The 115,343-nt window shown below is 69.3% G+C and carries 41 protein-coding genes (2 of these 41 only partly in view); 32 read left to right on the top strand and 9 right to left on the bottom strand.

Annotated elements, in window-relative coordinates; genetic code table 11:
• On the top strand, positions 1–26,989 hold the 3' portion of the coding sequence (locus FB390_RS01645; protein ID WP_141807361.1) for a hypothetical protein. 15,734 nt of this gene lie to the left of the window's left edge; 26,989 of the gene's 42,723 nt are visible here — the last part of the coding sequence; its start codon lies beyond the left edge, outside the window; its stop codon occupies positions 26,987–26,989.
• 131 nt (positions 26,990–27,120) lie between these two features.
• Here the strand turns inward: FB390_RS01645 and FB390_RS01640 are convergent, their stop codons facing one another.
• Positions 27,121–27,795, bottom strand: coding sequence for a response regulator transcription factor (locus tag FB390_RS01640; RefSeq protein ID WP_141807360.1), 675 nt, complete (start codon positions 27,793–27,795; stop codon positions 27,121–27,123).
• A gap of 403 nt (positions 27,796–28,198) precedes the next feature.
• On the opposite strand from FB390_RS01640, the gene FB390_RS01635 reads away from it, so the two are divergent.
• The 5 genes from FB390_RS01635 (at position 28,199) to FB390_RS01615 (ending at position 79,969) form a co-directional block, all read left to right on the top strand.
• Complete coding sequence (locus FB390_RS01635; RefSeq protein WP_246123807.1) at positions 28,199–29,794, top strand: hypothetical protein; 1,596 nt, start codon at positions 28,199–28,201, stop codon at positions 29,792–29,794.
• 188 nt (positions 29,795–29,982) lie between these two features.
• Positions 29,983–30,300: a hypothetical protein gene (locus FB390_RS01630; protein ID WP_141807359.1), complete on the top strand. Its 318-nt coding sequence runs from the start codon at positions 29,983–29,985 to the stop codon at positions 30,298–30,300.
• Between the two features lie 76 nt (positions 30,301–30,376).
• On the top strand, positions 30,377–30,871 hold the full coding sequence (locus tag FB390_RS01625; RefSeq protein WP_246123806.1) for a YbaB/EbfC family nucleoid-associated protein: 495 nt from the start codon (positions 30,377–30,379) through the stop codon (positions 30,869–30,871).
• Between the two features lie 16 nt (positions 30,872–30,887).
• Positions 30,888–79,307, top strand: a complete 48,420-nt coding sequence (locus tag FB390_RS01620) for a LuxR C-terminal-related transcriptional regulator (RefSeq protein ID WP_141807358.1) — start codon at positions 30,888–30,890, stop codon at positions 79,305–79,307.
• Positions 79,307–79,969 (top strand): hypothetical protein, encoded by a 663-nt coding sequence (locus tag FB390_RS01615; protein ID WP_141807357.1) that lies wholly within the window; start codon positions 79,307–79,309, stop codon positions 79,967–79,969. Before FB390_RS01620 ends, FB390_RS01615 begins: the two co-directional genes overlap by 1 nt.
• Positions 79,970–80,052: 83 nt before the next feature.
• Here FB390_RS01615 and FB390_RS33350 read toward each other — a convergent pair whose 3' ends face one another.
• Complete coding sequence (locus FB390_RS33350) at positions 80,053–80,223, bottom strand: hypothetical protein (RefSeq protein ID WP_185756913.1); 171 nt, start codon at positions 80,221–80,223, stop codon at positions 80,053–80,055.
• Positions 80,224–80,782: 559 nt separating this feature from the next.
• Between FB390_RS33350 and FB390_RS01610 the strand changes: the two genes are divergently transcribed.
• The 11 genes from FB390_RS01610 to FB390_RS01560 all read left to right on the top strand — a co-directional run bounded on the left by FB390_RS01610 (position 80,783) and on the right by FB390_RS01560 (position 89,055).
• Positions 80,783–82,804: a hypothetical protein gene (locus tag FB390_RS01610; RefSeq protein ID WP_141807356.1), complete on the top strand. Its 2,022-nt coding sequence runs from the start codon at positions 80,783–80,785 to the stop codon at positions 82,802–82,804.
• The gene (locus tag FB390_RS01605) at positions 82,801–83,595 is read left to right on the top strand and encodes an ESX secretion-associated protein EspG (protein WP_141807355.1); all 795 of its coding nucleotides are present in this window, start codon (positions 82,801–82,803) and stop codon (positions 83,593–83,595) included. The genes FB390_RS01610 and FB390_RS01605 overlap by 4 nt, the downstream gene beginning before the upstream one ends.
• Before the next feature lie 150 nt (positions 83,596–83,745).
• A complete protein-coding gene (locus FB390_RS01600; protein ID WP_141807354.1) occupies positions 83,746–84,060 on the top strand; it encodes a hypothetical protein in 315 nt (104 codons plus the stop codon).
• A 78-nt stretch (positions 84,061–84,138) separates the two neighbouring features.
• Positions 84,139–84,450 carry a YbaB/EbfC family nucleoid-associated protein gene (locus FB390_RS01595; RefSeq protein ID WP_246123805.1) on the top strand — a complete coding sequence of 104 codons (312 nt, stop codon included), beginning with the start codon at positions 84,139–84,141 and terminating at the stop codon, positions 84,448–84,450.
• 124 nt (positions 84,451–84,574) lie between these two features.
• Positions 84,575–84,916 (top strand): type VII secretion target, encoded by a 342-nt coding sequence (locus tag FB390_RS01590; RefSeq protein WP_141807353.1) that lies wholly within the window; start codon positions 84,575–84,577, stop codon positions 84,914–84,916.
• Entirely contained in the window at positions 84,916–86,277 is a 1,362-nt protein-coding gene (locus FB390_RS01585; RefSeq protein ID WP_141807352.1) for a hypothetical protein, read from the top strand. Before FB390_RS01590 ends, FB390_RS01585 begins: the two co-directional genes overlap by 1 nt.
• Positions 86,278–86,289: 12 nt before the next feature.
• Positions 86,290–86,586, top strand: a complete 297-nt coding sequence (locus tag FB390_RS01580; protein ID WP_141807351.1) for a PE family protein — start codon at positions 86,290–86,292, stop codon at positions 86,584–86,586.
• 17 nt (positions 86,587–86,603) lie between these two features.
• Complete coding sequence (locus FB390_RS01575; RefSeq protein ID WP_141807350.1) at positions 86,604–87,575, top strand: PPE domain-containing protein; 972 nt, start codon at positions 86,604–86,606, stop codon at positions 87,573–87,575.
• The gene (locus tag FB390_RS01570; RefSeq protein WP_141807349.1) at positions 87,572–88,360 is read left to right on the top strand and encodes an ESX secretion-associated protein EspG; all 789 of its coding nucleotides are present in this window, start codon (positions 87,572–87,574) and stop codon (positions 88,358–88,360) included. Before FB390_RS01575 ends, FB390_RS01570 begins: the two co-directional genes overlap by 4 nt.
• An 88-nt stretch (positions 88,361–88,448) precedes the next feature.
• Entirely contained in the window at positions 88,449–88,748 is a 300-nt protein-coding gene (locus FB390_RS01565) for a WXG100 family type VII secretion target (protein ID WP_141807348.1), read from the top strand.
• Between the two features lie 25 nt (positions 88,749–88,773).
• Positions 88,774–89,055 (top strand): hypothetical protein, encoded by a 282-nt coding sequence (locus tag FB390_RS01560; protein ID WP_141807347.1) that lies wholly within the window; start codon positions 88,774–88,776, stop codon positions 89,053–89,055.
• Positions 89,056–89,120: 65 nt separating this feature from the next.
• Here the strand turns inward: FB390_RS01560 and eccE are convergent, their stop codons facing one another.
• Positions 89,121–90,896 carry a type VII secretion protein EccE gene (eccE, locus tag FB390_RS01555; RefSeq protein WP_141807346.1) on the bottom strand — a complete coding sequence of 592 codons (1,776 nt, stop codon included), beginning with the start codon at positions 90,894–90,896 and terminating at the stop codon, positions 89,121–89,123.
• A 148-nt stretch (positions 90,897–91,044) separates the two neighbouring features.
• Here eccE and eccB point away from each other — a divergent pair, with 148 nt between their 5' ends.
• A complete protein-coding gene (gene eccB, locus FB390_RS01550; RefSeq protein ID WP_141807345.1) occupies positions 91,045–92,490 on the top strand; it encodes a type VII secretion protein EccB in 1,446 nt (481 codons plus the stop codon).
• 59 nt (positions 92,491–92,549) lie between these two features.
• Here eccB and eccA read toward each other — a convergent pair whose 3' ends face one another.
• Entirely contained in the window at positions 92,550–94,367 is a 1,818-nt protein-coding gene (gene eccA / locus FB390_RS01545; protein ID WP_141807344.1) for a type VII secretion AAA-ATPase EccA, read from the bottom strand.
• A gap of 159 nt (positions 94,368–94,526) precedes the next feature.
• Between eccA and eccD the strand changes: the two genes are divergently transcribed.
• From eccD to eccCa, 3 genes are read left to right on the top strand one after another with little or no spacing between them, the layout of a single operon-like run.
• Complete coding sequence (gene eccD, locus FB390_RS01540) at positions 94,527–95,981, top strand: type VII secretion integral membrane protein EccD (RefSeq protein WP_246123804.1); 1,455 nt, start codon at positions 94,527–94,529, stop codon at positions 95,979–95,981.
• A 1-nt stretch (position 95,982) separates the two neighbouring features.
• On the top strand, positions 95,983–97,407 hold the full coding sequence (mycP, locus tag FB390_RS01535; RefSeq protein WP_141807342.1) for a type VII secretion-associated serine protease mycosin: 1,425 nt from the start codon (positions 95,983–95,985) through the stop codon (positions 97,405–97,407).
• A gap of 3 nt (positions 97,408–97,410) precedes the next feature.
• On the top strand, positions 97,411–101,523 hold the full coding sequence (eccCa, locus tag FB390_RS01530; RefSeq protein ID WP_141807341.1) for a type VII secretion protein EccCa: 4,113 nt from the start codon (positions 97,411–97,413) through the stop codon (positions 101,521–101,523).
• Between the two features lie 239 nt (positions 101,524–101,762).
• Here the strand turns inward: eccCa and FB390_RS01525 are convergent, their stop codons facing one another.
• The gene (locus tag FB390_RS01525; RefSeq protein WP_141807340.1) at positions 101,763–102,392 is read right to left on the bottom strand and encodes a GNAT family N-acetyltransferase; all 630 of its coding nucleotides are present in this window, start codon (positions 102,390–102,392) and stop codon (positions 101,763–101,765) included.
• Positions 102,389–103,198 carry a GntR family transcriptional regulator gene (locus FB390_RS01520; protein ID WP_141807339.1) on the bottom strand — a complete coding sequence of 270 codons (810 nt, stop codon included), beginning with the start codon at positions 103,196–103,198 and terminating at the stop codon, positions 102,389–102,391. The genes FB390_RS01525 and FB390_RS01520 overlap by 4 nt, the downstream gene beginning before the upstream one ends.
• A 297-nt stretch (positions 103,199–103,495) precedes the next feature.
• Here FB390_RS01520 and FB390_RS01515 point away from each other — a divergent pair, with 297 nt between their 5' ends.
• The gene (locus tag FB390_RS01515) at positions 103,496–103,873 is read left to right on the top strand and encodes a DUF4254 domain-containing protein (RefSeq protein ID WP_245910361.1); all 378 of its coding nucleotides are present in this window, start codon (positions 103,496–103,498) and stop codon (positions 103,871–103,873) included.
• A gap of 135 nt (positions 103,874–104,008) precedes the next feature.
• Here FB390_RS01515 and FB390_RS34045 read toward each other — a convergent pair whose 3' ends face one another.
• Both FB390_RS34045 and FB390_RS34585 read right to left on the bottom strand, forming a co-directional pair.
• Positions 104,009–107,746 (bottom strand): nucleotide-binding protein, encoded by a 3,738-nt coding sequence (locus tag FB390_RS34045; RefSeq protein ID WP_246123803.1) that lies wholly within the window; start codon positions 107,744–107,746, stop codon positions 104,009–104,011.
• A complete protein-coding gene (locus tag FB390_RS34585; RefSeq protein WP_255284310.1) occupies positions 107,743–107,868 on the bottom strand; it encodes a hypothetical protein in 126 nt (41 codons plus the stop codon). Before FB390_RS34585 ends, FB390_RS34045 begins: the two co-directional genes overlap by 4 nt.
• A 282-nt stretch (positions 107,869–108,150) precedes the next feature.
• Here FB390_RS34585 and infA point away from each other — a divergent pair, with 282 nt between their 5' ends.
• From infA to truA, 8 genes are all read left to right on the top strand, one after another.
• Positions 108,151–108,372 carry a translation initiation factor IF-1 gene (gene infA, locus FB390_RS01505; protein WP_003418601.1) on the top strand — a complete coding sequence of 74 codons (222 nt, stop codon included), beginning with the start codon at positions 108,151–108,153 and terminating at the stop codon, positions 108,370–108,372.
• A 316-nt stretch (positions 108,373–108,688) separates the two neighbouring features.
• Positions 108,689–108,802: a 50S ribosomal protein L36 gene (gene rpmJ / locus FB390_RS01500; protein ID WP_011207363.1), complete on the top strand. Its 114-nt coding sequence runs from the start codon at positions 108,689–108,691 to the stop codon at positions 108,800–108,802.
• A gap of 205 nt (positions 108,803–109,007) precedes the next feature.
• Positions 109,008–109,379 (top strand): 30S ribosomal protein S13, encoded by a 372-nt coding sequence (gene rpsM / locus FB390_RS01495; RefSeq protein WP_039795645.1) that lies wholly within the window; start codon positions 109,008–109,010, stop codon positions 109,377–109,379.
• 9 nt (positions 109,380–109,388) lie between these two features.
• Complete coding sequence (gene rpsK / locus FB390_RS01490) at positions 109,389–109,802, top strand: 30S ribosomal protein S11 (RefSeq protein WP_011207365.1); 414 nt, start codon at positions 109,389–109,391, stop codon at positions 109,800–109,802.
• Between the two features lie 22 nt (positions 109,803–109,824).
• Complete coding sequence (gene rpsD, locus FB390_RS01485) at positions 109,825–110,430, top strand: 30S ribosomal protein S4 (RefSeq protein ID WP_141807337.1); 606 nt, start codon at positions 109,825–109,827, stop codon at positions 110,428–110,430.
• A 107-nt stretch (positions 110,431–110,537) separates the two neighbouring features.
• Positions 110,538–111,596, top strand: a complete 1,059-nt coding sequence (locus tag FB390_RS01480) for a DNA-directed RNA polymerase subunit alpha (protein ID WP_067785162.1) — start codon at positions 110,538–110,540, stop codon at positions 111,594–111,596.
• Positions 111,597–111,645: 49 nt separating this feature from the next.
• Positions 111,646–112,176, top strand: coding sequence for a 50S ribosomal protein L17 (gene rplQ / locus FB390_RS01475; RefSeq protein WP_141807336.1), 531 nt, complete (start codon positions 111,646–111,648; stop codon positions 112,174–112,176).
• 273 nt (positions 112,177–112,449) lie between these two features.
• Entirely contained in the window at positions 112,450–113,262 is an 813-nt protein-coding gene (gene truA, locus FB390_RS01470) for a tRNA pseudouridine(38-40) synthase TruA (RefSeq protein ID WP_185757192.1), read from the top strand.
• 48 nt (positions 113,263–113,310) lie between these two features.
• On the opposite strand, the gene FB390_RS01465 is transcribed toward truA, so the two are convergent.
• Positions 113,311–113,754: an Hsp20/alpha crystallin family protein gene (locus tag FB390_RS01465; RefSeq protein ID WP_141811476.1), complete on the bottom strand. Its 444-nt coding sequence runs from the start codon at positions 113,752–113,754 to the stop codon at positions 113,311–113,313.
• Positions 113,755–114,051: 297 nt separating this feature from the next.
• Between FB390_RS01465 and FB390_RS01460 the strand changes: the two genes are divergently transcribed.
• Positions 114,052–114,879, top strand: coding sequence for an LLM class F420-dependent oxidoreductase (locus tag FB390_RS01460; RefSeq protein WP_141807335.1), 828 nt, complete (start codon positions 114,052–114,054; stop codon positions 114,877–114,879).
• 133 nt (positions 114,880–115,012) lie between these two features.
• A protein-coding gene (locus tag FB390_RS01455; RefSeq protein ID WP_141807334.1) for an MFS transporter crosses the window boundary here: on the top strand, positions 115,013–115,343 show its start. The gene runs 1,040 nt beyond the window's last position; 331 of the gene's 1,371 nt are visible here — the first part of the coding sequence; its start codon is at positions 115,013–115,015; the stop codon falls past the right edge of the window.

The following is a 115,343-nucleotide window of genomic DNA, read 5'->3' as shown; positions in this document are numbered from 1 at the left end:
GTTCGCCGAGGTCTTGGATGTGCTCGGTGCGAGCGAAACCGGCCGTGCCGCTATCGAACTGCTTTCGGAGATGCGTGCGGGCGTGCGTTTCGACGCTAGCGAGTCGGGCGGTGTCGATGCCTTCGATGGGCTGACGATGGATGTCGTCGTCGGTGCGCGTGATCGCGGCCAGCAGGCGCAGGCGGCTGCGGTGGTGCGGGCGGCGGCGTTGGCGGAGGCGGTGCGCAACGGGCAGCTCGAGGTGATGCCGTCGCGTATCCGGGCGATGGACCGCGAGGCGTATGTCCAGGCTCGGTTGCGCGCCGAGGCGGACGCGCTCGGCAGGCAGGCCCTGTTCCACCAGGATTTGGGTACGCCAGAAGCAGATCCGTCCGAGTCGTTGCCTGCCCGCGACTACCGGATGGCGCTCGAGCAGCAGTACCTCGCCGCGCACGATGCCGCCATCGACTCGGCCAGGCGCGGCGACGACAGCCTGACCGAGACGCGGCTGCGCGAGATCGGCCGCGAGGCGGGCATCGCGAAACTGCTCGCGACCGATCTCTTCGACTCGCCGGACTTCGCCCCCGACGGCACGAGTATCCGGGACAGCGCCGGTCGTGAATGGGATGATTTGCAGCGCAACGTCGTTCCCGACGGAATGGACGAGTACGTGCCGTCCACTCCGGAGGCGGCGCGTCAGGTCGAGGGCTTGCTCCGCGAGCACGCGGACATCCGGCGGGAACAGGCGCGGATTCGGTTCGATTTCGATCGTGCCGCCGGGCGTCTTCGGCAGAGTCTGCAGATTCCCGACACCGTCGATCTCGGCTCCGATCAGGACGCGATCATCGCCGAGTTGCGCCGTGTCGCGAGCCGACGGCCCGGTCTCGGCGACGGCGATATCGCCGAAGCCGTGCTCGTCGACCTGTCGCGGTGGCATGCGCGGTTGGACGGCGAGCTGGCACGGATCGAGGGCGAGATCGCCGATGCGGTCGGCCGCGATCCAGCGCGGCCGGAGACCACCGACGGCACGACGGCGCACCGCCCGAACGTTCAGCTCGACGACTCGGGTTCGGTGTTCGTCGTGGACTCGCCCGAGGCGGCGGTCGACGCGCGCCGACTCGGCGCCTCGACCGATCCCGACGACTCGGCCGGATCCGATCTCGATCAGTTGACGCGCAGCCGGCACGATTCGCTCGTCGAAAAGCTTGTCCGCCAGGTAGAACGAATCGGACCTTGGGTGCACCGAACACTGGCGCGCCACGGCGTGGGCATTCGATTCACCGACGATCCGGCTCTGTCGGTTCGTCGCCCGGACGCCGCCGACGACGCGCGGTCACTCGGTTACGAGCCGCTCACCAACACCGCGGTGATCCAGGTCGGCGATGCCCAGCACACGCAGATCGGTGCTCTGATCCGCGCGGCGGTCGCGGCCGAACAGCGCGCGCTCGGTGTCGACGCGCGACAGGAACGGCTGACGACGAATCGCGACGAGTACGTCGCCGCGAGCTTGGATCGACTGGCCGAAGCGTACGCGATGGAATACAACTATCGCCGCTTCGAAGATCTCAACGATGGCACGAGACCTGTCCGTGCGGGTACGAAGCAAGCGCGCGAGGGCGGGCGGTCGATCGAAGACGCGCTCGAATGGGCCTTCGACGAGGCGTATTCGGCCGCGGCGAAGATCGTCGCGCCGATCCTCTACAAGAACGACGCGATCACCTACGACATGCTCTGGGCGGCCTCGTACCGTGCCGGGTTGCGGGCGGTCCGCGCGAATATCGATGCGCTGGGCGGCCGCATCGACGGGCTGTCGCCGAGCCGGTACGCCGGGGCGGAATGGGATCGCGCCCACGGTCTGGACGCCGGCGTCGCCTCGGACGAAGACGGTGTGCCTACGCCCGATCGAGAAAGCCGGGAGGCGCGGGACCGGCTCAGCCGAACCCTCGCCGACGAGATCCGGCGGTTCCCCGAACTGCGAGCCGACGGCCGGTTCATTCCGCGTGACGCGGCCGAAGCCGCCTACACCGACGCCTACGACAAGGCGTATCGCAAAGCCGAGCGCAGGCGGTCGCGCAATCCCGAGGCCCGCCCGCCCGCGCGGGTCGCCGAGGAGGCCGGGCTCGCCGCCGTCCGCAAATATGTCGACCAGGTGGGCGCGGAGCACGCCGAGGTCGTCTTCGACATGGTTCGCTCGGCCGATCCGAGTGAACGAGGCAGACTCCATTGGGGATCGCCCGTTTTCAGGTCGGACATCGCGGCCGATGCTCGGGCGGATACGGGTCAGAGTTCGGTCGCCGAGTCCGGCGCCGATGTCCAGCCGGATGTGGATCCGAGTTCGGTCGCCGAGTCCGGCGCCGATGTCCAGCCGGATGCGGATCCGAGTTCGGTCGCCCAGTCCGCCGTGGACGCCCGGGTGGATACGGACCCGAGCGGGTTGGCGGAAAGGACCGGGAAGAAGCTCACCGACGGAACCGCCGATCTCGGCGAAACCTCACCGCCCAAGAGCATATTCGGCCGCATAAAGGCCCGACTGCCCTTCGGTCGCAAGGCGAGCGCCGAAGTCGAATCGGTCATGAACCGGGCCGAACCGGACCGCGCCGACCCCGACGACCTCCGGCTCGGACCCGACGGCAGGCCCGACCGCCGTGGACCCGGCGGCTACGAGGCGCCCGAGTTCCCGATGGAACCGAATGCCGATGGGGGACAAGGGAAGCCGCCGAACCGGCCGCCAACCCCCGCGCCGTTGCCCGATGAACCCGACGAAGGCGAGGGACGTCCGGCTCCGCGTCCGGCGGAGCAGCGCGAGCATCTGTTCGAGTTCGAGGGACTGACCTTCCATCTCGATCTGACCGACGATGGCGCGGGTGCCTGGAATCCCGTGCTGCGCCAGGAGAATTCGCCCGCGCAGGAATCGGAGACCGCGCCCAAGGCTACGAACCCGAAGGAGGTCGAGACTCCGCACGCGGCGCAGAAGCCGCCCGGCGCCCTCGACAAACCCAAGTCGAAGTTCCTCGCGAACACCGCCTACCGCGACGGCTTCAAGGGCTACAACCCGAAGTATCCCTCCGGCTCCAGCGTGGACGGCGCCGGGCAATCGGTGCTCGGATACTCGGCGGGTCTGCCGCTCACCAAGGACAGCGGGCAGGGCGAGGTACTCCAGATCAAGTTCAACCCGGCGCGCGTCCTCAAAGAGGGCGTGACGATGTGGAAGAGCCGCGAGTACATCCCGATCCTGAACCGCCTGACCAGCCGCGTTCCCGACCGCGCCGCCGAATTCCAGCCGATCCGCGATATGGACGGCACCGAATACCGGCCCTGGATCGATGACACCGACCCCGAAGCGGTGCGCAAGGAACACGGCGTCGACATCGACGAGATGCGGCGGCGCGACGACGCGGCGCAGCAGGCGAATACGCCGGAGGCCCAGCAAGTTCCGGCCAACGAGCTTCCACAGGCCGACCCCCCGATCCCGGCGGCGAATACCGGAGCCACCGGCGCCTTCGCCGATCTGCTGAACGAGCTGGCGGACGCCGCCGACCGTCGCCGGGAGCTGGCGGACCGGCTCGTGGCAGCCGCGCGTGACATGGGTCTTGCCCTCGATCCCGGCCTGGACGGCGAGGCGGCCCTGCGCGCGGTGCGGGTCCTGCAGTATCAGCAGGCCAGGCGGATCGGTGCGCTCGCCGGGCTCGCCGAGGCCGCCGTGCGCTACGACGCGGAGAACCGGCGCATCCCGTTCAGCCAAGAGGTCAGCTTCTTCGACAACGACCCGATGACGCGCTTCCTGCGCGAGATCGTGCACGCCGACGACCGGCCGACGACGCTGCTGGACTGGCAGGGGGTCAACAACGGCGGTGAGCCCGGTCGCGACTGGGGCGACCTCAGCTACACCGATCAGCCCGGCATCGACCAGGGCAAGCCGGGCTACTTCGTGAACGCGCTGCGCCGCGATCAGATCAAGGACGAGCGCGCCGTCTGGGCCCAGCTGCTGCAGGTCGACCTGCACTATCTCGACGCGCATCCGCGCGGTGCGCTGGCCGACGCCCTCGCCAATGTGTACGCGCGGACCGACGACATCGCCCGATTCGCCGAACTGGCAGACGAATTCGTGCGTGCCGACGGCAACGCCGACGAGCTCACGCGGCTGGTGACCGAGCTGGCGCTGCGCTCCTCGATCGTCTCCGACGGTGGATTCCTGATTCCGGATGCCGACGGGCTCGGGCTGCTGCCCGGTGTGGACGGCGGACCGATGCGGCTCATGGTGGTCGACGGTCACCTCGACCACGCCCATGTGCTCGCCGCGGCGCTGCGCGCACACCCGAATATCGCCGAGGTCGTCGGCGACGGTCAGGTCGACGTGGTGTTCCGGGTGGCCGAGATCGCGCCCGACGGCACCATTCGGGTCAGTGACAGCGAGCCCGTGCGGGTGCGGCACGTCGATGAGGTAGTGGACGGCCGCAGGCTGGACCTGACCTTCCTGCTCGACGAGGACGGACGGTGGCGCCCAGTTGTCGAGAGCGCGCCAACGACCGAAGGAGAGAGCCCGCGGCCGAAGCCCGATCTGGAAGGGCTGTCCCGCACCGAGATCGAGGCCGCGCGCCAGGAACTCGCGCGGCGGCTGGGTGTGCCCGAGTCCGAGCTCGACGACCCGCAGCGCTTGTCCGACCGGATGGAACAGATCCGCGCGGAGAACAAGATCAGGGCCAGCCAGATCGAAGCGCTCATCGACTACGGCCGCACCGCCTGGGATATCGATGACTTCCACACCATCGGCGACGCCCGCGCGCAGCTGGCCGACCGGCTGAAGCTCGAGCCCGGCGAGCTGACGCCGGAGCGGCTCGCCAAGGCCTTCGTGCTGGACAAGATCGGCTCGGCCCGCAGGCATCAGGCCGTCGAGGACCTCGTCGCCTACGCGACGCTCATGCGCGGCATCGATGCCGATGTGGTCGACGCCGCGCGGGATCGGCTCGCCGATCGGCTCGGGGTGGGCAGGCGGCGCGGCCGTTTCCCCAAGGACCTCTTCCCGCGCAACTACCGCAACGACGAGAAGAAGTACCGCCCCGACCGGACCGGCACCGATCCGAAGCGGCTGAACAAGGCGATCGCCAAGCTCGCGCGCAGACCGGCCGAGCGCGAGAACCTGATCGATGCGCTCACCGAGTACTACCGCACCATCAATCGGCTCGACCCGTTCGATCCGGTGTCGCGCGGCGCGGACGCGGTGGACCCCCGCCTGGCCGATGTCGAATTCCCGGTACACGACAAGGCCGTCGCGCATCTGCTCGACATGGTCGGCGATCTCGAGTCGCTGGCCGAGGCGCTGCGCGGCGCCCGGGTGCTCGACGGATTCGGCATGCTCGGCGCGAACAACTCCGCGCCCGATCCGCAGCCGACGCCGAACCAGGATTTCACCAGGACCGTCGGCGTCGATCTGCCCGAACCGATTCAGCCGACCGACACCGACGAGGAAAAGGCGGCCAAGGCCAAGCGTTTCGAGAAGGTCTACGAGATCTATCGCGACGGAAAGATCGACCAGAAGGAACGGCTCACGCCGCGGCAACTGGCGAAGGTGCAGGCCGAACTGCGCGCCGAGGTGCACGGGCGGGCCGAAGATCTCGACATGCTCGCCGCGCTCAACGAGCGGGCCGCGGAACTGGATCGGCAGGCGCGACGACCACTGGAGATCGCGCGGCTGCTCGGCGAGCGCGGCGCCGCGCTCGCCCAGCTCGACGCCGCCCGTGCAGAGGTCGAGGCGGCCACCGCTCGCTACCGCACCGCCGAACCGCAGGACCGCGCCGCCGCGCTCGACGATCTGGCTGGGGCCGCGCGCAGGCAGCAGGCCGCCGACGCCGAGCTGGCGCGGGTGGACGCGGCGCTGGCCGCGACCCGTCCCACCGAACCGCCCGCGCTGCCGCCCGCCGCCCAGGGTGTGGTCGCGAGCCAGGACGAGGGCTCGAGTGCGCACACCCGGCCGGAACCCTCCGCCGACGGTGGCGGCCGGAAACCACCGCAGCGGCCGCCCGCGCCGCCGACCCCGGATCCCGAGGAACCCGGGCCCAGGACCGATGTCGAGATCGCCCGCCGCGTGACTCAGCGGCTCGCGGCGGAGAACGCCACTGCCGTCCGGGAATTCAACGCGGCGGACGCGGCCAGGAACGCGGCGATGGCGGGCCTGCCGGTCACCCGCGAGGAGCTGGGCCCGTACCCGGATCAGGTGGCGAACACCATCGAGCGGTTGGGGAGGGCGCATCCCGAGCAGGCGGCGCGCATCGCGGAACTGCGCGAAGCCGCCCTGCGCTACCTCGCCGCCGAGTCCGAGGTGGAGGTGCTCGACGAGGCACTGGCCCGCGCCATGCAGCGCGAAGCGCTGGCCGAGGAGGGCGCGGGTCGCATCGACGACACCGTCGGCGTCGTGGCCGGTGAGCCGCCGCGCATCGTCGTGGTCGGCTGGCATTCGCCCGGGAATGCGCGCGCCCAGCTCGACGCCGAGTATCCGCTGCTGCGCCCGCTGCTCGCCCGGCCGGGAGTGGTGGTCACCCACATCGAGATCGCCACCCTCGACAACGGTCGAATCGTCCACCGCCGCACCGACTTCGGCCCGGACCGGCCGACCGGCGCGACACCGGAGCAGCACGGAACGGGCGGCCGGTCACCACGCCAGCGCGCCGAGGAGCGCTACCAGCGGGCGCTGCGTGATGCGCACCGTCAGCTCGGGCAGCCGGGGCAGGAGGATCCGCGGACCAGGGTGTGGCCGGGCGGCCCGCAGCCGGAGGGTGATCGGGCGGTCACCGACGCCGTTGCGCGGCGCGATGCACTGGCGGCCCGGATGCGGGAGCTGGCCGACAGCATTCCGGCGGTCGCCGACCGGCTCGGCCCGGATTCCCTGCTGCCGGAGAACGTCATGGCGACTCTCCGCGAGGTGAGTCAGCTGGCGATGGTCGGTGACGATGTCGCTCGCATGCGTGAATTCATCGATGTCGCAGTGGCTTTCCTGCCCGCCGAGGCCGCGGTTCACCTCGCCGATGTGCCGGTCGGCCCGGTCGTTGCCGCCGCGCCTGCGCCGCAGGCGCCCGCGTGGCCGCGCATCGGCATACCGCGCGTGCACGATCCGGTGACACCGGAGTTCCGCGGTCGGCTACCGCGACTCGCGGCCGATATCGCAAGCACCGCGTCCGAGCGCGCTCGAATCGAGTCGGCGCTGGCGGATCTCGCTCGGACGATCGGCGTCGACCCCGATGGTCTCGGCCCGCGTGAGATCGCCGAAGCCGTCGACGCGCGGGTACGGGCCGCCGATGCCGCGGTGGCCGAGCTGATCGGTCGTCCGGACGATCCGGCCCGAATCCTGCCCCAGCGCGACGAACTGGCCGCCGCTCTGCGGGATGCCGCCGAATCGCGTTCGGCCGCCGCGGAAATCCGGACCGAGCTGGATCGTCTGCGGACCGCGCTCGCCGACGAACGCGCCGCTGTGCAGCGTGCGGGAGAGCACGCGGCCCGCGATGTACTCGCCGGCGTGGACGCGCGAGTCGACTCCGAGGGTGTCGGCCACCTGCCCGGCGGCAGGCGAGTGCTGGTCGCCTCGCCCTCTCCGTCGCCGGACGACCTGCTCTCGCCCCGGGAACGGCAGCAGCTGGCCGACGCCGGAGTGCGCGTCGACTACGTCCACGTCGAGGTCGACGAATCCGGCACGGTCACAACGACCCCCATCCGTCCACCGGACACCGGCAGCGCCGACCCCGCCGCGTCCGTGCCCCCGGGCCACGACCCCTCCGGCGGTTCCGACGCCGCCGGGTCGCAGCCCGAGCCCTACCAGCCGAAGCACCGCGGCCGCCCAGCGGATGAATCCCAGCCCGAGGCGAAAACCTACGAGCCGAAGCACGCTGCTCCGCAGCAGGAAGTTTCGCAGCCGGAAACGGCCGAACCGAAGCACCGTGGCCGCCCGGAGGACGAGTCCGAAGCCGAACCCGACGCGCACCAGCCGAAGCATCGCGGCCTGCCCGCGGACGAGTCGCAGGCGCAGGCGCGGCCATACGAGCCGAAGCATCGTGCGTCGCAGTCCGATGTGGCGGAATCCGAGGGCGCGCAGGCTCCGCCGCCGGAGCCGAGCGCGGGCACAGGGCGGCATCGTGGTCAGCCTGCGGACGAGTCCAGTTCGCAGGAAACGGATTACGAGCCGAAGCATCGCGCGCCGCAGTCCGATGTAGCGGAGCCCGAGGGCGCGCAACCCGACGGCGCGCAGTCTCGGACGCCGGATCCGAGTGCGGGCACGGGGCGGCATCGGGGTGAGCCTGCGGACGAGTCGGATTCGCGGGAGCGGGATTACGAGCCCAAGCATGGTGCGTCGCAGTCCGATGTAGCGGAGCCCGAGGGCGCGCAGTCTCGGACGCCGGATCCGAGTGCGGGCACGGGGCGGCATCGGGGTGAGCCTGCGGACGAGTCGGATTCGCAGGAACCGGATTACGAGCCGAAGCATCGCGCGCCGCAGTCCGAAGTAGCGGAGCCCGAAGGCGCGCAGCCTGAGAGCGCGCAGCCTGAGGGCGCGAAGTCTCGGACGCCGGAGCCGAGCGCAGGTCCAGGGCGGCATCGGGGTGATCCTGCGGATGAGTCGGGTTCGCGGGAGCGGGATTACGAGCCGAAGCATGGTGCGTCGCAGTCCGAGGTGGCGGAATCCGAGGGCGCGCAGTCTCGGACGTCGGAATCGAGCGATGGTGCGGGGCGGCATCGGGGTGAGCCTGCGGACGAGTCGGGTGTGGAGCCCGACTACCAGGCGAAGCATCGCAGGGATCTTGCCGAAGGGGTGCAGGCCGAGGGGGATCAGGCGCACCGCGGCGCATCGGCGCCCGAATCACAGCAGTCCGGCGAACAGCCGCAACCCGCGCAACCGGGCGGACAGCCGCAGCCTGCGGAACCGGGCGATCAACCGCACGTCGGGCAGCCCGAGGCCGCGACGTTGCCGCCGGAGGCACAGGAGGCCCTGGATCGGCTCCGTGCGGAGCGCGCCGAGGCCGTGGCGCGGCGCGCGGAATGGGACGACATCCGGCGGATGCGTGCGGAGGCCCTCGACGCATCGGACGCGTCGACCGTCGACGCTTTGGCACGGGCCGCGCGCGTGTTCGACGAAGCGAATGCTGCGGTGGCCGAACTCGACGCGGAGATCGCCGAACTCGAACTCGCGAACACACCGGAGGGCGTGTACCGGCAGCTGATGCGCGAACGCGCCGTGCTGGCCAGGGAACGCGAATTCTGGCGCGCCAAGCGCGATGACAGGTACTCGCGGTTCAGCGATCTTCCGCTGCCGTTCGGCGATGCCGCGCAAGCGCTGAACCAGTCCAATCTGGCGCGCACCCTGGAACACCTGGAAGCGAGTGTCGCCGGCACCAGGAACGTCGCGGGCACCGGCGAAGAAGCCGGGTATGTGGCACGCGAGGAGCTCGATCTCGGCGAGATCGCGCGTCGCCGCGAGCAGATCTTCAAGTTGCACGATGCCGCGTTGCGGTACAACCGCGTGCAGACGGCGCTGGCCGAAGTGGATCGCCGGATCGCGGCGCTCGGCCGGGTCGGCATCGGGGAGCCGCAACCGCTGTCGCGGCAGGTCAGCGCCGAAGTCGACCGCCTGGCACGGGAGCGCGCCCGCGAGGTGCTCGAGTCCAAGCCGTGGCGGCAGATGCGCGCCGATATCGCCGCGCGCTTGCGGGTGAACGAGGCCGATCTGGGCCCGAATGCCGTGGCGCGGCTGGAGTCGCCCGAGCAGGCGCTGGAAGCGGCGCTGGCTGAGGCGGCCGGTCGGACCATCAGGGTGGACCAGCTGGCCGAACACGTCCGCAACATCGACTTGCTGCGCGAGGCCGCGACGCGCGTGAACGAGGCCGACAATCGCATCGCCCGCATCCAAGGCAGGATCGCCGAATTGGCAGGAGCGGGACGCGATTTCCTCGCCGCGGAGGGCGCGCGTCAGGTCAGCGACCGGGTCGGGTTCGTCGATGGCGACCCGCAGCGGATCATCGTGATCGCACCGCGCGGCACGCTCGCCGCGCCACGGGCCGAACACGACGCCGCCCTGCTCGATGCCACTCATCGCGATTCGCGGGTGGCGCGCGCGATGCTGTCGCGGGACACGACGATCGAGTACCGCGAACTCGTGGCCGAACTCGATCAGCCGGTGACGACCAGGCGACTGCGTCCGCCCTCGCGGGAATTCATGACGCTCGGTCCCGACGACGCTCCCATCCTGCGCCGGGTGCGCTGGCAGTCCGGTGAGCGCGATTCGACGACGTGGTACGAGGTGAATCCGGAGCGGCCGGAATGGCGGACCAACCGTAAGGGCCCGACGACGCCGAAGGAGTTCAAGGAGCGCGATCTGCCCGAGGGCGTCAGCGGCTGGGCGACGAATCCGTTCCAGGCGGCGGTGGTGGATCCGTTCGTGGACAACGGCTCCGGCATCAACAAGGGCCTGCTGCCCACGATCCCCGGTGGGCAGCCGACCTACCCCGGCCCGACCTACGAGCTGCCCTTCGCGGACGTCTTCTACCACTTCATGCGGTTGACCTTGGAACCGGCGAAGTTGTTCGGTTTCACCTGGTACAACGACTCCGCGCATCCCGGCCGGATCTCGCCCGGCTTCAAGGGCCACCCCTGGTTCCGGAAGAAGCGCGCCGACGTCCAGCCGATGGCCCGCGAACCCGAGCGCGCCGAGCAGGCACACGCCCCAGGCGAATTGGACGGCTACGACAGGAAACAGGTCGACGAGCAGCGCGCGTGGCAGCGGGTGCAGAACTGGGCCACCGAGCAGTACCGGCTGTTCCGTTCGTCCGATGGTGACATCGACCGCATCACAGCCAATCTCGCCGCCCGCCCCGAGTTCGAGGGCGCGGCGCGCGAGGTTCGCGCGGCGGAGATCGTGGACCGGATCGCGAGCGTCGTCGAAGACTACATGTCGGCGCGCATCGAGGTGACGACGCGCAACTCCGACGACCCCGGCCCTGACCTCGGCGCCATCGTCGCGGACCTGGCAGGAACGCTGCGCAGCGAACAGCCCGGCGACGCAGCCAGATTGGTCGACGACATCCGCGAGGCGCTGCTCGGCCTCAAGCCCGACCGAGCCGCGATCGCCGCCGAGGTCGCTGTGCGCTTGGACAATTCCGTTCCGGCGTTCAGCCGCGAACAGATCGCGCAGATCAAGCACCACTACATGGAGGCCGAGTACCGGCGGGCGCTGCCCATCGACGGGTCGCCCGCGCGGATGCGCCTGGACGAGGTCGCCGATGTGGCCGAGGCGTGGCTCCGGCTGATCGCCGACGATGCGAAACCCGAAGACGTGCTGATGTTGCAGGACGCCTTGGCGGAGTCGAACTTCCTGCGCGCCAACGACTGGGCGGCCTGGCGCGATGCCAACCAGTACGCCATCCGCATCGGCTTCGACTGGGACTCGGTGCGGCCACCACTGACCGGCTGGCGCAAGGGCACGAAATACGCGCCCGCTCCGCTGCCCGAGGACGTTACTCGGCAACCGGGCCCGGATTCCGACGACGATGGTCCCGCTCCGTTGCCACCCGGCCCCGGACCCGATTCCGGACCGAACCGTCCAGCGCTGCCATCCCACACCCCCGGCCAGCTGCCGCCGACGCCGTCACCGGACGATGTCGCGACGGTGTCGCTCGGGCGTCCGGTCGGTGCGGATGATCCGACGGTGCAGCTCCCAGGGTCGGTCGGTGCGGACGACCCGACCGTGCAGCTTCCAGGTCCGGTCGGTGCGGACGACCCGACCGTGCCGCTCCCACGTTCGGTCGATGCCGATGATCCGACGGTGCAGCTTCCAGGTCCGGTCGGTGCGGACGACCCGACCGTGCCGCTCCCACGTCCCGTCGACGCCGACGATCCGACCGTCGACCTGGGTCGTCGCCCAGGTCCAGAGATCGATGGGTCTCCCTCGGCTGCTCCACAGGATCCTGCCGATCCGCGGGTGTCGAATTGGCCGGGTGGTCCGAATGCCGCACGGACACAGCCGGTTCGCTCGCAGGACACCGCGCCCGGTGATCCGGGCGGCGACCTGCCGGACAACGGGGTGCCGCCGAACGATGGTGATACGGACCAAGGTTCGGCCGGTGCCATCGGTGACAACCCGACCATCGACCTGCGCCGCGGCGCCACGAACGTCGAGCGCGACGCACACGGGCGACCGGTGGATCCGCAGGGTGAACCACCCGCACAGCAGGACGAAACCACGCGGCCGATCCACCGCGACGAGCAGCGGGACGAGGCGGACGACCCCGAACAGGACGGCAACGCCGAAACCTCCGGGGACCGCCACGAGCTCGACAACCCGCGGTTCGGTGCGCGCCTGCGGTACGGATACGAGAACTGGGACGCGGTGGTCGACGCGCTCGCCCCGCACGAGCGCGCGGTGCTGGAACGCATCGCTTCGTTGAGCGCCGACGGCAGCCGGTTCCGCGCCGAGATCGACGCCGCCTTGCGCGGTGACGCGGAACTCACCCCCGAACTCGCCGCGGCCGTGCGCATTCTCGACGACGTCCTCACCCGCCTCCGCCTTCCCGACACCGCGGTGATGACCTACGTCCGGCCCGAGAACCCGCTGGACATGACCGGCGACGTGGTTGGCTCGCTGCACCAGATCGCGGAGTTCCCGCAGGTCGCGCTGGGCGAGGTACCGCCGATCGACGGCGGCCGCTTCCACCTCGAGCTGACCGTCCCCGCGGGCACGCCCGCCCTGTTCATGAACCGTTTCCTGCCGTCCGGCATGCCGGTGCCGGTCGTCATGCTCGGCCGCGGCCTGAACTGGCGCGTCGACTCGGTGCGGAGCCTCGGCAACGACGGTCACTGGTTGATCCGCGCCACCGTGGTCCCCGACACGGGTTCGCCTGCCCAGATCGCCGGTGAACCCGCGCCGGGAGATACGCCCGCACAGCCCGAGCAGCGCAAGCCGCCGGTGACCTCCTCGGGGCCGGACGACGCCACCGACGCGCCGGATTCCGTACTGCGGTTGGAGCCGCCAGAGCAGGTGGACGATGCCGGCACGCCGCCCCTGCGGCTGGCTCCCCCCGAGCCGTTCGACGAGGCGCCGCCTTCCGAGATCCAGCCGATGGACCGGCCACGCCAGGACGAGTGGTCCCAGCGCGACATCCCGGAGATCGTCCGCGTGCTGAGCGAACGACACGGCGTCGAGCTGCTGGGTGAGCGGCGCCCGCTGCAGGTGCTCCGGTTCGATCTGCCCCACCTCGATGTCGAGGTGCTCCGGGAGTACGCCAGGGCGATCGACGACATGCTCACGAAGTACCCGGGCGCGCCGGTGGCGATCCTCGACATCCTCACGGTGCAGAACCACCGCGGTGCGTTCGCCGCGACGCAGTGGGAGCCCGAGAACGGCGGCGCCCGAGTCGTTCTCGACTACCAGCTGGCCACCAGTGCCGAGCTGTTCTGGGCGACGATGAGCATGGACGTCAGTTCCGGGCACAAGCACCCGGCCATGGAGCGGCGACCGGCGTACGGCGCCGTGGTCCACGAGGTCGGGCACGTACTCGACTATCTGTCGTCCGAGGAGACCCGCGCGACGATCGAGGGCATCCTGCGCCGTCGGTACGAGGAGGAGTTCGCGGCGGCGCACCTCGCCGCGGGCGGTGCGGGGTACCACACCTGGATTCGTCAGCTCAGCGGCTACAGCTTCCACGACAACGGCGAACTGAACCCGGGCGAGGCGATTCCCGAGGGCTTCGCCGAGGTCGAACTCATCGGGGAGGCCGCGAGCGAACCGGCGCGCGTCATCCACGAGACCCTGGTGGCGAACGCGCGACGTGCCCTCGCCGAGGGGACCGTTCCACAGCCGCCCTCCCAGCTCTCGCCCGGGCCCGACGCGGGTGGCGGCGGGAAGAAGCCGCCGGAGCGGCCGCGGACCGGGATGCCGGATCCCGGTGAGCCGACCGGTGACGGTGCGGAAGGGGCAGCGCCGCAGCCTGATTCGAACACCGACGACGAATCCGGTCCGGACGAGGACGGTGCTGGCGCGGGCAGGTCGGCGCGGCCGGAGCCGACGCCGGATTCCGATTCCTCGGGCGGCGCCCGCCGTGTGCCAACCGAGCCCGCTGCTCCGCCTGTCCAGCAGGGCACGCCGGACAGTGCGCAAAGTTCGAGAGTCGTTGGGGAACAGTCCGGTTCGGCTCGCCCTGAACAGACAGTGCAGTCGCGCCCCGCGAGTGGCGTGCCGGAATCGCCGGGCGCGCGCGACGAATCGCGCGCGATCGTCATCGAGGTGGACGGTCAGCGGATCCCACTGCATCCGGTGGCCGAGGGACACAACGCGTGGCGACCGGAACTCGCACGGCCGCAATCGGATCCGGACTCCGGCGACCTGCCCGCGACGCAGGAGAGCTCGGAACCGCCCGCGACCGCCGAGCCGGGATCGGCTTGGCCGCGGATCAGCACCTCGGCGTTGGTCCAAGGTCACGCCGTCATTCCGAAGCATCCTTCGCTGTCGTCCCAGGACACCGCGGGGCAAGCGCTGCTCGGGCATTTCGCCGGGCTGCCGCTGACCAGTCACGGCGCGCACGGCGAACAGCTCGGCATGAAGTTCAACCCGATGCGTTTGGGTCTGGTCTTCGAAGAGTTGCGGCGCAACCGCGAACTGCTGCCTTTCCTTCGGCGTCTGACCAGCCGTACCCCGGACCAGACCGGAGACGTGCCGCCCGTGCGCAGGCGCACCGGCGAGGACTATCTGCCCTCGATCGACGAGGCGCTGCCCTCCCTGCTGCATCGAGAATTCGGGCGCGAATTCGCCGAGGAGGTCGCGCGCCAGCGACGCGAGCGCGAACAGCAGCGGGCGGATCGGCGGGCCGGGAACGCCTCGGCCACCGCGCGTCCCGAACCGTTCCCCGACGGCGTGCCGCCGCGCGTCGACGGCGTGTTCGGTGATCTCTTCGGTGAGCTGATCGACGCCGCCCGCCGCCGGAGCGCGGCCTTCGACTGGCTGGTCGACTCGGCCGACCGGCTCGAGGTCGACCTGACCGACGACAACCCGGACGCCGTGCAGGACGCGCTGCGGGTGCTGCGGTATCAGCAGGCCAGGCGCATCGGCGCGTTCGTCGGCCTCTCCATCGCCGAGGCGAACTACCAGGTGGAGAACCGGCGCATCCCGTTCGGTCGCGAGGTCAGCTTCTTCGACACCGACCCGATGACCCGCCTGTTGGTCGAGGTCATGGAGGCCAACGGCGGGGACGCCAGCTGGCTGCGTGTGGTTCGCATCGCCAACGGTGACGCGTTCCCACTGTGGGGTGAGCTCTACGACGCCGACGAGCCTGGTCGCAACGAGGGCATCGCCCGCTACTTCGCGGAGGCGCTGAACCGCGATCAGGTCCGCGACGAACGGGCGGTCTGGGCTCAGCTGCTCGACGTCGACATCGTCGACCTCGGTGCGCTTCCCCGGCTCACCATGATCGACGCGGCGAACCGGATCCGCGCCTACGGCACCGATGTCGCCGACTTCCAGTCTCGGGTGCGCCAATTCCTGCGCGCCGACGCCGAGGTCCAGGAACTGACCGGGCTGATATCGGATCTGGCTCTGCGCTCGTCGATCATCGATGACCTTGGTTTCCTGCTCCCGGACATCGATGGCGTCGCGCTGCTGCCCGGTGATCCCGGCAACCCGCCACGGATGGTCGTCGTCGACGGCTTCGGTGACCACGAGGCCGTGCTCGGCCGGGCGCTGCGGGACTACCCGGATCTCGCCGAGGCGGTCGATACCGGCCTGGTCGAACCGGTCTTCCGGACGGCCACGCTGGAACCCGACGGCACCTTCCATCTCACCGACGCCGATCCGGGACGGATCGTGCACCTCCGTCGGGAGATCGACGGCCGCCTGCTCGACCTGACCTTGATCGACGACGGCCACAACGGGTGGCGTCCGGTGCTGCTGGAACCCGCCGAGCCCGACGCGGCGTCGCAGCCGAGCACCGCACCGAGCCGCGGTGAGATCGTCGCCGCCCGTGACGATCTCGCCGCCGCCCTCGACATCCCGGAATCCGAGCGCGGTTCCGCGGCGGAGCTCGCCGAGAGGCTGCGCGGGCTGGGACTGGACAACGCGGTGCGCGCGAGCCAGATCGAGGCGGTCATCGACTACGCGCGCACGGCATGGGATATCGACGACTTCAACAACCACACCGACGCACGCTGGCAGCTGGCGACCCGGATCGATATCGATGTCGACGAGATGACGCCGGAAGCCATGGCGCAGGCGCTCATCGATCCGGATCTGGGCTCGGCGCGCAGGTATCAGGCCGTGCAGGATCTGATCGCGTACTGGAAGGTGGCCAGGGCCGACGACAAAGCCGCGGCCGATGCGGCGCGGGATCGGCTGGCCGAGCGTCTGGGCGTCGGCAGGCGCAAGGGCAGGTTCCCCAAGGATCTGTACTCGCGCAATTACAAGAACGACGACAAGAAATACCGGCCGGACACGTCCAGCCTGGACGCGAAACGGCTGAATCGCGCGATCCGGCATCTGATGCGCCGACCCGCCGAACGGGAGAATCTCGTCGACGCGCTCGCCGAGTTCTACCGGACCATCAACGGCCTCGACCGGTACGACCCGGTCACCCGTGGCGAGGACGCTGTCGATCCCCGTGTCGGTGACACCGAATTCCCCGTCCACGAGCGTGCGGTACAGCACCTGCTCGATGTCGTCGACGATGTCGGCACACTCATCGACGTGCTCGACCGGGTCGGCGACTTCGGGCCGGACGAGATCTCCGCGAGCGGGCATGCGGCACCCAGCCGCGATTGGGCGCTGACCGTCGGCGTAAACCTGACCGATGCCGACGCCGAGCGGTGGGCGACGGTGTACGAGGTCTTCCGCGACGGCAAGCTCGACCAGGAGGAACGGCTCACTCCGGCTGAACTCGCCGAGGTGCAGGCCTCGCTGCGTGCGGAAGTGGTTGCCCGCGCGCGTGATATCGCGAAGCTGAGAGCGTTGAACGACCGGCTGCTCGAACTCGCGGAAGCCGAGCGGCGACCCGCGCTGATCGACCGGTTGACCGCGGAGCGCACCGCCGCGGCGCAGGAGCTGGCGGAAGCCGAGGCCGCGCACGACGCGCTCGTCGATGGTCACCCGGACCGCGCGGCGGCCGCGACCAGGCTCGGGAACGCCCGAGCCGAATTGGCCCGCATCGATGGGGAGCTGACGCGCACGAGCGCCGCGCACCGCGAGCTCAGCGCGCAGGCCGAAGCGGCGGGCCGGCCACTGCGCCGGGCCGAGGTGATCGCGCGATTGGAATCCGATTACGCGGCCGCGGTCCAGGAGTTGGAGGCGGCGCGTGCCGAGCGCGCCGAAGCGAATCGGCCACACGGGTTCGGCGAGGCGGACCTCACCGAGAACCTGGACGAGACCCTACGCGAGCAGCGGGACCGGACGGTGCCCTCCGATGCGGACGCACAGCGCCGGGAAGCCCAGCTCAACGAACTGGAATCGGCGGCACGCAGGTACCTCGCAGCCCGCGCCGAATTGGCGCGCCTGACAGCGCAATTGACCGCCGCGCGCAACACCGCCTTCGGCGACGAGGGCGCGCCCGCTGCGCGCCCGGCTCGGCGCGACGAGATCGCCGAGCTGACGGCGCGGCGGGCGGCCGCCCTTGTCCGGGTCGGCGCGGCCCGCTCGGTGCTGAATGTCGTCAACGGCAGGCACGGCCCCAGTGAAGCGGATCCGACCGAATCGCAGGCGGCCGCCCACCGGTACGAGGCGGCGCGCGCCGAATTGGCGCGCATCGACGCACAGCTCGCTGCGGCGCGGCGGCGCGCCCGGCCCGCCTTGTCGCAGACCGAGCGGTCACGCCGGGTGGTGACTCGGATCGAGGCGCAACGGGAGACCGCGCGGCGCGAGTTGGACGACGCCCGGTCGCGGCGGACCGAAGCCATGCGCGGGTTGCCGGTGGCCGAGTCGGATCTGATCGATGACGCCGCACTGGACGCCATGGTCGAACGGCTGGAAAGCCGGACCCTGCCGGTCTCCGAACTCGCGGAACAGTCGGCGCGGACCTGGGCACTGCGGGACGCGGCGGTGCGCTTCCACGCGGCCGAGCAGCGGTTGACCGCGGTGGATCGGGCGCTCGCCCGCGCCGTGCAACGCCGGGTGCTTGCCGAGGAGGGCGCGCGCCGCCTCGACGACCACGTCGGCATCATCCCCTCGGATCCGCCGGTGATCGTGGTCGTCGGCAGGGACGCGCCGACCGATGTTCGTGCCCGGCTCGCGACCGAGTATCCGCACCTGCGATTGCCGCTCAGCCGGGCGGATGTGGTCGTCCGTCACATCCGGATCGCGGACGGCCCCGACGGTGAAATCACGCTGCACCGCAACGACTTCCGTACCGAAGGGCCGGTGGCGGCCGGCACCGGTCCGCTCAGCTCGGCGGCCGACGGCGACACCTCGGCGAACCGTGCTCGCGCGGAGTTCGATCGTGCGAGGACCCGCCGCGACGTGGCCGGAGACGCGCACTTCGACGCCGTGATGAACCTCAGGAACGAGGTCGCGCGGCTGCCGATCGTCCCTGGTGAGCTGACCAGCCAGACGCTGCAGGCGACGATGCGCCGACTGCTCGCCGAGGGCGTGCCCCAGCAGAGCGTCGACCGTCTGCACGCCGCCGCGAACATCGTCGAGCAACGTCGCGCGGAACTCGCCGCAGCTCAGACGGAATTCGCCGCGGCCAAGCGCCGACTGGAACTGGCCCGCGCCGGTCTGCACGAGGTCCGCTACGACCCGACCGCCGAGCCGCAGCAGACAACCCGCACCGACCCGCGAACGGTCCACTGGCCGGGCGGACCCGCGCCGGAGTCGCGACCGGATGACGACCAGGGTGGCGACGGGCGATCGACCGAAGGTGTCGGGACGTCGGCGACCGGGGTGGTCGACCCGCGGACCGCGCATTGGCCCGGTGGCGTCGCGGAGTCCGACAGCCGGACAACGGATTCCGATGACGGAGACGACTCCGGTGCGGCGGGTGCGCCGTCGCGGCCGGGTCCTCGGCCCGGCACGGACCCCGCGGGTTCGGCGCGTCCGGTGCCGCGGGAATCGCGGCAGTCCGCATCCGGGGCGAACAGCGAAGGGCCCTCCGAGGCGACGGCCGAGTCCAACAGCGCCAGGGTCGCGCCCGAGGGTGAGCCGGATTCCGGCGAGGCGCGCGAGCCGGAGGCCGCCGCGGGCGGTGGTGGCGGAACGAAGCCGCCGCAGGAACCGCCCGCCACCTCGCCCGATCCGGACGAACCGAGCGACGCGGAAAACCCTGCCTCGCAGCCGGATTCCGGTTCCAAAGCCCAAGCGCAGGCGCCGCGGCGGTCGTTGACCGCCAGGGAACGGACCGAGCTCGATCGACTACTGGCCGAGCGCGCCGAGGCGGTCTCGCGCCGCGAGGAGTGGCGCGACATCCGGCGGATGCGGGCGCGGAACCTGCCGGTGGACGTCGACGTCGATCTCACGCGGGACGCGCTGGTCTCGACGATGGACGAATTGCGCGGCAAGACCATGCGCGTCGACGAGATGCCGGCCCGGCTCGCCGCCATCGACGCGCTGGAACGGGCCGCCGAACACGTCAACGACGCCGAACACGACATCGCCCGGCTCGACGACGCGATCGCCGCCCTGCGTGACGGGACATCGCAGGACGAATACGAGGCCCTGGTGCGTGACCGCGCCGCCGCCGTCGCCGAGCGAGAGTTCTGGCGCGCCAAGCGCAATGACCGCGCCTCGCGGTTCACGGATATCCTGCCGACCCTGCGCGGCGCGGACGATTCGCTGGGCGCGGATCTGGCACCGACCTTGGAGCACCTGCGCAACGCCCTGGTCGGCGAGCGCACGATCCCGGGCGTCGGCGAGGACTTGGCTACGCAGACACCGGAATTGGTCGGCGACGCCGAGCTTTCCCGCCGCCGCAGACAGGTGTTCAAGTTGCAGCGGGCGGCCGAGGAATACGAACGCGCGGCAGCGCGGGTCGCCGAGATCGATCGTCGCCTCGGCGAACTCGGCAGGTCGAGGGCCGATGTCGAGCCGACGCTGTCGCACGAGGCGCGCACCGAAATCGACCGGCTGGCACGCGAACGCGCGCGCCAAGTGCTCGCGGTCGAACCGTGGCGGGGAATGCGCGAAGATCTGGCGCGCAGGCTGCGCGTGAACGAGAACGAACTCGGCCACGGGCAACTCGACGAGACCCTCGCGGAAGTCGCGGGCCGGACGATCGAGGCGAGCCGGGTCGCCGAACAGGCGCGCAATCTGAATCTGCTGCGGGAGGCGGCGGAGCGGGTCAATGTCGCAGAGGACGCGATCGAGCGCATCCAGGCCAGGATCGCCGAATTGGCAGGCGCGGGCCGCGAATTCCTCGACGCGGCCGATGCCAGGCCGATCGCGCCCCGCGTCGGTCTCGTCGAGGGTGACCAACCGCGGATCATCGTCGTCGCCCCGCGCGGCGGACTCGACAATCCGCGCGCCCTGCACGACGCGGCGCTGGCCCGCGCGCTGCGGGAGGACGCGTCGGTCGCGCATGTGATGACGCGCCACGACGCGACGGTCGAGTTCCACGAGATCATCGCCGAACGCGGCGAACCGGTCCGGTATCGGCGCATGGACGGACCTCGGCGTGAGTTCCTCGAGATCACCGGGCCCCGGCCGCTCGACTCCGGTGTGCTACTCGTCCGGTGGTTCGACGCCGCGGGCAGGCCGCACGAGGTGCGCCCCGACCGTCCGAGCTGGCGGACCAACCGTGACGGTGGCACCGTGCCCAAGACCTTCCATCCGCGCGACCTCCCCGAGGGGGTCAGCGGTTGGGCGGTGAATCCGTTCCAGGCGGCGCTGGAAGATCCGTTCACCGACAACGGGCCCGGTGTCAACAAGGATCTGCTGCCCGCTATCCCCGGCGGGGCGCCGATCGAAACCGGTCCGACGTACGAGGTTCCGTTCTCCGGCCTCTTCTATCACACGATGCGGTTGATCCTGGAGACGGCGAAGCTGTCCGGATTCACCTGGTACAGCGACAAGAACAACCCCGGTCGGATCCGGCCCGGCTTCAAGGGACACCCGTTGTTCCGGAAGAAGAGCGCCGAAGTGCAACCGATGGCCCGGGAGTGGAACGTCCAGGACCGGTTCGCCCTTCCGGAGAACGAGCGCTGGTATCAGGCGAGCCAGGTCGCCGAGCAGCGGGCGTGGGCGCGGGTGCAGCGTCGTGCGGAACTGGAATACGAGCGGTTCCGCGGCGACGACAGCGATATCGACAGGATCACCGACCGGCTCGCACGCAACCCTGCCGCCGAAGGTGCCGGGCGCGCGGTGCGGGCGGCCGAACTCGTCGCGTTGGTGGACGGACTGATCGAGGACCACATCGAGGGTCTGCCGACCACGCGTCGTCCGGGTGATCCTGGACCGGACCTCAGCGCGGCGGTCGATGAGATCACCGGGCACGTACGCGACGAAAAGCCCGGTGACGCAGAGCGACTGGTGAACTTCATTCACGATCAGCTCACGCGCGGCACCGATGTGGACAGGAAGGAGCTGGCGGGCGAAGTCGCCGACCGCTTGGACAATTCGGCGCACGCGTTCACGAGGGCGGAGATCGCGCAGATCAAGCACCATCTGATGAACGCCGAGTACCTGCGCACCGATTGGCGCACCGGCGTGGTCGTGCGACAGCGGCTCGACGCGGTCGTCGACGTGGCGCTGGCGTGGCAGCGCCTGATCGACGGCGACCCGAACGACGCCGACATCCTGATGTTGCAGGACGCGCTGGCGGAATCGAACTTCCTGATCCGGAACCCGACCGCGTTCTGGAACCTGGCCAACGAGCACGCCGTCCGCATCGGCTTCGACTGGAACTCGAACCGTCCTCCGTTCACCGACTGGGCGAAAGGCGCCAAATTCGCTCCGCCATCACGTGAACCGGAGTACTCCCGGTACGCCCTCCCGCCGCGCCCGGCGACCCCCGCGGACGAGGCGACTCCCGCGGACGAGGCGACCGACCAGAGCGAGCCGACCGCACTGCCGCCCGAGCAGGCACCGGAATCCCCGGTGGATCCCAGGACGGTCCATTGGCCGGGTGGGTCCGAGACGGACGCAGACGCGCAATCGACGGAAGGTGCTGGTTCGCCCGGTGTTGGGCCGGTTGATCCGCGGACGATGCATTGGCCTGGCGGAGTCGGCTCGGAACCCGGGCCGGAGCCGGACCCAGGCGTCGACGGGCGAGCTTCGGAAGGTGCCGCGTCCTCGGCAGCTGAGCCGGTCGATCCCCGGAAGGTGCACTGGCCGGGTGGTCGAGCGGTCGAGCCCGAGGAGAGCGAGGCTGCGCCGTACGGCGTTGGGCCGGTTGATCCGCGCACGGTGCATTGGCCTGGCGGTCGAGCGGCGGAGTCCGATCAGTCTGGCGGCGAGTGGACGCCGGGAGGCGTTGCGTCGTCGGATGCCGGGCCGGTCGATCCACCGGCGCAGTCGCCGCCCACAGGTGAATCCGACTCGGAAAGCGGCGAGCGCCGGCCACGGCCGGAGAAGCTGGCCCGCCCGGATAACGTTGGCGGACAGCCGCCTACAGCGCCTGATAGTGGTTCGGCGGACGCGGCCGCGCCGCGATCTGTGGATGATGAGCGGACCGCTCGGCCCGACGGCGCAGATGGCCTGGCGCAACCGGAGGTCGGCGAGGGGCAGCCACAGCCTGAGAGTGGGTCCGACTCGGAGGTCGGCGAAAGCGTGTCCCAGCCCGAGGGTTCGGCTTGGCCGGATGCTGAGGGCGGTCAGCCGCGACCCGAGGGTGGAGCCGATTCGGTGGCCGGCGACGACCAGTCACTATCGGAGGGTTCGGCTCGGCCGGATAGCGAGGGTGGACAGTCTCGGCCCGAGAGTGGAGTGCAGGCCGAAGGTAGCGAGCGGCCGGAGGTCGGCGACGGACAGCCACAGCCTGAGAACGAGGCCGACGCCGAGGGCGGCGAAAGCGAGTCGCGGTCGGAGGATTCGACTCGGCCGAATGCCGAGGGTGGACAGCCGCAGCCGGAGGACGGGGCGCAGGCGAATGTTGGCGAGGGCCAGTCGCTTCCTGAGGGTGGGTCCGATTCTGAGGTCGGCAAAGGCCGGTCGCGGTCGGAGGGTTCGGCTCGGCCGGATCCTGAGAGCGGTCAGTCGCGGCCCGAAGGCGGGGCGCAGGTCGAAGTTGGCGAGCGGCCGGCGGATAGCGAGGGGCAGTCGCGGCCTGAGGGCTGGACCAATTCGGAAGTCCGCGACAGCCAGTCGCGGTCGGAGCGTCAGGCCGACTCGGAAGCTGACGAAGGCCTGTCGCGGCCTGAAAGGGCGACTCGACCGGTTCGCCAGGATGGGCAGTCACGCCCGCAGGGGGCAGCGCAGGCTGAAGGTGGCGAAGGGCCGACGGGTGGCGAGCGGCAGTCGCGGCCGGAGGGTGCGACTCGACCGGATAGCGAGGGCGGACAGTCGCGGCCTGAGGGTGGGGCGCAGGTCGAAGGTGGCGAGCGGTCGGAAGTCGGCGGGGGGCAGCCGCAGCCTGAGCATGGGGCCGGCTCGGAGGTCGGCGAAAGCGAGTCGCGCTCGGAGGGTTCGGCTGAGCCGGATAGCGAGGGTGGGCAGTCGCGGTCCGAGGGTGGGGCGCAGGTCGAAGGTGGCGAGCGGTCGGAAGTCGGCGGGGGGCAGCCGCAGCCTGAGCATGGGGCCGGCTCGGAGGTCGGCGAAAGCGAGTCGCGCTCGGAGGGTTCGGCTGAGCCGGATAGCGAGGGTGGGCAGTCGCGGCCTGAGGGTGGGGCGCAGGTCGAAGGTGGCGAGTGGTCGGAAGTCGGCGGGGGGCAGCCGCAGCCGGAGCGTGGGGCCGGCTCGGAGGTCGGCGAAGGCGAGTCGCGGTCGGAGGGTTCGGCTCGGCCGGATAGCGAAGGCGGACAGTCGCGGCCTCAGGGCGGGGCGCAGGCAGATGTCGGCGATGGTCAGTCTCGGTCGGAGGGTTCGGCTGAGCCGGATAGCGAGGGTGGGCAGTCGCGGCCCGAGGGTGCGGCGCAGGTCGAAGGTGGCGAGCGGCCGGAAGTCGGCCAGGGGCAGCCACAGCCTGAGCGTGGGGCCGGCTCGCAGGTCGGCGAAGGCGAGCCTCGGTTGGAGGGTTCGGCTCGGCCGGATAGCGAAGGCGGGCAGTCGCGCTCGGAGAGTGGGGCGCAGACCGGAGGTGGCGAGCGGTCGGAGAGCGGCGAAGGTCGGCGGCGAGTCGAGGGGGAGCGGCCTTCGGCGGGAGACGACAGGCGTCCGCGGCTCGACGGTGGTGCGCGGGCTGGTCTCGCGGCCGGAAGTGGCGCGGAGGAAGAGCGCGAGCTGCGGATGCCACCGCCGGTACCGCCGAACCCGCCTGTGCCGCCGATGCCGCAACCTCCCGTGCCTCCGCAACCGCCGGTGTCTCCGAAGCCTCCGCAACCGCCGGTGCGGCCGCTCCCGGAGGCTCCTCCGGAACCGCGACCGCCGGTCCCGCCGCGCCCGGAGATCCCTCCGGCACCGCAGCCTCCGATCCCGGAGAACCCGTCGCCGCCTGTGCCTCCTGTTCTGCCCGTGCCACCGGAGCGACCGACCCCGCCGCGTCCGCCGATGCCGGAACCTCGGCCGCCGCAGCCGTTCCCGCCTGGCGGGCCGGTGCCACCGAAACCTCCGTTCCCGGCCCCGCCGCGTCCCCCGATGCCGGAACCTCGGCCGCCGCAACCGTTCCCGCCTGGCGGGCCGGTGCCGCCGAGGCCTCCGTTCCCGGTACCTCCGCGACCGCCGCTGCCCGAACCCGAGCTGCCGCAGCCCTTGCCGCCTGGGTGGCCGGCACCACCGGTCCCACCGTGGCCTGCGCCGCCGTCGCCGGAACAGCCGCTCCCGCAGCCGTTCCCGCCTGGGCAGCCGGTTCCGCCGCTCCCGGAGATTCCTACGGCGCCGAAGCCTCCGGGCACTCCGGCCTTCGAGGATCCGTCGCTGCCTGTGCCTTCGGTTCCGCCGGTGACGCCGGAGTTCCCGGTCGCGCCCGCGCCGGAGCCTCCGTCGTCGCAGCCGCTCCCGCCTGGGCAGTCGTACCCGCCGGGGCAGCCGTACTCGCCGGGACAGCCGGTCCCATCGTGGCCTGCGCCGTCGTGGCCGGAACCATCTGTGCCTTCGGTGCCGCCGGTGTCGCCGGAGTTCCCGGTCGCGCCCGCGCCGGAGCCTCCGTCGTCGCAGCCGTACCTGCCCGGGCAGCCGTACTCGCCGGGACAGCCGGTCCCATCGTGGCCTGCGCCGTCGTGGCCGGAACCATCTGTGCCTTCGGTGCCGCCGGAGTTCCCGGTCGCGCCCGCGCCGGAGCCTCCGTCGTCGCAGCCGTACCCGCCTGGGCAGCCGGTCCCATCGTCGCCTGCGCCGTCGTGGCCGGAACCATCTGTGCCTTCGGTGCCGCCCGCGCTGCCGGAGTCCCCGGTCCCATCTGCGCCGGAATCGCAGAGCGCTCAGCCGTTCCCGCCTGGGCAGCCGGTCCCATCGTGGCCAGCTCCGTCGTCGCCTGAACCGTCGTTGCCTTCGACGCCTGTGCCGCCGGCATTTTCGGTTCCGTCTGCTCCGGAATCTCCGTCACCGCAGCCGGTCGCGCCTGGGCAAGAGGTGCCGCCCCTGTCGCCGGTCTCACCGTGGCATGCGCCGTCGTTGTCGGAACCGCCTGTGCCTTCGACGCCTGCGCTGCCGGAGTTCCAGGTTCCGCCTGCGTCGGAATTGCGGACGCCGGAGCCGGTTCCGTCCGGGCAGCTCGTCCCATCGTGGCCTGCGCCGTCGTTGCCGGAGACGCCGCTGCCTTCGGTGCCGCCTACGCTGCCGGAGTTTTCGGTTCCGTCAGCGCCGGAACCTCCGTTGCCGCAGCCGTCCGCGCCCCCGCAGCCGGTTCCGCCCGGGCAGACGGCCTCGCCGTGGCTGCCGTCGTCGGAACCATCGGTGCCGCCGGAGTTCCCGGTTTCGTCTGCGCGCGAATCTTCCTCCGCGCAGCCGTTCCCGCCTGGGCAACAGGTTGCGCCGGTGACGCCGCCGCAATGGTCGGTCCCGCCGGTGTCACCGATCCCGGGGGTTCCGGAGGTCCCACCGCAGTCGGTTCCGCCTTCGCCACAGGCTCCACTGCCGGAGCGCCCGGAATCGCCGCCAAACCTGGGGCAGCCGGGTTCGGGCAACGGATTCGGGTCTCCCGGTGGTTCGCCGCAACCGCCGGGATCCGCGGTCGACGTGCCGTATCCGTCAGGTGACGGAACTCGTAACGGGCAAGGCGGCAATGGATTCGGTCTTCCGGATGCGCCCGGCGCCGGACACTACGACGCGCCCGCACCGGTTCGTCAGGATCCGCCCGCGCCGCAGTACGACTCGCCCTCGAACGGCTCCAACGGCGGCGAATCCACAGGGCAGACCGGCGAACAGCGGGCGCCGTGGTCGTCGAACGGTCATGACCAGCCGAACGGCGCGAACGGTCACTCCGGTAACGGTTTCCCCGCCTCGAATGGTTCGCAGGCGGGTGCGATGGGCGCGGCCGGGATGCCGGGTGCGGCGGCCCCGAGTGCGCCCGCGCGTTCTTCGCGGGCGCTGCCGCGTGCCTCGGTGTTCGGCAGTGGGCGCGGTCCCGGCGGCGAGAGCGCGCAGCCGCGGGGGAACACTATTGTCGTCCGGTCGCACACCGGGTTCGGCGAGTTCTCCGAACTGGATTTGGGTACCGGTGATCTGCGCGCCATGAACACGGGTCTCGGTCCAGTGGCCGGCGTCTACGGCACTGTCGGTGAGACGCGGCTGGTGTTCTACCGTGACCGCGGTCGGCTCCTGCTGCGTGTCGCCGGCCGGACGGTCGACCTCGAGGCCGGGCAAGTCATCGTCGGATGGGATCGAATCAACGAGCGCACAACGCGTTTCGTGCTGTCGGTCGCCGGCTCTGTGCTGTGCGACGTGCGTTACCCCGCTGTGGCGCCCGATCTCGACCTCGGCATGCTGATCCGCGACGTGCTGTCCGATCCGGCTCGCCGCGAACGCATCTTCTCCGCGTGATCACCGGCCCGTCGGTCGGCTCCGCCTCCCCGCGAGCGGTTTCGGCAACCGCCCGGGGCCTGCCGAGAGTGGTCGGCGCGTGGCGACGAGTCTTGCGGCGCGTGTTCCAGGCACGTGGATGGCAGTAGCCGTCAGAGACCCGTGTGCTCCGTCTCCCATCGGTACCCGTAGCCACGGATGGTGGTGATGAGGTGGGGTCGCTGGAGTTTGGCGCGCAGCGCGGCCATGTGAACGTCGAGGGCGCGGGAGATGGCGGCGAAGGCGTCGCCCCAGATGCGGTCCATGAGTTCCTGGCGGCTGACGGCGGAACCCGGCCGTTCCACGAGGACGCGCACCAGTTCGAATTCCTTGTGCGTGAGCGTGATCGGGGCGCCCGCGACCTCGACGGTGCGTGCTTTCAGGTCGACGCGGACATCGCCGGTCACCACAACCAATTGCGCGGGGGCGGTGGGGGTACCGGCGCGACGGGTGACGGTTTCCAGGCGCGCCACCAGCTCGCCGACGCGCGGCGGCTTCGTCAGGTAGTCGTCGGCTCCGGCGCGCAGGCCGCGGATGATGGCACGTTCGCTGCTGCGCGCGGTGAGGATGAGGACCGGCACCGAGCTGACCTCGCGGAGTTTGCGCAGCACGTCCAGCCCGTCCATGTCGGGGAGCCCGAGGTCGAGGATGACGGCGTCGTAGCGATCGTGGGTGAGCAGCAGGTCGGCGCCGCGCCGGAGATGATCGGCCTGATAGTCCTTGGCACGCAGCGCCGCGACGAGGGCGTCGCCGACTCCGGGGTCGTCTTCGACTATCGCAAGTCTCACGTCCAGATCCTCGCAAATCGGAGGTTCCGTCCGCAGGGGTATCGGGTGGTGGGGACCGGCGCACTCGAGACCTTGACAGATTCTTAGGGAAGTCGCCGCTCGTGAGCGAGACGAACGACTGCCGGGTGCGCGAGAATTCCTCGCAGCTGCTTCCTTCGAAGGAGTCGATGACCAGCACCCCGGTCCGCCAGCAGCACCGCGGCCTCGTCCTGCCCTACGAAGGCCGGCCGAGGTCCGCCACGGCGGGCCCGCAAATCCTGCCGAGGGGTGAGGGTTTCGGCTTGCCGGGTCGCTCTTCGACATCCTGTGCCAGGATGAAGGACAGCAAGTCGGCTCTAGCCTGTGACCGGACGCCCCGTCGGGATTCCGGTCACAGGTGCGTGGAAGAGGAGATAGCTGCACCGTGACCAGCCCAGAAGGCCCGAACGACGAGGCACGCGACAACCAGGTCCCGGGCGATCAGCAGCCGAATCTCACACCCGAGCAGCGCGCCGACCAGGAGTTCCAGCAGGCGTTCCAGCAGGCGTTCGAGGAGAGCAGCGACGAACCCGATGTGGAGTTCTCGCTGGGTGATTCCAAGCCGGAGCCGGAGCCCGAAACCGTCGACCCGGCCGAGCAGGCCCGCGAGATCGGCCACAATCTGGCCCGCGAACTGGCCACCGGCGGCCCGCAGGGCTGGTCCAAGCTGGACGCGGTGTTCGCTTTCACCGCGGTCGCCGAGGTCGCGCAGATCGTGTTCAGCGACGATCAGCAGCGTTCGGTCCGCATCCAGCCGTCGGAGGCGGTGCTGGAGCTGGTGCGCAGGCACCGGGAGGTGTCCGCCGCCATGGGCGACGGCCCGTGGTGGCGGCTGCTGTTGCAGCTGACGCCGGCCGGTCAGCTGGATATCGACTACGACTACGGTGACGAGCCTTTCCCGGACGATCACCTGTTCCCGGCCGAGGTGTATCAGGCCGACCTGGAAGCCAATCCGCGCGAGCGGCTGCCGGTGTGGCTGGCCGCGTACGTGAGTCACGGCAACCGCCAGTCCCGCACCCCGGCCGAGGCTGCCGCCTTGGCGCGCGCGGACCGGGAAGCCGGTGTGCGCGGGACGATCTCGGAGCGCGATTTCCCGGCGCTGCCCACGTTGTGGGCCCGCTGGGCGGTGTTGGCGGCCGCGTTCGTCGCCGTCGGTTCCGAGTGGGGGCCGCGTATTCTGCCCGCGCTGGGCTGGTTCGAAGGCGCCAAGCGGGGCGGCTCGACCCTGTACATGCTGCCTGGTGGCCGGGCCGTGCTCTCCGGTGGTGTCTGGAACGCGCCCGCCTTGGACGCGGCGTACAACCAGGGCGAGCAGCTGCCCGCGTACTACGCGGGCGCTCCGGCGTGGGTGGCGAACCCGGTGCTGAATCCTCGGGCCGCCAGCGGTTTGCTGTCGTTCTGCTACTGGTGGGAGGGCGGTCGCTGGTACCGCGCCGAATCGCCGGGGGCCGATCAGCTCGCCGAGGCCGTGCCCGGTATCTGGACCGCTCAGACGGTGACCAACGTGATCGCCAGCCTGGTCGGCGAGCCCACCGACGGACAGGTCGCCGCCGTGGCCACGCTGGTCTCGGCCGCGGAAGCCGGTGTGGTGACCAGGGATACGCTGATCAGCGTCTTCGGTGACGAGGGTGGCTACGATATCGACAGCGCCTTCTACCAGCTCACCATGGCAGGCGTGGCCACCACGCTGCCGGATCCGATGGCCGAGGACGAGGCCATCGATCAGGTGCGCCGCTACATTCTCGAGCGCGATCTCGACACCACCGGCTATCCGCTGGATCAGCTGCGCGCCGACCGCATCAGCTGCGGTTGGATGGTCTACGTGCCGACCGCGCCGGGGGAGATCGCCATCGGCCGTGCGCTGTTCTACATCGCCGATGACGGTGTGCTGGAGCAGTCCTCGTCCTCGATCGCGCCCTCGCGCTACATCGCGGAGTTCGAGCAGCGCTTCCAGGAGCGCAACGGGATGGTCGACGCCTGACCCTGGTTGCCTGCCCATTGCGGGTTAACAACAGGGAACGGATCGATGGCGAATTCCTAACGGGTTCTTTAGCTTCTCACGCCGGTTAATCGGCCCGCATCGTCGGCCGAGGTGCCAGAATGGTCGGAAAGATCTGCGTATCAGCCGCTTTGTGGCTGGTACGGGCGTTGTGAGAAGAGAGGTGCCCCGTGGACGTCGAGAGTTTTGTGGAGAAGCAGCGCATCGCGGGCACCGACACCGGCAAGGTCCGCGACCGCATGGACGCCCTCGCGGATCGAGTGCAGGCGCAACTGGATTCGCTGATCGCGATCGTCAGTTCCGACCCGGTCTTCGGCAAGAAGTTCATGGATGATCCGAAGGGTCTCAAATACCAGCTCGAGGGCGCTGTCGAGGGCACACGGACCATGGCCAAGTCCTGGGGCAAGCTCTCCGACGGCCAGTTCCAGAACGCGACCAACGCCGAACGCGAGGAGCAGAAGCGCCGAGAGCAGTTCGAGAACATCTGATCCGGACCGGTTGCTGGTAGTTGGCGGGCGGTCCTCTCGGACCGCCATGAGAGTTTGTGGAGTGGGTGAGAACTGGATGGCAAGACGCGATGCCGAGATCGCCGATGTGATGGACGAATTCCGCAGCCGCATCCGCGAGATCGCCGAGATGCAGCAGCAGCGGGTCAAGCTCACCGCCACGGCGAGCACCAGGGACCGGCAGATCTCGGTGACGGTGAACGCCAACGGGGTGGTCATCCAAACCAAATTCGGCAGCGGCATCGACGAATACAGCTACGAGGACATCGCCAAAGCCATCACTCGGCTGGCCCAGCAGGCCGCCGAGGATGTGTTCAAAAAGAGCGAGCAAGTCATGGCGCCCTTGGCGGAGGAGCGGGCGCGGCTGCCCAAGCTCTCCGACGTGATCCCCGGAATGCCCGACTTCCAGAGCGAGATCCCGACGGAGCCGCCGGTTTCCGTCGCGCCGCCGGGCGCCGCCGAGCGCGATGACGCGGAACTGGTCTTCACCGATGTGGAGACCATCGAGGACAAGCCCGAAACCGGAAAGGGCGTCACCGACTCGGTTTGGTGACGTGCGCGCGGTTTAGATGGGTTACTGGCATATCCCCGAGGAATTCGCCTGGGTCGGGTGGGTGGCGGGTGCGGAGATCACGCACATCGATCCCAACGATCTGGACGGGATCTCGGATGTGCTGCGTGAGATCGGTCGGGAGATCCTCGAGCAGGCCATCGCCGAGGCCGATACCGCGAGCCGATCCGTCCGCGTGTCCTACCCGCAGGGCAGCGGCGGCGAGAAGATATTCGACTCGCTGCAGAGCGTAATCCACGGCCAAGACCCGAAGCACGGCTCCATCGAGCTGATGGGCGAGTCCTTCGACCAGCTGGCCACCGCGGTCGACGACTTCACCGGCGAGGTTCACGCCAATCATTTGAGCGCGATCTTCGCGCTCGGCTGGCTGGTCATCGAGCTGGCCTGGGCGCTGGCCGCGGGCCCGGCCGCGCCCGCCGCCCAGGCCGGTGCGATCGCTGCAACCCGTGCCGCCTTCCGGGTGATCGGCGAGATCCTGGAGAACGCGATCGCCCGCATCATCGGTCAGCGCTTCCTGTCCGAGGCGGCGCGCACCGTCATCGCCAAGGTCGTCTACGAGATGATTCAGGAGGGCTTGGTCGAGGTCCTCCAGACCACCATCGAGGAAGCCGCTATCCACAACATCCTCAAGGCGGAGGGCCTGAAGTCGCAGCCCTTCGACTGGGGCGGCTACCTGAAGAACGTGGGTGTCTCGTTCGCGGCGGGCGCCGCGGGCGGTGGCGCCGGTTATGGCCTGGGACATATTCCGGCGCTCAACCGGATGATGTCGAGCGACAACCGGTGGACCCGCGCCCTGGGTGGCGCGCTCGTGGGTACCGGCGCGGGTCTTGTCGGTGCGGGCACCGCGTGGGCGCTGACCGGTGAGTTCACTCCGCACGCGTTCGTCGGTGGCGGCCTTTCCGGTGCGGTCCCGTCCGCCGCGTCGAGTTTCCGTGGCAACCGTCAATACTTGGGCGGGCCCAACATCGGCGGCGGGAACTTCAACGTGACCCCGCCGGACGGCACCGCGCCGCCAGGTGAGCCGACCAACGGGACCGATCCCGCCAATCCCGCCGGGGACAACTCGGGCACGGGAAACCAGAACGGCGCCGGAAATCAGAATGGCGCCGGGAACCAGAACGGGGCCGGGGACAACAGCCCGGGCACGAACGCCGCCAGCGCCGGCAATACCTCCGCACCGCCGGCCGGGCAGGACACGAACGCCCCGCAGGCCGGTGCCGCCGATTCAGGCGCGAACAACCAGCAGCAGACCGGCGCTGGACCGCAGGCAGGTCAGCAGCGACCGGAAGCCGTCGCAACCGACGGCAATTCATCGAACGCCGGTGCGAACCAGGGCAATTCGGCTCCGCAGGCGGGCGATTCGAGTTCGGCCGCCAGCAATCCCAACGCGGGAGTGTCGGATAACGGTGCTGGAGCGAGTGTTTCGGAGCCGGGCGCAGGGGCTTCGGACTCGGGTGCGGGTGTTACGGATCCCGGTGCGGGGGCCGCGCAGGTTAGCCCGGTAACCGATCCGGGCGCGGTGAACAACCTCGCCGGTTCACCGCTGGGCGACTCCCAAATCGGCGCTGGCGCAAGCATTTCGGGCGACAGCAACTCGAGTCCGAACGCCGGCTCGAACACCGCCACCAACGGGGCCGGAACGATCGCGCCGGGTGCGGCCGCGCCGGGGGCGGCCGCACCTGGGTCGGCAGCGCCGGGTGCGAGCACATCGGCGCCGGGAGCGTCCACGAGCACGGGTGCGTCCAGTGTCGCGCCGGGCAGCTCGTCGTCCGCGCCGGGGTCCACCTCCACGTCTCCGGCAACTGGCCAGTCGAGCACCGCCACCGGCCAGCCGGGCGCCGGGCGGCCGACGACGCCCAACCTGCCCGGTATGCCTCGCGCCGGGGACACCTCCGTCGCCGGTTTCAACGACGGCACGGCCAACGTCGCCCCGAGCACCGACGCCGCGTCGACCCCCGCGTCGCGCGCGGGCTCGTCCGCTCAGGCCGCAACCCCCGGCGCGGCCCCGGCCAGTCCGGTACAGACTCAGATCTCGGATACCGAAGCACCGCAACGAAATACCACCGTCGACTCGGAGAGCGACGCCGACGGCCAGGTGCAGGTCACACCGGAGAGCGACCCGCAGGTCGCCCAGGCGCGGACCGACAGCACCCTGGATCCGGCGACACAGAACGACACCGACGAGGATGAGCCCGCGCGTCCCCGTAGCGACCGGGACCCGGCGGTGCGACCGGACAGCGACGAGGATGCTCCGGCACGTCCCGATAGTGACGAGGATGCGCCCGCTCGCCCCGCCAGTGACGAGGACCCGGCGGCGCGACCGGACAGCGACGAGGATGCTCCGGCACGTCCCGATAGTGACGAGGATGCGCCCGCGCGTCCGGACAGCGACGAAGATTCGGCGGCGCGTCCGGATGTCGACGAGGATTCCGCGCTGGTTCTCCCACCTCCGCCGCCCACCCCAGCGGCCCCGGCTCCGGCACGCTCCAGCACCGATCCGGACACCAGCACGGATCCCGATACCAGCTCGGACCCCGACACCAGCACGGATCCCGACAACGATCCGGAAACCCAGAACCAGCCGGACGATTCGGCCGACCCGAATCCCGGCACCGACGAGAACGCCCGCCCGCGCCGGGTGACCGACGCCAGGCCACCGACCGACGCGGAAAAGCAGCAGGCCGCCGAGATCCTCGACAGCATGGCGGGCAAGCCGAATCCCGCCGATTTCCAGATCGGTCCCAAGGCGACGCAGGCCGAGATAGATGCGCTGGCGCGCAAGAACTCCGAGCGGTGGAACTCGCTCACGCCGGAGCAGCAGCAGGTCCTGCTCCGGGTGCATCCGGCCAGCTTCGGCAACAACGCGCCGGGCATTCCCGCACCGGATGTCGACACCGCCAACCGGATACAGATCGTCCGGGAATCGCAGGATCTGATCGCCCGCAGCGGGTTGACCACAGATCAACAGGCGCAGTTGGCGACTCTGCTGGCCCGGCAAGAGCGGGCCGCGGCGGCCTTGGCGCAGGCGAAAGCCGAGCAGCCGCGGGCGCGGACACAGGTGAATCCGGACAGCAGCGGGGCGGAGAAGCGGGCGGCCCGCCGTCGGGCCGCCCAAGAACGAGCCGAAGCCAGACAGCGGATCAAAGAGGCTCGCACCGACGCCGCGAAGACGGTCGAGCGAGTCAAGAACGAGCTCGAGAGTCTGATTCGGCAGAGCAAGCTGAACTCCGCCTCGCACAAGCAGTTGGTGAACCTGCTGCGCACCCGCGAGGCGATCGCCATGGCGCAGGGCGTGGCCCTAACTGTCGCGCCGAACACGCCCGTGTACGTCATGGCTTTCGACTCCACCGCGTTCAACGGCAGCGGCCGGGCGGCCATCGCCATGGGCGAGGTCGACGCCGCGACCCTGTTGTCCTGGCACGTCCCGGGCCGGGACGCGTCGCTGGCCAATATCGGCAGCACCGTGAACGAGATGGCGAGCCAGTACCGCGCGACCGCCGGTCGACTACGCCCGGGCGAGTCGGCGGCCTCGATCGCGTGGGTCGGTTATGGCACGCCGAACAAGGCCCAGTCCATGACCACCTGGCATGCCCGTCAGGGTGGCAAGCTGCTCGCCCGGGATCTGGCGGCGTTCCAGGCGACCCGCGCAGCGCTCAACGCGGAGCGGGTGGCGCAGGGGCAACCCGAGATCGCGGTCTCGAACAAGATCGTCGCGCGCGGCTACGGCGTCGACGTCGTCGAATCCTCCGGCCACAAGGGGCGTTTGGAGCGCCTGGTCGACGACGTCGTGCTCATCGGTTTCTCCGGCCAGGAAGACGATCCGCTGATCCGGAAGAAGCACTTCGGCGACGACGTCCGTGTGCACATCCAGGATCGCGCCAACGGCCTGTTCCACCAGTTCAACGCCTCGGAGACCACCGGCCCGAAGCCGCCGGACAACGGCGTGCCGGTCGACCGCATGTACCGGCTGGAGAACATCGCCGCGGGCACCACCGAATTCCAAGCGCCCGACAACGAGTCGTTCCTGGACACCGATCGGCCCCCGCTGCGGGAGAACGGGTGTTCCGAGCAGGCGCTGTACCGGGCACGCCAGCGGACCGGTAACCCGGACATCACCGTGCCGACCGATGTCGGCCTGGACGGTGTGTCCATGCGCAGGCTCGAAGAGCACGCCGATTCCCAGGTGACCGAGGTCAAGGTCGGCAAGGGCAAGTCGCCGCACAAGGCGATCGCCGAGGCGCTGGACTTCATGAAGGGCAAGGCGACGGTCATCGTCGTCGACCAGAACCAAACTGTCGACGAGCACGGTGTCGGTGCGCACGCGTACGTCATGTACTACGACGCCGAGACCGGCAAGATCATGGTCGACGACCCGTACAAGCACCCGGACGGCCCGGTCGAGTTCGATCCCGGCAACCTGCCCGACGCGAAGAAGACCTGGGTCATGGTCTACGACGCGGACGGCAACGCCGTGCGCCCGTTGGCTGTTCGCCCGCTCGCGGTCGGCGCCGCCACCCAGGGCCACGACGACGACGATCGGAACCTGCCGCGGGTCGGCGACGATCAGGGCCGGCGGGATCCGATGCGCGATCTCCGGCGCTTCCTGGACGAACAGCGACAGCAGGAGGAGCAGCGGAGGCGCGACGAAGAGCGCGGCGCCAACCAGCCTGCGCCGGAACCGGATTCGCAGCAGACCCCCGACCCGGATACGCAGCAGGCCCCGGACCCTGGTGCGCAGCCTGATCCACAGGCGCAGCAGACTTCCGATCCGGGTGCGCAGCCAGATCCGGCGGCGCAGCAGTCTTCGGATCCGGGTGCTCAGACTGATCCGAATGCGCAGCAGACTCCGGACCCGGGCGCGCAGCCCGATCCCGAGGCGCAGCGAACGCCCGATCCGGAAGCACAGCGCGATCCGGCGGCGCAGCAGGCCTTGGACCCGGGTACGCGGCCTGATCCGGGAGCACAACAAACTCCTGATCCGAATGCGCAGCAGTCTTCGGATCCGGGTGCTCAGCCTGATCCGAATGCGCACCAGGCTCCGGAGTCAGGCGCGCAGCCGGACCCGAATGCGCAGCAGGCTCCGGATTCAGGCGCGCAGCCCGATCCCGAGGCGCAGCGAACACCCGATCCGGAAGCACAGCGCGATCCGGCCGCGCAGCAGGCCCCAGACCCGGGCGCACAGCCCGCCCCCGAGGCGCGGCAGACCTCCGAACCGGCCCCTGGTCCGCAGACCGGCCCGGTCCCCGGGCCCGGCCCGGCCCGCACCGGCGACCTGTCCCCGCTGACCGACGCCGACCGCGACCGCCTGACCCGCCTCTCGCGGGCACTCGGCCTCGGCGACTCGCTGTCGAGCTTGGCGGACCCGCGCCGGATTCTCGCGGATCTGGCCCAAATGGCTTGGGCGCGGAAATTCCTCGACCCGACACCGGTTTCCGGGCGGATGAACGAGCGAATGGGTCCGGCCGATTTCGCTCCGTTGAGCATCGATGAGCATCATCTCGGCGAGCGGTACTGGAACTACGCGCCGGATCCGAGCGACTCGAATTTCGCCGGGCGGCGCGACGAAGCCCACGCGCTGCCGGTGGTCGATTCCGATGCGCCGGCGCCCGCCATGCAGATCGCCGTGCCGGACGCGATCGCACCCGCGCTGGGGCCCGCGCCTGCCCGGCCCGATTCCCGGGCCCCGCATCCGCTCGCGCCGGAGTCGGCGCAGGCGCAGCTGTTGCGTCAGCTGGGACTGAACGCCGACCGGGTGACGACGGAGAATCTCGCGGAAACCATTGCCGAGCAGCGGTATCGGACGATGCTGCGGGCGGGCGCGATCGAGTCGCTTGCCCACACCCTCGCCCGGCGCGCCGTGGCCACCGACCCGGACCAGCAGATCGATCTCGACAAGATCGCCGATCACTGGGCCCGTTTGCTCCAGCTTCCGGAAAGCGACCTGGCTGAGGGGCAGGTCGACACGACGCTGGAGCGGCTGCGCGACAACGTGCTGGCCCGTGCCGTCGCGCTGAACGATCTGGCCGATGTCGCCCAGGCGGTGCACGAGGTCAAGGGCCGGGCCACCCAGGTGGCCGAGGGCGAGACCCGCCGGTACACGGTGGCGGTGGACGGTCAGCGGGTGCCGGTGTCGCTGACCGCCGACGGTTCCGGAGGGTGGCGGGTGCGGCCCGCCGAGCCGCTGGCGCCGCCGCCGGTGCCGGTGCCGGACTCGTCGAGCGACCCCGACGGGCAACCGCAGAGCCGGTGGAAGCGGGCGATGAAGTTCCTGCGCACCCACCTCGGCAGCCACGGCACCGGCCGGCCGATCCAGTACGCGCTCGGTTCGGAGAACAACAGCGATCTCTACAACGCGTTCGGCGCGGAGATCGAGTTGCTGTCCGGTGACGCGGCGGCGAATGTCAGTGGGTTCAACTGGGATCCGGCGTTCTTCGCGTTGCAGGCGTCGAAGTTGTGGAAGGGCCGCGAGGCGTTCTGGGCCCTGGTCACCGGCCGCTACTCGGACGGTCCCCAGATCGGTGAGCCGCAGGCGCCCGATCCGGTCGCACCCGACGAGCGCGCCGGTATCGATGAGGACGTGGTGCCGCCGGTTGCGGACGCGGAACCGCAAGGCCAGGCGCCCGATCCGGATCTGGCGCGCCGTGGCGCGGAACTCGGCGACGCCATCGCCGCCCGCAATGCCGCCGGTATCGCGCTCTACGAAGGCGCGGACGCGCTGTCGCTCTCGCTGGCCGACCTCGGCCCCGACGCGGTCCGCACCGCGGTCGGCGAGGCGAACTACCGTGCGATGCGGCAGGCCGCGGCCGCCGCGGCGTACGCGCAGGCGGCCACGCGGTTCCACAACGAGAACGAGCGCCTCGGCTATCTGCCGACCAACGACATGCGTCCCGATCCGCTCGAGCGCTACATGCGCGAGCAATCCATCGCGGACGGTCTGCCCGGTGCGGACTCCGAAGCCAGCGGCGTCAACAACAATCCGACGCGGCTGAAGCTCTGGTGGGATCCGGAGGGCAACCCGAGCGCGGAGGCCCGCGAGGCGTTCCGGGAGGCGATGCAGCGCGAACAGGTGCGCGCGGAACTGGGCACCTGGGCCAATCTGCTCGATGTCGATCCGGCCAAGCACAGTCCGGCCGATGTCGCACGCGCGCTGACCGCGCTGCACGACCGTGCCGCCGAATTGGCGCGAGAGGCAACGGAATTCGCGCAACTGGCGGCCGCCTACACCGATGCCGACAACGAGTTCGCCCGTATCGCCGAGGAGATGGCGGCCGCGGCGGGGCACCGGTGGTTGCTCGACCAGGGCGGTGACCTGCTGGATCCGGACAACGCGCCGGGAATCGGCCTGCTGGACGGCAATCCGCAGCGCCTGGTGGTGATCAACGACGGCGGCGATCACGACCAGCAGCTGGCCAACGCGCTCGCCGACCCGCGCAATACCGATATCGCGCAGATGCTGACCCAGGGCGAGCTGGAGCTCGAGTACCGGGTCGCCTGGGCCGACCGCACCGGCGTAATCCATGTGGCCGAGGTGGACGCGCCGCAGGTCCGGCACTTTTCCGGTGCGTTGGACGGGCGCGGGCTCGAGCTGACCATGGTCCGCGACAACGACGACAGCCCCTGGCGGGCCATCCCCAGTGACAACGCGCTCACGCCGCCGGACAACGGGATTCCGGTGCCCGACCCCACCACGCTGTCGACCGCGGAGCTGGTGGCCCGGGTGGAGGACGCGGCGGCCCGGCAGGGTGTGAAGCTGGCCGATCTGGCTCCGGATCGTGTCGGACCCGCCCTCGACGCGGCGCGCGCCGCCAACCGGTTGCGCGCGGTGCGGATCGAGGCCATGGCCGATCTGGCCCGCCTGCACGCGGATGTGGCCCGCTTCAACGCCTTCGAGCGCGCGCTGCACGAGGCCGAGGTGAACCGGTCCGAGCTGCGCGGGCGCCCCCTCGAGGCGCTCGAGGAGCTGAAGCAGCGGCATCCCGAGCGGGCCAAGAAGCTGGATGCCCTGGCCCAGCTGCTGAACCGGAACCCCGAGCTGATCGATTTCGATCCGAACCTCTACGACGCGCAGGATCAGCTGCGGCCCGGTGGCCTGCCGATGCATCACGTCGACGCCCACGACCAGGTGGGATTGCTCGTCGACGATCTGGCGGACTTCCTGGCGCTCGCCAGGCACGGCCAGACGCTGCCCGGCGAGGTACCCGGCATCCCGGACCCGGACGCCGACTGGGTGCACCTGCTCGGCGTCGATCTGGACACCGCCACCCCGGCCGAGCTGGAGTCGATCTACCGGAACTTCCGCGCGGGCAAGCTCGATGCGGCCGCGCTGCGCACGCCGGCGCAGATCGCCGAGGCGCTGGCGGAACTGCGCGCCGACGTCCGCGCGGATGCCGCCGATCTGGCCGCTCTGGCGGCGCTCTCGGAGACCTACTACCGCCTGCCGACCGGCGGCACGCCCACCAACCACTGTGTGCCGAGGGCTTTCGACCAGCTCGCCGTGCGGCACCCGAACGTGCTCGGCGGGTTCGCCGTCGATCCCGGCCGGATCAGCGGTGTGGCGTGGGATGACCTGTCCGCGCACTTCGGCGCGGCGCAGCCCCGGGCATTCCTGCCCAACGAGGAGGGCGGCGCGCACGCCCGCCTGTTGACCACCTTGCGCGCGCAGGGCCGTGGCGCCTCGGCCGTGGTGATCGACCAGCGGACCACCGTCGACGACTACGGTGTCGGCGGCCACGCCTACACCGTGACCTACCTGGGTCGTGACGTCTTCGACGTGGACGGCCAGCGGGTTCTGCTCGCCGATATCGATGACAACGGCCAGGAGCAGCTGTTCGACCTCGGCCCCAATGGCGGCACCGATCCGCAGTCGCTGGCCGACTTGACCGGTGGCACAACGGGGGAGACCGCCGCCACTTGGGCGAGCATCTTCCAGAACGACGCGCACGTCCCCGGTCTCGGCGACGAGGGTCCGATGCCGGACGCCGATCTGCGCGTCGGCCAGGATCCGCCCGCGCCGCGCCGGCCCGAGGACCCGGTGCATCAGGCGGCGCGGTTCTTCGACGAAACACCGAGTCTGCGTACGGAACCGGAATCCGGGGCCGAGCCCTCCGCCGCGCACCTGGCCTACGCGCAAGCACTGGCCGAGCGCCTCGGTCTCGCGGAAACCCTCGGGGCGTTGCCGGATCCGCAGTCCGCGCTCCAGGACTTGTCGCAGATGGCGCTGGCCCGCCGCTTCCTGGACGCATCGCCGGACGGCCTGGCGAACCAGCACATGCTGTTCCCGACGAACTTCGACACGCTGACCGCCGACGAGCAGTTCCCGGGGGAGCGGTACTGGCGCTACCCGTCCGATCCGTCCGACGCCGATTTCCTCGCCGCGCGCGACGCGGCCGAGGCGTTCCAGCGCTCGATCGGGCGACCGCCGGAAACGCAGCCCGCGCCGGCGATTCCGCTCGCCCACCCCGACGCGATCGCCGGGCCGCTGGTGTCGCCGCCGGATCCGAGTGACCCACCGCGCCCGCTCACCATGCAGCAGGCTCAGGCCTCGCTCGCCGATCAGCTGAATCTGACGGCGGAGCAGCGCGATCCGGCGAACCTGGCGACCACCGTCGCGCAGGAACGCTATCGAATCCTGTTGCGCGCCGGTGCTATCGAGGCGCTGGCCACCGCCCTTGGCCGCCGCGATCGCGCGCTGGACCCGCAGCAGCAGACCGAGATCGACAAGATCACCGAGGTCTGGGCCCAGCTGCTCCGGATACCGAGCGACGGCCTGTCGCCGGCGAACCTGACCGACACCCTCGAGCGGCTGCGATCCGAGACACTCGCCCGCGCCCAGGCGATCGTGGACCTGGCCGATGTCACCCAGGTGTGGCAGGCGGGTCGGCGACCGGGCGGGCCCGTGCGGATCGACCTGGAGGTCGGCGGCGAACGTATCCCGGTCCAGCTGACGCCGGACGGTTCCGGCGGCTGGCGTGTGGAACCGGCCACCCGCCTGCCCGCCCCAGACGTGGCCACCGCCGCGATCGTCAAGGCGCCAGAGGCGGACCCGGGCGTCATCCAGACCCTGCGGGACCGGCAGGGTGTGGTCAACCCGCAGCATCCGCCGTCGGAGATCGTCCCGCTCGGCCAGTCGTTCACGGTGCAGAATTTCGGTCAGCTGGCCGACAGCGACTTCTGGGGCAACTTCGAGGCCAACCCCGCGTTCACCGTGCGCGAGGTGGTCAATCTCAAGCGCAACTGGCCGAAGATCAAGGCCTTCCTGCTCGGCCAGGTCAGGTCGGCGGAGTCGCACGGACCCGTCGCGCGCACCGGCGATGTCTACGACTACGCCCGCGAGGACGCCGACCCGCGGAAGATCAGCGAGAACGAGGCCGAACTCCGCCGTCTCGGGCTGGCCGACCGCTTCCTCGCGGGACCGCCCCCGCCACCCGCACTTCCGGCCGCGCAGCCCGCGCCCGGAATCGACGCCTCGCTGGAACCGCCGGTCCCCGCCGACGCCGAACACGATCCGTCGGCCTTGGCGCACGACGAGCTCGCCGAATGGGGTCAGGAGGTCCGGCAGGCCGCGCAGGAGCTGGACGCGCAGGCGCGGGCGCTGCTGGCGCTGGCGGGCCCGCTCGGCATCGAACTGCCGGACCTGAGCCCGGAGTCGGTGCGCGCCGCCATCGATCAGGCGCGGTATCTGCTGACCCGCGAAGCCGTTTCGGCCGAGGCGTTCAAGGCGGCGCTGGCCCGGTACGACGCGGAGAACGCGGACATTCCCTTCCTGCCCGATATCGACCTGTCGCATCTGCTACCGGCCGCGGTCATCAACCGTCCGAGCCCGCTGGAGCGGTACGCGCGAGAGGTCGAGGCGGCCCGGAACGGTCGCGCGACCCTCATGGGCTGGACCGGCGTCAACAACAACATGCAGGGCGGCCGCCAGTGGTGGGACCTGTCGCACCGGGACACGCCTGCGGGCCGCAGGTTCTTCGAGGAGGCCCTGCGCCGCCACCACATCCGCACCGAGCTGGACCACCGCGCGCACATCCTCGGCATCGACCCCGAGAGCCCGAATGCGCTGACGGAGTTGCAGACTCGGCTCACCGACCTCCAGGACGCGGTCACCGCGTTCCAGCGGCAGGCGCAGCAGGTCCTCGACGCCGACGACAATTTCGGTCAGCACGCCGAGGTGATGGCGAATATCGCGGGCAGCGAATGGATTCGGGTCAGCGGCGGGTTCCTGATCGATCCGGCCAACCATCCGGGCGTCGGGCTGGTCGGTTCGCCGATGAAGTTGGTCGTCATCGACAACGCCATGAATCACGACGCGGCACTGGCGAAGGCGCTCGCCGACCCGGCGAATTCCGAACTGGTGGAGCTGATCGACAACGGCAGCCTCGAGGTCGAGTACCGCGTGGCCTGGCCACGTGAGGTCGGCAGCACGTGGCGGGTGGCGACCGCGGCGGTGGATTCGCCGGCGGTACGCCACATCTCGGAAGACTTCGACGGCCGGAACCTGACCGTCACCATGGTGCGCTACGAGGGCGGCCCCTGGCAGACGGTCGCCGATCCGGCGCAGGCGGAGCCGAGTGGCCCGGCGCTGGACCTGTCCCGCATGTCGCGCGGTGAAATCGAGGCCGCGATCACCGAACTGGTTGGTCGACTGCCGATCGGCCGGATCGATCTGACCCCGAGCCAGATCGACGCCACGTTGGAGCGGCTGCGTTTCGACAACGAGGTGCGCGCCGCCCAGATCGAGGCGCTGGTCGAGTACGCGCGCAACCTGCACGCCCTGGACGCCTACCACAAGCTCGACACCGCGCTGAACAAGCTGGAGCTTTCCCGGGCCGACCTGGCTACCGACCCCAAGGCCACGCTGGAGGCGCTGAAGACCGCGAAACCGAAGCTGGCCAAGGAGATCGACGCGCTGCTGAAGCAGCTGGAGGCCGATCCGGAGCTGTTCACCCGGGATCCGCGGGTGGCCGACGACATCGCCCCGATCAACCTGGCCGACGCCCCCGCACACCTGGCCTCGCTCATCGCGGATGCCGATCGGCTGCTCGCCCAGCTGCCACTGGCCGGTCCCGCCACCGTGCCGGGAGTGCCGGTGCCGGATCAGGATTGGGTGCGCCTGCACGGCGCCGACATCTACAACGCCACCGACGCGCAGTACAAGGCGGCCTTCGGCAAGTTCAAGGCCGAGAAGTTCGCCGACCTGTTCGTCCGCGACCCCGGCACATTGACCGCGCTGCACCAGCAGCTGCGCGCCCAGGTCCGCCAGACCGACGCCGAGATCAAGGCCCTGACGGCGTTGGTGACCTACTACACCAGAGAGATCGATCCCGCAGGCCCGGCGGCGATCAACACCTGTGTCTCCGACTCGCTCAGCCGCGTGCTGGCCGATCAAGGCGATATTGTCGGTGTCCCGATTCCGGTGACAGGCAACCTGTCCGGCTTCGACTGGCAGGACGTGCGGCCGATGCTGCGCGGGGCCCAGCCGGGCGGCTTCGACAACAGCGACGCCCGTGGCCACGTGAAACTGATCCAGGCGCTGCGCGAGCAGGGTGGCCCCGGCGCCATCGCCTGGGTGCTCGACGAGCGCTGGACCCCCGGCGCGCACGGTGTCGGCGCGCACTCCTACACCGTGAAGTACCTGGGCGGCAATCAGTTCGAGATCGACGGCCGCCGCGTGACCTACGACGAGGTCGGCTCCAAGCGCAGCAACCTGGAATGGTTCGTGGCCCCGGACGGCACGCGGGTCTCGCTGGCCGATCTCACCGGCGGTAGCCGCTACGAAACCAAGGCAACCTGGGCCGTGGCCTGGAAGGCCGGTCAGCAGGTGGCGAACTTCGGTGACCTCGGCGCCGCACTGCCCGCCGCCGATCTCGCCATCGGCCAGACACCGGACCCGAACGCCCCGGTGCCCGCGCATCGGCAGCCGCCGGCCAACGCGCCGCCCAGCCCGGCGGCCGAGGTGGCCCGGTTGCGCGCCGAGATGGCCACCGCGGTGGCGAGGGAAGCCGACCTGCGCGCCGAGATCGCGGATCTGCGGCGGCAGGCCATGGCCGCGCAGAACGCCGGGGATCGCGAGCTGGCCCGTAGCTTGGCGGCCGACATCGAGCAGCGCGTCGCGGAAACCGGTGCGGCGGAGGCCGCGCGCGCCGCGGCGGTCGAGGTGTGGCAGACCTCGATCACGCAGCAGGGCAGCGACCTGCAAGCCCGCATCGATGCGCTCGAGGCGCAGCTGGCCGCCCACCTGGGCGGCGACACCGAGATCGCGCGGTTCCGCTCCGATATCGACCTCGTGGACAACCTCGAGGCCGCGTTCCAGCTGCGGGACCGCATCGAGACCGCCGAGCGCGTCCAGCAGACGCTGGAAGAGCAGATCGAACGCGGTAAAACCTTGCGGCACAAGCTGCGTGCGGGAATCGCGCTGCTCGAGGCCGACACTCCAGAAGCGGAGCGGGCCAGGAACCAGGATCTGGCCGCGGCCCGCGCCGAACTGCGACAGGCCACGCACGCGCTCAGCGAGGTGGAGAGCGCGCTGGAACTGCTGCGCCGGAAGTTGCCGCCGGGTGATCTGACCATGCTGAAGTCCGCGCTGACGACGGAGATCATCTCCGCCACCAACGCGCGGGCCGCGCTCGCCCAGGTCTTCCAGATCAGCGATACCGATCACCTGAACCCGCGGTACCCCGGCCCGCGGGAACCCGGCGCCGAACTGGTGCAGCAGTTGCGCGAGGCCGCCAAGCAGCTGAAAGACGCGGAATCGCAACGGAGCGAGCTGGCCGAGCGGCAGGCCGCGCTGGACGCGATGAACGACCTCGGCCTGCTGCCGATCTCGGAGCGGGTCGGCGTGCGGCCCGCCGCGCAGCCCACGGGGCTGTTCGGGGACAGCGAGATCGTGGTGGTCGGCACGGACACCGACGTCAACGACTACCGGCAGGCGTTGCAAGCGACGCTGTCGGCGCGGACCGACCTGAATCTGCTGCTCGGCATGGCGAAGTCGGACACCACGCCGCTGACCGTGCGGTTCACTCGGGTACAGCTCGACGCGCGGGGCCACTACGAGAGCACCGTCGATCTGCCGTCCACCGACGCCGAACTGACCCGGCGCGCGGGCGCCTGGGAGCCGGGCAAGCACCCGCGCAAATGGGAGAAGGAGAAGTGGACCGACCCGCAGCCGCCGTTCTTGTTCAAGGTCTCGATGGTCCCGACCTTCGACAAGATCATGGCCGGGCTGCACGAATTCGAGGCCGGTGAGGTTCCCGGGTTCCTGTTCCCGCAGAATCCGCCGTTCTCGCCGACGGTCAACAACGTTCCCGAGGGCGTGAACGCGTGGAGCTCGGATGTCGGGCTCAACCTGTTCCACCTGCGCATCCTCGCGCTGGGCATCATGGACCGGATTCCGGGCCATCCGTGGACGCAGAACCTGATCCAGAACCGGCCCTGGATCGGCAAGTTCGTCCTCTCCGCCACCCGGTGGCTGCCCGCCAACACCGCGCACGGCAAGTCGATCGAGCTGCCGCTCTCGGCCGGTTTCGCCACACGGCATCCGGCATTGGCGTGGGCGATGGCCGATGCGGCGCAATGGATTCCGGCGGTGCGCGACGGCCGCTGGATCCAGCTCGTTCCGATGGTGCGCGGCACCCGCACCTACGGCTGGCTCGACACCAGCCAGCCCGATCCACAGACACTGCACAACCCGGAACTGGCCACGCCGGAACTGAACTCGGAACAGCGGCGCTTGGACGGCTCGCACGCGCTGCCGTACACCGGCGAGAGCGTCGAGATTCCGGAGGCGCTGCGGCAGCGCTGGGCCGACAACGAAGCCGAACGTGCCGAGCTCCGCGAGCGGACCGAGGCCGCCTACGAGGGTTTCGAGCACAACCGGGTCTTCGAGGCCGACAGCAACCTGGGCGCGATCGCCGACCACGCCCTCGCCGATCCCGACCGCTACTCCGGCGGTGACCCGAAGCGGTGGGTGCGCGGCAAGGACAAGGCCTGGGTGCGCGACCCCGACGGGTCGACCATGGCCAGACACCGTGATGGCTCGACCTGGCTGAAGGACCACGCGGGCAAGTTGCGTTCCCGCGACGAGGTCATCGAGACGCTGCGCCAAGTGCGCGACTACCTGCTGCGCAACACCGAGATTCCGCAGAACCCGGATATCGCCGCCATGTGGCAGCGGCTGCTGTCCAACCAGGCGGTGCGCGAGGACATCGTCGGGATCGAGGCCGCGCTCGCCTCGATCGAGTTCATCGCGCAAAACCCCGGCGCCACCGTGCAGCAGGCGACCGCGGCGGCGAAAGCCGCGGGCTACGACTGGGATCAGCGCCCGCCGCACCCGCGCAGGCGCACTCTGTGGCAGCGCCTGACCGGTGCGCGCCCGACACCGCTCGGGTTCACGTCCGAGATCGACCCGACGGCCAACGATCCGGCGCGCACCCGCCGGTTCGGCAGCACGCTGTACTACGGCGTGCAGGGGCTCGGCCACATCCGAGATCAGCTGTCCGCCATCATGTCCGGCTGGCCGGCCGCGAAGGTCGAGACGGCGCTGGACGAGGTGACCGATCTCGTCGCCTTGGCGACCCAGTCCCACCACGGTGATCACGGCATCGCCCGCGGCGGGGTGCACGTCTCGGCGCGGGTGACCGGCGAACCCGGCCTGGGCGTGCTCGAGGTGAAGATCGTCTCCGACGGCGACGGCACCCTCGGGCCGCAGCGCTACCTGCTCGACGAGCACGACAACAACTGCGTGCGACTGGCCGGCGAGCACGTCAACGCCGCTCAGGGCGGAGTCGTCACCGACGCGGATCTGCTGGCTCCGTCGACGCTGGCCGGTGTGCGGTTCGGCGATCTGGTGCCCGCGCTCAACGGCGCACCGCTGCAAGGCTTCGCCTCCACCGACCAGGCCAGCGGCCACGCCCGCCTCGTCCAGGGTCTGATCAACGCGGGCCCCGGCACCACCGCCTTCGTCATCGAACAGCGCGGCAACCCGGACCGGCACGGCGCCATCGGCCACGCCATGTCGCTGCACTACGTCGGCGAGGTCGACGGCCGCCACGTCTTCGAGCTCAACGGTGAACAGGTCACCCTGAACCGGGTCGAGAACGGCCGCGAATACTTCGACGCCCCGGTGGCGGCCCTGCCCAGCGGCCGGCCCCAGCAGGTCTCCCTGGCCGATCTCGCGGGCGGCACCCGCGAGGGCACGGTCGCCCTGTGGGCCACCTCCTACCAGAACCAACAGGCCATCGTCCTGGACACCGGCGATGTGAACGCCCCCCGCCCCGGCGACAACGCCTACATCGGCTCGAATCCGGCCGACCGATCCGGCGAAACGCCGGTTACACCAGCGCAACTCGAATCGGAGCGCGGTATCCCGCTACATCGCCAGGAACAGCTACAGAACTTCGTGGAGGAACACGACCTCCACCTCTGGGTGCGCCCGACCAACCCCGACTCGGTGCCGTGGATCTACGACGATGCCGCGGACAAGCCGGAGTTGATGAAGGCCAAGACCATCAACAAGTACGACGTGATGCTGGGTGCGCCCGCCAAGGCGGTCGGCCTGGTGGGCTTCTTCCGATTCCCGGACGACGGGCGGCACGACCTGCGGATGCCGCCGCGCACCACTGAATCCGACGCGGACTGGGCAGCCCTCGAAGCGCGTTACGAACAGCGCGTGCGTGAGTACGTCAAACTGCGCACGAAGATGGACGCCTTCATCGCCGAGGGCCGGTTCGCCGTGGAGAACGGCGTGGTGAAGGGCTTCACCAGGCGCGGCGTCCTGAAACCGCTGACCGGTGACCACGATCTGTTCGACCTGCGGCACCCCGACGGCAGCCGCTTGTCGCCGACGGAGAACTTCCTGTTCCTCGAGGTGGCGCTGGCCGCCGATATGGGTGTGCAGCATCCGCCGCTGGCCTACTGGAACCCGGACCAGCTGGGGGACTGGGAAGCCTACGTCGGCATGATGGAGGACCACTCCGAAGGCGGTGAGCCGCTGGTGCTGTTCCGGCCGGGACAGCCGCCCGTGCTGTCCTTCGTCACCCCGGCCGAGCGCGCCGCGATCGCCGAGGAGCGCGAGCGCGTGCTGACCGATGCCCTGGCGAGCGCGCAGGAGCGGCTGGAGCAGACCCGCCGGGAACAGCGGCCGGGATACCCCGACCAGATCGCGGTGTTGCAGAGCCAGATCAACGACATCCTTGCCATGATTTCGCGCAATGCCGCGGAGTTGGAGTTCGGCGCGGAGGCGGACGATCCCGGAGCCGCGGTCGCGGACCTCGGTTCCCAGGCGGCCGCCGCGCCGCCCCCGATGAACGCTCGTGTCGAGCCGAGCGTGCCCGAATACGATGTCGCCGAACCCAACCGGCCGGATACCTATCGGCGCGATCTGGGCGCTCTCGCCCAGTTCGGCACGCTGACCGTCCAGGACGGCCTGGTCTACGACCAGCACGGCAACCTGCACAACACCGGCGAGCTCGGCGAAGTCTTCGTCATCTTCCCCGAGGAGATCCGCAGCGCGCCGACGGGTGTGACCTCGCACGCCGAGTTGTTCAGCTCGTTCGATGATCCGGAGGCCGGCCCGATCGCATTCGGTGTGTGGATCATCGAAAACGGCCGGATCACGGGGGTGTGGGCCTCGTCGGCAGAGGCGTTCTGGGCGGGTTCGCTCGACCCGAAGTTCGCCGCCCAGCTCCAGCATCTGCTGGTCGCCGCGGGCGTGGACCTCGCCCAGGTCGACTTCCGCGCCTACAACCAGGAGGGGGTCTGGAAGGGACCACGGATGCTGGCTGCCCCGCGCCTGCTGATCGAGCAGGCCGCGGGCGATGCCGCGACCCGGGATGCGATCAGCAAGGGCTTGCGCGGTTTCGGCGCCGATTTCTCCGTCGATGTGACCGATATCGAAGCGGCCGGTGACCGGCTGTCGATCACCTTGAGCCTGGCGCCGGTGCGCGGTGTGCCCGGGCAGGTCACGCTGGTGCTGGAGAACACCGCGGGCGCACCGACCGCCCACTACACCGATGTCCGGCTCGGGCCGGACGCGGTCCGGGTTGCCGCCGCCCTTGATCAGGTGCACGCCAAGATCGGGCCGTGGCTGAGCGGAACGGGCGCCACCTTCCTCGGGGACGCCGGTAGCGCGGTCGACACCACGTTGGCATCGGACGCGGATATGGCCGGGATCGTGGACTGGGTCGGCGGGCAACTGGCCGCGGCGGAGTGGGGTGATGTCGGACAACGACGTTCGGTGCAGAACGCGGCCGCGGATCTGGTGTCGCGGGCGGGCAGCGCCCCGGTGCGGGTCGGTTTGCGTCTCGTCGGCGCGCCGGGCGCGCGGCAGGTGCTGTTGCAGGTGCTCGACACTCAGCCGGGCGATGCCGTGGTGGGCGAGCGCGCCGGCGTTGCGGTTCTCGCCGGTGACGCGGGCAAAGTGGCGTGGGCCGAGTTCACCGAGGTGGCCGCGACACCGGATGAGATCGCCGCGACCAAGCCGACCTACGAACTGGCGACCCCGCGCAACGGGACCACTCACATGCCTTTCGCGGGTTCGGACACCGCCTACAGCCAGCTGTGGGTGGACGAGGACGGCCTGTTCCGCGACGAGAACGGCAATCTCTACAGCAGTGACCCGGAGAACCGCGACAACTTCCTGTTCGGCGCCACGCCCGGCGATATCCGATCGGCGAGCTCAGCGGCCGTCCTGCATCCCGGCCTGTACAACACCTACGCCAGTCCGGCCGAGGGCCCGGCCATGTACGGGATGTGGCACATCGTCGACGGCAAGTTGCGTGCAGTGCTGCCCGCGTCCGGTGGGTTCACCGACGGCATGTCCGAGCACCGGAACATCGCGCAGCTCCGCTACGAATTGATCAGGCTGGGTGTGGATCTCAGCGATGTCGAATTCGAGCTCACCGAAGAAGGCCGGTTGTGGCAGCCGAACGTGAGCATGCCCTCGGTCGACGATCTCATCGATCGAGCGGGCCAGGGTGCCGCCGGCCTCTTCGACGGGTTCGGTGACCACTTCTGGATCTCGGTGGACGGTGTGCGGGCTGGTCCGGGCGAGCTGGCGATCACGTTGCGGCTCAACCCGGTTCGTGGCGAGGTCGGTGCTGTCACGCTGCTGCTCGACCGGACCGGCGATGCAACGACAGCGAGCCTGATCAATGTCGACCTCGGGGCGGATCCCGCCCGGATCCGAGCGGTGCTGCGGGATCTGCGGGCACAGCTGACACCGTGGCTCACAGAGTCGGGTGTGGCATTCGACGCTCCAGCGGTCGCCGATGTGGTGGACGCGACGACCACGGTTCCGACTCCCGCGGCGGCTCCGGTAACCGCGCTCGACCGGGCGCCGATCAACACCTGTGTCGACGATTCACTGCGGCTGATAGCCGACGATCAGCGCGTACCGGGGGAGCCGGATGTCGTCGGCCAGCCTGTTCCGCAGCGGGACAACCTGGCTGGACGGATGTGGTCGGATGTGGAGCCGTTGCTGCGCGGCGCGCAGGTCGAGGGCTTCGACTTCGGCGTGAACTACGCACATGCCAACCTGGTGCAGGCGCTGATGAATCAGGCAGGCCCGGGTTCGATCGCCTGGGTGCTCGATCAGCGCGAGGTGCGCCCGCCGGATGCGGATCCGCACGGCATCGGTGCGCATGCGTTCGCGCTGAAGTACTTGGGCGGCAACAGCTTCGAGGTCGACGGTCTGGCTGTGACCTATAGCCACACCGACAGCGACGGGGTCGCGTTGTTCATCGGCCCCGAGGGCTCGGAGGTCTCGCTGGCCGAGCTCACCGGCGGCACCACCGACACCACCGAGGCGACCTGGGCGGTCGTCTGGCGGGACGGCCAAGTGATCCAGGGTCTCGGTGACAGGTTCGCCGCCCAGCCCGACGCGGATCTACGCATCGGCCAGACCCCCGGCCCGAATTCGCCTGTCCCCGCGCATCGTCAGCCACCCGCGCACGCGCCGCCCGCGACTCGGATCGCCTCGTTGCGCGCCGAGATGTCCGACGCGCTGGCCCGCGAGAGCGCGGCCCGCGCGGAAGCGATGCGGTTGGTGGCACAGTCACGGGAGGCGATGGAGGCTGGTCGCCCCGGGGACGCGCAGGTCTTGTCGACGCGGGCCGAAGAGCTCACGGAAACAGCGCAACTCGCGAAGCAAGAGGCCGAAGCGGCCCGAGCCGCCGCGGTGCGTGCGCACGAGGACGCGCTGAACCGGACCGAGGCGCAGACGCATGCGCGGCTGGCTGAACTGGGGACGCAGGTCGCCGCCTTGCAAGCACAGCTGGACGGCGTACTCGGTGGCGAGACCGAAAGTGCGCAGTTCCGCAGGGATCTGGAGCTGGTCGACAACCTCGCCGCGGCGTTCGCGCTCCGTGATCGGGTGGACATGGCCCAGCAGTTCGAGCGCACTCTCGAAGAGCAGATCACCCGCGGCCAGGGTGCGGTGCAGACGCTGCGCCAGGCCATCCGCGATCTCGAAGCGGAACCCGTCGACACCCGGGCCTCCTCGCGCGCCAAGCAGGCCGATCTGGCGGTGCTGCGGCTGAAGTTGCGCGACGCGCTGCACGCGCTGGCGCAGCTGGAAGCCGCGCAGTCGGCGCTGCACGAGAAGACCCCGCCCGGTCCGCTGATCGAGCTGCGCGCCGCACTGACCCAGGAGATCCTGGCGGGCACCCGGGCGCGCAACGCGCTGGCCGACGTCTTCCAGATCGACGACGACAACCAGCTGGACCCGGAATACCAGGGACCGCTGGAGCCGGGCGCCCAGCAGATCCAGCAGCTGCGCGCGCTGATCGAGCAGATCCAGGAGGCGGAAGCCGAACAGGCCCGGCTCACCGAGCATCTCGATGGGCAGCTCGCCGAGCGGCGGGCCGCGCTCGACGCGCTGGACGACCTCGGGCTGCTGCCCGTCTCCGAGCGTGTGGGTGTCCGGCCGTCCCTGCGTCCCACGGCCGTCGACACCGAGACAGTGGTCGTCGGCACCGATACCGACGTCAACAGCTACCGCCAAGCCCTGCACGCGGCGCTTCCGCCGATGACCGACCTGAATCTGCTACTGGGCATGGCGAATTCGCTGGACATCCCGGTGAGCGTGCAGTTCCGACGGGTCGAGGTCGACGCCGACGGCGCCTACCAGCAGTCGGTGGCATTGCCGTCCACCGACGCCGAACTCACCGCGCGGGCCGGTTCCTGGGATCCGGCCAAGCACCCGCGCAAGTGGGAGAAGGAGAAGTGGACCGACCCGCAGCCGCCGTTCTTGTTCAAGGTCTCGATGGTCCCGACCTTCGACAAGATCATGGCCGGGCTGCACGAGTTCGAGCCGGGTGAGGTTCCGGCGTTCCTGTTCCCGCAGAATCTGCCGTTCGCGAAGGAGGTCTACTCCGTCCCCGAGGGCGTGAACGCGTGGAGCTCGGATGTCGGCCTCAACATGTTCCACGCCCGCATCCTGGTCATCGGTATCCTCCAGCGGATTCCGACGCATCCGTGGACGCAAAACCTGATCCAGAACCGTCCGTGGATCGGCAGAACCGTCCTGCGCGCCACGCAATGGCTGCCCGCCAACACCGCGCACGGCCAGTCGGTCCGCCTGCCGCTTTCGGTGGACTTCGTGAACCGGCATCCGCACGTCGCCCAGGCGATGGCCGATGTGACGCAATGGATTCCGGCCGTGCGCGACGGCAAGTGGATCCATCTGATCCCGGTGGTGCGCGGGACCCGCACCTACGCGTGGTTCAACGACGGCCAGCCCGACCCGCAGTCGCTGCACCGCGACGAGCTGGCGCCGGTCGCGCTGAACTCCGAGCAGCGGCGGCTGGACGGCACGGTGGTCTACCCGTTCACCGGCGAGAGCGTCGACATCCCGGAGAGCCTGGCCGCCGACTGGCGCGCGAACGATCTCGCGCGCCAGCGGATTCAGCAGGAGACCGACGCCGCCTACGCGGACTTCGAGCACAATCGCGTGCACGAGCACGACAGCCTGCTCGCGCAGATCGCCGACAACGCGCTCTCGAACCCCGACGCCTACTCCGGCGGCGACCCCAAGCGTTGGGTGCGCGGTCCGGGCAAGGCGTGGGTGCGCGACCCCAAGGGCACGCACATGCCCAAGCGGTCCGACGGCTCGACCTGGCTGCGTGATCACGCGGGCAACACCCGCACCCCCGACGAGGTGGTGCGGAACCTGAACCGGGCGCGCGACTACCTGTTGCGCAATTCCGAGGTCAACCGAATCGCCGACGTCGTCCACATGTGGAACCGGTTGATCGATGGGCACCCGGTGCGCGAGGACATCATCGCCCTGGAAGGCGCGCTGTTCGAAGCGGAGTTCCTGGCGCGCAATCCGAAGGCCACCGGGCATCAGGCGCACGCGGCCGCCAAGGCGGCGGGCTACGACTGGGACGCCAACCGCCCGCATCTGCCCGGCAAGCGCACGCTGTGGCAGCGCCTCACCGGCCGCCGCGCCGACCCGCTCGACTTCACCTCCGGGCTGGACCCGAACGTCAACGATCCGGCGCGCACCCGCCAATTCGCGCTCCCGCTGTACTACGGCGTGCAGGGCTTGGACGGGGTGGACAGCAGGCTGCGCGCGGTCCTGGGTGGTTGGCCCGTGGCGAAGGTCGACCAGGCGCTGGCCGAGGTGAAGGACATCGTCCACCGGGCCACCCGGTCCTTCACGACCAACGACCACGATCTGGCCCGCGGCGGCGTGCACGTCTCGGCGCGCGTCGCCGGCAGGCCCGGTGAGCAGGTGCTCTCGGTCACGGTCGAGGTGGACGGTGACGGCGCCTTCCCGCGCACCCGGTACTACCTGGACCAGCACGACAACGACTGCGTGCCGGTCGCCGCGCGCTTCGTCAACGCAGCGCAGGGCACGAATGTCACCGACGCCGATCTGCTCGAGCCGTCGCTGGCGGGTGTGCTCTGGAGCGATATCGTGCCCGAACTCAACGGCGCACCGGTGCAGGGCTTCGTCGCCGATGCCGACTCCACCGCCCACGCCCGCCTCGTCCGCGGCCTGCTCGACTCCGGCCCAGGCACCACCGCCTACCTCTTCGAACAGCGCGCGACCGCCGACCGCCACGGCGCCATGGGCCACGCCGCCGCCCTCACCTACATCGGCGAAAATGCCGACGGCACCCACACTTTCGAGCTCAACGGGCAAACCGTCATCCTGAACCGGGTCGACCCGAACGGCCACGAATGGTTCCAGCGCCCGGCCCCCACCGGTACCCGCGAACTCACCACCGGCACCCGCGCCACCACGAGCGAAGTCTCCTTGGCCCACCTCACCGGCGGCAGCACCGACCAAACCACCGCCCTCTGGGCCACGGTGTACAAGGACGGCCAGGCCACTCTGCTGTCCCCGCAGTTCGCCGACCCGAACGCCGCACCGCCCGCCGACGATATCTCCTTCGGCACGAGTTCCTCGAGTTCGCACGAAGGCGATGCCGCGGCCGCCGGACGGACGGACGCGCGGCTGCCATCAGCGCTGCGGAGTGTGCTGGCGCAGATCGATGCCACCGCAACGGATCCCCGAGCTGCCGAACGAGCCAGGGATTTCGTGCGCAGGCAATACCAGGTGAAACGCCAGCAGGTCGAGGAGGCCGCGCGGCAGGCGGGCGAGCCCGTAGCGGGCGAGCGAGCGCAGCGGGGCATCAGCCAGCAGGCCGCGAACAACACCGCCCAGTGGGTCGACCAGATCCGCGCTCGCGCGGAACGAGCGGGCGGCGACTTCTGCGCTCGGCTCATCCGGATCGACCTGGCACTGCGCGGGATCGATTCCGATGTCGATCCGGAGTTGCCCTCCGAGCAGCGCGCGTTCATCGACCGGATCGAAGCCCTGCTCGACCGCGTGACCCAGGCGCAGCAGGCCTTCGATGCGCTGCTGGCAGCCAAGCCCGACCTGCGTGACAACGGTGCCGACCACTGGCAGACAACCATCACGGGGATGCGCAACCAGCTCGCCGAGTGGGCCGGCGACTACTTCGAGGGCAAGACGCCGACCGGCCGACTGGTCACTCGTACGGACGACACGTCGTTCCTGCACGGCTTCGATGTCGTGGTGCGCGGGCTCCTAGGTGAATTGACGATGGCGTCGCGGCTGGACGGCGTGGTCCGGGTCGGAATGCTGATCGACGCGAACCTGCCGATGGGCGGTGCGATCGACGGCGAGGTCGATATCGTCACCGACCGCGGCGCCACCTGGAACGAGGTGAAGACGCGTCAGCGAACGGTCACGCAGGACCGGCGGATGAAGCCCGACACCGAAGCTCAGGTGCGTCGGCAGTTGCAGATCGCGTACCTGAATCGGGCCCTGTGGGTCGACGGGAAGCCACCCAAGGTGGTGTGGCATTTCCTGGACGGCATCGCGCCGACGGAGAAGGCCGGAATCGAAGCCGTTCGCATCGAGGACGAGAACGGCCACGTGCTCGAGGACCATCGCGTCGAGGTCGTCGATCACGCGAACACCCGGATCCGGCCGGATTCGAGCAGCCCCGAGCAGTCCTCGATTCCGCCGCTGCCGGATACCGAACTGCCCGACGCGCTGTATACGATCCTGGACCGGATCGACGGCGCCGCCACCGACCCGGATTTCGCCGACAGTGTGAAAGACGCTGTGGTCGAGCGCTATCAGGAGTATCGACAGGAGCGGGCGGTACGCGCCCACCGAGAGTTCGTGAACAACAAGACGAACCAGCTCCAGGCGAAGAATCCGGAAGCCGAGGTTGAGTCGGAGGCTCGGCGGTTCGCCGACGAGCAGCTCGTCGGCGAGCGGTCGCTGGACCGCATCGGCCGGGACGCCGCGGACCGGACCAAGCAGTGGGTCGAGAAGGAACTCGCCCAGTTCCTCGCCGATTCGCAAGCAGCCCCGCCCGAGCTCGAGCTGCCGAAGGCCCTGCGCAAACTGCTGGACGAAATCGCCCAGCACGGTGATCCAGTGGTCGCCGAGCAGGCGAAAGCCCTTGTCCTGCAGAAATATCGCGAATATCAGGAAACGCCCTCGGCAAGTGTCCGGCGCGATGCCCTTGCCGCGAAGATCGAGGAATTCACCCGGCTCGGCATGCCACTGGCCGACGCCGAGCGGCTGGCCGGTCCGGAAGTCGACGCCTTCCTGCAAACCAAGGCCGGGCGGAAGATGATCGACGGCCCCGCGGCCAACAATGCCGTGCAGTGGGTGGAGAAGACTCGCCGCGGCGTGGACCGCTCGGGTGCGAATCTCGTCGAGCGACTCGCGGAGATCTTCCGGGAGACCGGCGCCGAGACCCCTGCCACTGTCGAGTCGCCCGAAACCGGCTTGCCTGATCCGGCCGACGAACCGGACTCGGACGCTATCGATCTGCCGCGCGCACAGCGAGATCTGGCCGAAGCCCTGGGGGTCGACCCGGAGCTGATGCAGCGGCCCGGCCTGCTTCGCCAAGCCGTCGATGTCGTGCAGGGACAGTTGCGCGCCCTGGATGGCGAGGCGTGGCAGCGGGCGGTGGACGCAGGTCGGTTGCCGGAGTTGCGGCAGTGGATCGGTCGTCGCATGACCTGGGACAACGCCACCCAGCTACTTCAGGTCCAGGAACTTCGGACCGGGTCGGTCGACGCGGCCGCCGCGCAGCGCCTGCGGGACATCAATGCCGCGTTGCAGCAGGAGCTGGCCGAGCTGCTCGCGTTGGACGAGCTGGGCGGCTACTTCGCGCAGAGCGACGTGGACCCGGTAGCCGAGCTACGTCGTGTCGCGGCGGCGATCGGCTCACCCGAACTAGCCGCGTTCGTGGACCTGTGTGCCGAGGTCCTGCCGCCGACTCCGCAGACCGAATCGGACCAGGACACCGCGCTGGCGGCGGCGCGCGAGAATCTGGCCGAGATGGCCGGTCTGCTCTCCCTCGATCCCACCGTGCTGACCGCGGGCACACCACAACTGGCCGAGCTGCGCGCCGAATGCGCACGCCTCGCCGAGGCGCTGGCGCAGGCGCTGGACACCTCGGTCGCCGAGCTGGAAACCGTACTGGAGCAACGAGACCTGTCCGGCGACCCGGATACCGCCCCGGAAATGCTCGAGCTGTACACCGACTGGCTGACCCACACCGGGGTCCTCGAGGCCGCCGACCTCTACAACAGCCTGCTCGGGAACGCTGAGACCACGACCCCGGCACAGGCGGACGCGGCCAACGAGACCCTGACGGGCCAAGCTTCGAATGGGCCTGCACCGCAGCAACAATCGGCGACGCCGAATACCAGCGCTGACGTAACGGACAGTCCGGCTCGGAAGCCGCGGAACCGCCGCGACCCTGGCACGTTCTTCGCCTTCGATCCGGAAGGCCCGCACGAAGTGCAGGCACACAAGGCTCCGGGGCGAGCGGCGCAGCCCGTGGACGGCACAACTCCAGTGCCCGATGCGGTACAGGGCGATTCGGACGATCCACGAGCGATCGTCGATCGAGCCGTGCAGAACGACAAGGCGGCGGTGAAGGCTCTGCTGCCCCGGTTGACCCCCACACAGCGTGCGGTCGTGCAGGCCTGCGTGATCGACGGGCTGTCGAACAAGGAGGCGACAGCGGCGCTGGGCTGGAGCAGCAAGCGACTGCACGCCAATCTGCCCAAGGCATTGCAGAAACTGGCGACCTTGCTGTCCGAACCGGCGTCGGCGCCGACTCCCGCCGAACGCATCCGGTCCCTCCTGGAGACCGCTGATGGCAAGGCCAAGCTGGAACCCCTGATCCGTCAGCTGCCGAACCCGATGCAGCGGCAGGTTGCTCACCTGCGCCAGATCGAGGGGCTGTCCGACCAGCAGATTGCCGCCGAACTCGGCATCGACGCCACCAAGGTGCGCAAACACCTGTACAAGGCAGTCCAGAAACTGGCGGACTTGCTCGACACCGACGTCAGTGGAAATGCGAACCCGGACCTCATGCTGGTCCGCCATACCCAGCGCACCGCGCCGACCGAGCTCCAGCGTGTGCTCGCCGACCTGGGCCGCGAGCGGAAGGTGACCAAGGCCCAAGCTCAGGCGGTCAGGCAGGTCGCCGATAGCGCCGTCGCGGCGGATGTGGACATCGACGCGGATGTCCTGCAATCGGTGGCCGCGAGGCTGCGCGGTGGGGATCTGGACTATCCCGGTCCGCGGGAGTGTGCGTCCTTCGGTGAATACCTGATCGAATTCGGCCGCAGGAACAAGCTCAGCCGGTTGGACAAGGCCCGGATCTTCGGAATGTCCGTTGCGAGTATCCGAGCGCATGAGGAGGGTCGTGCCACCGCGCCGATCGAACTCGCCCTGCTGAAGGTCTACGACCTCGCGCTGCACCACGCCGGTCCGTGGAACGAGTTCGCCGAGGCGTGGGGGCCGGCGTCCGAGCACGGATACCACTACCGGATGGATACGTCCGGCGAAACATGGCCCGCCGCAGCAGATTTCGACTCATTGCACCAATGGATGCAGGCGGTCCGACTGTACAAGCGCTCGACCGTGGAGGAATTCGTCGCTCAGGTCGGTGATGGCACGCGTTCGAACCGGGTGACCGAGGAGGATCACCTGCCGCAGATCCGCCGTATGCGCCGGATCCGTGACGCACTCGAGATTCCGAGCGATGTCTTCCGGGCGGTGATCCACAAGTTCTATGCGCGTACCGGGAGCGATTCGATCGATCCGGCCGAGTACGAAATGTTCTGGGATCTCATCGAGACCGCACCCGGGTCGAATGCGGAAACCGTCTTGAAGCAGCGGATCGCCGAACGGTACCAGTGGATTGCCGAGCTGGCGCCCCGCGGCTGGCCGCAGGCCGGCGAGTTCGAGGATCTGTCGCAGGCGGTCAGCGAGGCAATACTCAAGGCGGTACTGAACTTCGTGCCGTCCGGCGGCAGCTTCACGATGTTTGCCTGGGTAACCGCACGCGCCACCATCCGCGACGCCTACTACGCGCAGAAGTATCCCAATGTGGACAAGGCGACGCGGTGGCGGCTCTATTCGATCGACAGCTACATGGACAGCGTTGTCGACAAGAGCGGCCGGGAGCCGTCCGACGCCGACATCGCTCAGGCGCTGAATCTCGAGGTGTCCGAGGTCATCGATGCTCGGGTCACCTTGGGACGGCGGTCGACCGCCATCGGCGCCATGCGGCCGGCGGACGCTCGCACCGAGCAGCGTGATGTCGCGGATCCGACCGGGTCACCGTTCGCCGACGTGGATTTCCGGCTGACGCTGGAGACCGCGCTTTCGGCGCTGCCCGATCCGGAGCTGGCCCGGGATATCGTGCGCCTGCATTTCCTGGGTGGGCTCGACGCCGACGTGGTGAGTGCCCGGCTCGGTGTCTCCAGCTCGGTCGTCGAGGACACCGCGGTAGCTGTCGGCGCGCTGCTGCGGGAAGCCTTCGCGGACAGCGAGTTCGCGCCGGCCTCGGTCGATAGCGCCCCTTCGGCCGAGACCGATCGCCCGGCTTCCGAGCCGCCGCGCCCTGCCGCGATGGGCGTTCCGCGTGGCGCGGCAGACCCGTCGGTCACCGACGGGGGGCATGATTTCGCTGAGCTGGAAAATGCCGCACCGCAACAGCAATCGGCGACACCGACTACCGGCGCCGACGTAACGGACAGTCCGGCTCGGAAGCCGCGGAACCGACGTGACCCGGGCACGGTGTTCGCCTTCGATCCCGAAAGCGGCCCGGATACGCATGCACACCGCGCGCCGGGCGGCGGCGGAAAGCCGAGGGGCGCGGGCAATGTCGTGCGCGACGTGCTGCGCGCGTTCTTCCCGGATTTCGAACCGGGTCGCGACTTCGACGTCGCCACCCGAACCCAGCGCGCCGCGCACGGCGTGGTGGACTACCTCGCGGGTTTCTGGGAGAGCTCGGATTTCGTCGCCTCATCGCTGTTCCGGCCCATCGACGCCGCGGTGTTGGAGCAGGTCGCGTCGATCGAGCCGCAGCGGTTGCGGCAGCTGCTCGAGCAGGGCGGGCTCACCGCGACCCAGATCGACGGTGTACTGAACCGGCTCGACGAGGTTCGCGCCAACGGACGCATCCATGGCGATCACGCCGGTGACGCCGACTCCGAAACGGACCCGGAGGCCGAAACCGACACCGAACAGGACAGTTTCGAGCCCGTCGACCCGCGAACCCTCGGACCGGCTCGCGAATCCGCCTTCACCGACACCGAACTCAGCACGCACGGACTCATTCGCGTGACGTTCGAGGGCAGCGACACCGTCTGGGTGTACAAGCCGTTCCACGGCGACGCCGACACGGTGGGCGTCCCGCCTTCGGGCCGCGCGCTGCGCGAGGTCAAGACCTACCTGCTCCACCAGCTGCTGAACTTCCAGCTCAAGCCACCCACCTATCTGTGGGAAGGCAGCAAGGGCACGGGCACCCTGCAGGAGTACGTGCCGGACGCGGCGAGCGGACGTGCGGTGCGCGGCTACGACCAGGTGATCCGCGACATGATCGCGATCGTCGACTACATCGCGGGCAACCGCGACCGCCACGTGGGCGACATCATCACAACCCCGTCCGGTCGCGCCGTATCGACCGACGACGAAGCCACCTTCCCGGTGGACGAGGACTCCTTCGCACAGTTCGAGGCTCAGTCGGTCTTCGTGGCCGACGCGCTGGGCCGCGACCTCCACCCCGATGCGATGGCGCTGGTCGCCGCGGTCACCGAGACGGACGTGCGCGCGATCCTCGACGGCCTCGAACCCGAAGCCATTCAGGGCGCGGTGGACAGGTTCACCGAGATCAAGGACAACGGCAAGATCACCGGCGACAACTGGCCGTATCCGGACGGACTGCCGGGCCTGGTGCGGGACGGGCTCGATACCGGACCGAAGCAAGCGTCGGCCACCACGGACCCAGCGAAGGTGGCCGAGGAACGCTGGTTCGACAACTTCCGGCGGCGGCTGCGCGACCAATTGCACGCCGTCGCGCCGCACCTGTCGGAGAACGGTCCGGAGAGTCGGGCGTTGGCTACGGCGAGCCGTTCGGACGTGCAGGCGGCGCTGGAGGGGCTGCGGCGGGACCAGCGCCGGTGGTTGCTGCTGCGAGTACGCGACGCGATGTCCTTCGAGGACGCGTGCGCAGCCATGAACTTGAATTCCGAGCAGGCAAGGGCGAACGCCCGGGTCGTGGAGAAGCGGGCGATCCGGGATCTTGCCCAGTCCATCGCCGCCGCGCTCGCGGAGCGGAACAATCCGGAATCGCGCTTGCTGCGCGCCGCGCAGGAGCCGCGGAATCGGCGGACGTTGGAGCGAGCGATCGCGAAACTGACTCCGGCGCAGCGGCAGTTCGCCACTCTGCGGATTCTCCAATCCCGCGAATGGCCCGCGGTAGTAGCCGAGATGGGCAGGGACCCGGAACAGCTCTCGCGCATCAGGAAGCGGGCCGTGCAGCGGTTGTCGGATGCGCTCACCGGCGTCCCGCGTCCGGGCGCCGACCCGAACTGGGAGGCCGTCGCGGACGCCTACGACGAGCGCAACGACGAGTTAGCTCGGCACCTGGCCCGAATTCCGGCCACTCGTCGTGCGGTGGTCGAATTGGCTCTGCGGGGCAAAACGACGGAAGAGATCGCCGCCGAACTGCACCGCAGCGAGAGGGCGGTGCGCGTAGCACGCTGGCGAGCTGCCGAACAACTGGCGAACCTGCTGGCGGACAAAGCGGTATCGCTGACCGTGGACGAGGCTTTGGCGGCGGTTCGAGAGGCAGACCGCGCCACACTGGAGCCGTTGCTCGCGTATCTCACCGCCAATCGTCGGCTCGTCATCGAGGGTGTATTGCACGGTGACACGCTCGCGGAGATCGCCGCTCGGACCGGCAGCACCGAGAGCGCTGTACGCCAGCAGCGCAATCACGCCGCGCGGCAACTGGCGGACTGGCTCGTCAACGGCGCACCGGAGAGAGTCACCGCAGCCGATTCGGCCGTCGACGTGGCGGAAGCCGACGAACGAGCCGAGAGCGCGACGACCGCGGAGCCGGGCTCCGTCGACAGCAGCCCCGCGATGCGGTTGGTCAGAGACCCGGCCAACCGAGATGCCGTGCTGGCAGCCGCGGCGAAGCTGTCGCCCGCGGCGAAGAAATTCGTCGAGCTGCGGTTCGGACAGGGCCTGAGCATCCCGGAGATCGCCGCGCTGACCGGGCGCAACCAGGGCCCGTTGTGGGCTACGCAGCGCCGGGCCGTTCAGAAGATCGCCGACATGCTGTCCGGCGGCCCCGACCCGATACCGTCCGGAAAACCGGGCAACGCTTTGAAGCTGGTGCACGAGACCCAGCGGACGAACAAGAAAGCAGTGTCCCGGGCGATGCGGGTGCTCAATGCCAACGAAAAGCGCATTGTGCGGCTGCGGATAGTCCAGGGCAAGACGCGTGCTGAAGCGGCTGAGGCCATGCACCCGCTCGCCTCGAGGTCCGTCGACGGAATCTTCCGCGAGGCCGTGCGGAAATTGGCCGGCGAGTTGACCGGACGTCCTGTTCTGACCGTTTCGGAAGCCGCCGCACTGGTTTCGGCCGCTCCACGGGACGCGCTGCGGCGCAACCTGTCCGGGCTCACCGAGCTGGAACAGCGGTTCATGACGATGCGTATTTTCGAGGGTCGCAAACATGTGGTCATCGGCGCTGCGCTCGGGAAGTCCACGGCCGCGATCGATAGTCTGCAACGTCGCGCCTACGCGCGAATGGCGACGCTGCTCATCGGTGATCTCGGCACCGAATGGAGCAATTCCATCCGTGACGCCATCCGGCAGCCGAACGTCGAAGACGGCCAGTCCGCGGCCGCGCGGCAGCAGCCCGCCTCGCGCCTTCCGAAGACCACGGGCCGCAGGGCTGCTCGGCCCCAGACGCAGCGGAATACCTTCGCCGACAACGCATCGGCGGGCGCACGCCCACCGGAGAACCGTTCGCTTCCGGATACGGTGTCGCGCGGGGTCGCCGAGCCCGGCGCGATCACCGGGACGACGGATTTCGTGGCGCAGGCCGCGCCGGGGCAGGACAGCCGCCCGTCTGATACAGCCCCGAAGAACTGCGCTCCCGAAGCCCAGCGTTTCACCCGTCAGCTGACCGGCGACCTGACCATTCGCACCCTGCCGGACGACGCGGAAACCGCGCTCGCCGGCACCGATCCGGACGTTTTCGCCCAGCACATGGGCGGCGATTGGCGCCGGGGCGGTTTCACCTCGCTGGACGAGGCCGCCGCGCTCGTGCGCGACACCGGCGCGGTGGTCAACGTGGTGGTCGAATACGCCGGCAGGCTCGCCGCCGGTGATCCAGTGGGCGCGCACGTGATGGTGCTGCACCGCGGGCCTTCCGGCACGGTGATGGTGCACGAGAAGGTCGACGGCGTAGTCCTGGATCACGAATTCGAATTCGGCCGCGAGCACCCGGACGTCGCGGGTGTATACGGAATCGTCCGCAACGACAACGGTTTCGAAAGACCGCTCGAAGAAGGGCAGCAGCCGTCGCCGCATGCGGGCGTGGATCGTCCGCACAGCAGAATCGGCGCAGGCGATTCCGGGCCGACGCCGCGGGCGGTGCTGGAGGAGGCGGGCGTCTCGGCGCTCATGGCCTTGCGTGCCGACAGAGCTGGCTTCGCCCTGCGACCCGCCGCGATCAGCATGACCGACGAGGGCCTGTCGATCACGCTGGCGCTCACCCCCGCGGGTGGGCGGCCCGGCAGGGTGACGCTGCTGCTCGCGGTGGACGGCGACGCGGTCACGGCACGGTATACGGAGATAGATCTCGGCGAGGGCGATCTGGACCCGAACCCCGGTGCAGACCAGGCGCTGGTCGACGCGCACGAATCGGTGGTACTGCCCTGGCTGGCTGCGAGGGGTGTCGACTTCACAGGGAATACGACGACGGTCGGAGAACAGTCGACGGAGGACGCGGGTTCCCCGGACTCGCGCGCCGAGCTGTCGGAACCGCCCGTTCGAGACTCCGATCTCGACGCGCCGAGCAAGCCCGAGTACGAGAAGGCGCTGCCGAGCGAGCACGACGCGATCGGCGATGCGACGGTCGTGAAACTCACCGTCGACTCCGACGGCCTGTTCCGTGACTCGGACGGCCGGCTGTACAACACGCGCAGCGAGGGCGGCGATCCATTCGTGATCGGCACTGGCCCCGGCGATTTCCGCACTACACCGGACGGCACGCACTCGGATGCGTACGACTCGTACGAGGATCCTGGGCAGGGCGTCGGCGGTTACGGTGTCGCGGAGATCGTCGACGGACGGCTCGTCTCGATCGTGCCGTTCAGCTTGGTGTTCCACGAGTCGAACTACGATCCGAACTTCGTGGCGCAGCTTAGATTCGAGCTGCACCGCATGGGTGTGGATCTGCGGACGGTGCCCTTCTGGAACTACCCGGGCGGCTCCACGGTGCTGGAGAACCAGGGCGTGTTCTGGGCGGACGGCGCCGCGATTCCATCACTGGCCGACGTAACCTATTTGGTCCAGCACGAACCGAGTCGCCTGTTCGGCGGCTACGGCGACTTCTTCTGGGTGGCGGTGCATTCCACGTCACCGGTGCCTGGCGGGTTCGAAATGACCTTGGACCTGCACCCGGTCCGCGGCGAGCCGGGGCGGATCACGGTGACCGTCTCCTCGGACGGCGACACCACGACCGCGCGGTACACCGATGTCCAACTGGGTCAGGAGCCCGAGCGGACCGGTGCGGTCTTGGAGGCGTTCCACCAGCGATTCAGCTCGTGGCTCGATCACTGGGGTGTGCCGTGGGACGGTGACGGCAACGAGGCCGATGGGCCGCGGCCGACCCCGAACCCCGACGTCTCGCCGAATTCGGCTGCCGCGCCGGTGCCGTCCATCGACGGTGGCGAGTTCGATGAAAACGCACCTGTCGCAGTGCATTCCGAGCCGGTGGCCGAGCCCGAACACGCGCCGGAACGGCTGGCCGGACCGGTGCCGACCCGTGACGAATACCAGGTCGCGCAGCCGGACACGATTGACGCGGATCAGCCGAACAAATTGGGCGAAACGGACTACCGGGTCGTCCGATTGGGCGCCGACGGGTTGTTCCGCTGGGGGCCGGACAACGAGCTGTTCACCACGACCAACTCTGACGGCGACTACTTCCTCATGGGCGCCGATGGTGCGTTCCGGACCTCGGCGACCGCCGATCATCAGGCCCTCTACAGCACCTACGGCGATCCCGGTGCCGGCCCGGCGGCGTTCGGTAAATGGAAGATCGTCGAGGGCAACCTCGTCGAGGTCGAGCCATTCAGCGAGACCTTCCGCCAGGCGAGCGAGGATCCGGTCTTCGCCGCGCAGTTCAGCTTCGAATTACTGCGCCACAATGTGGATGTCGCCGCCATACCGTTCCACGGGGACGCGACGATTCCGAGCCTGTGGCTCGCCGGCGCCCCGGCCATCTCGGTCGGCGATCTCCTCGACGGCAACGGCGCGCAGGCATTCCAATTCACCGGTCACGGAACCCATTTCGCGGTGCGGGTCGAAAGCGTGGACATGCGGCAGCTGGAGACCGCCGACGGGCCGGTCGACACGCTGTCGGTGACATTGGCCCTCGACCTCGCGCGCGGCGGCTCGGGCCAGGTCACGCTGGAGTTCACCCGTGACGCGAACGGCACCACGATGCGGTACCGGGACCTCGATCTGGGTTACGCCGGTGTCGACACCAAGGATCCGGCCTTCCAGCCGGGTTCGGACCCGATCCGGCTCGCCGACGCGTTCGTCGAAATGCACGAATCGGTGCTCCTGCCGTGGCTCGCCCGGTCCGGTGCGGTGTTCGAGGGGCACCCCGGGCACTATGCGGAAACGACCGTGGGCGAGGAGGTTACGGATACCGAGCGCCCCGACGACCTCTACGAACACGACCACGCCAAGAGCGAGCGCGTCCGTCCCGCCGGAATCGCGAGGCGCTGGCTACGGGATGAGCTCGCGGCCATCGGCTGGAGCGCCGACGCACCCGTGCACCTCCAGATGGTGTGGGTGGCGACCAGCGAGGCGGTGGCGAACTCGCTGGAGCACAGCACCGGCCCGGTGCGGGTCACGCTGCGCGTACTGCCCGGTGCCGGTCAACTCTTGGTGCACAGCATCGACAATGTCGCGAGCCACCCGCCGAGCGGTCCGATCCGCGAGAACGCCAACCTGATGGAGGAACGGGTGGCGGCGGCGGAGGAGCGCCGCCTGGCGGAGGAGGCCGCCGCGAAGCAGGCCGCCGAGCCGGAGGTGTTGCAGGGCGATGATCTCGATGCGTTCTTGGGTGGTATCGATGAGGACGCCATCGCGAATCTCGATCTCGACGCGCTGGCGGCCGGGGATGCCGATGCCGATGGCGATGCGAAGCCGGAGCTGTTGCAGGGCGACGACCTGGATGCGTTCTTGGACGGCATCGACGAGGACGCGATCGCGAACCTGGACCTGGACGCGCTGGCCGCCGCCGAATCCGACGACAACGAAGCACCGGCTGCGCCCGAGCGGACCGAAGCCGAGAAGCAGGACGCCGCGGCCTATGACGAACGCGGTCGCGGAATCCAGATCCTGCACACTCAGACCGACGCCTGGGACTACGCCCCGCTCGCGAACGGCCGCGGCAAGTCGATCTGGTTCATCCGCTCGATGGCCGACAGCGACCCGGATCCCGGCACCGATCCCGATCCCGGCAACGATCCGGCCGAACCGACCGATCCCACTGCGCCGAAGGGTGATACGCCCGCATCGCCGGATACCGACACCGACGAGGTCGCCCCAGGACCCGGCACCGGCGACCCCACCGATCCGTCGACCTCGACGCTGACCGAAACCTCCGCCATGGTCGAGGGACCGGAGTCGCTGGACGGTCCCGAGAACCAGGCGAAGGCACCAGGATTCGGCTTCGGCGGGATTGCGGGGGCCGTCGGAGGCGCTATCGGGGCCGCTGCGCAGCCCTCCGGACTGTTCGCGGGTGGGTTCCGCGGGTTCGACGCCGTCTTGCCCCCCGCAGACTTCGACGCGATACCCGACTTTGCCGACGCAGCCGAGGCCAACCCGCTGACATGGGATATCAGTGAGGCCGACCGTCTCATCGACCTCGAGGTGGCGTTGCAGCGGCATCACCCCGACTTGATGGTCCTGCCGTTCCTGGATCCCGATCTCGATATCGACATGGACCGGGCGCGGGAGTTCGTGCAGGCGGTGCACGACATGCTCACAGAGCACCCGGAGATCGATCTGCGCGAGGTCGCGATTTCCTGGCGCGACGAGGACGCCGACTCGCCCATCGCGGTGGAACCCGGGCTCGATCAGCAAGTGTTCACGAAGCGGATCACATTGCGCCGGGAGTACGCCAAAGGCCCGAAGCTCCCGCAAGGAGAGGTGTATTGGGCTACGGTTCGCGCCTTCGGTCAAGCGATGGTGTATGCCGGGCGGTGGCGAGCCGAAGCACACGCGATGGACGCCTTGCGGCACTGGCACGCCAACGATTATCGGGGTACCGCACCGTTCGGGAAGTGGCTGTACGACGAGTTCGGTGCCGCACTGTTCGATCAGCGGGACGGTTCCCTCCGGCTCGCTCCGGCACTGGCGGATTCGTTCCAGGCCGTCAAGCGCGAAGCGGCGGACGGCACACCGGCTACCGACGGCAAGCGCACGCTGTTCGAACTGCTACAGCGCGAGGCCGCCGCATGGCACCGCCGCACTCCATACGACGCCTCCGCGCCCGTCGATCCCGCGTTCGCCGAGCAGCGCCGGGAGGCGCTGGCAGAGGCGGCCGCGTTCACGGCCGAAACCAATATCTGCGCACCGAGCGCGGTCATCCCCGATGTCGGCATCTACACACTCCGGGACTATTTGAAGACGGTTCGTGAGGAGCTGCGCGCCAACCCGGCGCTCGACGTCGTCGCGCTCGACATCGCTCCGCTCGGGGACCAGGTGCTGGCCCACACGCACTTCGTGGGCTCCGAGGTTCCCGGGATGCGTTCCACCGCAGTGGTTCTCGTGTTGAACGAGCGCTTCGCCATCAACCCAGATCTGCTCCACCAGCGGGTCCGGCGAAACGCTGCCTACCGTTTCTCGGTCGGTCCGGCCTACTACTCGGCGGTGCGTACGGTGATCACGCACGAGCTCGGGCACGCCATGCATGCCGCGGGCGGCCGGACCGCCTCCGTGGCGGCCCGCGACGCGGACTGGGCGCAAGCGCAGGACGACTTGAAAGCGGCATTCCGCGAGTACTTGAAGGGGAGATGGGGCGTCCAGCATGACGCGGCGGACCCGTTCTTCGCCACGCTCTTCAAGCTGTGGCTGAAAGTCGAGCTCACCGGCTACTGCTTCAAGGCAGACGGCTCCCTGGACGTCTACGAAACCTATGCCGAGGCTTACGCCGCGGTCCGGCTCGATCCCGTAGCGGCGACCACAGCGCAAAACGTCCTCTACCAGAGGCTGCTTCAGCTCGATTGGCAGCCCGGGACCGATCCGGCAGCCGACTCCGATAAGCAAACGACTACGAATATCGTTGCTGCCGAGTCGGGTTCGACCCGATCCCCGGAGGAGGTGGCCAAGTCCTACCCGTCCCCGGACGACGTGCACCGCGCCGAATTCGAGCGGAAGGTCTTCGAGACCGATCTCTCCTCGCCGGAGGCCGTCGCCGATGCGCTGTACGAGCGGGTCGGGCGGGACGCGGTCACCGAGTTCTACGACGCGCGGGTGTCTGGGCTCAAGACGGCGGAGGTGCTGCGTGCGCAGAACTTCGTCGCGTACACCGGCGCTTCCGCGTTCTTCGTCTCGGCGGACGTGGCCAACCTGAGCGGCCTCAACGCGTTCTGCAACAACCAGGCCGAGGTGGCGAACACGCACTATCACGGCATCGCCACCGCGTTCCGTACCGCGCTGGAGGACTCCGGCGGCGTGGTGATCCCGATGCGCACCGGCGGTGACGAGGTCGGCGCGATCGTGCTCGGCATCGACGAGCGGACACTGACCGAGATCGTCGCCGAGGTGAATCGGCGCGTCACTGCCTATGCTCGGCAGGAGGGGCTCAGCGAGATCGAGCACCCGAAGCATCCGGGCGACCCGGCCTACCGCGGTGTCGGCCTGCATGTCGGGTTCACCGAGATCGTGCCCGGCTTGACCCCCAAGGACATCTTCGATGCCGCCGACCTCGGCGTCGACGACAGCAAGAACGGGAGGACCGATGTCGCAGGAGACCCGCGACGAGCGACTGGGACTGACCGGGCTGACACCGGAACAGCGGGCACGACGGATCCAGGAACTGGAACGCGAACTGGCGGACAAGCGAGCAGCGGCCAAAGCGGAGCTGCGAGCGGACCTGGAGCGGCGCCGCGCGGACTCGCCCTCGGCGGACTGAATCGCAACCTCGCCGCGCTCGCCGGCTACCCGTCGCCGGACGAACTGCGCCGCTTCGCATTCGCGGAGGGTTTGCACGCCCTGGGTGAGCTGACCCCCGAGCTCGTGGCGGAGGCGATGTATCGCCCGGTCGCCCGGGACGAGGTCACCGACTTCTACGACGCCCGGCTCTCCGGCGTGAAGACCGCCGAGGTGATGCGCGCGCAGCGGTTCGTCGCCGAAACCGGGGTGCCCGCGTTCTACCTGTCCGCCGATATCGCCAATCTCAGCGGACTGAACGCGGCGATGAACAACCGCGCCGCGGCCGCCAACGTGCACTTCCGCGGCATCGCGGAGGCGTTCCGTTATGCCCTAGACGCGGCGGGCGGCGCCGTCGTGCCGATGCGCACCGGCGGTGACGAATTGTCCGCCGTCGTCATCGGCATCGATCAGGAAACACTGACCGGCATCCTCGCCGAAATCGAAGCCCGGGTCGCCGCCTACACCGCCGAGCACGGGCTGGACCTGATCGAGCATCCGAAGCGCCCGGGCGACGCGGCATACCGCGGCCTGGGCCTGCACGTCGGCGTCACCGAGATCCTGCCCGGCCTCACCCCGAAGGACATCTTCGACGCCGCCGACCTCGGCGTCGACGCCAGCAAGAACCGCGCCTACGAGACCGGCCCGGCGCCCGTCTCGGGTGTGCTCGTCGACGGAGAATCCGTGGGCTCGCTCATCGGTCGGTTGCTGCCGGAACTGTCCACCTGCGAGATCATCGGCGACGATCCGACCGCGACTTTGCTGCCGGAGGAAGCCGCCATCCTCCTGGACGAGAAATCGTCGCCGTTCTTGGTGCGGGAAAAAGCCAACACGCGAACCGCGGCCCGGCGCGCGATGGCGGGCCGCGGTCACCACGGCGTGCCGGTGGGGCGCGGACCGCTGGGCGAGCCGGTGTTCCCGGACGACCTGGTGGGTAGCCTCACCAACAAGACGATCGACCCGGCCACCCAGCACACCTACTACGCCGCGGTCGTGGGCGATTCGGCGCGGTTCCGGTCGGTGGGCATCGACGCCGAGAACAATCGATCGATCCGCCAGACCATTTCCAGCGTGGGCCGTGTCGAGGAATTGCTCTGGGTGCAGGAACAATTGGACTGCCTGCCGGACTCCGGCGTGGCCTGGGACAAGGTGCTGTTCTCCGCCAAGGAGAGCATCTTCAAGGCCTGGTACACCCTGACCGGGGACCAGAGCCTGCGCCTGAGACACGTTTTCCAGAACTCGCGCGTCACCTTCGATATCGAGGCAGGCACCTTCCACGTGCAGCTGATGGTCGAGGCCACCGGCAAGGACGGACTGCCGCTGACCGAGATGCACGGTCGATTCGCGGTGCGCGGCAACACGATTCTCACCGCGGTACTGGTCCCCGCCGAAGTCCCTGCCGTCGGTCCCGAATCCGCGCCGGCTGTGGACCCGACCGAGGCCCGCGCCGCCTACGCCGAAGCCGCCTACGCGCTCAAATGGCTGATCATGGCGCGCGGCTTCAACGAACACGGCATCGTCGAGCTCTCGCCGCCGTCGGGCGTCAACCAGCTCGTTTCCGCCAGGCTGACCGACTGGGCGCAGACCAATCCGCAAGCCTTCGCGGCGGACGCGGACCTGCGGACGTTGTGGCAGGCCTTCCGGCTGATGCTGCCGCAGGGCGAGCACGCGGAGATCCTGCTGCCGGTCCGGGTGCCCAACGAGGGCGACCACGCGGGCACGCTGGAACTGACCCTGCACGAGCACACCCTGTGGCAAGCCTGCGGTTCACCGTTCGACGCGGCGGCCGACGCCGGACGAATCGCCGGCCTGGTCGCACCGGAACGCCTGCGTGCCCTCGCCGAACTAATGCCGAACCCAGAGTCGGCGCGGATCCTGCACGCCGTGGCCGAGATCCTGTCGAACCTGCCCGTACCGGCGCACGCGCCCACCGGCCTCGACGCGCTGTCCGACCAGACTGTCCACTACGACGACAACCTGGCGAAGGGCACCGGCACAGTGCCGCCGATCCGCCTGGACCTGGCGCGCACCGCCGGCGCCGTCGACTGGGATGCTGCGGCCGCCGCTGGGGCCGGCGCGGTGGCCGGTGCGGGCATGGCCGCGAACATCCCGGCACAGGAGGGCACCGCCAAGGTCGATTGGGATGCCGCAGCCGCCGCTGGGGCCGGCGCGGTGGCCGGTGCGGGCATGGCCGCGAATCTCCCGGCTGAGGTCGATGGGGACGCCGCCGGTGCCCCGGGTTCCGGGATCGCCGGTGCCGTCGACTGGAAGGCCGCGGGCGCCGCCGGGGTCGGCGGCGTCGTCGGTGCCACCGCGGCGTCGGCGTTCACGGGTGAGGGAATCGCGCAGGTCGCCAAGGGACTTCGCGGCTGGGATGGCGCCGCACACGATCCGCGGGTGACCGCCCGGCCGATCGATGGCGCGGCGGTATCGGCCGACGGGCCGCAGGCCGACGGCGGGCACGAGTTCGGTGAGCCGGATGCCGTTGCCTCGCAGCCGGTTCCGTCGAATCCGGCGGCGGACGCGCTGCCGATCGCCGATTGTGTCGATCGGTCGCTGGGCCGAGTCGTCGCGGATCAGGGTGATGTGGCCGGCCTGCCGGATGAGCGGACGCGGAGTCCGTTCGGGCGGCGGTGGCGGGAGGTGCGCGGGCTGCTGCGGGGTGCCGGGCCGGAAGGGTTCGATACCGCCGGGGCGCACGAAGCGCACGCGAATCTGATCGAGGGCCTGATCCACCGGGCGGGGCCGGGGGCGATGGCCTGGGTGCTCGACCAGCGCCACACCGCCGACGAGCAGACCGGAATCGGTGCGCACGCGTACACGGTGAAGTACCTGGGCGACAACGTTTTCGAGGTCGACGGACAGCGCGTCACCTACGAGGGCAGCCCGGACGCCGATGGCCTTGCCTGGTTCCGGACCGCCGCGGGCGACCGCGTCGCACTGGCCGAGCTGACCGGTAGCTCCCGCGCGGAGACCGCTCGCACGCGGGCGGTCGTGTGGCGCGACGGCCAGGTCGTCCAGAATGTCGGCGACCGCACCGCCCCGCTGCCCGACGGCGAACTGCGTATCGGCAAGAGCCCGTCGGATCAGGGGCCTGCGCAACCGGATCCGAACGACCCATTCGCGGACGAGCCGCGGACCACACGGGTGCAGCTCCGGACGCAACCACCGGACCCGCTGCTCGGACCGCCGGTCGCCGGTGAGCCGGAGGGCGCCACCCACCCGGTGTGGGAGTTGTTGTTCCGCACCGCCATCGGCCAGGAAGCCATGGCGGTCCTGCACAACGCCGAGGCCCACGTGGAGTTCGGCGACCGGGATCATTTCCACGGCCGAGTCCGCGCGATCACGATCGACACCACCGGACGCGGTTTGATCGCAGTGGCCGAGCAGGTCCTCGCGCACGCGGCGCGGATGCAAGCTGTCGCCGCCGATGCGGTGGAAACCGAGCCGATGCTGATCCGCGATATGGATCGGGACGCGTTCGTGCAGCCGTGGCTGCGCACGGAAGCCACGGCGATCGCCTGGCAGGCCGAATTCGATTCGCAGATCCAGGAAGCCGGTTTCGCCCGGACCGATCTGTTCGGCGCCGACCCGGCCGATCTGGCGCTCCGGCAGGGCTTGTTCGCCCGTTACCGCGCCGCCTACGCGGAGGCGCCGGTGGCCCCGGGCACCGACGACGCGCTGGCGAACCGGATTCGGCGGATGGCTGGAGTCGACGCGCTGCTGGAGAGCGCGGAGTTCACGGCAACGGATCTGCGCGAAACCCTCGAGGGGCAGTGGCAGAGCAGGCAGGACATGGGCCGCGGCCTGGACCTGACGGTGGAGCAGGTGCGGGCCCGGCAGCGTCTGATGCGCGAAGGCGCGGCCGTGCAGCGCGAGATCGACGCTCTCGAGACCGCATGGGATCGGGTCCAGAGCCAGATGAGCGCGATGACGCCCGCCCGCGTCGACGCGATGGCCGACACCACCGACCTGGCGGCGCGGCTGCGCTTCGTGATCGACACCATGTACGACCACTTCCGTGGCGCCGCGATCCCCATGTGGGCCTTGCAGTCTCGGCAGCAGGTGGGTGCGCTGGTCGAACTCACCGAGCTGTGGCAGCGGGCGCGGGCGCGCTACGCGGCGATTCAGAACGGGATAGCCGCCATCAACGGACGCCCGGGCGACCGGGTCGAGGTTCCGCCGGACGACCTGGAGATCGCCCATCGGTCGATGCTGCCGTCGCTGGACAAGACGGCGAACAGCGAAATGAGCGTCGTCCGGGCCGAATTGCAGGCCACGGCGACCGGCCGGTGGGCCATGCGGACGCTGGAGCGCCTCAACGTCCGGATCCGGTTCGGTTTCGAGTCGACCGGGTCGACCGGGTCCATGGATCGCGAGAACTTGACGCGCGAAGCGGGCTATGACACCACCACCAACACCCTCGTGCTGCCCTTCGGCCGCGGTCCGATATCCAACGCCGACCAGTTGGTCGTCGCCGCCTACCTGGCGGATGCGGCGCGTTCGTCCGGCGGTGACCCGCTGGTTCTGCTGACCGAGAGCCGCGGCCACTATGTGGCGGCGATGCAGGATCTGCGGGCCGAGGCCGAAGCCCGCCGTTTCCAGCACCGGCGCGAGATGAGCGGGTACAGCCGCTACACCAGTAGTCCGCTGGCGCGGGCCTTCCACGCCGCTTACGACCGCGCCGAGAATGTGCTGCGGAACGTCTACACGGTGGAGTCGGACTACCCGAATCTCCGCGACGACAACCAGGTGCCGAAAGCGGCGATGCACGCGATGGCCTACCGGTTCGCGGCCCGCACGATCCGCGAGCAGCTGGCCGCCAACGGCCCGTTGATCGACGGCGTCGATCTGGCGGAATTCTTCGGCTCGGAATGGGATCGCGCGCACGGTATTCCGTCCGTCGCGGCGGTCCCAGGGGCGGTCGCGGAGCACGCGGCCGCCGCGGAGCTCACCGACGCCCAGCTGGACAAGCAGGCCGCCCGCTTCGTCGAGGCCGTCGAAGAGCTGATGCGGCAGCGTGCCCAGGGTGTGTTCGTACCGCGCGGTCCGGCCGAGCAGACGTATCTGGCCGCCGAGGACACCACCGCGGCGCGTCTCGCGGCGATGAAGGCGTACCTGAGCGACACCGGCCTTGCGGATGCGCAGATCGCGCTCGACCTGGCTCGCTTCGCCAGCGAGGACCTGAACCGACGCCTGCCGTGGGATACCGAGGAGACTCCGGGCACCCTCACGCTCGACGCACTGGATGCCGCGATCGAAGCGGCCATCGCCGTCGAGCTCGAGTCGGCCGCGCCCGGGATCGATGCCGCGGTCTTCGGCCGGGAAATGGCTCGCGTGCTGGCCGAAAACCCCGGCGCGCGACGGGTAGTGGACGCGGGCCCGCTCGCGGACCGGCTTGCGCTGCTCCCGCCGCATCCGGGCGGTGACAAGGCACGCCTGCTGGTCCTCGCCGAACCAGGCGAGCACGTCGACCTGCTGCGCGACCTGGAGCTGGAGCAGCCGGACTGGGATGGCGTGCTGTGGCGGGGCTCGCACGAGCTCGCATACCTGTCGGTCACCCTCGGACCCGACGGCGAGGTCGTGGTGGCGGAGATGCTCCCGGACGAGGCCGAAGGCATGTTCCGCGCGCCGGGGTACGACGAGGTCGCGCCGCAGATGCTGAACCGCTATCTGCGTTACCGGCTGCGGGCCGAGCTGGATCCGTCGTTCACCTTCGATCTCTCGATTCAGCAGTGGCTGGAGTTGCTCGGTCCAGAGGCCTTCATCGCCGCCCGTGACGACGGCACCGGCACGCTGGCACACGGCTTCGAACACGTGGGCTTCCGCATGGTGCAAGCGGATCCGTCGATCACCGAGCCACATCCCGCCGTGGTCACCCACCAGATGGTCACCCGCCAGATTCCGCTGCCGATCCGCGATCACAGCGAATCCGCCCGTCCCGCGGGCAAGGTCGTCGAGAAGGACTTGCCGATCCCGGCCGCGCACTTCGTCGTCCGGCTGCAGGCCGATGGCGCGGGCGGCTGGCGGGTCGCACCGCCGACCCATTCCGGTCATCCGGCGGATGTGCTGTCCGTGTGGTTCCAGGGCTTGGCCGGGACCAGCCCACTGCAACTCACCGAGTACCTTGCCCAGTTGCTCCAGGACGGGTCGGCACGGATCGCGCCGCTGGTCTCGCCGTCGCTGATCGCCGCGCGCACTCCTGCGCCTGCGCAGGCCGGGGACACCGCGGTGGCGCCCGAGACGGCAACAGCGCCGCAAGCCGAGACCGAAAGCCGCGCAGCGGAATCCGAGGACGAGGCCCCGAAGAAGGGTCTGCTGAGGCGTTTCACCGATCGTGTACTCGGGCGGGAGTCGAGCGGCCCGGGCACCCCACCGCCGTCGGCGCAGCCAATGGACAGCGGGCCCCGCACGGGCTCGGACAGCACCGACGGCGGCTCGGCCTTCACCGACCCGCAGCCGGTCGCGCGACCCCCGAGGCCGGAACCCATGGCCGAGGATTGCGTCCGCCAGACCATGCGCACCGCTGACGAGGCCGGGCTCGATGTCACCGTCCCCGCCGAGTCGAAGCTGTCCGGCCGGACCGCGCTCGAGGTCGAGGAGGACTACGCGCACGGCCGGATGCGGCAGATCGATTCCAGGGACGCGGCCGCCGCCCGGTTGACCGACCCCGACGATCCGGCGACCGCGATGCTGCTGGTCGAGGAGTACTCGATCGGCGACATGGAGGTCGCGCACCTGTCCATGATGCGGCTGGACCACGGCAAGGTCATGGTCAGCGATCCCAACATCGACAACGGCGCGTGGCACGAGTACGTGCCGGGCACCGTCACCCCCGGCTCTCGCAAGCTCTCCGCGATCACATACGGCGCCAATGGAAAAGCGCTGCTGCCGAGCACCGAGCACGCCGCCGACCGGGCGGCCCATCCGGACCAGTTGATCACCCACACCGACCTCACCGCCCGGGAAACCGAAGTGCTGGAGCTGGTGGCCGAGGGCCTGACCAACAAGCAGATCGCGCAGCGGCTGACGATGGCCGACGCCACCGTGCACACCCACCTGACCGGCATCGCCAACAAGCTCGGCACCGGCGATCGGGCCGCGCTTGCGGCGATCGGCGTGCGCCGGGGCCTGGTGCCGTTCTCCGAGCCGGATGTCGCCGCGAAGATCGAAGGCGGGCTGGGGCCGAACGCGCTGGATGCCGTCCAGCTCGAGGTGTTGGCGCTGGTCGCGGACGGCTGGTCGAACAAAGAGGTCGGTCTGGCCCTGGACACCACCGAGTCCGTGGTGAAGAACCACCTGGTCCGGATCGGCCGCATCCTGGGCATCAGCAGCCGGGCGGGCATGGTGGCGACGGCGCTGCGGGCGGGGATCCTGCCGATGGATGCCGAGGTCGCCCTCCGGCCGTCGTCCGGTGAAGGGCACGGCGGGTTGAGCCCCCGGGAGACCGAGGTGCGCACCCGGCGTCTGGACGGCGCGTCGAACGCCGAAATCGGCGAAGCGCTGGGAATTTCCGAGCACACCGTGGCCACCTATGTGGCCCGGATCGCGCACAAGCTCGGTATCGACCCGGCCGCCGAGCAGGTGGCGGGCGCCGAGACGATCACCGCGATTCCCACACCGGCCACGCCCGCGGTGCCACACCCACCGACCATGATCGACACCAGTGTCGCCCCCGCCGAGCAGCTCGATCAGGCGCAGACCATGCCCGGTGTCGAGCTGCCGGGAACCGTCGAGCCCGAAACCGCCACGCAGCAGGTGTCCGGCCCGTCCACGGAGTCGAGCGAATCGAGTCTCGGCGGCTCCGATCCGCTGTCGCCGACCCAGATCCTGCCCAGCGCGCCGAGTACCGAGGGTCCGGAGTACCTCGGTGCGGATCCGTCGTTGCCGGAAGCAGTCGTGCCGGGGCGGGAGGTCGAGGGTCCGGAGTACCTCGGTGAGGATCCGTCGTTGCCGGAAGCGGTCGTGCCGGGGCGGGAGGTCGAGGGTCCGGAGTACCTCGGTGCGGATCCGTCGTTGCCAGAGGCGGTCGTGCCGGGCCGGGAGGTCGAGGGACCGGAGTACCTCGATTCCGAGCCCGATGACGACGGGCCGGAATACCTCGAGCCGTCGCAACCCGAGACCGTCGTCCTGCCGGACGGCTTCGGCGAAATCATCGAGGGCCTGGGCAACTTCGACGGCAACGGCCGCACCGCCGACGACGGCGTGCTGACCACCAAGGTGGCCCGGCAGGCGGTGCAGAACATGCTCCGCGCGATCATGCCCCCCGAGACCGACTGGCACCGCGACGGCCACTTCATGCTTCCCGACGGCCGTACCGTCCACGTACAGGTCGACAGCACCATCGGCGATGAGGCCGGAAGCTTCCAGCTGCGTCCCGGCGGCGCGGCGTTCGACATCATCCTGTCCGACGGGCTGCGCACCCGGGACGTGCCTCGGGCGGTCGCGCACATGCTCACCAGGATCCGGCAGCTGACCGACCCCGGATTCCAGCACCCCGGTCCGCGCTTCGCGGAACTGAAAGTGCTCGCCACTCAGCTGGATCAGTCGATCTTCGACCCCGCCCGCAGCAAGCTGACCGCCGAGATCCGGGCCGATTTCGACGACCTGATCGCCCACCTGGGCATGGACGTGCACCCGGTCGGTCCGGCGGCGGAAGCGCTGGCCGCCCACGATCCGGAGCTCTCCCGCCGGATCGGGCTGGAATACGGTGGCGCCGTCGCCTCCCGGCCCGTCTTCGGCAAGACACTGACCGACCCCGCGTTCCACGAGGCCGCGCTCACCCACCTCGGCAGGCTGGCGCGCTTCCTGACCGGCGAGCACGCCGCCGAAGTGCTGATGGCGGAAGGTCTTTCGCTCAATGCCCGGATGCGCGAGGAACAGTGCCGCCGCCTGTTCGAGCCGATCTTCGCCAACCGCGACGTCAGCGCCATCCGCAAACAGCTCGAAGCGGCCGAACTGTTCAGCGCCGACGACCTGGTCGCCGCCCTGGCCCCGATCAAACGCGCTTTCAACGATCCGATGCCCCCGGAGTGGCGGCGGTCCGCGCTGGAGGCCGCGATCACCGAGGTGCAGAACACCCCGGGCCACATGCAGCAGATCAACCGGTTCATCGATTTCGAACGGATGCGGCAGGCAGCCCGCGCCTACACCCAGATGCCGGATCGGGTCGGCGGCCTGCTCGATCGGTCCACCGGCCAGGTGTACTTCCCGACCACCGCCACCCATCCGGGCGGGCAGACCATGTCCATGCTCGACTTCTTCCACGCCATGGACCGGGCCAACCGCGGCGCCGAAGCGGTCGGTCTGGACATCGAGTACGTCGTGGTGATCCATGACGAGGCCAACGGCCGATCCTCGGTCGACGTGCTCTCACGTCCACGCGCGCAGTATCGAGTGCCCGCCCAGCAGAGCCATCCGGTGCGGTTCGTGCCGCGCCCGTCGGTGCCCGCGGCGGTCGCGGGCGGCCACACCGTGGACGTGGGTGTCGGGCGCGGTGGGTTCGCGGTCGAACTGACGCCCCCGCAGGACACCTCCGGTCGCGGCCTCGTCCTGCAAACCGAACTGCCCATGGATTACGCCGACGCCGGCCAGCGCCGCCGCAACCTCGGCATCCTCGACGCCGGTCCGCTGACCCGCCCTGGTTCGCTCATGGTGTGGGCCGACTTCCTGCTGCACGGCGCGGTGCTCAATGTCGGCGGCAACGGCGGCGTGGCGCGCTACTACATCAACAATGTCAGCGCCCACTACGGCGACACCGACTACGACACCCTGGCCCGGCAATTGCCACACACCCTGGTGCCCGGCGCGCACATCGAAATCCAGTGGGACATGAAGTCGGAACTGGTGGAGGGTGGCGAACCCGGCGACCGCGGGCATATCCAGGGCGACAAGCTCATGCTCGCGATCAGCCGCGTGCTGCCGCCCTCGCTCGCGGCCGCCTTCGAGGTGATCGAGCACACCGAGTTCGAGGGCGACGGCAGCGACGAATACCTGTTCACCATCGACACCGGCGCCAGCAATGTGCTCAACCCGGACGCCATGGCCAAGTACTCGCCGCCGCAGCCGACCGACCGTATGGTGATCGTGTACAAGCCCGCCGGTTACCGTCCGGCAACGGCAGATCTCGAAGGTGGTGCACGGTAATGGCGGAGATCGAGGGCGTGCGCGAGTGGCTGGACCGCTCCGCAGAGTTCCTCCGCGGCCAGATGCGCTGGTTCGGTGCCCAGCTCGTGCCCGGGTCGACACCGTACGTGGTCATTCCGAAGCATCCCAGCCAGGTGGACTGGGCCGATCCGCCCCGCCATCGGTTCGAGGCCCTCGCCAACATGTCCGGCCCACCGGATCCGTCCCGCGCCGACCGCGCCGCCCAGGTGCTGCACACCGCGGGCTGGGCCGTCCAGGTCCAGCGGGATCCGCAGGCCCCGGCCGTCGTCATCGTGCGAGGCGATCGCGAGGGCTACCGTTTACAAGCCCGCATCGAGGACGGCTACGGCGGCATCGTCCTGCTCGGTGAAACCCCCAACATCCAGCTCTACCAGCCGGATCCCCCGCCTGCCCGCCCCGCCCCGGCCGTCACCCCGGACACCGTCAGCGACGGCGCCGTCCTCTGCTACGAATGCGACGGCCAAGGCCTGTGCCGCACCTGCCACGGCACCGGCTGGACCAAGGCGCCCACCGCCACCGGCCGCCATCGCTGCCGCAACTGCCAGGGGGCACGGGTGTGCCCGACCTGCGGGGGAGCGGGCGAACTCCGCATCACGGAGCTGTCCGAGGACGACCGCATCCACTACCCGCACATTCCCTGACCGTTTCCTTGGCGGCCACCATGTCCGGATAACTACTCAATTGCCTTCGCCGTCGCGCCGATCGCGGCCAACCCTCGGCGGCGTCACCCGAACCGCGTCGACAACCGGTAATGACCTGCGGCGACAAGGACTTCCAGTGCGGCGCGGCGAGACGGGCAGGATCGCGGGCACGAACGGTGCACCTGCATGAGCCGGTGGGCGTGCGCCACATCGTCCTCGCCGATGATCGCGGTGCAGATCGATTCCTCGGACATGTACTCCACCTCCGAAAAGGGTCTTCTCACTACATGGTTGCGCGGTGACCGACCGCCGGACATGCGCGGATCGATTCCTTACCGTTCCTTAGCGCGATCGCTTCGGTCGCCGTGATCCGGCACTGGATGGCAGGGCACACAAGGGTTGCGTGCGAGAACTGGGACCAAGGCGCCCACCGCCACCGGCCGCCACCGCTGCCGCAACTGCCAGGGGTCACGGTTGTGCCCGACCTGTGGGGGAGCGGGCGAACTCCGCATCACCGCGCTGTCCGAGGACGACCGCGTCCACTACCCGCATATTTCCTAACCGTTTCTTAGCACTTTCCTTGGCGGCCACCATGTTCGGATAGCAACGGGCGAGCGATAATGACCGAATGTCCGGATGCCCTGCGTAGCCGAGTCTTACGGGTCGTGCGGAGGTGTTCCGCAGGCGATTCCGTGACAAGATGGATTGCGAGACGGCACACGGGCGCACGTGACGGTCCCGGGGTTCGGAGATAGTCGAGGAGTACGAGGCATGCCACCTAGGGAAGATGACGGCGGGAGCACCGGTCCTGCGATGCCGGACCTGGAGATGCCCAACAATCCCTGGCCGGACATCAAGAAACGCGCGGGGGACGCGGGGTGGCTCAAGTTCGATCCGCAGGCGGCTATCGAGTTGGGGCAGGCGATCTCGAATTTCCAATGGAAGTTGTTCGCCCTGCGGGGAAATGCGACCACGCTCACCCAGATGGTCGACCTTGCCACGCCCGAAATAACCTCGGGTCCGGCGCTCGCCAAGGAGTTCGGCAAGCAGGGCCAAGAGATGTACCGAATTCTCTGCGCGCATCACAAGATCCTCGACGACATGCTCGACTCCGTTGTCGCGGCGGGCAAGAACATGGCCAACACCGAGGAAGGCAACGTCCAGGATCTGCTCCGCCAGTTGGACGGGATTACGACCCCGCTCCAAGAGACGCAATACAACGATGGCAAGGCCCCGGGTGCTCTCACGCAACGCGAGGGTGATCACGGAAAATACCGCAAAGGCTACAACTACGATGCAGACGGGATGCCGACCACCCGAAAAGGGGCGCCGAGCGGGTATCAAAGCGACTTCCATGTGAAGGACAACCGGAAGCAGCCCGATCTGAAGGCCAAGGAAACTCTGAAGACGGGTATCGGAGAAACGCGAGCCAGGAGTTGGGCCGCCCTCCATGCGAACCGAAACTACCTGGAAGGCGGGGTCACCGCCGACCTGGTCGCCGATGATGCCGCCGAATGGAAGTACATCGGCGAAAAGATCAGCGAGTGGAGCGTGGACTTCGGTAACGCGGTCGCGAAACATCTGAACCCTGCCGCGGGGGATGACAAAGTGTGGCAGGGTGAAGGCGCACAGGCGATCAAAACCGCACTCGACAACTACCGCGTCTCCCTCGAGCCACTTGCGGCGACCGCCAAACAGCACCATTCTCTCCTCGAATACGTCTCGCAATTCTTGGTGGATACTCACTACTGGGCGCCGCCGTACGCGAGGGAAGAAGACGACCCCACTTACTACCTGACCGACCGGCAGCAGATGTTCGGCGAAACCTATGTACGGGGAGTCGAATTCACGGCAAGGAGCATTCCGAAACTCGTATACCCGACCGAAGCGTTCGCGGGTGTCCCGCCGATCTACGATCCCCGAGACAAGAACAAGGACGGGAAGATCGGTGACAACGAAAAGACCCCGGGCGACACCAACAACGACGGCAAGCTCTCCGAGGAAGAAAGGCAGGCGCTGGCGAGAACTCAGGGCCCCGGTCCTGGCCCCGGCCCTGGTCCCGGTCCTGCCAACCTCAAGTCGGGCCCCGGCCCCGGTCCAGGCTTGACCGCGGAGCAGAAGAAGGCACAGGCCAACGCGGCGAACGAGCAGCGGAAGGCCGCGGAGTTCGCCGAGCAACAGCGCAGAGACGCGGCCCGGCGCGCGAGGGAACAAGAGGCCTACGAGCAGCAGCAGCGGGCCCAGAACGACCGCAGGCAGGCCGAGGCCGAGCAGCGCGCCAAGAACGCGGCCGCGCAGCAAGAGGCCTACCAGAAGCAGCAGCAGGCGCAAGCCGCTGCGCGGGAAGCCGCGTCGGCGGCACAGCAGGCCGCACAGCAAGGGTTGCAGGCCGCGCAGCAGGCTGCGCAGCAAGCCCTCCAGGGTGGCCAGAAGGGTGCGAGCGAGGCGCTGGCGGCCGCGCAGCAAGCCGCGCAGAACGCCTTGGCCAACGGCATACCGAAGGCGGGCGACTTGGCGGCGAAACTCGGCGGTCCCGGTCCTGGCCCGGGCTCCATGGCAAAGGGAGTGGGTCTGACCGAAGCCGCGAAGCTGTTCCCCCGCGCGGGCGCCGCCTCGATGGCGACCGCCGCCGGAACAGGTCTCGGCGCGCTCGGCCGGGCTGGGGCAGCCCCGCAGGCGATGCCCGGTTCCCCCGGGCCCGCCGGTGCAGCCGGCCAGGGCGCGGGCCAGGGTCAGCAGAACTACAAGCGTCCTGCCTACCTCGAATCCGACCAGCACCTGGACGAAATGCTCGGTGAGGCACCGAAGGTGGTCAGGCCGGTGGTCGAACAGTGAGCCGCACTTGGAAATTCACCGACACCGAGTTCATGGCCCTGTGGTCGCGGTCCGAGGGCACGATTCTGCCGCGTCCGTTCACTTACATCTGTGAAATGCAGACCACCGATGAATACGAACGTGCGTTGCACCTTGTTCGGGAACGGTGGCGGGGCAAGGACGATCGGGTGCTCGATGAGATTTCCGAGGCTGTCTTGCAACCGGATATCGCTCTCGAAGTTCGCGGATTCGACGAGCGGGAGTACGAGCGCGCGGAAGGCTGGGTCCGTGTGCTCGCGGTCCGGCGTGGCGACCGCGGGTACCTGCTGAAGCAGGTGACCGGCAAGACCTTCGAGCACGCCGCCGGTTTCACCGTCACCGAATGCGAGCCACTGGCTCTGGCCGATGCGGTGGTGGCTGAACTGCCGAAAGTCGAACCGGGAAAACAGGGCAGTATCAAATTGCCGGTACCCAAGAGCGAAGAGATGGTCGACACGAGTAGTTCCGGCCTGTGGGACGACCCCTATGGCGGCTCCACACCGGTGTCCGGGGAACGGTTCGAAAAGACGATCGCGGCGTCGCGCGGGGTGGTGCGGGTAAGCCAGGGTTATTCGGTGTACGGCCCGCGCGGACGGCTCACCTTCGAGCTCAAATGGCGGGATCTACCCGATGACGGCAGATATCTGATCGCTCCGGGCCCGGCACCGGTCGCGGAACCCGTCGACGAGAAGAAGTTTGCGATCATGATCAACAAGGAGATCGCGAAGGTCGTCCAGAACATCAAGGACGAGAGGCTCTCGCGCCGTGCCTGATCGAGCGCGGACGGCCGGTGGCCATCGGCGTGCCTGACCGCCTCGATCGACGCCGAGATCACCGTGGTGGTCCGTGCGCTCGAGGACGAGCAGGTTGGAACCCCGGGCGCGGAACATACACTGAGCAACAAGCGATGAGGGGTTGATGCGATGTCCACAGCGGCCAACATCAGTGGCACGATCTCGGTGCGGACCACCGAACAGGGCTTGCCGCTTGCTATTTCGGTGGAAGCGGACGAGCTGCGGCGGAATCCGGCCGAGCTGGCGAACCAGATCATGCGGTTGTGCAGGCAGGCGGCGAACCGGGCCGGGCTGGCGCGGCGGGAGGAGTTGCAGGCGGCGGGGTTGACCAATCAGCAACTCGCGCTGACCGGACTGCCGAAGCCGGAGGACGTCGCGGCGCAGGAATGGGTCGAGGAAGAAGAGTACGACGAAGAGCCGCAGAGCTGGTTGAGGGAAGCCTGACATGAGCGAACGCAGAGAGCGAATCATGTGCCAGTGTGCGGTACGCATGCCGGAGCCGAGCGTCAGCGAGGCGGAGGCATGAGTAGCAACCCGGTGATGGACGAGATCGAGGCGCGGGCGCAGCGGGCGCTGAACCGGTTGCGCGATCTCGGCGACGAGATGGCGAAGGTGCGCGAGCGGGAGTCGTCGGAGGACGGTGCGGTCACCGTCGAGGTCGACGGCAGCGGAGCGTTGCGGGACTTGCGATTCACCGGTGCGGTGTCGCGAATGTCACCCGGCGAATTCGAGCAGGCGGTGGTGTCCACGGCCCATCGCGCGGCGGCCAAAGCCATGGCCCGGATGGCTGAGCTCATCACCCAGTTCAATGAGGAGTCCGCAGCTCAGGCCTAGCGCGGCACCAAAGATTTACTTTCCCTTAAGATGTTCCACCCGAATAATTACTGCGTGGCTCATCCTGCGATCCGGTACATTCGGTCTGGACGTTCCAATCATTTTCGCGCAGAGGGTGTTTCCGATGCCTCACGGTTTTGACATCAATCCCTGGCCCCATGTGGCCGCCGAACCTGACGCGATTCGGGCCTACGCGGACACGGCTGCGGCGATGGCCGCCAGCGTGGCGAGCGCCGGTTCGGTGAACCAGGCGGCCACCATGGCCGCGGCCATCCCGGTGTTCGGTTTGATCGGCCAGGATTTCCTCGCCTCCTTCGCGGTGGCGCAGGCCAATCACCTCACCTCGGTCGCCGAGCTGGCCTACGTGCACGGCATGACCGCGCTGACCTGCCAGCAGGCCGCCACCGAATACCAAGTGACGGACGGGCTCTCGGGCTCCGACATCGACGCGGTCGGTAGAGCCTGATGTCGGAGCTGGTCGATCAGTCGGTATTGGACATGCTGCGCCAGAGCGCGGTGGGTCCGATGTTGGACCGGCCGGTGAACGCGGTCCTCCAGGACATGGGCCTGCCGCAGCTGCCCGAAATCCCGGCGCTGCCACCGATTCCGGGCCTGCCGCCGCTGCCGGTGATCGACCTGTCCCTGTTGGCCAAGCCGCTTACCGATCTGGCGGCCACCTTCGGCACCGGCCAATTCCCCGCTCCCACACCGGCCGCCGCGCCCGCGGCCAACGGTGATCCGGCCGCGCAGCCCGCCGGGAACGCGGCCGCCGCGCCGGTCGTCGATCCGACCGAGGTGCTGTCTCAGGTCTCCAGCGTCGTCTCGACGGCGGTGCAGCTGGGCAGCACGGCGCTCACGATGGCGATGCAGCTGTGGCAGAGTCAGGCCGCGGCCGCCGCCGAGGAAAAAGGCAAAGAGGCGCAGAAGGACGGCGGCAAGATCGCCACCCAGGCCGCGCAGGAGTCGGCAGGCGTCGCCGCCGCCGCGACCTCGGTCGGCATCGGCGCCGCGACGATGGCGGCCATCATCGCCAAGTACATGGCACAGGTCGCGGCCTCCGCGCCGTTCCTCTCGACCCCCGGTGGCCAGGCCTTCCTGGTCGCCGCCACCATCGAGACGATGGCCGAGGCCACGGCGACCGTGGCGAAGACGCGCGCCGAGATGACCGTGCACAGCGCGGAGATGACGGCCACGGGCCAGAAGGTGCCGGTCACCAATGCCCCCAAGGGCATGGACCAGATGCAGATGCTGAGCATGCTGATGCAGATGATCCCCACGCTGACCACCGCGGTGAAGTCCGGCATGGACTCGGCTGTCTCGCTGCACAAGACACTGAACCCGGTGGCCTCCACCAACCCGGCACTGGAAAAGGACAAGGCCGACCAAGCGGCGCTGAGCAAGAGTGCCGCCAAGTCCGGTGGGGGCGGCGGGCTCGGTGGTCTCGGTGGCGGCGGCGGTGCCGTGGCCGCCGCGGCGCGCCAGCTCAGCCCGTGGGTCGACGGCCGCACGGCCGGCAATCTGGGCGCGGCAGGCGCGAGCGGCGTCGGCAACCCGGCCTCGGCGATGCAGGCAGGCGCCAGTTCGGCGGCCCGCAGCAGCACCACGGCGGCCGGCTCGCCGGGCGGCATGATGCCGATGTCGCCGATGGCGGCCGCGGGCATGGGCCGCGGCGCGGAGGACGCCGCGAACGGCTTGCGCAACGAACTGGTGACCGCCTCGCACGGCAACGAGGTGGTTGGCGATATCGAAGGCGCTTCACTGCCGGTGGTCGGCGCGGCCAACGCCGATGGACTCAACGAACCGCCGGACCAGGCACTCACCCTCTGATAGGAGGACGTCATGGAATTCGATCGCGCCGGGGCAATCAAGTCCGCCACCGCACTGGACGCCCTCGCGGACCGGCTGGAAGCCGATCTGAAGGCCAACACGCCCGCCCTGGCGGTGGAAGCCGCTGGGCTGGACGAGGTTTCGCAGCGTGCCGCGCAGACTCTGCGCGGTGTGGCCGCCTCCTATGACGAAGCCGCGACCGCCGGCGTTCTCGAACTACGCAAACTGGCCGCCGCGCTGCGCTCGCAGTCGCAGTCGCTGGTGGCGATGGACACCGAGAACGCCGCTGGTCTCGGGGCGTCGGCCTGACGCGAAGCGGGGGACATATGGTCGAACCGCCGATCCCTGGTTTCACCGGCGTGGTCTGGGAAGCCAGGCCAACGGAGAAACTCGCCCAGGATCTGACTACCGGTCGCGGCGCGGTGCCGATGGCCGAAGCGGCCCAGGCCTGGACTCGCCTCGGCGTGAGTTTCGGTGCCGCTGTGCCCGAATACGACCAGATCGTCAAGGCCATCGGCGAATCGTGGCGTTCGGAGACGAGCCCGGAGATCCTGGACCGGATCACCAAACTGCGGGAGTGGCTGCTGGAGGCGGCCGGTTCCGCGGCCCAGAACGCCACCAAGGCCGGCTCGCAAGCGCTGGCCTACGAGGTGGCACGGCTGGCCATGCCGCACGTCGCCGAGATCGCCGCCCTCGAAGAGGCGAAGAAGTCGGTGGAGGCGATCGGTGCCGGGATGGGTGCGCCACTGGTAGGCGCGGCCGCCGATATCGCCGCCGAACAGGATCTGGTCAAGGTCAACGCGGCTCGCGTCATGCGCGTCTACGAAGAGGCGACCAAGCCGCTGGAGACGCCGTGGACGCAGACCGCGCCACCGGTCATCGCCAATAGCGCTGCGCTGGAAGCCGAGCGGGCCGCGTCCGAGGTGCGTTCCACGGCCATGCCCGCGACCGCTGTGCCGGCTTCGCTCGCCGCGGCGTTCGCCCGGGCTACACCGCCGCCGCGGGCGAAGACGGCGTTCACCACCCAGGCGGTGGCCGCCGCGACCGTCGAGCCGACCCCGGTGCCCGTGGAAACGGCTCCGGTGGCCGGGGATTCATCGTCGGCGAACCGCATGGGCGTCCCGGCCGCGATGGCGCCCGGCGCGGCCATGCAGGACGACGACCGTACGCTGCGGGCCGGCGCCGCCTCGGCGCAACCGGACAAGCCGTTCGAAGTCGAAGCCGGATTCGCCGCTGCCCCAGCGGTGATCGGCGGCGCCGAACCCGCGCCGAAGGCCACGGCATCGGGGGCGGCATGACGACGATGACCAACGATGGTCTGCTGGCGGTGTCCGACCTGCTCGGCGTGCAGACCCTGCCGCTGGTGCTCGGGGTCGGACCGCAGCAGGATTCGGTCGATGCCTGGCGGGCCGCGCGCGAGAAGGCGATCGGCGACCTGCGCGCGTCCGGGTTGGTCGACGCCTACGACGATGTCGCAGCCGATCTCACCGATGCGCTGTTCATCCTGGCCAACCCGGAGCGTGAGCTCGCGGCCCGGATCTACACGGAGTCGGGGACCAGACAGGTCTGCGTGGCGCGCAAGGGAGCCCAGCACGCGCTGGCCACCCGCACCGGCGACACCTTCGACGTGGGCACCATCTGGTGCGACGGCGGCGGTCCAGCGCTGGCCCGCCCGGTGCTGGAAGCGCTGGGCCGCGCACCGGCCGCCGATATCCCGAGCATCAGCGCCCCGGTCGACGAACTGCGCGAAAGACTCGACGAAGCAACCAAATCCAGCGATTACTCCGATATCTTCTATGCCCGCGGCGTGGCCGAACGCGATGCCATCGAGTTCGGGTTGGCCATGTCCAGCTGCCACGCGCACGCCGAGATCGTCGCCTACGCCTACGACGACGGCGTGACCACCCGATCGTCCGGGGCGGTCGCGGTATACGACACCGCACGGGGTCGTATCGCCGCCAGCCCCGGCGCTGCGCCGGACCTGCGGGTCTGGTCGACCTTCACCCCGGGAACCGATCACCGGATCGCCCAGGCGATCTCGGCTCTGATCGAAACCTTGCCCGGAGGAAGGTGGATGCCCTAGTCAACGCTTCGGAACTCACGAACCGACCGAACCACCGCGGCCCTGCGCAGCGGAACACGAAATACACGCCGACATGACGAGGTGAACAATGTCCGGACAGACAAGTTTTACAGAGGCCGAAGCTGCTGCGGTCGTCGATGAATACATGCAGGCCGTCGAGGGCATCAAGAAGACCATCTCGGCCGTGCAGGAAACCTTCGACGCGGCCCGCTCGGGCTGGGAGGGTGACGCCGCGGTCGCGGGCCAGAAGGCTTCCACGGCTTGGCAGGAAGAAACCCAGCGGATCAACACCAAGATCGACGAGCTGAACCAGACCATCTCCGAGGGCAACACGACGCTCGGGAACGTCGATCCGGAGAACGTGGACGCCCTGACCAACCTGATCTGACACCACCGCTCGAAAGGAGAGCGCCATGAAGTACACCAAGCAAGTACACGACCAGCTGATCAGCGAAATGGATCAGTACTACACGGACCTCGACGGCTACAAGGACGCCTTCGTCGCCGCCAGGGACAAGCTGGTCACCAAGGGTTGGGAAGAGAACGAGGCGCTGGAGTCCTTCACCGCGAAGGCCAACTCCCTGCTCGAGGAGCTCAACGACACCCACACCAAGATGCAGGCCCTGCGCAACGCCATCGACGGCGCGTTCAACAACGCGTTCGCCGCTGACAAGAAGGTCTACAACTCCTTCTGATCCGGGTTTCGCAACGAGAAAGCCCCGGTCACCCTCGCGGGTGGCCGGGGCTTTCCGGTGCTCGGCTATCGGGCGGCGGCCAAAGCCATGTGCAGGTACTGCATTTCGTCCGGTGTGGCCACCATGTGCACGCGGGTGGTCACACCTGCCGTGCGCACGGTGACGAGGTTGGCGGTCTCCGGGTCCTCGGCGAGCGTGACGTCAGGGTCGAAGTGGTCCTCCATGGTCGCCGGGGCACTGCGGAGCAGCACGGTGGTGGCGTCGGAGTGGTGCCCTGTCGGCGGAATGCCGTCGTAGACAACCACGGTGGCGGACCGGTGCGCGCTGGCCTGCTGCCCGGCCGCGGACCAGGCCGCGACGGTCAAAGACTGGGGCACGCCCACGTCGGCGGCCATCTGCCGCCACGCGTCGTGCCGGTTGGTGTGCACCACGACCGAGGCGCCGAGCGCGATGGCGCGCAGGATCATCTGCTGGGCGACCAGCAGCGATCCGATCACTTCCACGCGCCGCACCTGGTGGCCGACCAGGGGCAGGGCCACGCCCTGTCCGGAGGTGTCGGCGCCGATCAGCTGCCCGCAGCCAGCGATAGGCATCGGCAGTGCGAGCAGGGAATCCGGCTTGCCCAGATAGCTTTCCGGGGTGAACTGACGGCCACGCTGGGCGATCGGCAACGTGTACAACAGGGCGCGGAACTGCTTGCCCGTCAGGGGAACCAGGCCCTCGGCCTTGACCACTGCGGGTTTGTCCGGTGTATCGAAGCGCACCACCGCAGTCACTTCGATGCCCGCGGCGCCGGGTGTGGCGACCTGGTCGCGCGGTGACAGCGCCGCCGCGCGCTGAAGACGCATGGTGACGGTGGTCGCCAGCGTCGGCGTGGACCACACGGCGGCGAATCCGCGCGGCCCCAGCGCCTCCGGCGCCATCCGGTAGGTGGTGTAGTGGATGCCATCGCGTTCCACGCTGTGCGCGGTCTCGGTGAACTCCTCCAGCGGTGTGTGCCGGGTGAGCTGGTTCACCGCCGCGCTGATCTCGGCGGCCGACAGCACTACCGTGGAGATGCCGCGGGCGGCAAGGCGATTCGCTACCCGCTGGGTCGCCACGATGGCCGTGCGCAGCGTGCCGGTCGCGCCGCCGCCGCGCCGCGCCACCGCGGGGGCATTGGCCAGCGGGTCCAGCCGCAGCACCACCCACACCGTGCGGTGCGCCACCGCGGGCAGCGGGCCCAGGATCTGCTCGTAGAGATGCGAGACGCGGCGGGGCCCGGCGGTGCGGGCGCCGGTGCTGATCACGTCGATGGAGGCCAGTTCGATGTCGAACTGGTTGAGGCAGTGCGCGATCTCGGGCAGCGGCATCATGTCGTCGGAGATCAGCGACTGCGGGCTCAGCAGCGTCACCGTTCGCGGATGCGCCTCCACGCGCAGCATGACGATCAATCGCGAGCCGTCCCAGCGCATTCCATAGGTGCCGCCCTCGGGCAGCGGTACGTCGAACGGCGCCTGATCAACAGTTGCCGAACGATTGCGAAACGCGCGCCAGCGGAAGGTGATTTCCTCGTCCAGCCAGCCTGCCAGCGACTTGCGGCGCGGCAGTGGCGTCAGCCCGAGCACGAGCACACCGGCACATACTCCGGCCGCGACCCACACCGAGGCGTCGAAGATCACCGCCACCAGCGAGGCCGCGACCGCCACGAGCGCCACCGGGATGACCCAGCGCAGCGGCAGAATTCGGAACAGCCAGAAGTGCGGTGAGTGCAGGGGAGTCGGTGCAGGCTCAGCCGACGGAGCAGGTGAACTCTGCGGCGCGGTGTCGCGATTTTCGCCGTCGGCTGTGGTGGAACCCATGCGGACATAATGGACCGAATTCGTTCGACTTCGCTACCGGGGACGGCGGTCGGCAGAGCTTGCGTAGCCGGCGGGGTGGGTAGGTACTGTAAGGCGTGCCGAGTGAAATACTCGGTCCGTTGTACCGGCGTCAGTTCGGAGGCGTTTCGTGCCCGCACAGTTGACTACCAAGGCGCAAGTCAACGGTTACCGGTTTCTGCTGAAAAGATACGAACACGCGCTGATTCGGCGCGATATCCGGATGCTGCACGATCCGATGCGCTCGCAGTTCCGCTCGCTGGTGGTCGGCGCGGTGCTCGGCATCCTGGTGGTCGCCGGTGCGGCGATTCTGGCGTTCCTCCGCCCGGTGGGCGCGATCGGTGACGCGAACATCGTGATGGGCAAGGAGACCGGCGCGCTCTACGTGATCATCGACGGCACGCTGCATCCGGCGCTGAACCTGGCGTCCGCCCGCCTGATCGCCGCCAGCGACGAAAAGCCCACTTCCGTCAAGGAATCCAAGCTGACGCTGCCGCGCGGCCCGATGGTGGGCATTCCCGGTGTTCCGGCCACCCTGCCCGGCGCGGCCTCGCCGGACTCGATCTGGACCCTGTGCGATGCGGTGGAACTGTCCGCGGCAGGCAGCGCCGCCCGCTCCCCGGGCGCCAAGTCCACGGTCATCGCCGGCGCGCTCGACTCGAGCGAGCCGAACACCGCCCGCCCGCTGCGCGACGACGAGGCGCTGCTGGTGACCCGCGGCGGCAAGACCTTCCTGATGTTCGACGGCAAACGCGCCGAAGTGGATCCGAACGATTCGGTGATCTCGCGTTCGCTGGGCATGCAGGAGTACAACGCGCGTCCGGTCAGCGCGGGCATGCTCAATTCCGCCACCCAGGTCCCCGCGATCGTCCCGCCGAAGATCGATCGGCTCGGCGAACCCGGCCCCGGTCGCCTGCAGGGCGTGCCGATCGGCGGCGTGATCCGAGTGCAGCGGGTCGACTCCGAAGAGCTGTACGTGGTGCTCGCCGACGGCGTGCAGCGGCTGACGCCGTTCTCCGCCGAGGTGATCCGCAACGCGAACTCCCAGGAGATGAACGAGATCATCTCGGTGCCGCCGGACCGGCTGGTCGGCGTGCCCGTGGTGAGCCCGCTGCCGGTGGACAAGTTCCCCGGGCCGGTCCCGACCATCCTCACTCCCGAGGAGAACAGGGTCAGCTGCATGCAGTGGACCAAGAAGGCCTCCGATCCGGCCGCCACGATCACGCTGCTGGCCGGACGTGAACTGCCGCTGCCGAAGTCGGCCAAGGTGGTGGATCTGGCCACCGGCGACGGCACCGGCGACCGCATCGACAACGCCTACATCCCGCCGAACTCGGGGGAGTACCTCCAGATGACCGGTATGTCGCCGGACAGCGTCCGCATGGGCAGCCTTTTCTACGTCTCCGACAACGGGATTCGCTACGGCATCCCGGATCAGGACACGGCCACCCTGCTCGGTCTCGCAGACAAGCCGCGGCCCGCACCGTGGCCGATCATCGGCCAGCTGGTGCCCGGGCCGACGCTCTCGCGCGAGGAAGCGCTCGTCAGCTACGACATCCTGCCGACCACCAACTGACTTGCCCCGCACAGCAGTACGGCCGCGAGCTCTCGCGGCCGTACTGCTGTGTCCGGATATCAGCGCAGCGTGGCCAGCACGTTCTCCAGCGCGTTCCGCATATCGTCCGCCTCGATCCGCATCAGCACCGATTCGTCCACGGCGCTCAGATCCAGGTTGATGTCATTGGCCAGCCGGAACTCGCGCTCCTCCTCGGCCGCCTCGATCACATTGCGGATGAACCGGCCGTTACCGGCCATGTCGATGCCGCGCCGGATCTCACCGCTCTGGTCCGTGGCCTCTTTGCGGTAGAGCTCACCGCAGGCGTCGACCAGCAGCGCCTGTGCGTCCTCGGCCAGTTCCGAATCCCGTTTCCGCGCAATAAAACGACCGATGTCGCCGAGTTCCTCCGGCGAGTAGGAATCGAACTTCACCCGCTTGGCGAAGCGGGACGCCAGACCGTCGTTGGAGGCCAGGAATCGGTCGATCTCGCCGTCGTATCCGGCGATGATCACCACCAGTCGATCGCGGTCGTTCTCCATTCGCGCGAGCAGCGTATCGACGGCTTCGCGACCGAACGCGTCACCGCCGGACAGGCCGGTTTGAATCAGCGTGTAGGCCTCGTCGATGAACAGCACACCGTCCATCGCGCTATCGATCAACTTGTTCGTCTTGATCGCGGTACTGCCCAAATGCTGGCCGACGAAATCGGAACGCTTGGCTTCGATCAACTTGTCGGTCTTGAGAATTCCTAAGCCACAGTAAATTTTTGCCACCACACGGGCAACGGTTGTCTTACCGGTACCCGGCGGTCCGGTGAATGCCAGATGTTGGCCACGGGATCCGCTCGCCATTCCTTTTTCGGCTCGGATCCGTGCTAGCTGAGCGGTTGCCTGCAACTTCGCAACCTGCATTTTGACGCCGGCGAGACCGATCTGCTCGTCGAGTTCGGCCCGCGCCTTCTCCAGGATCAGCTTGGCCTTGTCGTCGCGCTCCTCCTGGCCCATCTGTTCCAGCGTCGGCGCCGATGCCGGATCCCACTTGTTGGTGCGCGCGTCGATGACCTCCTTGGTGGTCACCGTGATCCGGTACTTGCGGTCGCGCATGGCCATGGTGTTGGCCTCGAAACCCGGTGCCTCGGAGAACACCTTCTCGAACAGCGCCTGCGCCTTCTCCTCCTCGCCGGTCTCGCGCAGGGCGAGTCCGCGGCAGAAGCGGGCAGTGGTCGCCGCGGCCGGAATCGGGCCCTGTTCAGCGGCTTCCATGCGGCGGATGGCCTCGCCGAACAGACCGAGCTGGGCACAGGCGGTGCCGACCATGACGTGGGCGCCCGCGGCCAGGTAGGGGTCGTCCCAGTCCGCCGAACCGGCCAGCACGGTCATCACATCGGGCCAGCGCTGCGTGGTGAAGTGCAGCACGCCACGGACATAGGCGCAGATCCGGTCGTCGATCTCGCGATCCGCCGAGGAGACCTGTGCGGACCGGTGTTTGGCCAGTTCGTCGAGGACCCGCTCGGCTTCGTCGTAGTCGCCCTCGGTGATCAGCTGCGCGGCCTGCGCGAGCCAGATCTCGGTATAGCTGGCCAGCGGATAGTCGATGTACTGCCCGACGGTGAAGCGGCCCGCGAGCACCCGCGGTTGCAGCCCGAGCCTGCGCTGCTCACGGAACAGCGTCGAGGTGCTGGTCTTGTAGAGGTTGAAGATCACCTCGCGGGTGTGCTCGCCGGCGGCCGCGCGCCCGAGCCAAGCGTCGCACATACCGGGATCCCATTCGGTGGCGCGTTGGAAGGCCAGCCGAGCGTATTCCAGATCGCGGGCAGATTCCTGTCCGTCGATCACAATGCCCAAGGACAAGACACCAGCGTCGAATGCGCGTTGTGCCTGGCGGTTGCCGGTCATATGGGTTTGCCCCTAAAAACGAACGGATGTGCTGTTCCTCGCCAAGCATAGCCGCTGCAAGGTAGGGACTTCTCCGTTAAGTTGAGTAGGTTGCATGGCGTTGAAGTGTGTTCTAGGTAGGGAGTCATCCGAGCTGTGACTGATCCGTCTAGCAGCGCTGTGGCTGCCGTTGATCCGGAGTTGTGCCGAGTCTCGGTCATCGGCGGCAATACCCAGTTGGACTTGGGTTTGCCTGCCACAGTTCCCATCGCGGCGTTCATCACCGATGTGGTGGAGCTGATCGAATCGCGCAACCCCGATCTCACCGAACACGAGGACGGGGCGCCGCTGCAAACGCAGCATTGGACGCTGGCCCGGATCGGCCGCGACCCCATCCCGGCAAACCAATCGCTCACCGACGCCGAGGTTTTCGACGGTGAGTTGCTGGTATTGCGCTCGGTGACCGCCAAGGAGCCGCCGGCGCTGTTCGACGACGTGATCGACGCCGTCTCCAAGCTGACCGCGAGCTCGTTCCGGCACTGGTCGCCGCTGTCGGCGCGCTGGCTCGGTCTGTCCATGGGACTACTCGCGGTGCTGGCCGGGATCTACCTGCTCGCGGTGGCCAAACTCGACGGTGCCGGTGCCGCAGTGGGTTTCATCGGTCTCGGCACCGGACTGATCGCCGGCGGCGCGGCCGTGCTCGTCGCGCGCCGGTATCAGGCCGAAGCGTCGCTGCCGGTGATCATGCTGTCGCTGTACGCGCTGCTGCTGATCTTCGCGGGCACCGCGCTGTTCGTGCCCAACGCCTTCGGCAGTCCGCACGCGATGTTCGCCTGTGTCGCAACGCTGACCGCCGCCGCGGTCCTCTACAGCCTGACCCGGGTCGGGGCGATCATGTTCACCACGGTCATCACCCTCGCGCTGTTCGGCGGCGTGGCGGCGATGGTGCGGATGGTCTGGGACCCAGCGCTTTCCAAGATCGCCGCCGGCGTGCTGGTCGGTGCGCTCATCGTGATCACCCTGGTGCCGCGCCTTGCCGTGGCGGCCGCACGGCTGCCGGTCCCGCCGGTGCCGACCGCGGGCGCCGCCATCGACCCCGCCGACCACGAACCCCGTCCGACCATCAAGGACATCGGCGCCATCGGCGCCACCGCGCTACCCTCGGCCGCCGGTCTCGAGCATCGAGCCCGCGCCGCCAACGAATACCAGTCCGGCATGATCATCGGCTGCACCGTCGCCGCCGCGATCGGCGTGGTGCTCGCCGCGGATCCGCTCGGCGCGGCCCGCTGGCAGGGCATCACCCTCGGCGTGGTGGTCTCGATCATCCTGTGCCTGCGCGGGCGCGCCTTCGCCGACCTGGTGCAGGCGTGCACGCTGATCGCCGGTGGCGCGATCGCGTTGATCGCGCTGGGCATCGGTGCCGCGCTCGGCGAGGAGAACTGGCTGCTGCCGATCGCGGGCATGCTGCTCGTCGTGGCCGCGGCCGCGGTGGTCTTCGGTGTGATCGGGCCGCACACCGAGATGTCGCCGCCCATGCGCCGCACCGGTGAGATCTTCGAATACCTCTTGATCTGCACCATCATTCCGCTGGTGCTGTGGATCATGGACATCTACTCGGCCGCACGGAACATCTGACATGGCACCGCTCCTACGGCGGCTGCTGCGGGCGGTGACAGTGGCCGCGGTGCTCGCGCTCGCCACCGGAACACCCACGCCCGCGGTGGCGATCGAGCCGCCGAAGGTCGACGACGGCGCACTCGGCGCCGTGCTCGGCCTGGCCGCCAGTGCCAGACCGCCGGACGAGACCGAACAGGCCAAAGTCTGCGCCGAACCCACCCTCCAGGGCGGGGTGCCCCGCGATCCGCCACTGGCGCAGCGGATCCTCGGTTTGGCCGAGGCGTGGCAGTTCAGCCGCGGCGCGGGTCAGAAGGTCGCCGTCATCGATACCGGCGTGAACCGGCACTGGCGCCTGCCCGCGCTCCAGGCCGGCGGGGACTTCGTCTCCACCACCGACGGCACCGTCGACTGCGACGGCCACGGCACCTTCGTGGCCGGGATCATCGCCGCCCAGCCCAGTCTGGAAGACGGATTCGCCGGTGTCGCACCGGAAGCCGAGATCCTGGCCATCCGCCAGCTCAGCTCGGCCTACGAAGCCAAGGACCGCAATCGCCGGGAGGAGCCGGGCGTGATCACGCGCGAAGGCTACGGCACGGTCAACACCCTGGCCGCCGGTATCGTCCGCGCGGTCGACATGGGCGCCACGGTGATCAACATCTCCGAGGTGGCGTGCATGGCCGCGAACGCGGGCGCTGCCGACGGCGCCTTGGGCGCCGCCGTGAAGTACGCCTACGACCGCAATGTGGTCGTAGTCGCCGCGGCCGGAAACACCATGCAGGGCACGCCCTGTGAGAAGCAGAACGACCGCTCGGGCTGGTCGGCGGTGGGCACCGTGGTCACTCCGGCCTGGTTCACGCCCTATGTGCTGTCGGTCGCCTCGGTGGATCCCGAGGGCTCGGTCTCACCGTTCTCGCTGCACGGCCCGTGGGTCGGCGTCGCCGCGCCGGGGCGCGAGATCGTCTCCCTGGACAGCAAGCCCGGCGGGGCGGGCCTGGTCAACGCGACCCAGACCGACGAGGGCTACTCCACCATCGACGGCACCAGCTTCTCCAGCGCCTACGTCTCCGGACTGGCCGCGCTGGTCCGGTCACGCTTCCCGGAACTGACCGCCGCCGAGGTGATCGATCGGATCAAGCTGACCGCGCAGGCGCCGGACAACGGACGCAACGACAAGGTCGGGCACGGCCTGATCGATCCACTGGCCGCGCTCACCGCGCAGCTGCCGCGACAGCCGGTCACCGTCGGCTCCGATATACCGCGCAAGATCGCCGGGCCGTCCCCGCCGCCGTACGTCGACCCGGCCCCCCGCCTGGTCGCCACGATCGGCTCGATCACGCTGCTCGCCCTGCTCGGGCTCGGCTACGCCGCCTCGATCCCGTTCCGGCGGGATGAGCAGGTGAGTGTGGATCCGGGCGCGGAGCAGCAGACCCGAGAGGGGTTGTAGGACATGGCAACCGAAGGTTTCGTGCGCCGCCCGCGGATCGCGCCGCCGCGTCCGCCGGGCGGTGAGGTCGCGTTGTCCGCGCCGCCGGAACTCGATCGTCCCGTCGTCGGCAATCTGCTGATGAAGCTGATGCCGGTGGTGATGGTGGTCGCCGTGGTCGGCATGATCGCGATGATGGTCATGATGGGCCGCAACCTGCTGGCCAACCCGTTCATGATGATGTTCCCGATCATGATGCTGATGTCGATGTTCGGCATGATGGCGGGCATGCGCGGCGGCGGCGGGCCGAAGAAGGCCGCCGAGCTCAACGAGGAACGCAAGGACTACTTCCGCTACCTCGATCAGGTCCGCAAGGATGTGCGCAAGACCGGCAACCAGCAGCTGGCGGCGCTGCGGTGGAGTCATCCCGAACCCAGCGACCTGCAATCGGTGATCGGCAGCCGCCGGATGTGGGAACGTCGGCCCAACGACCCGGATTTCGGGCACGTGCGGGTCGGCTTGGGCAGCCACCGCCTGGCCACCAAGCTCGCCCGGCCCGAGACCGGTCCACTGGAAGACCTGGAACCGGTGTCCACCGTCGCCTTGCGCCGGTTCGTGCGCACCCACTCGGTGGTGCACGGCCTGCCCACCGCCATCTCGCTGCGCGCGTTCCCCGCCATCAACATCGAAGGCGACCGTGAGGCCGCGCTCACGCTGGTGCGCTCGATGCTGATGGAGTTCACCACCTTCCACGGCCCCGACCACGCCGCGGTCGCCATCATCTGCGCCGACCCCGACGGCCCGGCTTGGTCCTGGGCGAAATGGCTACCGCACCTGCAACATCCGGTGGAACGCGACGGCATGGGCTCGGCCCGGATGATGTACCGCTCGCTGGCCGAACTGGAGACCTCCATGTCCGCCGAGCTGGTCGAGCGCGGTCGCTTCATGCGTAACGCGCAGCCGACGGCGGGCCGGATCCATCTGCTGGTGATCATCGACGACGGCTACGTCAGCGGTTCCGAACGCGTCGTCAGCGACGCGGGCCTGGACTCGGTGACCGTGCTCGACCTGACCGCACCGCAAAGCGGTCTCGCGGTGCGCCGCGGCCTGCAACTGGTCGTCACCGAGGACGGCATGGTGGCCGCGAAATCCGCTGCGGGCGTCGAGAAGTTCGCCACCGCGGATCAGGTGACCCGGGCCGAGGCGACCGCGCTGGCCCGGGATCTGGCGCGTTTCCGCATCGCGACCGCCGCCCAGATGGTGAGCCTGGGTGACGAGATCCGGGCCGATCCCGGCCTGATGGCACTGCTGAAGATTCCCGACGCCGCGCAGATCGATCCCGCGGTGGTGTGGCGCCCGCGCAGCGACCGGGAACGGCTGCGGGTACCGATCGGCGTCACCCCCGACGGCACGCCGGTCGAGATCGACATCAAGGAGTCCGCCGAGAACGGCATGGGTCCGCACGGATTGTGTATCGGCGCAACGGGTTCGGGTAAGTCCGAGTTCCTGCGCACGCTGGTGCTCTCCATGGTGACCACGCACTCGCCCGATCTGCTGAACCTGGTCCTTGTCGACTTCAAGGGTGGCGCGACCTTCCTCGGTCTGGATTCGCTGCCGCACGTCTCCGCGGTCATCACCAACCTCGAAGAGGAACTCGCCCTCGTCGACCGCATGAAGGACGCCCTCTCCGGTGAGATGACCCGGCGCCAGGAGTTGCTGCGCGCGGCAGGCAACTTCGCCAATGTCACCGAATACGAGAAGGCTCGCGCCGCGGGCGCCGACCTGGATCCGCTGCCCGCGCTGTTCGTGGTGGTCGACGAGTTCTCCGAACTGCTCTCGCAGAAACCGGATTTCGCCGACCTGTTCGTGATGATCGGCCGCCTCGGCCGCTCGCTGCGCGTGCATCTGCTGCTGGCTTCGCAGCGCCTGGAAGAGAACAAGCTGCGCGGTCTGGACTCACATCTGTCCTACCGGATCGGCCTGCGTACGTTCTCCGCCAACGAATCCCGTGCGGTGCTCGGCATCACCGACGCCTACCACCTGCCGAGCGTGCCTGGCTCCGGCTACCTCAAGAGCGACGCCGACGATCCGCTGCGCTTCAACGCCAGTTACGTCTCGGGGCCGTATGTTTCGCCGCGCGGTACCCGGCAGGTGGACGGCAAGACGGTCGGCGGGCAGTCGCCCGTGGTGTTCACCGCGGCGCCGGTGGCGCTGCCGGAGACCGTCGAGCCCGAGCGGGAGGCCGTGCCGAGTGGCCGGCCCGAGCTGCCGCCGCCGCCCGGACGGATGGCGTTGCCCGAATTGCCGCCGCCGCCAGGACAATTCGTGGAGGGGGAAGACGAGCAGGGCCCGGTGCCGGTCGCCGAGGCCGTTCCCGCGACGCTGCTGACCACCGTCGTCGAGCGCCTGCGCGGCCACGGCCGCCCGGCGCACGAGGTGTGGCTGCCGCCACTGGACGAGTCGCCCTCGGTCGACATGTTGCTGCCGGACCCGGACTGGCGCTCGCCGGTCAACCGGCACGGTCAGCTGTGGTTGCCGCTCGGTGTCATCGACAAGCCCTACGAGCAGCGCCGCGACGTGCTGATCGTGGATCTGTCCGCGGCGCAAGGCAATGTCGCGGTCGTCGGTGGTCCGCAGTCGGGTAAGTCGACCACCCTGCGCACCATCATCATGGCCGCGGCCGCCACGCACACACCCGAGCAGGTGCAGTTCTATTGCCTCGACTTCGGTGGCGGCACACTCTCCGGTTTGGCGGGGATTCCGCATGTCGGTTCCGTCGCGGGTCGCATGGAAGTCGATCGGATCCGCCGCACCATCGCGGAGGTGACCGGCATCCTGCGCCGCCGCGAGGAGCTGTTCCGCGAGCTGGGCATCGACTCCATCGTCGAATTCCGCAGGCGGAAAGCGCTGCTGGCGGAGAAGTCGCCTGCCGAGCGGCAAGCCGACCCGCTCGCTCAGGATCCGCACGGTGACGTCTTCCTCGTCATCGACGGCTGGCCCACCATCCGCGCGGATTACGACACGCTGGAACCACAGCTGAACGCCATCGCGGCGCAGGGTCTTTCCTACGGTGTCCACCTGGTGGTCTCGACCACCCGGTGGCCGGAGATCCGGCCCCAGGTCAAGGACCTCATCGGTACTCGCATCGAGCTCCGCCTCGGTGACCCGTCCGACTCCGAGATGGACCGGCGCACCGCGGTGCTCGTGCCCACCGGGCGTCCGGGCCGCGGTCTCACCGCACAGAAGCTGCATCTGCTGATCGCGTTGCCGCGCTTGGACTCCGACTCCGATCCGCGCACCCTGTCCGAGGGAATCGCCATCGCCAAGCAGCAGCTCACCGAGCTCTACCCCGGCCGGAACGCGCCCGAGGTCCGGATGCTGCCGATGGAGCTCTCGCGCGATGCCGTGGTCGCGGAGGCGGCGCGGCGGGGCATCCAGCAGAGCAAGACGCTGGCCGTTATCGGCGTCGGCGAGACCGACCTGCAACCGATCGCCATGGACTTCGCGGTGCAGCCGCACTTCTACAGCTTCTGCGATGTGGAGTGCGGTAAGACCACCCTGCTGCGCAACATCGTCCTCGGCATCACCGAGAACTCCACCTCCGACGAAGCCCGCGTCATCCTGATCGACTACCGGCGCACCATGCTCGGCGTGATCGAGGGGGCGCAGCTGGCCGGGTACTCGACCTCGTCGCAGACGTCTTTCGGGATGATCAAGGAAGTCGCGAACTACCTCCAGAAGCGGATCCCGGGCAACGACATCACGCCACAGCAGTTGCGCGAACGTAGCTGGTGGACCGGGCCCGAGATCTATGTCGTCGTCGACGATTACGAGATGGTGGTCTCCGGTGGGCGCAACCCGCTGGAGCCGCTGATCGAGTTCCTGCCGCAGGCACGCGACATCGGTCTGCACGTGGTGATCAGCCGCCGCGCCGGCGGCGCCAGCCGGGCCATGTTCGACAAGGTGCTCGGCACGCTCAAGGAAATGGGTGTGGACGCGCTGCTGATGAGCGCGCCCAAGGACGAGGGCAAGATCATCGGCGACATCCGCGCCGCCAAGCTGCCGCCCGGCCGCGGCACGCTGATTACTCGCGGCGGCACCGAGATGATCCAGGTGGCGCACCTGCCGCCGCTATAGGCGTACCTCCGCCTTCGCTCCGGCCATGCGCGGGCTGAGGGCGGACTTCGTCCGGCTGTGTGGCTCGGGCGTACCTCCGCCTTCGCTCCGGCCATGCGCGGACTGAGGGCGGACTTCGTCCGGCTGTGTGGTTTTGGGCGTACCTCCGCCTTCGCTCCGGCCATGCGCGGGTTGAGGGCGGACTTCGTCCGGCTGTGTGGTTTCGGGCGTACCTCCGCCTTCGCTCCGGTGCTGCCTGCTCAGTTCGGCAGCGCCGGGGGAGTGAGGATGGTGTCCGTCGGCGGGTCCAGCCTGGGCGCCGACGACGGCAGACCCGCGGCGGGGATGGCGAGCGTCTGCTCGAAATCCCAGCTGTCGGTGCGCCGTTCGAACAGCGCGCGGGAGGGGCCGCGGGCGATCGGTCCCGCGATGCGCGCCATGTGGAAGCCCGCTCTGCGGTAGTAGTCGTGCAGGTCGGCGTTCGTCGTCCAGGCATCGAGGCGGACCCAGTCGCGGTCGCGTTCCCTGGCCAGCTGCCCGGCGTGCGCGAGCAGGCGATGGCCGAGACGTTGCCCGGCGAAACGCAGGTCGACGATCATGAAGTGCACGACGACCGCGTCGGCGAGTTCCCACTGCGACCACAGGCCGGGATCGGCGCGGTCGTTGACGGTGATGGTTCCCGCCGGTTCGCCGTCCACCTCGGCGATCCAGGTCTCGCCCGCGTCCAGCGAGCGGCCGACTCCACGGGCGAAGATCTCGATGGGCAGTCCGCGACCGGCGATCGTCCACTGGTCGGAACCACGGGCGGTGAGCCAGGCCGTGCGCTGGACGCGCAGGCGGCAGATCATGCCGAGATCACCGAGGTCGGCCTGGCGGAAAACGGTAGTCATAGCAAAGAGATACCTGGCCTATACGAATCGCCCAAAGTTTGCCGGATTACGGCGGTTCCCTCGGCGTCGCCGAGTTCGTAGGCCAAACGGTTGCGCGTGGCGATGGAGCGTTGCCTCGTCGCCCGGGTGACCCTGCTGCGATCCGCGCCGATGCGCAGATGATCGAGCAGGATCGTTCCGGTCGCGACGCCGAGCACCATGGCCTCCTCCGCGCTGGCCGGCCGCGCGACGAGCGTGTCGCGGTGGGCGGTCTCGGGGTGGCCGCGGTCGGCCATCCTGCGGGTGGTGCCCTCGGGGATGTCGTGCGGCGAGTCGATTCCGGTGGCCTCGGCCAGGTCCCGGGGATAGAAGCTGACCTCCCAGGACCACGGTTCGTTGTCCAGATACTGCACGACGGTGCGTGCGAGCACCCACGAGTCCTCCGGCACGCCGAGCCACCGCGCCACCTGCGCCGTCGCGGGCTCCATCCGCGCGCTGAACTCCTTGGCGGGCACCCGGTCCGCGCGGCGGGCGATCTCCTCGAAGATGTCGTGCGGCGTCTTGGGACGGTCGGGACGGATATGGTCGGTCATCACCGACTCGAGCACTTCCTGGTTTCGAACGATCGTTCCGCGGGAAGTAGCTGTATAGACGAGATTTTCGGCAACGAGAACTTGAACGGCATTGCGGGCCGTGGTGATCGAGACCTGCATCTGCTCGGCCAGCTCGGTGTGACTGGGAAGTCGATCGCCCGGATTCCATTTGCCTGAGCGGATCTCCTCGCGGAGGAGGTCTGCGATCCGGTGATACGTCGGACCGTCCGCCATCTTGCTCCTCGGTTGGTCGTGCAGGTAACGAAGTGTACTCTTCGTGACTTCCTACGGGCGGGTAACGCTTGACAGGTGCCTTCAGAGGTTTATTGTAATGAACGTCCTGATCCGGTGTTGTGCGGCGATGAACGGCGAGGCAACGTGGCAGGTTCGGATTCATCAACGGTTGTGATGGCTCTTCCCGACACACCCCGGTGTGTCGATACGGCAGTGCAGTCCGTGACTACCGGGCTACTGCCCACTTCGGATCTACTTGTTCGGGCGTGTCGCGGGCATCGGGTCGTAGGTGGCCCCTTGCTCTGGTTCGCCCGTGATTTGGCGGTGCTGCACGAGCGGCGGCTGGTCGGCCGCGGCGGCTCGGTCAGCACCGACCCGACGCATATTCTCGAAAACGAGCGGCGCCGAAGCGAATTGGTGCTGGCCATCGATGACTGGGTGACGCGCAGCGTGCCCCAGCATCGGCTCGGCGCCACCTTGCACACGGAAACCGTAGGCGCGGTGATCGATCGGCTCGCGGAGTCCTCGGTGCGTGCGCACCACGCGCTGATGACTCTCGACGCGCACGACGAGCTACTGCACTGCGCCTGGCACCACCTCGCCGAATTGGCGGACGCCTACGACGACCTGATCCGCGACGTGCTCGCGGGTCGGAGGCGCCTGCCCGAGTGGTGAGGTGGCTCGTTCGGTCGGGTGTCGTACCCCCTCCTCGGCACCCGACCGGCGAACCTTATTGGTGCGCAACGGTGTCGCGCTGCGAACTTCGTCGAACGCGTTCTTTGCCGAACACGTTCTCGTCGGACCCAGCGCTCAGGTGTGGAAGCGGCGGTGGTCGACGCCGAACTCGTCGGCGACGGTCGCGGCCAGTTCCACGTAGGCGCGCTTGGCCTGCTTGCTGAGCCGGTGCAGGTCGATCTCGGCGCCCTCCGAGAGGTGCGAGTCGTACGGGATGATGTGCACCGCGCGGCAGCGCGACAAGAAGTACTCGCGTAGCTGCTGCACGCCCACGTTCGGCGAACCCTCGCGCGGCAGGTTGATCACCACGACGGCGTTGCGCACCAGGTGATCGTGACCGTGCAGGGACAGCCAGTCCAGCGTCGCCGCGGCGCTGCGCGCGCCGTCGATCGCCGCCGACGAGATCAGCACCAGCGAGTGCGCCAGGTCCAGCACGCCCGCCATCGCCGAGTGCATCAGCCCGGTGCCGCAGTCGGTGAGGATGATGTTGTAGTAGCGCTGCAGGATTCGGGCGACCGCTCGGTATTCCTCGTCGTTGAACGCCTCCGACGCCGCCGGATCGCGTTCGCTGGCAAGCACTTCCAGTCGGCTGGTGGCCTGCGAGGTGTGCCTGCGCACGTCCGAGTAGCGCTCGATCGACGGATCGAGCAGCAGATCGCGCACCGTCGAGCGAGTTTGCAGCGGAACCCGCTGGGAGAGCGTGCCGAAGTCCGGGTTGGCGTCGACGGCGATCACCCGGTCGCCGCGGATGGAGGCGAAGATGGATCCGAGGCCCATGGTGGTGGTCGTCTTACCGACGCCGCCCTTCAGCGAGAGCACCGCGATGCGGTAATCGCCGCGGACCGGCTGCCTGATCCGCGCCACCAGTTCCTGCAGTCGCAGCTCCTCGGCGGACATGCCGGGATTGATCGCGCCACCGGACATGTGGTGCACGGCCTTACGCCACCCGCTGCCCGGCGCCTTCTTGGCGCGGCGCAACGGCACGTCGTCCAGCGACGGCTGGCCGTGCCGGTGTGGACCGCCGTGCTGCTGGTGGCCCCAGCTCTCGGCGGACGGCCGGTGTGGCTGCTGACCCCAGCTCTCGGGGGCGGGACCCTGCGGGGCCGCGGGAGGTTGCGCGGCCTGGTTCCACGCCGGAGCTACGGGCGGTTGGTGTTCGGCTGCCGGAGGGACGAAGCCGGGCGCGTTGTTCGGGGGCTCGACCGTTCCCGGCCCGGGCGACGGCGGGTACCCCGGCTCGCCGGGCCGCCGATCGCCGGGAATGTGGTAGGCGCTGGCATCGGGACCGGGGGCGGGCGCGTAACCGCCCTGGCGCGGGTCGGCATAGCCGTAGGGCGCGGGACCGTCCTGTGGATTCGGCGCTTGCGGGCCGTATCCGGACTGGCTCCACGGCATTTCGCCGCCCGGCGCCTGCCCGCCCTGCTGCGCGAAGACGCCGGGATCGCGGCGTACCTCGCCGGGGGCGGGTTGATCGCTGACCGGAGCCCGATGCCCGCCCTGCGCCGGACCCGGTGCGCCCCACTGCCGCTCACCCGGATCGGGTTCGGCGGGCAGTCGATGCCTACCGCCCGCGACGTCGGCGTCTTCGGCCGCGCCGACGCCTGCGGCGGGGTTGCGCGTGAACTCACCGCCATGGCCTCGTCCGACTGTCGCCGGTCCGTACGTGGAATCGGCGGGGCCCTGGGGGATTTCGCCGCCGGGTCGGGTGGAAGAGCCTCGAGTCGCGTCGAAAGCCGTATCGTCGCCGGTCGATCGAGGCGCGGTGACGGGTCGCGCGGCGCCGGTCGCGGGATCTATCGCGGCCGACGTGCCGCCGGGGACGTCGGCGTGCATGGCAGGCGCTGGCTCGGGGCGACCGGTTTCGGGCGAGGTCGCCGGTGACTGCTGCGCGGTCGACGAAGTCGCCTGAACCCAAGGCTGCTGGGCCGACGCCGTCGGGGGCGGCGGCAGCTCGGGGCGTGTGCTCGACTGGCCCTGCTCGGCGCCACCGAGCCAAGACGGCGGGGCGTCGCCCGATGGCGCCGACCCCTCCTGCGTCTGCGGCGGGAGATCTTGCCCCGCAGGCCGTGCGGCCGCGGCCGAGCTTGTCGCCGTCGCGCCCGGGCCCGCGAGCCATGGCGGGGCACTGTCGAATTCGTTCCCCCCGCCCGCCGGAGCCGGATTGTGCCCCTGGCCCGCTTGCGCCGCGGTGCTGGTCTCGGCCGTCGGGGAGGTGCCGTGTCCCTGGCCCGCTTGCGCGGCAGTGCGGTCATCGGCGGTCGAAGCGGGGCCGTGGCCCTCACCGGTCTGCGCAGGAGTGCGCCCCTCGGCGGTCGGCGCGAAGCCGTGGCCCTGGCCCGTCTGCGTGGCGGTGCGACTCTCGTCCGCCGGAGCTGGGTTGTGCGCCTGGCCCGCTTGCGCCGCGGTGCTGGTCTCGGCCGTCGGGGAGGTGCCCTGCCTCTGGCCCGTTTGCGCGGCAGTGCGGTCATCGGCGACCGGAGCGGCGCCGTGGCCCTCATCGGTCTGCGCAGGAGTGCGCCCCTCGGCGGTCGGCGCGAAGCCGTGGCCCTGGCTCGTCTGTGCGGCGTTGTGACTCTCGGCCGCCGGAGGGGAGACGCGGTGCTCGGCATCCGGTGCCGGGGTGCGGCCCGCGGCCGACTGATCCTCGGCGGTCCGGGGAGCGAAGTCGTCTTGTGCCCGCCGGGCAGAACTGTCCTCAGCCGGGGACGGCCGGACGTCGCTCGGCGGTGGCGGCAGGTCGGGGAGCTGGCGCTGGTAGCGGGTGGTCGCCTCGTTCGAAGGCGGCGGCTCGGGTGCGGGCGGCGGTGTCGTCGGCGTGGGCGTGCGCTGACCGAGGGGTTGAAAGCCCTCGGAAGGCTGGCTCGGCTGCCGGGTGGGCAGACGGGATTGCCCTGTGCGCCGCGCATCGGGACTCTCCGTGGCCTGGCTCGATCCGTCGACCGGCGCGTGCCCGGGGCCGGTCGGGTGCTGCTGCTGTCCCGGTCCGCCCGTCGAACCGGGCGCGTACGCGGACGCGCCGTGGATTTGTCCGGGCCCGCCGTACTGCGGCGTCGGCACCTGACCGTGGCTGCCGATCGGCGGCTGTCCTGGCCCGCCCACCGGCGATGGGAATCCGGGCCCACCCGTGGGCGGCTGATAGGTCTGTTCGGGCCCGCCGTGCTGCGGGCCGGGTCCGCCGAACTGCTGCGGGGACGCCTGACCGGGCACACCGAATTGGCCCGGAGGCGCCTGCTCCGGCCCGCCGCTCCACCGCCCGGCCTCGCCGATCGGCTCCTGTCCCGGCTGTCCCTGGCCACCGAACTGCTGGGGCACATAGCCACCGCCACTTTGCGGCGGCACCGGCCCGCGCCCTTCCATCGGCTGCTGCGGCGCGATGCCCTGCCCGCCCGTCGACTGTCGACCGGGACCCTCCGTGGGCTGCCATGAACCGTTGCGGTCTTCGCCGCGCGTGCCCTGCTGCGGCGACTGTCCGGGGCGACCCTCGGCATCGGGACCGGACGACCAAGAATCGCCCGACTGTGGCCGACCCCACGAATCCGCGCGTGGCTGCGGCTCCGCGGGCTGTTCCTCGACCGGCTCGTCCTTGTCGCGGCCCAGCCACCTACGCTTCTTGTCCTTGCGGCCGGAGCCCTGGCTCGAGTCGTGACGGCCCTCCGGCGCCTGTGATTTGCGGCGCGTGCGTTTGCGGTCGGGTGCGTCGTCGATGATGTCGTCGTGCGGGAGATTCTGTACCGGTGCCTCGTAGCCGCCGTTGACCTCGCTGTCGGACAGCCACGGCGGCAGCATCGGCAGGCCGTCGTTGTTGCGACTCACCGCATCGCCTCACTGTCGCTCGGCTCCATCGTGCCCGAGATGGCTCGCCCGCTGCGCTCGCGCTCGGCCCCGCCGTGGCCGAGGGGCGCGGCGCCTGCGGCACGCCCGGTACGCTGGCTCACGGCATCCCCCTAAGTCTGCTCGACCGTTTCCTGGACTCGGTCAGTTTACGTGACCGGCGTCGCTCGACGCGGGGCAGGGAGCGGCCACGCCGGGGACTTCACGGCGAGGTGTTTTTGCCGGATCGGATGCCTCCCGGTAAGCTGGAGCGGCGGTGCACCTATGCGCCGCCTGTTTGCATGCCGCCGGTCCGGTTACGCCGACCGGTACATACAAGCAGACACCAGGCAATCACACCAGGTTCGATCGGCAATGCCGACCAGCGAACCGGGATCGCGGAGGACATGGCGAAGAAAGACGGGGCCATCGAGGTCGAGGGTCGAGTTGTCGAGCCGCTGCCCAATGCGATGTTCCGGATCGAGCTCGAGAACGGGCACAAGGTTCTCGCGCACATCAGCGGAAAGATGCGGCAGCACTACATTCGCATCCTTCCCGAGGACCGGGTGGTCGTCGAGCTTTCGCCCTACGACCTGTCCCGCGGGCGAATCGTTTACCGCTACAAGTGAATCGAGCAGGCGAGCCATGCTCGCGAAATGCGCTCGCCCAGGTCGATTCACTTGGTGTTTTGTGGGGGTGCAACCCCCACGCCCCGCCCGGCGGGCTTCGCCCCCGGACCCCCAGGCGGGTGGTCGAGTCCGGATTCAACCACCGGACAGGCGGTTGGGCCGAGCCTCGAGCGACGCTCGCCACCAGGGGCCGTGTCTCCCCGAGGGGCCGCTAGACCGCCGTCCGCGAGGACGGGGACAATAAGACTTCCCCAGTCGCCAGGCTGGGGAAAAACTGTGTTCACACCCGTGTGGACCGCAACGAGATTGGACGGACGTGAAGGTTCAGCCGAGCGTCAAGAAGATCTGCGAGAAGTGCAAGGTGATCCGCCGCCACGGCCGGGTCATGGTGATCTGCGACAACCTGCGCCACAAGCAGCGCCAGGGCTGATCGAAGTCTCACCGCCAAGCACCGAACGCAGTTCGGATTGGCACACAGAAGAACTCCCAGCTCCAGCCGCACGCTGTGGAAATTCGGGCTCTCGCGAGAGGGAACGGGGCGTGCGAGCCAACCACCGGTACGGAGGCCGGTGCCCCAACCAAGACGGGGGAACGGACAGGGAGCAGACCTCCGCAACGATTAAGGAAACTGCCACATGGCACGTCTCATGGGCGTCGACCTCCCGCGCGAAAAGCGCATGGAGATCGCGCTGACCTACATTTTCGGCATCGGCCGTACCCGCTCCAAGGAGATCCTCGAGGCCACCGGCGTCAGCCCGGACCTGCGTTCGAAGGACCTCAGCGACGACGACCTGACCAAGCTCCGCGACTACATCGAGGCCTCGGAGTTCAAGGTCGAGGGTGACCTGCGCCGTGAGGTGCAGGCCGACATCCGCCGCAAGATCGAGATCGGCTGCTACCAGGGCCTGCGCCACCGTCGTGGCCTGCCCGTGCGTGGCCAGCGGACCAAGACCAACGCGCGCACCCGCAAGGGCCCGAAGCGCACCGTCGCAGGCAAGAAGAAGTAAGGGATACGGATGCCTCCTAAGAGCAGGGCCTCCGGCCCCAAGAAGACCCAGAAGTCGCGCCGCAGGGACAAGAAGAACGTCCCGCACGGCAACGCGCACATCAAGAGCACGTTCAACAACACGATCGTGTCCATCACCGACCCGAACGGCAACGTCATCTCCTGGGCGTCGTCGGGTCACGTCGGCTTCAAGGGTTCGCGTAAGTCGACCCCGTTCGCCGCGCAGCTCGCCGCCGAGAACGCGGCGCGCAAGGCGCAGGAGCACGGCGTCAAGAAGGTCGACGTGTTCGTCAAGGGCCCCGGTTCGGGCCGTGAGACCGCGATCCGCTCGCTGCAGGCCGCCGGCCTCGAGGTGGGCACGATCTCCGATGTCACCCCGCAGCCGCACAACGGCTGCCGTCCGCCCAAGCGGCGTCGCGTCTAGCGGGAAAGGAAGGTAGAACGAAATGGCCCGTTACACCGGACCCATCACCCGCAAGTCGCGTCGTCTGCGCGTCGACCTCGTCGGCGGCGATCAGGCGTTCGAGCGTCGCCCCTACCCGCCCGGCCAGCACGGCCGCGCGCGTATCAAGGAGAGCGAATACCTGCTCCAGCTGCAGGAGAAGCAGAAGGCTCGCTTCTCCTACGGCGTCATGGAGAAGCAGTTCCGCCGGTACTACGAAGAGGCCAACCGCCTCAAGGGCAAGACCGGTGACAACCTGCTCCGTCTCCTGGAGCTGCGGCTGGACAACGTCGTGTACCGCGCCGGTCTGGCGCGCACCCGCCGCCAGGCCCGCCAGCTGGTCAGCCACGGCCACTTCCTGGTCAACGGCGTCAAGGTCGACGTGCCCAGCTACAAGGTGAGCCAGTACGACATCATCGATGTCAAGGACAAGTCGCTGCCGACCCTGCCTTTCCAGGTCGCGCGGGAGACCCTCGGCGATCGCCCGGTTCCGGGCTGGCTGCAGGTGATCCCGGGCCGTCTGCGGATCCTGGTCCACCAGGAGCCGGAGCGCGCCCAGATCGATGTGCCGCTGCAGGAACAGCTGATCGTCGAGTACTACTCGAAGTAATCAGCGAATGCCGCTGGTGCTGGGGCGTCCGGTTCGCCGGACGGTCCAGCACAACCCCTTAAAACGAGGCGTCAAATAGCGGGCGCCCTAAAAGGAGGATGATCCTCATGCTGATTTCCCAGCGTCCGACCCTGACCGAAGAGGTCGTCGCCGAGAACCGCTCGAAGTTCACCATCGAACCCCTCGAGCCGGGCTTCGGTTACACCCTCGGCAACTCGCTGCGGCGTACCCTGCTGTCCTCGATCCCGGGGGCCGCGGTCACGAGCATCCGCATCGACGGCGTTCTGCACGAGTTCACCACCGTTCCCGGCGTGAAGGAAGATGTCACCGACATCATCCTGAACCTCAAGGGTCTGGTCGTGTCCTCGGAGGAGGACGAGCCGGTGACGATGTACGTGCGCAAGCAGGGCCCCGGCACCGTCACCGCCGGTGACATCGTGCCGCCCGCCGGCGTCGTCGTGCACAACCCGGACATGCACATCGCCACCCTGAACGACAAGGGCAAGCTCGAGATCGAGCTCGTCGTCGAGCGCGGTCGCGGTTACGTCCCCGCTGTGCAGAACAAGGCGTCCGGTGCGGAAATCGGCCGGATCCCGGTGGATTCGATCTACTCCCCGGTGCTCAAGGTGACCTACAAGGTCGAGGCCACCCGTGTCGAGCAGCGCACCGACTTCGACCGGCTCATCCTGGACGTGGAGACCAAGAACTCCATCAGCGCGCGGGACGCGCTCGCCTCGGCGGGCAAGACCCTGGTCGAGCTGTTCGGCCTGGCTCGCGAGCTGAACGTCGAAGCCGAAGGCATCGAGATCGGCCCCTCGCCGGCCGAGGCGGATCACATCGCCTCGTTCGGTCTGCCGATCGAGGACCTGGACCTCACCGTCCGGTCCTACAACTGCCTCAAGCGCGAGGGTGTGCACACGGTGGGCGAGCTGGTCGCCCGCACCGAGTCGGATCTGCTGGACATCCGCAACTTCGGCCAGAAGTCCATCGACGAGGTGAAGGTCAAGCTGCACGCGCTCGGCCTCTCGCTGAAGGACAGCCCGGCGTCGTTCGACCCGTCCTCCGTGGTGGGTTACGACGCGAGCACCGGCACGTGGAGCGACAGCGGCACGTTCAGTGACACCGATGGCGGCGAGCAGGACTACGCCGAGACCGAACAGCTCTAGGCCGCTGGGGTAGGCGCCCCGGCCCGGCCGCATACAAGGAGAATCAACAATGCCTAAGCCCAAGAAGGGTGCCCGCTTCGGCGGGTCGGCGTCGCACCAGAAGGCGATCTTCGCCAATCTGGCCACGGCGCTCTTCGAGCACGGCCGGATCACCACCACCGAGGCCAAGGCCAAGGCCGTGCGCCCCTACGCGGAGAAGCTCATCACCAAGGCGAAGGGCGGCACCCTCGCCGACCGTCGCGAGGTGCTGAAGGTGATCCGCAACAAGGACGTCGTGCACTCGCTCTTCGCGGAGATCGGGCCGTCGTTCGAGGGTCGCGAGGGTGGCTACACCCGCATCACCAAGACGCTGCCGCGTAAGGGTGACAACGCGCCGATGGCGATCATCGAGCTGGTCCGGGAGAAGACCGTGACCAACGAGGCCGATCGTGCCCGTCGCGTGGCCGCTTCGAAGAAGGCCGAGGAGGCCGCTCCCGAGGCTGTCGAGGAGAAGGCCGACGAGGCCGTCGCCGAGACCGCCGAGGCTCCCGCCGCCGAGGAGAAGGCCGACGAGTCCGCCGAGGACAAGAAGGACGCCTGACCTGGGTCGGGTTTTCTCGAATGAGCCCGCCGCCCTTGTGGGTGGCGGGCTCATTCGCGTAGATCGGCCGAACCTGCCCACCGCCCGTCGGGACAGCGCGGGGCTGGTTCGCGAGTCAACCCGACTCGAGGTGACCTTGACCGTGTCGGGCGCGGTCGAGGTCACCTTGGGTCGGCTCGACGAGGAGTCGTTGTGACAGTGGAGGATTCGATGGGAACGGTGAGCTCGCAGCCGGAGCCCGCAGCGGCTACCGAGGCCCCGGCCGCCGTCCGGGTGCGCCTCGACATCTCCTACGACGGAACGGATTTCATCGGCTGGGCCCGCCAGCCGGGACTGCGCACCGTGCAGGGCGTGCTGGAGGAGTCGCTGAGCAAGGTCTTCCGCGAACCGATCCAGCTGACCGTCGCGGGTCGCACGGACGCCGGGGTGCACGCCGAGGGGCAGGTCGCGCACTTCGACACCACCGCCGAGTTCGACGGCGACAAGCTCGTGCACCGCATGGCGCGCTTCCTCCCGAAAGACGTGCGCATCAAGGCCGCTCGGCTCGCGCCGCCGGAATTCGACGCGCGCTTCTCGGCGATTCGCCGCCACTACGTGTACCGGCTCACCACCGCGCCCTACGGCGCCGAGCCGCTGTCCGCCCGCGGCGTCGTGCCGTGCCGTCCAGGCGTGGATCTGGCGGCCATGCGGGCGGCATCCGGAAACCTGTTGGGGCTGCACGATTTCGCGGCGTTCTGCCGTCGCAGGGAGGGCGCGACCACGGTCCGCGAACTGCAGCGCTTCGACTGGGAGCGCGAGGGAGACCTGCTCACCGCGTACGTCAGCGCGGACGCGTTCTGCTGGTCCATGGTGCGCAGCCTGGTCGGCGCGGTGCTCGCCGTCGGCGAGGGCAGGCGCACGCCGGAGTGGGTCGCCGGACTCCTGAACGAGACCGAGCGTTCCAGCGCGGTGACCGTCGCGCCCGCCCACGGCCTGAGCCTGGTCGCGGTCGACTACCCGGCCGACGCGGACTTGGCCGCGCGCAATGCCGAGACCAGGGAGATGCGCACCGTGCCGAACAGAGGCTGCTGCGGCGGAGAGGGATAGGGGACCGGTACCGCGGCAGGCTTCAGCGAACCGCGGTACCGGAATGGCTCAGCTGCCGCTGCCCGCCTCGATGGTCTTCGGCTGCGCGTGCCCGGAGATCTCGATGCGGCGCGGCTTGGCCCGTTCGGCGATCGGGATGGTCACCGAGAGGACACCGTTGTTGTAGGTCGCGCTGATCTTGTCGGTGTCGACGTTGTCGCCGAGGGAGAGCTGGCGCATGTAGGTGCCCGCGAAGCGCTCGGAGGCGATCCACTGGACGCCTTCCTCGCTCGGCACGCTGCGCTGGGCGCGCAGGGTGAGGGTGCCGTTGTCGACGCTCACATCGACCGAGCCGGGGTCCACGCCGGGCAGATCGGCGTTGAGGACGTAGTGGTCGCCCGCTCTGAACAGATCCATCGGCATGAAGCGCGGCGCGCGTGACGACCCGACGTTCTCGCCGAGCAACTGGCGAGCAACGGTGTCGATGTCATGGAATGGATCGAACCGCAGCACAGCAATCACCTCCATTTCGATAACGTCGGCGCCACCACGGCGGCGGGCGCCGGAAGCTGTGCACCCTCAAAGTTAGCACTCTCACGGCTGGAGTGCTAATACTTTCGGCGACGTGTTTCGATGCCTTCCGCGCAGCCGGACCGCCGCGTCGGGACAGTCGGAAGGTTGCGGCAGAAGCAGTCGGCCGCGGCGTCGGAGGCGGCCGGGCGCTCCGCTCGAAGCGGCCGCACGCTGTGTTTTCGAGGGGTCGACCGCCGTGTGGAATAGGAACGGCAACAACAACTGTTCCTCTCCCACATGACAATCGACGCTCTCGGACGTTTCGGTGTATGGCGCGGCTACCAGGGGGTGACTCCGGACGACGCGAGCGAGCTGGAGCAGCTCGGCTACGGGACGGTGTGGCTCGGCGGATCTCCGCCCGCCGAGTTGCCCGTGGTGGAATCGCTGCTCGCCGCGACGGAAACGCTCACGGTCGCCACCAGCATCGTGAACGTCTGGTCGGCTCCGGCGAAGACGGTCGCGGAGTCGTACCACCGCATCGAGGAAAGCTACCCCGGCCGATTCCTGCTCGGCGTCGGCGTCGGGCACCCGGAATTCAACGACCCGTATCGCAAGCCTTACGAGGCGTTGGTCGAGTACCTCGACGAGCTGGACGCGGCCGGAGTGCCGAAGCAGCGGCTGGCTCTCGCCGCCTTGGGTCCGCGCGTGCTGGAGCTCGCACGCGACAGGACCGCGGGCGCCCTTCCGTATCTGGTTACCCCCGAGCATTCGCGCCGCGCCCGGGCGATTCTCGGCGAAGGCACGCTGCTCGCCGTAGAGCAGAAGCTCGTCGTCGAGGAAGACCCGGAGCGGGCGCGCGAGGTCGGTCGCACGATGGTGCCGATGTACCTCGGGCTGGGCAACTACGTCGCCAACCTCCGCAGGCTCGGCTTCGACGACGCGGATGTCGCGACCCCGGGCAGCGACCGGCTGATCGATCAGCTCACGGTGCACGGCTCCGCGGAGCGGGTGGCCGAGCAGCTCGTCGCCCATCTCGACGCGGGCGCCGACCACGTCGCCCTGCAGGCGCTGGGCCCCAGCTACCTCGAATCGCTGCGGGCGCTCGCCCCCTTGTTGCGGGCCTGACCTGCGCGAGCGTGCGGCGGGGGATCGTACTAAGGGATAGTTAGGAAACCCGCCGCACGCTTCCGAACCGCTTGTGACTGCCGACACACTCTCTTCCAGCTGACGCGAAGATGCGTTGAAGGAGGAGATTCGGGTGACTACGACACAGCCCACGAGCGAGCGCCGCGTTGTCGCGAACGTGCTGCGCGGATCGATCGGCAACCTGGTGGAGTGGTACGACTGGTACGTCTACGCGGCGTTCAGCGTCTACTTCGCGAAAACATTCTTCCCCGAAGGGGATTCGACCGCGCAGCTGCTGTCCACCGCGGCGGTGTTCGCGGTCGGGTTCCTGATGCGCCCGCTCGGCGGCTGGGCGCTCGGCCGCTACGCGGACCGGTTCGGCAGGCGCGCCGCGCTGACCCTGTCGGTGACGGTGATGGCGGCCGGTTCGCTGCTCATCGCGCTCACTCCGGGCTACCAGACCA

The sequence above is a fragment of the Nocardia bhagyanarayanae genome (assembly GCF_006716565.1).
In the GTDB taxonomy this organism is placed as follows: Bacteria; Actinomycetota; Actinomycetes; order Mycobacteriales; family Mycobacteriaceae; genus Nocardia; species Nocardia bhagyanarayanae.
Note: the sequence above shows the minus strand (reverse complement) of the source record. Positions and strands in the feature narration are given on the sequence as shown.

What these genes read in the sequence shown, in the direction of transcription:
- FB390_RS01625 (WP_246123806.1), top strand. Translation starts at nt 30,377, where the DNA reads ATGGCAAGACGCGATGCCGAGATCGCCGATGTGATGGACGAATTCCGC.
- FB390_RS01620 (WP_141807358.1), top strand. Translation starts at nt 30,888, where the DNA reads ATGGGTTACTGGCATATCCCCGAGGAATTCGCCTGGGTCGGGTGGGTG.
- FB390_RS01615 (WP_141807357.1), top strand. Translation starts at nt 79,307, where the DNA reads ATGGCGGAGATCGAGGGCGTGCGCGAGTGGCTGGACCGCTCCGCAGAG.
- FB390_RS33350 (WP_185756913.1), bottom strand. Translation starts at nt 80,223, where the DNA reads ATGTCCGAGGAATCGATCTGCACCGCGATCATCGGCGAGGACGATGTG.
- FB390_RS01610 (WP_141807356.1), top strand. Translation starts at nt 80,783, where the DNA reads ATGCCGGACCTGGAGATGCCCAACAATCCCTGGCCGGACATCAAGAAA.
- FB390_RS01600 (WP_141807354.1), top strand. Translation starts at nt 83,746, where the DNA reads ATGTCCACAGCGGCCAACATCAGTGGCACGATCTCGGTGCGGACCACC.
- FB390_RS01595 (WP_246123805.1), top strand. Translation starts at nt 84,139, where the DNA reads ATGAGTAGCAACCCGGTGATGGACGAGATCGAGGCGCGGGCGCAGCGG.
- FB390_RS01590 (WP_141807353.1), top strand. Translation starts at nt 84,575, where the DNA reads ATGCCTCACGGTTTTGACATCAATCCCTGGCCCCATGTGGCCGCCGAA.
- FB390_RS01585 (WP_141807352.1), top strand. Translation starts at nt 84,916, where the DNA reads ATGTCGGAGCTGGTCGATCAGTCGGTATTGGACATGCTGCGCCAGAGC.
- FB390_RS01580 (WP_141807351.1), top strand. Translation starts at nt 86,290, where the DNA reads ATGGAATTCGATCGCGCCGGGGCAATCAAGTCCGCCACCGCACTGGAC.
- FB390_RS01575 (WP_141807350.1), top strand. Translation starts at nt 86,604, where the DNA reads ATGGTCGAACCGCCGATCCCTGGTTTCACCGGCGTGGTCTGGGAAGCC.
- FB390_RS01570 (WP_141807349.1), top strand. Translation starts at nt 87,572, where the DNA reads ATGACGACGATGACCAACGATGGTCTGCTGGCGGTGTCCGACCTGCTC.
- FB390_RS01565 (WP_141807348.1), top strand. Translation starts at nt 88,449, where the DNA reads ATGTCCGGACAGACAAGTTTTACAGAGGCCGAAGCTGCTGCGGTCGTC.
- FB390_RS01560 (WP_141807347.1), top strand. Translation starts at nt 88,774, where the DNA reads ATGAAGTACACCAAGCAAGTACACGACCAGCTGATCAGCGAAATGGAT.
- eccE (WP_141807346.1), bottom strand. Translation starts at nt 90,896, where the DNA reads ATGGGTTCCACCACAGCCGACGGCGAAAATCGCGACACCGCGCCGCAG.
- eccA (WP_141807344.1), bottom strand. Translation starts at nt 94,367, where the DNA reads ATGACCGGCAACCGCCAGGCACAACGCGCATTCGACGCTGGTGTCTTG.
- mycP (WP_141807342.1), top strand. Translation starts at nt 95,983, where the DNA reads ATGGCACCGCTCCTACGGCGGCTGCTGCGGGCGGTGACAGTGGCCGCG.
- eccCa (WP_141807341.1), top strand. Translation starts at nt 97,411, where the DNA reads ATGGCAACCGAAGGTTTCGTGCGCCGCCCGCGGATCGCGCCGCCGCGT.
- FB390_RS01525 (WP_141807340.1), bottom strand. Translation starts at nt 102,392, where the DNA reads ATGACTACCGTTTTCCGCCAGGCCGACCTCGGTGATCTCGGCATGATC.
- FB390_RS01520 (WP_141807339.1), bottom strand. Translation starts at nt 103,198, where the DNA reads ATGGCGGACGGTCCGACGTATCACCGGATCGCAGACCTCCTCCGCGAG.
- infA (WP_003418601.1), top strand. Translation starts at nt 108,151, where the DNA reads ATGGCGAAGAAAGACGGGGCCATCGAGGTCGAGGGTCGAGTTGTCGAG.
- rpsM (WP_039795645.1), top strand. Translation starts at nt 109,008, where the DNA reads ATGGCACGTCTCATGGGCGTCGACCTCCCGCGCGAAAAGCGCATGGAG.
- rpsK (WP_011207365.1), top strand. Translation starts at nt 109,389, where the DNA reads ATGCCTCCTAAGAGCAGGGCCTCCGGCCCCAAGAAGACCCAGAAGTCG.
- rpsD (WP_141807337.1), top strand. Translation starts at nt 109,825, where the DNA reads ATGGCCCGTTACACCGGACCCATCACCCGCAAGTCGCGTCGTCTGCGC.
- FB390_RS01480 (WP_067785162.1), top strand. Translation starts at nt 110,538, where the DNA reads ATGCTGATTTCCCAGCGTCCGACCCTGACCGAAGAGGTCGTCGCCGAG.
- rplQ (WP_141807336.1), top strand. Translation starts at nt 111,646, where the DNA reads ATGCCTAAGCCCAAGAAGGGTGCCCGCTTCGGCGGGTCGGCGTCGCAC.
- FB390_RS01460 (WP_141807335.1), top strand. Translation starts at nt 114,052, where the DNA reads ATGACAATCGACGCTCTCGGACGTTTCGGTGTATGGCGCGGCTACCAG.